Here is a 115,343-nt window from a genome sequence, read left to right as displayed (position 1 = left end):
GCGCAGAGCAGCCTGATCCTGTCGGTGGCCACCGGGATGCTCGCCATCGGCTTGCTGATCACCGGCCCGATCTCCGACCGCATTGGTCGTAAACCGGTAATGGTTGCGGCGCTGTTCGCGGCAGCGTTGTGCACCATGGCCAGTGCGATGATGCCAAGCTGGCAGGGCGTGCTGGTGATGCGTGCGCTGGTCGGGCTGTCTCTCAGCGGGCTGGCGGCGGTGGCCATGACGTACTTGAGCGAAGAGATTCATCCACAGCACATCGGTCTGGCGATGGGACTGTACATCGGTGGCAACGCGATTGGCGGGATGTGCGGCCGGCTGATCGTCGGCGTACTGATCGACTTCGTTAACTGGCACACCGCGATGCTGGTGATCGGTGGCCTGGCGCTGATTGCGGCGGCGGTGTTCTGGAAAATCCTCCCCGAGTCGCGCAACTTCCGCTCCCGCTCGCTGCATCCGCGCAGCTTGCTCGACGGCTTCACCATGCACTTTCGCGACGCCGGGCTGCCGTGGTTGTTCCTCGAAGCGTTCGTGCTGATGGGCGCGTTCGTCACGCTGTTCAACTACATCGGCTATCGCCTGCTGGCCGAGCCGTATCACATGGATCAGGCCTTCGTTGGCTTGCTCTCGGTGGTCTACCTGTCGGGCATCTACAGCTCGGCGAAAATCGGCGCATTGGCCGACAAGCTTGGCCGGCGCAAAGTCCTGTGGGCAACCATCGTGCTGATGCTCGCAGGTCTTGCGCTGACCCTGTTCACGCCATTGCCGCTGGTGATCATCGGCATGTTGATCTTCACCTTCGGCTTCTTCGCCGCGCACTCGGTGGCCAGCAGCTGGATCGGCCGCCGCGCGACCAAAGCCAAGGGCCAGGCCTCGTCGCTGTACCTGTTCAGCTACTACGCCGGTTCGAGTGTCGCCGGCACGGCGGGCGGGGTGTTCTGGCACCTGGGCGGCTGGAACGGCATCGGCCTGTTCATCGGCGGGTTGCTGATGATTGCGCTGCTGGTGGCGTTGAAACTGGCCCGTTTGCCATTGCTGTCAAACAACCAACCGGCGTGAGGCCTGCACGTCAGGAACCCTGCACCACCACCTGCGCCTCCAGCGCTTGACCTTGCTTGTCCAGTGTCAGTGATTGCAAGGTCGCACCCTCAAGTTCGGTTCGATGCAGCCAGGCCAATAACGCCCGCGCATCACCGCGCAGCGTCAGGCGCAGGAGGTCGCCTTGCACCTCCAGCTGTAGCAGGTCGAGGCCGTCGGTGATCGCGCGCTCACTGAGTTGTGTGGACAGGGGCGCAGTCCCCTCGGCCCGAGCACTGGGGGCTTGAGCGCGAGCGACTTCCCCGGCCTGAACCAGCCGCTGCTGATACAAACGCTCGGCCACTGCCAGCCGCTGCTGAGATGGCTGCCACAACCCGACGAAGGCCAGCCCGGCAACGAGCGCTACCGCCAGTACACTCAGCGCCTGTCGGTCGCGCAGCGTCAGCCGATTCCAGGTCTGCGCCACACTGACCGGTAGCTTCGGTGTGTTGAGTTTCACGGGCGACTCTCCAATGTCAGCAGTGCCTGGACCCGGTCCTGAACCTTGCTTGCGCTGCCCAGACCGATCGGTAATCCGCTGCTCTGACCACGCTCGCGCAGTTGTTCGAGTTCGGCAAAACTGCCTGCCGTGAGTTGCAGTTTCCAACCATCGCCGACACGGTATTCGATGCGTTGCACTTCAACACTGCTTGCACCGATCACCTGCTCGGTCAGCTTCAACAAACGGGCGATCTGCGTGTCCTGTGCACTGACACTGGTTTGTTTTTGCAGCGCCTTGAGTTGCGCCGAAAGATCAACGATACGTGTCTGCTCCGGATACAAGGCCCTGAAACGTTGTTCGCTCTGGTCTGACAAGCGTTGGGCCTGATCCTCGAAAAAGTGGCTGCGTGCGAGTGTGTTTCCCCACCCCAGAGTGAACAACAACGCTGCCGAGATCAGTGCCGTCGACCAGGGAAAACGCCGGTGCTCCCGACGAAACTCACCGTGCAGCAGGTTGATCGCAGACCCCGCCCCCGCTTGGCCGTGCAGCGCTTCAAACCCCTCGTCCAGCCAGCAGATGGGCTCAGGCAGCTGTGGACTGATCGCCGCCAGCCCGTGCACCGACACCGCCAGACGAACATCCAATGCGCCGCCAAGGAGCCAGCGTCCCAACCACCACACGCCATAGGCCTGATCATTGGGCAAACGGTCGGCATCGACCTGCACGGTGCTGACTGTAATTCCCAGTTCAGCCACCAGCGCCAGCAACGCTGCAAAGCGTTGTTTGTTGAGCACCAGTACCGGATAGCGCCCCTGCGAGTCACGCGGGCCGATGCTCAGGTGCAGTGTCTCAAGGTCTTCGCTCAGTCGATCTTCGATGGCGAACGCAATGGCCTGAGCGTCGGGGCCACGTCGCGAGGGCCACTTTTCGGTACGTAGCCAGCCGCACATCTCCATCGGCAACACCAGATGGACAGCCTGCCCTGATAACTGTTTGGCGGCATCGGCAAGCGAAAGGACCGACCGCTTATTCGAGGCTGAGACCAGGCAGCACAGCCATTGCGCGCAAGGTTGCACCGCCCCTTCGGGGGTGAGGTAAAGCCAGGTGTTCATGACGAGGACTCGCTTGTCAGTGAGGTCAGGAGCCGTCTTTGCACGACGTTCACCTGCCGGGTTTTGGCGTCGAGTTCCACTTCGCTGACCAGTTGCAGACGGCTTTGCCCAACGGCCACGTCTACCGTGATCCGAAACCAGCGACTGCCCAGACCCAGGCCATGGCTGCCCAGCTCAAGCCCGGCGAGCAGAGGGTCCTCGACAAATGCCTGCACCGAGCGATAGCCCTCGGCCGGACGCTGTTGCACCAATGCCCGGGCCAACGTTTCGCTCATGCCGTCGAGTGTCATCAGTTGCTGTGCCGACGCGGTATTGATGTTCAGGCTGGCGTTCCCGGGCAGCAGGGCCAGCATTGGCTGCAAGCGCCGCAGCACCTCGCCGTCGACGCCCGGCCACACGCGCAATTGACTGAGGTCTGTCAGCGCGCCGAAGTGCGAGGTTGCGAGGTCTGGATTGCGAATCTGCAGCAGGGCCAGCAGACGCACCCAACGCTGTTGCGTGAGCGGATCGATTTGCCCACCGGCCAGCAGTGCAGAAAGGTTGAAACGCGCGGCCAGGTCTTCGACGCGGATGTTCAGCGTCCCGCCCTCGACCTCGAACGGCGGCGTAGCCTGCGCCCACGTTTGCGCCAGATTGACGCTGCGCGATGCGCGCATCTCAGGGTCGCGCAACCGCTGCAAGGCCCAGCGCTCACCGGAAAAAACCAGTTGGCGCAGTTGCACGTGATGAAGCTGTTGCGCGGTACTTTTGACCACCAGTCGATGGTTGCGCAGCATCCCGCCCGTCAGCAGCAACGCCAGGCTCATGACCAGCAACACACTGAGCAGCGCGACACCGCGTTGCCGACTCATGACGCGCTCCCGGGCAACAGCAAGACCCGGCGAATCGACTCGAAGCGCTCCGTTGAAAAGGTGATTTCCAAAGCCTTCGGCGCGGAGACTGACTTGCTAGTGCCGGGCGCGCTCTCGCTGCGCCAACCGCTCCGGTCATAGAGACGCCAACGCAATTCGCGCACCCCGGTGAGCAGTTTTTGCCACTGCACCAACGGCCGTTCAGGGAGTTGGCTTTCACGCCATAACGTCCCCTTGTCGAGGCGATAAGTGACGTTCTGCAACTCGCTACGCGGCTCATCCAACGGATTACGCCAGTTGCCGCGCTGCAACTGCAAAACGTTTTGCTGCAGCACCACAGGCTGCGCCGTTACCTGCAAGGCATCACGTTCGATCACGGCGATGGCGCGTTGCAACCCACGCATGTCGCGCTCATGGGATGAACTGCTGCGTTCAGCACGGACCACGCCATCGAACAGCCGCCAGCTGGCCAAGCCAAGCAAGGCGAATATCGCCATGGCGATCACCAGTTCGAGCAAGGTGAAGCCATGCTGCTTATTCATCACGGGCGCCAATCCAACCCGTCGTTCGGTGTACGACCCGATCGCTGCCTGAACGGCTGACACTGAGTTCGACCTTCAGCAAACGCGAATCGGCCACCGGGGTGACGGTCTGGCTCAGGCTCCAGTCGCGTCGGTCGAAGTGTCGGCTCAGGTATTCGTGCCCTTGAGCCGGTGCAGCCCCCAGCTGCAATTCGCTCAAGTGATTGTCAGCCAGCCAGGTCCCACACAACTGCTCCTCCAATCGAGCATTCTGCTTGAGGGCATATTGACCGGCCACCATCACTGCCGCCGCCAATGTCGCGAAGACAACCAGCGCGATCATGATTTCCAACAGGGTAAAGCCACGGTGTGTCTGGCGCGGCGGCGCGGGCTTTCTCTTACTCATCAAGGGCCGCCTCGTTCAAACCATCACTGGAGAGGCTGATCAACGATTGCTGACCGGCTTGCAGGCGCAAGGTGAACGCAGTGCTTTCATCACTGCTGAGCAACACCAGGTGCGGTTGACCGGGACGCCCCGTCAGCGTCGATATTTGGCCAGATTGCTCCAGACGCAGCTGCAAGCCTTCCGGTAAACGATAAGCGCGGCCTGCCGGGCGCCAGTCCTGGCCATAGAGACCCAGCACCTGATAACCCTCGGGCTCCAGCCGAAGGCCATACTCGCGTCCCTCGAGCACGGCCTGCTCACGTAGCGCCTGCAACAACTGGATCAAACCGTTGGCCTCCTGCCGGGCCAGACGCGCCGGGTGATTGCCGATGGCCAGACCCGCCATGCCCAACAGCACGCCGATCAGCACCATGACCACCATCAACTCCAATAGAGTGAAACCCCGGCACGCCTGACGCATCGGTCAATCTCCCCAATTGCCGATGTCTGCCCCATGACCTTCGCCACCGGACACACCGTCAGCGCCAAAGGAATACAGGTCATAGCCGCCATCGAGCGAGTTCACCCCGGGGTTGAGGTACTGATACGGCGTTCCCCAAGGGTCCACCGGCACACTTTTGAGATAACCCTGCGGACTCCAGTTTCTCGCTACCGGAGCACCCAGCGGCCGCTTGACCAACGCTTCCAGCCCTTGCTGGGTGGTGGGGTAGCTGAAGTTGTCGAGGCGGTACATTTCAAGGCTGGTGGAGATCGCCAGAATGTCGGTGCGGGCTGCGGTGACCTTGGCCTGATCGGGCCGGCTCATGAACTGCGGCACGACGATGGCGCCCAGCACACCGATGATGACCACCACTACCATGATTTCGATCAGGGTAAAGCCACGCTGACGCTTGGCTGAAGTAATACGGACAGGATTCATCGATCAACTCACCAGTTGGTTCAGGCTAAGAATGGGTAAAAGAATGGCCATGACGATCAGCAGCACGACGCCGCCCATCAGCACCAACATGACCGGCTCGAATAGGCTCACAACCAGCGCGATGCGCGCTGCCAGGGTCTTTTCCTGCTGCTCGGCGGCCCGCGCCAGCATGCTGTCGAGTTCACCGGCACGCTCGCCACTGGCAATCATGTGCAACATCATCGGCGGTATATCGCCGCCTTGTTCCAGGCCATGGGTCAGGGTGCCGCCCTCACGTACCGAACGCGCAACATCGCGCATGCGCGTGCGAATCGTCAGGTTGCCAATGACGGCGGCGGCGATTTCCAGGGCATCGACCAACGGCACCGCGCTCTTGCCGAGGATCGCCAGGGTGCTGGCAAAACGCGCCGCCTCCATGGCCCGCAACACACCACCCAACAACGGCAAACGCAACACCAGTGCGTGCCAGCGCGCACGTAGGGGTGGCTGAACCAAGGCCCAACGCCCCAGGAATACCAACACAGACAACAGCCCCAACAGAATCAGGCCATGACGACGCAGACCGTCGCTGAGCAGAATCATGCCCCGGGTCAGCAGCGGTAACGGCTGACCGCTGTCGACGAAAATCTTCACCACATCCGGCACCACATAGCCGAGCAGAAAACCGACGATAGCCAGCGAAGCGACCATCAGAATCATCGGGTAAACCAGCGCCAGCTGAATTCGCTGGCGCGACGCCTGACGGGCCTCCGTGTAGGCCGCCAACTGTTCAAGCACATGCCCCAGATGCCCGGAGCGCTCGCCCGCCGCGACGGTGGCGCGAAACAGTTCGGGGAACGCCCGGGGAAATCCACCCAGTGCCACCGCCAATGCATAACCTTCCATCACCCGCGCCCGGACCGCTGAGAGCAAGGCGTTGACCTTGCGCTTTTCGCTCTGCGCCGCAACGGCCCGCAAGGCCTCTTCAAGGGGCAGACCGGCCTGGATCAGCGTGGATAACTGCAACGTCAGCAGCGCCAGTTCACCGGAGCTCAGCTTCACGGCATTCGCAAAAATCCCCGCCCGAGTGCCCTGATATTTCGCCTCGCCGACATGACTGGGTAACAAACCCCGTTCACGCAGCAGTTGCCGGGCATGCCGTGGGCTGTCGGCCTCCAGCACACCTCGGGACTGACGGCCACTGCGGTCCTGGGCACGGTATTCGAATCCGGGCACCGGCTAGTCCTCCTGGCTGACGCGCAGCAATTCATCGAGACTGGTGACACCCTCAAGCACCAGCCGCTGACCGTCCTGGAACAGGCTGTGCGACAGCGTCCGCGCCTCGTCGGCCAACGCCTGTTCACTGGCGCCCTGATGAACCAGCGCGGACAGCGTCGGGCTCATGCTGATCAATTCATACATACCGACCCGGCCCCGGTAGCCTTGTTGACATCGGGCGCATCCGTTGGCCTTGAATAGCCGCACAGTACGGTCGCCGGCAATGCCCAGGCTCTGGAAGTCGACGGCATCGGCTTCATAGGCGTGCTTGCAGTGTGGACAGAGGGTTCGCAACAAACGTTGGGCGAGCACACCGATCAGCGACGACGCCAGCAAGTAGGCGTCGACACCCATGTCCAGCAGCCGGGTGACCGCGCCGACTGCACTGTTGGTGTGCAAGGTCGATAACACCAGGTGTCCGGTCAACGACGCCTGCACGGCAATTTCGGCGGTTTCCCGATCCCGGATTTCACCGACCATCACTACATCCGGGTCCTGGCGCAGAATCGCCCGCAGGCCCCGGGCGAACGTCATCTCGACCTTTGGATTGACCGGTGTCTGGCCAATCCCCGGCAAGTGATACTCGATCGGATCCTCCACCGTGAGAATATTGCGCGTCTGGTCGTTGAGACTGGCCAGCGCCGCATACAGGCTGGTGGTCTTCCCGGAGCCGGTGGGACCGGTCACCAGGAAAATCCCGTGGGGCCTGCCAAGAATCCGCTGAAAGCGTGCCAGGGTGCCGGGCGGCATGCCCAGGCGCTGCAAGTCGAGGCGTCCGGCTTGTTTGTCGAGCAGTCGCAACACCACTCGCTCGCCATGCGCTGACGGCAGAGTCGAGACCCGCACATCCACCTCATGCCCGGCCAGGCGTAGCGCAATGCGACCGTCCTGCGGCACGCGCTTTTCAGCGATATCGAGGCGAGCCATGACCTTGATCCGTGACACCAGCAAATTGGCCAACTCACGCCGGGGTCTGAGCACCTCACGCAATTGCCCATCCACCCGCATCCGCACCAACAGGTACTGCTCGAAGGTTTCCAGGTGAACATCCGAGGCTTTTTCGCGCACCGCCTCACTGAGCAACGCATTGATCAGCCGGATGATCGGCGCGTCACCGTCCTGTTCGAGCAGGTCGGCAGTCTGCGGAAGCTGATCGGCCAGGCTCAACAGATCGAGTTCTTCGTCCAGCCCTTGGGCGACCTGTTCGGCGGCGCTTTGACCTACGCCGTAAGCGCTCGCCAGCCGTGTCGCGAACATCGCAGGTTCAAGGACCTGAACAGGTAGATCGCGCCCCGTCACACGCCGAACTTCCGCCAGTGCGGTCAACGGCGTATCGCTGCGGATCGACAGGCTCAACGCCTCGCCCGAACCTTCCAGCAACACCCCCAAGCGCCGGGCGAAACCGAATGGCAGCTGCTCGCTGTAACCCGTCAGACTCGTCATGGGGCGCGGCGCTCACGCGCCTCGTCGAACAGCTGATGCGGATCATCAGGCAGTAACAACGAATGGTTCTGGCGAGCCGTCGGCTGACTCAGATCCCGCAGGGCCTTGTAGCGGTCCTCGCTGATTTCGGCGATATCCTGCCGGGTGCGCACGATGGTCGGGCGCAAAAAAACCATCAGGTTACTTTTAGTCTGGGTGTCTTTCGTCCAGCGAAACAGCGCACCGAGATAAGGAATGCTGCGCAACACCGGCACCCCGCTTTCCTGGGTCCGAACGCTGTCCTTGATGAGGCCGCCGATCACGATGATTTCGCCATCGTTGGCGAGGATCGTGCTTTTGAGGGCACGCTTGTTGGTAATCAGGTCGGAGGAATCCACACCGGACACCGAAGGCGCAATGTCGGAGATCTCCTGTTCGACCTCCAGACGCAGGATCGAACCTTCGTTGATGTGCGGGCGAATCTTCAGGCTGATCCCGACATCCTTGCGCTCAACCGTGGTGAAGGGGTTGTCTGCACCACTGCTGTTGGTGGCGTAGGAGCCGGTCTTGAACGGTACGTTCTGGCCGACGATGATTTCCGCTTCCTGGTTGTCCAGGGTCAACAGGCTCGGCGTCGACAGCAGGTTGCTGCGGCTGTTACTGGCCAGAGCTGAAATCAGTGCGCCAAAATTGCCGCCACCGAGCCGCAGCAATGAACCTTCCGGGGCCGGGTTCTTGTCGTCGAAATTGAACCCGCCAAGCACCGGAACCCCGGTCCCCGGAAAGTTGATAATCCCTTTCGCGCCTCCACTGTCCAGCCCCCACTGCACACCGAGCGCTTCGACGATGTCACCGGAAATTTCCACGATGGCCGCGTGAATCAGCACCTGGGCACGCGGTTGATCCAGTTCACGAACGATGTTCTCCAACGTCCGCAATTGCGCCGGATCAGCGAATATCACCAGTGCATTCTGGCGTTCGTCGGCCTTTACCATGACCGGCGTGGCCGCCATCGGTTCTTTTGAACCGGGGCTACTCGACTGTGGCTTGAACCCCTGCCCCAGTGCATCCAGCACCTCGGCCAACTGCTTGGCATCGCTGTGGTGCAAACGGATCACCCGGGCGTTATCGAGTTTGGTCGTCGCCGGAATGTCCAGCGAGCCGGCTAACCGGACCAGGCGCTCGCGCGCTACCGACGGCCCGACAACCACCAGGCGATTGGCCCTCGGGTCGGCAATCACCAGGCTCCCGGCCTCTGCTCCCGACTTGCCCAGTGACGCCTCCATCACCTTGGCGATATCGGCCGCCAGACCATGGCGTAGCGTGACAATGGTATGAGCATTTTTCGTCCCGGAATCGAGTTGACGTACCACTTGCCCAATCCGCCGAACATTGCTCGCGGTATCGGTGACCACCAGCGCGTTGGCCGAGACCGACGGACCCACATAGCCATTGGTCGACACCAGAGGCCTGACAAGACCGGCCAGGTCAGCAGCCGAGCTGGCGCCGAGGGCGATAACCTCGGTCACGAACTGTCCATCGCGAGATGTTCGCGGGTCCCCCTGACTGGCACGGGTCCTGGCTTCGGCAACCGGTGTGATGAGTATTCGGTCGCCTTGATCGATCACCGTGAAGTTGTGAGCATCGAGCACCGAATAGAACAACCGTCGAACGCCCTCGCGATCCAGCGCTTGTCCGGACATGACCGTGATTCGCCCTTGAACCCTGGGGTCGAGGATCACGGTCGTGTCCAGAATCGACGACATTTCGGCAACGATGTCCCTTAGTTCAGCGTTGTTCATCGCCAGTTGCCAACGCTGTTCTTCAGCCACTACCCAACCCGGGAGCAGCAGGACTGCAATGCCCAGGGCGCGCAGCAGTGCGCCGTAGGTGCGAAAACAATTCGAGCGGTTCATTCAGTGACTCTTTGGCAAATCAGCGGTTGGCCGAAAGTGAATAAGGGCAGGTGCGGGATCGGATCGGGTGTCGGCAGGTTTGATCGTCAACAAGGTGCGCTCGGTAGTGGGTTGCAGGGCCAGCAACTCCTCGCGACCTTTGCGCCACAGCACCACCCTGGACACTTCAACCCGCCGCAGCACACTGCCGCCGGGCAAGCTGTCGCCGACCTGATACAAACGTTCACCGTCAGCACCCGCCAGCAACGCCCGCGAAAGCCCGGTGCTGGAGACAAAACTGGCGCGCAAGGTCAGCGGTTCAGCACTGCGCAGTGTTGCCGTTTGCGTGGCCAGCCCCATCACCGTCGCGATAGCGTCAGGGTTGAATTCAGGCATCGGTTGCGTATCCGGTGGCAGCCGTACCGGCCGCTCGGATAGCACAAGCCATTCATCACGCAACGTCTGTTCGCTGGCGAACAGGTAAACGCCGTACACCATCGGCAATACCCACAGGATGGCCCCGAGCAGCGTCGGCCAGCCTGTGGACATGGCCGTGAATAAAGAGTCCAGCGTCAATGGCTTGCCCATTCAGCGGCGAAACCACATGTTTACAAGCACACGGCGTCCCGATACTTCATGTTTGATGACCGCGGTAATGTGCAAGGCAATCAACACTGCCAGTACGAGACACGCCCAAATATGAATAGTCAGAAACAGTAGAATCCAGTAAGGGTCTTCCAGCGGTTGAGGAATAGAAAAGAGATCAAAAATATTAATGGCACGGTCCATCATGAGCACACCCGTCACCAACACCACACTAACGACCAGATAAATAAGCCGATGCACGCATAACGCCAACACCTCGTTGACCGTCCGATATCGTCCAGTATCAGAACGACGCCCACTCGAAGAAAGATAAACTCTTAAAGCGAAAAAAGGCAAAAATACGGTTGTCAACGACACATTAACAAAGGCCACCCATTCCTTGACCGACACGTCCACTTCAAACAGCGACACATAAAAACCACTGGCCAGTGCCCAGATAATAATGACAGCAGAAAGCCAGTGCAGAAATTTTTGCAACTTCGTATACGATGAAGTTTTCATTTAAACGCACTCACCCAATAACATTGAGAGCACACCACTCCGGGCAATCAACAATCAGGATTACCCGGGGTGGTGTCAGATCAACTTATTTTTGATCCCAGGCCATCGTCCAGTCACTGCCGTAACCCGGCTCGAAACCTTGTGCCGTTTCACTGTATTGCATGCAGTAACCCGAATAAGGGAATGGTTTGCACTCATAAACCAAGCCGTTTTTAGGCTGCAGCACCTTGGTCCCCGCGGTGTATTGACGAACATTATTCGGGAACTCGAAGTCGTGCTCCTGCGCACCGCCCTCGCCGGTGAATTGGGTTTCCTCGAAGGCTTGGCGAGTGGTACGACCGTCTTCCGTGGTGCCCACCAGCTTCACGCCATGCTTGCCAGGTGCAGAACGTACATCGACACTCAGTACAGTGTTGCTCTGTGCCGCCACCTGTTGCCGGGTGAAACCCACTTGCTTGTTGCTGTCATCGAAAATGGTCGCTTCGATGATCATCGTGCGGTTGTTGACGATCGGGACCGCGACCTTGCCAACGCCTTTCACCAGTTCATGCTCTGGCGCCAGGCCACCAAACTCCATGCGAGCGCCGGTATCCTCCTGCATGTCCAGCGCCACTTCATAACGGGTGATGCTGCTTTCTTTCCGGGCGTACAGCTTGTTCACGCCTTTGACCGGCTCGATATTGCCTTGCTCATCGCGAATGCCGGCTTTTATCAACGTCTGGGTCTTGTTGATCTGCTCGGCCAACTTGAACGACCAGTTCTCCGGTTTGCCTTCATCAGCGTTATCGACGGTGATCTCGACACTGTACTGCGCGCTTTCACCGCTATGGGTAAAGGCGCGGGCCTTGACCTTGTCCCCGCCAATCAGGGTGGTTGCAGGGGTGATGGCGCCAACGGAGTTCCAGCCGCCAGGCAATGCGGCCTCGGCAAGAATGTTGACGTCAACGACGTTGTGGAACGCCGCAGCGGTATCACCAACAGTCCAGATACCCAGAATCACATGGTGTCCGGTCTTGTCATCCGGAATCACGCAAGCGTGTTTGTCCCCGGAAACCGGCAGAACATTACCGCCGTCGACAAAACAAAACGGCGTGGTATCGAAAGAAGCGCGTTTGAGCGGCTCATTCGGGTTCCAGCCGTTTTTGGTAATGAAGTACTCATGCTTGGTGGCAGGATGAGCGGCGGTGTATTTCCAATCGAAATCGAGCGAACGGTCCTTGATTTCAGTCAAATGCCAACGAGTGGCGGACTGAGCATCGACCGCGGAAAACATTGCAATACCGCCACTGGCGATCTTGCCGTCAATCGGGCCTTGACCCGGAGCGCCACCCACACCGTTCGGGAAACCTTTGAAAGTTTCACCCACACTTTGCGGTTCGTACTGTGCGCCGCCACAGTCTTTGTTCAGACCTTTCTGGCAAAGAAAGGCACGGGAGGGAGGTTCATTCAAATAGCCATGAGCGGCAACATGTTGTGAAGACAATAATGCTGCCAACAGCGTCAGCGAGGAAGCACACCCTGTTAATGCACCTCCTTTGAAAATAGTGTTTTTCATATTATTAGTTCCAACTAAATCATTAAAAATCGCTTGCAAGCCCACATCAACTCGACGGAAACTTACAAATCTTTATCGCTTCCCTACACCTCCAACATTTCCCCCGAGCTTATGCAAGCATCCTGTAAAAACAATATTACTGAACGCCAGCAACTAACGCTTGCACAGCAGTAATGCTACGGTAATTTTTATAACATGCTTGCCATACAGGCCGCGCTGGAAAAGTTGAGAACTGCACTTTACCGCCAGAGACTTTTATTCTATGTAGGATAAGTCTAATAATCAGGCAGGGAATATCGGCAATCCAACTAATCACACAAGAAAGGTAATATCGCCTTACATAGAGGCGAGATACTTCTTAAGGATTCAGCGCGTAAAGGCTGCACAAAAGTAAACAACTCGCACATCCGCCGCCAAAGAAAAACGTCAATATGACAGGCAAGCAAACGCCAGCAGCCAGGACGGTCTGAAGAAGTGAGTATGGATTATCGAGGGCGCAAAACCTGCCTGGCGCTGAAGCCAGGCAGGTTGCTATGAATTACTGATGGTATTGCGCTGAAAGCTCATGCACCGCACGCAGGAAGGCGCCGGCGTGTTCCGGGTCGACTTCCGGGGTGATGCCGTGGCCGAGGTTGAACACGTGGCCGCTGCCTTTGCCGTAGCTGGCGAGGATGCGGCCAACTTCAGCGCGAATGGCTTCCGGTTTTGCGTAGAGTACGGTCGGGTCCATGTTCCCTTGCAGGGCGACTTTGTTGCCGACGCGCTGGCGGGCTTCGCCAATGTCGCAGGTCCAGTCCAGGCCCAAGGCATCTGCACCGGCGTCGGCGATGCTTTCCAGCCACAGGCCGCCGTTTTTGGTGAACAGGATCACCGGCACTTTGCGGCCTTCGTGCTCGCGGATCAGGCCGCTGACGATTTTGCGCATGTAGGCCAGGGAGAACTCCTGGTACGCCGCTGCCGAGAGGTTACCGCCCCAGGTGTCGAAGATTTGCACCGCTTGCGCGCCGGCCATGATCTGGCCGTTGAGGTAGGAGGTGACCGACTGCGCGAGCTTATCCAGCAGCAGGTGCATGGCTTGCGGGTTGTCGTAGAGCATGGCCTTGGTCTTGCGGAAGTCTTTCGACGAGCCACCTTCGACCATGTAGGTGGCCAGGGTCCATGGGCTACCAGAGAAGCCGATCAGCGGCACACGGCCATTCAGCTCGCGGCGAATGGTGCTGACCGCGTCCATGACGTAGCCGAGGTCTTTGTGTGGGTCAGGAATTGGCAGGGCTTCGACGTCGGCCAGGGTGCTGACGACTTTCTTGAAACGCGGACCTTCGCCGGTTTCGAAGTACAGGCCTTGGCCCATGGCATCGGGAATGGTCAGGATGTCGGAGAAGAGGATCGCCGCATCCAGCTGTGGATAACGATCCAGAGGCTGCATTGTGACTTCGCAAGCGAACTCCGGGTTCATGCACAGGCTCATGAAATCACCGGCCTTGGCACGGCTGGCGCGGTATTCAGGCAGGTAGCGACCGGCCTGACGCATCATCCACACAGGGGTGACGTCTACGGGTTGCTTGAGCAGGGCGCGAAGGAAACGGTCGTTCTTCAGGGCAGTCATGTCGGCATCCGGAAAAAAAGTGCGGGCATTTTCTCAGAGCGCGACGCAAAAGGCACGGCAAGTGCCGAACCTTTTGTCTATCGGGTCAATTTGTCGCGGTGGAACCACCTCACGAGCCGACCTCTCCCCCGTAGGAGCAAAGCTTGCTCGCGATGCGGGCACCTCGGTCGACCTGATTACTGCGGTGATGCTATCGCGAGCAAGCTTTGCTCCCACGGGAACGCGGTTTACTCGCGATGAGGGTCAGACGCCCAGGTAATCCAGGATCCCTTCCGCCGCATTACGGCCTTCGAAGATCGCCGTCACCACCAGGTCAGAACCCCGCACCATGTCGCCACCGGCGAAGATTTTCGGGTTGCTGGTCTGGTGCTTGTACTGGCCCTGTTCCGGGGCCACAACGCGGCCCTGGCTGTCGGTCTGGATGCTGAACTGCTCGAACCACGAGGCCGGGCTCGGACGGAAACCGAAGGCGATGACCACGGCGTCGGCCGGGATGATCTCTTCGGAACCCGGGATCGGCTCGGGGCTGCGACGGCCACGGGCATCCGGTTCGCCGAGACGGGTCTCGACCACCTTCACGCCTTCAACCTTGTCCTCACCGACGATGGCGATTGGCTGACGGTTGTAGAGGAATTTCACGCCTTCTTCCTTGGCGTTCTTCACCTCTTTGCGCGAGCCCGGCATGTTCGCTTCGTCACGACGATAGGCACAGGTCACCGACTTGGCGCCCTGGCGGATCGAGGTGCGGTTGCAGTCCATCGCCGTGTCGCCGCCGCCCAGTACCACGACCTTCTTGCCCTTCATGTCGACGAAGTCTTCCGGCGACTTTTCAAAGCCCAGGTTGCGGTTGACGTTGGCAATCAGGAAGTCCAGCGCGTCATAGACGCCCGGCAGGTCCTCACCGGCAAAGCCGCCCTTCATGTAGGTGTAGGTGCCCATGCCCATGAACACGGCATCGTATTCTTCGAGCAGTTGCTCGATGCTCACGTCCTTGCCGATTTCAGTGTTCAGGCGGAACTCGATGCCCATGCCGGTGAAGACTTCGCGGCGATTGCTCAGCACGGTCTTTTCCAGCTTGAACTCGGGGATGCCGAAGGTCAGCAGACCGCCGATTTCCGGGTTCTTGTCGAACACCACCGGGGTCACGCCACCGCGTACCAGCACGTCGGCACAGCCCAGGCCAGCAGGGCCTGCACCGATCACCGCGACACGCTTGCCGGTCGGCTTGACCTTGGACATGTCCGGGCGCCAGCCCATGGCGAACGCGGTGTCGGTGATGTACTTCTCGACCGAACCGATGGTCACCGCGCCGAAGCCGTCGTTAAGGGTGCACGCACCCTCGCACAGACGGTCCTGCGGGCACACCCGGCCGCAAACTTCCGGCAGGGTGTTGGTCTGGTGCGACAGTTCGGCGGCGGCGAGGATGTTGCCCTCGGCCACCAGCTTCAGCCAGTTGGGAATGAAGTTGTGCACCGGGCACTTCCATTCGCAATACGGGTTACCGCAACCCAGGCAGCGGTGGGCCTGGTCGGCCGACTGCTGGGGTTTGAAGGGTTCGTAGATCTCCACGAACTCTTTCTTGCGTTGACGCAACAGTTTCTTCTTCGGATCCTTGCGCCCGACCTCGATGAACTGGAAGTCATTATTCAGACGTTCAGCCATTGTTAAAACCTCATCAAACTCTTCAGGCGCATATCACTGCGGGTTGGCACGGGTGCTGGAAAGCAACGATTTCAAGCTGGCAGCCTTAGGCTTGACCAACCAGAACCGACGCAAGTAGTCATCGAGGTTTTCAGCGAGGTTACGACCCCACTCGCTGTCGGCTTCCTCGACGTATTCGTTCAGCACGCGTTGCAGGTGGCTGCGATAGGCTTCCATCGCCTCACCGCTGATCCGCTGGATTTCCACCAGTTCGTGGTTGACCCGGTCAACGAAGGTGTTGTCCTGGTCGAGCACGTAGGCGAAACCGCCGGTCATGCCTGAGCCGAAGTTGTAACCGGTCTTGCCCAATACGCAGACGAAACCACCGGTCATGTACTCGCAGCAGTGATCGCCAGTGCCTTCCACCACGGTGTGAGCACCGGAGTTGCGCACCGCGAAACGCTCGCCCGCAGTACCGGCGGCGAACAGCTTGCCGCCCGTGGCGCCGTACAGGCAGGTGTTGCCGATAATGGCGCTGTCCTGAGTCTTGTAGACGCTGCCTTTTGGCGGAACGATGACCAGTTTGCCGCCGGTCATGCCTTTGCCGACATAGTCGTTGGCATCGCCTTCGAGGTACATGTTCAGGCCGCCGGCGTTCCATACGCCAAAGCTCTGACCGGCCGTCCCTTTGAAGCGGAAGGTGATCGGCGCATTGGCCATGCCCTGGTTGCCGTGTTTGCGAGCGATTTCACCGGAGATCCGCGCGCCGATCGAACGGTCGCAGTTGCAGATATCCAGAGCGAAGTCGGCGCCGCTCAGGTCGTTGATCGCCGAAGTGGCCATGTCGACCATCTTCTCGGCCAGCAGGCCTTTGTCGAACGGCGGGTTGCGGTCTACCTGACAGAACTGTGGCTTGTCTGCCGGGATGTGATCGCTGCCGAGCAACGGCGTCAGGTCCAGGTGTTGCTGCTTGGCGGTCTGACCTTCGAGGACTTCCAGCAGATCGGTACGACCGATCAGCTCTTCGAGGGAACGTACGCCCAGCTTCGCCAGCCACTCACGGGTTTCTTCGGCGACGTAGGTGAAGAAGTTCACCACCATGTCGACCGTACCGATGTAGTGGTCCTTGCGCAGTTTTTCGTTCTGAGTCGCCACGCCGGTGGCGCAGTTGTTCAGGTGGCAGATGCGCAGGTATTTGCAGCCCAGGGCAATCATTGGTGCGGTGCCGAAGCCGAAGCTTTCAGCGCCGAGGATCGCCGCCTTGATCACGTCGAGGCCGGTTTTCAGGCCGCCGTCAGTTTGCACCCGAACCTTGCCGCGCAAGTCGTTGCCGCGCAGGGTCTGGTGGGTTTCAGCCAGGCCGAGTTCCCACGGTGCGCCCGCGTACTTGATCGAGGTCAGCGGCGATGCGCCAGTACCGCCGTCGTAACCGGAAATGGTGATCAGGTCGGCATAGGCCTTGGCCACGCCAGCGGCGATGGTGCCAACGCCGGCTTCCGCTACCAGCTTCACCGAGACCAGGGCCTTCGGGTTGACTTGTTTCAGGTCGAAAATCAGCTGCGACAAGTCTTCGATCGAATAGATGTCGTGGTGCGGTGGTGGCGAAATCAGCGTCACGCCCGGCACTGCATAGCGCAGCTTGGCGATCAGGCCGTTGACCTTGCCGCCTGGCAGTTGACCGCCTTCGCCGGGCTTGGCGCCTTGCGCAACCTTGATCTGCAGCACTTCGGCGTTGACCAGGTATTCCGGGGTCACACCGAAACGGCCGGTGGCCACCTGCTTGATTTTCGAGCTCTTGATGGTGCCGTAACGCGCCGGGTCTTCGCCGCCTTCGCCGGAGTTGGAACGCGCGCCAAGGCGGTTCATGGCTTCGGCAAGGGCTTCGTGAGCTTCCGGCGACAATGCGCCGAGAGAGATGCCCGCGGAGTCGAAGCGTTTGAGCACCGATTCCAGTGGTTCGATTTCACTGATATCCAGCGGCGTCTCAAGGGTCTTGACCTTGAACAGGTCGCGGATCATCGACACCGGACGGTTGTCCACCAGCGCCGTGTATTCCTTGAACTTGCTGTAGTCGCCCTGCTGCACAGCGGCTTGCAGGGTGCTGACCACGTCCGGGTTGTACGCGTGATATTCGCCACCGTGGACGAACTTCAGCAAACCGCCCTGCTGGATTGGCTTGCGCGGGCTCCAGGCTTCGGCAGCCAAGGCCTTCTGCTCGGCTTCGATGTCGACGAACCGTGCGCCCTTGATGCGGCTCGGCACACCACGGAAGCTCAGGTCGCAGACTTCCTCGGACAGACCGATCGCTTCGAACAGTTGTGCTCCGCGATAGGAGGTGATGGTCGAGATGCCCATCTTCGAGAGGATCTTGAGCAAGCCTTTGGTGATGCCTTTGCGGTAGTTCTTGAACACCTCATAGAGGTCGCCCAGCACTTCACCGGTACGGATCAGGTCGCCCAGCACTTCGTAAGCCAGGAACGGATAAACCGCAGAAGCGCCGAAGCCAATCAGCACCGCGAAGTGATGCGGGTCGCGTGCGGTGGCGGTCTCGACCAGGATGTTGCTGTCGCAACGCAGGCCTTTCTCGGTCAGGCGATGGTGCACCGCGCCAGTGGCCAGCGAAGCGTGAACCGGCAGTTTGCCCGGGGCAATATGACGGTCGCTCAGCACGATCTGGGTACGCCCGGAACGCACGGCCTCTTCGGCCTGATCAGCGATGTTGCGCACCGCGGCTTCAAGGCCCAGCGCCTCGTCGTAGTTGAGGTCGATGATCTGGCGTTCGAAGCCTGGACGATCGAGGTTCATCAGCGAGCGCCACTTGGCCGGGGAAACGACCGGCGAGCTGAGGATCACCCGCGAGGCATGTTCCGGCGACTCCTGGAAGATGTTGCGCTCGGCACCGAGGCAGACTTCCAACGACATGACGATGGCTTCACGCAGCGGGTCGATCGGCGGGTTGGTGACCTGCGCGAACTGCTGGCGGAAATAGTCGTACGGCGTGCGCACACGCTGGGACAACACTGCCATTGGCGTGTCGTCGCCCATGGAGCCAACGGCTTCATAGCCTTGTTCGCCGAGCGGACGCAGCACCTGATCACGTTCTTCGAACGTGACCTGATACATCTTCATGTATTGCTTGAGCTGGTCAACGTCATAGAACGCCGAACCGTGGTCGTTGTCTTCCATGGTCGCCTGGATGCGCAGGGCATTCTTGCGCAGCCATTGCTTATATGGATGACGGGACTTCAAACGGTTGTCGATGGCATCGGTGTCGAGGATCTGACCGGTTTCGGTGTCCACGGCGAAGATCTGACCCGGGCCAACGCGGCCCTTGGCGATCACGTCTTCAGGCTGGTAGTTCCAGACACCGATTTCCGAGGCCAGCGTAATGAAGCCGTTTTTGGTGGTGACCCAACGCGCCGGACGCAGACCGTTACGGTCGAGCAGGCACACCGCGTAACGACCGTCGGTCATTACCACGCCGGCCGGGCCATCCCACGGTTCCATGTGCATCGAGTTGTATTCGTAGAATGCACGCAGATCCGGGTCCATGGTCTCGACGTTCTGCCACGCAGGCGGAATGATCATCCGCACGCCACGGAACAAGTCGATGCCGCCGGTGACCATCAGCTCGAGCATGTTGTCCATGCTCGAGGAGTCGGAACCCACGCGATTGACCAGCGGGCCGAGTTCATCCAGATCCATCAGATCGTTGGTGAACTTGGTGCGACGAGCCTGGGCCCAGTTACGGTTACCGGTGATGGTGTTGATTTCACCGTTGTGTGCGAGGAAGCGGAACGGTTGAGCCAACGGCCATTTCGGCAGGGTGTTGGTGGAGAAGCGCTGGTGGAACACGCAGATCGCGGTTTGCAGGCGCTGGTCGCTGAGGTCTGGATAGAAGGCGGTCAGGTCCGCCGGCATCATCAGGCCTTTGTAAATGATGGTCTTGTGCGAAAAGCTGCAGACGTAGTGGTCGAGGTCGGCGGCGTTGGCCACGGACGAGCGACGACGGGACGTGAACAGTTTGACGGCCATGTCCTGATCGCTCAGGCCCGCACCGCCGATGAACACTTGTTCGATCTGCGGCAGGCGCTCGAGCGCCAGACGGCCGAGAACGCTGGTGTCGATCGGCACTTTGCGCCAACCCACCAGTTGCAGGCCGGCAGCCAGGATCTCGCGGTTCATGTTCTCGCGAGCCGCTTCGGCTTTTACCGGGTCCTGGTTGAAGAACACCATACCCACGGCGTATTGCTTGGGCAGTTCAATACCAAACGTTTCCTGGGCGATGGCACGCAGGAACACGTCGGGCTTTTGCATCAGCAGACCGCAACCGTCGCCGGTTTTGCCGTCAGCGTTGATCCCACCGCGGTGGGTCATGCAGGTCAGGGCCTCAATGGCCGTTTGCAACAGGGTATGACTGGGTTCGCCCTGCATATGGGCTATCAGGCCGAAACCGCAGTTATCCTTGAACTCATCTGGTTGGTACAGACCTGCTTTCATAGACACTTTCTCACCAGGCTGCCTCTTATCGAGACAAATTTCTTTTCAATTCAGCCAGTTACCTTCCACGCCGAACGTACGCCAGCTTTGCGGGGGCAAAAGGGAGGTCATTGTACACACCGACACAGAGGCTCACAAATTTGACGACGAAATGTCGCAAATCTATGTCGCATTTGTGAAAGGTTTAAAGCGATATGCTGTGCTAGTCAAAACATTTTTAATGTTGACCGCAACGACTCAAAGACTACTGTGACGCAGACGCCACAAGGCACGCGGCTTTGACAGCCACATGCGCTTGCAGAAATTTTGAGGTGCCGGGAGAGGCGGCCTGGGTAAGGCCGCCGAATCTTCAGCGAGCTGTTGCCAGTTCTTGTTGGACGCTGGCGACAGAGCGAGGCCAAGGTTTACCAGCCTGAACCTTCGCTGGCAAGGCCTTGATGGCGGTAACGGCTGCATCGCGGTTGGCGAAGCTACCGTAAGTGATGACGTAAAGCGGCTTGCCGTTGAGGACTTTCTTGAAATAGCGGTACTCGCCGCCCTGCTCCTTGACGAAGTTTTGCGCCGCGGCTTCAGAGCTGGTGCCGAGGATTTGCACCACATAGTTGCCCGGCGCCTGACCTGCGTACCAGGTGCCACCGGTTGCGGCTTTGGCGACGGTCGCCGGTTTCTCGACCGGTTTCTCGACAGGCTTGGCAACTGGGGTTGGCTTGGCCACTGGAGCCGGTTTGGCCGCAGGTGCCGGGGCTGGCTTGGCAGTTGCGACCTGAGTCGGCGCTGGCGTTGGCTTGGCCGCAGGCGCTGGTGCAGGGGCTGGCGTCGGACCGGCCGGAATACCGGCTGGCGGCGCAGTGGTGGTCACGGTAGGCGGTTTGGCGCTGGAGCCTTCGACTGGCACGCCGTCGTCGCCTTCAGTGATACCGCCCGCAGCTTCCGCCAATGGGCCGCGCATAACCGGCTGCGATTGTCCGACCAGCGGCAATGGCATCGGCTGGGTATTACCGGCGAACTCGACCGACGGAGCACCACCATTCGGTTTCGGTGTGCCCAGTGGCAATTGCGCCTGCTCATTGGCAGGCGCGCCGGTGGCTGGTGCCTTGCTGCGACCCGGCATCAACCAGGCGGCGGCCACCGCGACCACGACTACGGCAGATATCGCCAATACGTGTTTCTTCGGCATGTTGAACCCCATACTTGGACGCTTGACCGCTGAGCGGCTAGCAATCATGGCTTCGATCATCGCATCGCGGGCGACCTGATTGATGTTTCCAGGCCATCCATCGGAGCTTTCGTGTATCTCAGAGATCTGATTCGCAGAGAAAAGTTCGATTCCCTGACCGGCGCCTTCGAGTCGCTGGGCCAGGTATTCGCGGGTTTCTTCTTCGGCGTAAGGTTGCAGTTCGATGACGTGGAAGCGCTCTTCCTCGGTGCTCAGTTGCTCAAGTTCGGCAATCAGCGACGACTCACCAAACAGGAACACGTGCGGACGACCTTCCGGCGCACCCGCCGCCAACGCCAGTAGCGCTTCAAGGGCGGACTCGTCTAGCTGCTCGGCGTCATCGACCAGCAAATAGACTTCCTGACCGGTCAGTGCGAGCTGCACCACTTGCTTGAGAATCGCGCCGACTTCAGCCTGGGCAACGTTCAGCGCCTGAGCCACCTGACGCAACACACCTGCCGCATCACCGGCGCCACGGGCGGAAACCACCACGCTCTGCACCGACTGCTTGTTGGTGCTGGCTACCAGCGCCTGACGCAACAGGGTCTTGCCACTACCTTGCGGGCCGGTAACCACCAGCAACAACTGGCTGTAACGGGCCAGGTGATGCAGTTGCCCCAGCACGGGCTTGCGCTGGGCAGGGAAGAACTTGAAGCCAGGCACCCGTGGAGCGAAAGGGTCGTGACTCAACTGGTAATGGCCGAGGAACGCCTCGTCGGCATGCAAACTAGTCATCGGGATCTTATTAACCTTTAAGCTGAGCCAGGGCGCGGTAATCCGCTCCCAGCGTGGCCTGTAAAACCTCTTTCGGATAATCGTCGGTCACTACGGCTTCGCCCATGCGGCGCAACAACACCAGTCGCAAACGACCGTCGATTACTTTCTTGTCAATTGCCATGTGTTCGAGAAAATCGGCTTCGGTCATCACTGAAGGCGGGATGACCGGCAACCCGGCCCGCTGGAACAGGCGAATGCCGCGATCACGCTCCTGGTCGCTGATCCAGCCCAGGCGCGAAGACATTTCCAAGGCCATTACAGTGCCAGCAGCCACCGCTTCACCATGTAGCCAGACACCATAGCCCATGTGGGTTTCGATGGCGTGGCCGAAGGTATGGCCCAAATTGAGCGTAGCGCGCACCCCAGACTCGCGTTCGTCGGCACCGACCACAGCAGCCTTGGCCGCGCAGGAGCGTTCGATAGCGTAGGTCAGGGCCGTTTGATCCAGTGCCCGCAACCGATCGACGTTGTCTTCGAGCCAGGTGAGGAACGGCTCATCGCAGATCAACCCGTATTTGATGACTTCCGCCAGACCCGCCGACAACTCGCGAGCCGGCAAGGTATTGAGCGTTGCGGTATCGATCAACACGACGTTCGGTTGATAGAAGGCGCCAATCATGTTTTTGCCCAACGGGTGGTTGATGCCGGTCTTGCCGCCCACCGAAGAGTCGACTTGCGACAGCAAGGTGGTCGGAACCTGGATGAAATCGACACCACGTTGGTAACAGGCAGCGGCAAAACCGGCCATGTCGCCTATCACACCGCCGCCCAAGGCGATCACGGTGGTGCGGCGGTCATGGCGAGCGGTGAGCAGGCCGTCAAAGATGGTTTGCAGGGTTTCCCAGTTCTTGAAGGCTTCACCGTCAGGCAGAACCACGGAGATCACCGAAAACTGTGCAAGGCTGCGGGTCAGACGCTCTAGATACAGCGGCGCAACGGTCTCGTTGGAGATGATCGCGACTTGCCGCCCGGCGATATGCGGCGCCAGCAGTTCGGGCTGATCCAGCAACCCCTCGCCAATATGGATCGGGTAGCTTCGCTCGCCTAAATCGACCTTAAGTGTCTGCATGTGTCCCCACAGTGAAGTTGGAATCAGGTGTCCGGCCTTACATTATCGACTGACAACATCTGCGTGTGTGACGCTGCCCATCCGTCATGCGCCACACCTTCGAACGGTCATGACCGGAGCCGAGGATAGCGCATTTCGTCCTGCGCATTAACGGGGAGGCAGCTGCTGCAAGCGCTCCAGGATGTCCAGGACCACCATCCGCGGCGGCCGCTCATCGGTTTCCACCACCAGGTCGGCGATCTCCCGATACAGCGGATCGCGTAATGCCAGCAGATCACGGAGGGTTTTTGCCGGATCGGCGGTGCGCAGCAGAGGACGATTGCGATCGCGCGCGGTGCGCCCGACCTGCTGCTCGACGGACGCATGCAGATACACCACACGCCCGCCAGCGTGCAGCGCCCGACGATTGGCTTCGCGCATCACTGCGCCACCACCCGTCGCCAGCACCACGCCATCAAGCGCGCACAGCTCGGCGATCATCGCCTGCTCGCGGTCGCGAAAGCCGGGCTCGCCTTCTTTGTCGAAGATCCACGGGATATTGGCGCCCGTGCGCAATTCAATTTCCTTATCGGAATCCTTGAACGGCAGGCGCAGCTCTTTGGCCAACAAGCGACCGATGGTGCTTTTTCCAGCACCCATCGGCCCAACAAGAATCAAATTTCGCACAGAATCAATGACTCACAGCAATCGCCTGGTTATTCATGATACGCGGAGTGAGAAATACCAGCAGCTCGGATTTTTTCTCCGACACCACGTCACGCCGGAAAAGGCGGCCAAGATACGGCACATCACCGAGAAATGGCACCTTATCTACAACCTTGCTCTGAGTATTTGAGAAAACCCCACCAATGACGATGGTTTCGCCATCGTTGACCAGTACTTTGGCATTGACCTCGTTCTTCTTGATCGGCGGCACATCCTGCACTTTGTTCAGGTAGTCCGGCTCATCCTTGGTGACCTTGACCTCCATGATGATGCGGTTATCCGGGGTGATCTGTGGCGTTACCTCCAGAGACAGCGAGGCCTCCTTGAACGCCACCGATGTCGCGCCGCTGGAGCTGGCTTCCTGATAGGGGATTTCCGTACCCTTGAGGATCTTCGCGGTTTCCTTGTCGGAGGTGACCACTTTGGGTTGAGAGACGATTTCCCCGTTACCGGTCTTCTCCATGGCCGTCAGCTCAAGGTCCAGCAACACGTTATCGGTGATGAAGGCGATGCCGATCCCCGATGTATTCCCTGCCGCGCCCATATCGACGAACGGCGAGTTGGTACTGGTGCTGCCCGGCGTACCAATGGTCGATGAGGCGTTGGCCCCGTTGCTGACCCCGGAGGCATTCCAGTTACCCTTGTTGCGGACCGAGCCGCCCCAACGCACGCCGAGACTTTTGTCGTAGTCGACGTTGGCTTCGACGATCCGCGCCTCGATCATCACCTGGCGTACCGGAATATCCAGCTGAGCGACGATTCGCCGTAGCTCATCCAGGCGATCCTGGGTCTGGTAGGCGATGATATTGTTGGTTCGCTCGTCGACAGTGATCGAACCACGCTCGTCGACTTTCGCCTCGGCGCTGGTCACCGACTGGAACAGCTTGGCGATATCCGCCGCCTTGGCGTAGTTGACCTGCAACAGCTCACGGCGCAGTGGCGCCAGCTCGGCGATCTGTTTGCGCGACTCCAGCTCCTGGCGCTCGCGGGCGGCAATCTCATCTGCCGGCGCTACCAGCAAGACGTTACCGATCTTGCGCTTGTCCAACCCTTTGGTCTTGAGCACCAGATCCAGCGCCTGATCCCACGGCACGTTTTGCAGGCGCAAGGTGATGCCGCCCTGCACCGTGTCGCTGGCCACCAGGTTGAGGTTGGTAAAGTCAGCGATCAGTTGCAGTACCGAGCGCACATCGATGTCCTGAAAATTCAACGACAGCTTCTCACCGCTGTAGGCGAAACGATCTGCGTTGCGCTTCTGCAGATCGTCGACAGTCATCGGGCGGACACTGACGGTCAGCTTGTTGTCGGTCTGGTAGGTCGAATAGTCGTATGTACCACTGGGCTCGATGCTGATGCTCGCTTTATCGGCAGACGCACTGGCGTTGACGAACTGCACCGGCGTGGCGAAATCCTTGACGTCCAGGCGAACCCGCAACCGTTCGGGCAACTGGGTTTTGGCGAAGGTGAGAATGATCTTGCCGTCACGCTCCTGGATGTCCGGGCTGATACCGGGGTCTGATAAATCAATGACGACATTGCCTTCACCCTGCGCACCGCGCTGAAAGTCCACGCCGCGAATGGCCTTGCTCACGGGAGCATAAGTCTTGGCGGCCACTGGCATGGCGCTCGCCACTCGCGGTGCCGCGGATCGGGGTTTCTGAGCGGCAGCAGCCTGCCCAACCACCACGAACAGCGTATTGCCCTCGACTCGCGTGCTGTAAGGCGTCAACTGCGTCAGGTTGATGATCAAACGGGTGCGGTCCTTGGCCTCGACCACTGTCGCACTGCGAGCGTTGCCGCCTCCCAGATCCCGCGTCTTGCTCGCCAGTTGGCTACTCACACCCGGCAGATCAAGGGCGATGCGTGCCGGCTGATCGGTGGTATAGCCATGAGGCGCGGGCGGTGGCCCGTCGAAAGCCAGTTTCAACTCGATGCGATCACCCGGCAGCGCGGCGACATCCAGCGCTTTGAGATTGGCTGCCTGCACCATCGGAGAAAGCAGCGCCATCCATAGCGAAAAACCGAGGGTTGAGAAGATCCTGTTCATTATACGAGTTCCACTATGAGTGCTCTTTCAAAGGAATAGTCCGCGCTCGCTCCAGCCAGGCACCTTGGCCATCGGGAACGATTTCGACCACATCGACTTGCGAGTCGCTGATGGCCACGATCCGGCCATCGTTGCGCCCCAGGTAGTCACCGACCTTCAGCCGATGCACCCCACCGGCACCGCGCAGCAGCGCAAAGGCGCCGGACGCATTGGAAATAGTGCCGACCATTTCAAACTGCTCGATGTTGAAACCTTCAAGGTATTGCTTGACCCGGTTCGGATCGGGCTTGACGTTGCGTGCCCCCGGTTTTCGACCTGCAAGGTCGACCCTGATCTGCGGTGAAAACGGACTGCGCAACGACGCAGCACTGTAAGTGAATGTCTCGTAGGACCTGAACGTCGGCACCGGCTCGATCTTGCCGGGCGGGTGCAGACGCACCTCGTTCATGTAGGCGTCCAGATCGCTGAAGTCGTTACCGTTGCCACAACCGGCAAGCCCTCCCAGCAGCACAGCCAGCGAAAACCATCGGGCCGCGTTCATTTCTGCAGCCCCTTGTCGTTGTAGCGGTAAGTCTTGGCCAGGATGTTCATGCGCAGTTTCGCGCCGCTGCCCGGAACAACCGGCTCGACGTTGAAATCGTGCAGGGTGACGATCCGCGGGAGGTTGGCGACGCCACTGACGAAGGTCGCCAGGTCATGGTAGGCGCCAGTGACAGTGATCTGGATCGGTAACTCGATGTAGAACTGCTGGGTGACTTCCGGCAGCAGCTTGATCTCTTCAAACTCCAGCCCGCTGCCCAATCCGGTGCGAGTGATATCTTCCAGCAGACCGGGCACCTCGGTATCGCCGGGTAACTGCCGCAGGAGCACGCCGAAGGAGGTTTCCATTGCTTTCATCTGCTCGATGTAGCGCTCCAGATTGGCCGCCATGTGCGCCTTGCTCGCGAACTGCTCCTTGAGGGTGGCTTCCCCGGCGCGGGCCTGCTCAAGCTGATCTTCAAGATCCTTGAGGTAAAAGCTGTAACCCAGCGCCAGCACCAGCACGATCAGCAGCCCGCTGGCCAGGCCTTTGATCGCCGTGGGCCAGGAGCCTATGTTGTTCAGGTCCAGGTCGTTGATATCGACCTTGCGCAACCCCTCGAACCATTGGGACGGGCTCATTTCGCGTCCTCCGCTGCGGCCGGTTGAGACTGACGAACGGTCAACTGAAACACGTTGGCCTGATCCAGCGCGCCGGCCGTGGTCGCTTTGACCTCGGTCAGGTTCGGCGACTCGAACCGGTCGGAGGCATCGAGGTTGCGCAACAACTCCGAGACGCGATTGTTCGACTCTGCCGCCCCGCTGATGGACAGCGTTTTATCAACCAGCTTCACGTCGGTGAAATACACCCCGTCCGGCAGCCTGCGCGCCAGTTGATCGAAAATACGTGCGCTGACCGATCGATTGCCTTGCAAGTCCTGGATGATCCGCATCCGCTCCACGAGTTGCCGACGACGGGTTTTCAGATCGCTGATCTGCTTGATCCGGTCATCCAGCACGGCGATCTGTTTGCCGACGTAATCGTTGCGGGCGACCTGTCGATCAATCGCACTGCTGATGGCGTGATCACCCAGCAAAATTACCCCGACCGCCGCCACCAGCGCGCCGGCCAACCCCAACAGGAAGCGCTTGCGACGCTCCTCACGCAGCTCTTCGCGCCAAGGGAGAAGATTGATCCGCGCCATCAGTCGAAACTCCTCAGCGCCAGGCCGCAGGCAATCATCAGCGCCGGCGCATCACTGGCCAGGGCACTGGCGTTGACCTTGCTGCTCAACGTCATGTCCGCAAACGGATTGGCCACCTGCGTCGGCGTGCCCAGGCGCTGCTCGATCAGTCGATCCAGCCCGGTGACCGAGGCTGTGCCACCGGCCAGCAGGATGTAGTCGATCGCGTTGTACTGACCTGAGGCGAAAAAGAACTGCAACGATCGCGAAACCTGCTGCACCAGCGCCTCGCGGAACGGCTGCAGGACTTCGCTGACGTAGTCTTCAGGCAAGCCACCCTGTTTTTTTGCAAGACCGGCCTGTTCAACCGTCATGCCATAGCGGCGCTGGATTTCCTCCGTCAACTGACGACCGCCGAACAACTGCTCGCGGGTGTAGATGATTCGGCCGTTGGACAGCACGCTCAAGGTGGTCATGGTGGCGCCGATGTCGACCACGGCTACCGTCGAGCGCTCGGTCACGCCGGCCAACTGTGCCGTCAGCAAGCCGAATGAACGCTCCAGCGCGTACGCCTCGACATCGACGACCCGTGCGGTCAGGCCGGCAAGGGCCAGCGCGGCTTCGCGAACTTCGACGTTTTCCTTGCGACAGGCCGCCAGCAATACGTCGACCCGCTCGGGATTACGCCGGGAGGCGCCCTGCACTTCAAAATCGATGGCGACTTCTTCGAGGGGATAGGGGATGTACTGGTCAGCTTCAATCTTCAGCTGATTTTCCATTTCATCGGGGGAAAGCCCGGCGTCCATTTCGATGATCTTGGTGATGACCGCCGATCCGGCAACCGCCACCGCGACACTCTTGACGCTGGTTTTGGCCTTGAGCAACACCCGGGACAACGCCTGCCCGACACCTTCGAGTTCGGCGATATTTTTCTCGACCACGGCGTTGGTCGGCAGCGGCTCTACCGCGTAGGCTTCGACCCGGTATCGATTGCCTGCACGGCTTAGCTCGAGAAGCTTCACCGAAGTGGAGCTGATATCGATCCCCAAAAGCGTGCGGCTTTTTTTATTGAAGAGTCCCAGCACTTGCAATTCCCTATGACTATCCGTGAGTTACGGACTCTTTATGATTCATTGCGTTCAATAGCTGCGTCTTGACAGAGGCGCCAAATGCGCTTTTGGCGGAAAAATGCTTATAATGGCCAGCGTTTTTTCCGCTTTCTCAAGCGCGGGTCGACCCTTGCTTACCTTGAATGCCCTGACGCCTAATTCATTCTTTACCCTGGATGTCCAAAAGCCTTGATTCGTCTGCTGAAATTTTTCGGGTGGTCCATCGTCGCCGTTTTCTGCGGACTGCTCCTCGGTCTGAGCGGCGCTTTTCTTTACCTTAGTCCGGGATTGCCATCCGTGGAGGCGCTGAGAAGCATTCAGTTGCAGATTCCTTTGCGGGTCTACAGCAGCGACGGCAAATTGATCGCCGAGTTTGGCGAAATGCGCCGCACGCCGATCCGCTTCGCCGACATCCCACCGAATTTCATCAATGCGTTACTCAGTGCCGAAGACGACAACTTCGCCAATCACTATGGCGTCGACCCCAGCAGCCTGATGCGTGCCGCGAGCCAACTGGTCAAAAGCGGACACATTCAATCCGGCGGCAGCACCATCACCATGCAGGTGGCGAAGAACTTCTTCCTCACCAGCGAGCGTAGCTTCTCGCGCAAGACCACGGAAATCCTCCTGGCCCTGCAAATCGAGCGTCAGCTGACCAAGGACGAGATCCTTGAGCTCTACGTGAACAAGATCTATCTGGGCAACCGCGCTTACGGCATCGAGGCGGCGGCGCAGGTGTATTACGGCAAGTCGATCCGCGACGTCAGCCTGGCGCAGATGGCGATGATCGCCGGCCTGCCGAAAGCCCCTTCGCGCTTCAACCCGCTGGCCAACCCGGCGCGCAGCAAAGAACGTCGCGACTGGATCCTGGGCCGCATGTACAAGCTCGGGAAAATTGACGAAGCGGCGTATCAGGCCGCGATCAACGAGCCGCTGAACGCCAGCTATCACGTACCGACGCCGGAAGTGAACGCGCCGTACATCGCTGAAATGGCCCGTGCCGAAATGGTCGGTCGTTATGGCAGCGATGCCTACACCGAAGGTTTCCGCGTCACCACCACCGTGCCGAGCAACCTTCAGGAAATGGCCAACACCGCCGTCCATGAAGGCTTGATCACCTACGACCAGCGTCACGGCTATCGCGGCCCTGAATCCCGCCTGCCAGGCAAGACGCCTGCTGCCTGGGCCACGGAACTGACCAAACAGCGCACCATCAGCGGCCTGGAACCAGCCATCGTCACTCTGATCGAGAAAAACGGCGTGCAGGTCCTGACCCGCAACGGCGAAGAACATGTCAGCTGGGACAGCATGAAATGGGCGCGCCCGTTTCTGAACACCAACAGCATGGGCCCGGCACCGAAGCAGCCATCGGACGTCGCCCAGGTCGGTGACCTGATTCGCGTACAGCGCCAAGCGGACAACGCCCTGAAGTTCAGCCAGATTCCGGTCGCCCAAAGCGCACTGGTTTCGCTGGACCCGCAAAACGGCGCCATCCGCGCGCTGGTCGGCGGCTTCGCGTTCGAGCAGAGCAACTACAACCGCGCCATGCAGGCCAAGCGCCAACCGGGCTCGAGCTTCAAGCCATTCGTCTACAGCGCTGCGCTGGATAACGGCTACACCCCGGCAACGCTGGTCAACGACGCCCCGATCGTGTTCGTCGACGAGTATCTGGACAAGGTCTGGCGTCCGAAGAACGACACCAACACCTTCCTCGGCCCGATCCGCATGCGTGAAGCGCTCTACAAGTCGCGCAACCTGGTATCGATCCGTCTGCTCCAGGCGCTGGGCGTCGATCGCACCATCGACTACATCAGCAAGTTCGGTTTCAACAAGCAGGACCTGCCGCGCAACCTGTCGCTGGCCCTGGGTACCGCAACGCTGACGCCAATGGAAATCGCCACCGGCTGGAGCACCTTTGCCAACGGCGGCTACAAGATCACCCCGTACATCATCGACAAGATCGAAAGCCGCAACGGTGACACGCTGTTCGTCGCCAACCCGCCAAGCGTGCCGAAGGGCGATATCGCCAGCAACGGGATTGCAGCGCCGGTGAGCAACACCTTTACGGTCAACCCGACGCCAGGTGAAGCCCCGGCAGCGCAAACCACCGTACAAGCACCGGCCGTCGCAGAACGGATCATCGACGGGCGCACCACCTTCATCCTCAACAGCATGCTCGAAGACGTGATCAAGCTCGGTACCGGACGTCGCGCCCTGTCCATGGGCCGCAGCGACATCGCGGGCAAGACCGGGACCACCAACGAATCCAAGGATGCCTGGTTCTCGGGCTACAACGCCGATTATGTGACCACGGTCTGGACCGGTTTCGACCAACCGGAAAGCCTCGGCAAGCGCGAGTTCGGCGGCACCGTGGCGCTGCCGATCTGGATGAACTACATGAGCGCCGCGCTCAAAGGCAAACCACCGCATACCCAGGCCGAGCCGGAAGGCATCCTCAGCCTGCGGGTTGACCCGGTCAGCGGCCGTGCAGCCACCCCAAGCACGCCTGGCGCCTACTTCGAGCTGTTCAAGTCCGAAGACTCCCCGCCATCGATCAACGAACTGGGCAACGGCAATGCACCGGGCAGCCCACTGCCCGCGGACGAAGCGGCGCCGATCGACCTGTTCTGATCGCGCAGCCCCAACAAAAAGCCCCGCTCTTCGTTTGAAGGCGGGGCTTTTTAGTTTCTGGACTTCGCGCTTCTATTCTTTGACGTAAAACTGGTCCGACTCCGATGGGTTGTAGTCATCCAGCGCCTTGTCCACCAACAACAAAGCGCCATCGACCATCCGGCAAATCGCCAGCGCCACACTGCGGCGCGAACCCTCGATTTCGAATGCCAGGTCGGCGGCCATGACCTTGACCGAGGCCAGATCTTCCGAGGCATTGGCCAACAGGCTTTCGAGGCCCACGTCGGGTGAAACACTGAACAAGCGGTCTGAGCGCAGGTCGCTGAAGCGCAGTTTGGCGAGGGTGGGTTTCAGGTAGTGATCGAGGGCGCGGTGGGCGGCGTCGTGAAGCTTTTTTGAATCGAGGGATTCGTAGGGGGAGACGTCGTCGTGTTCGGGCGGATTAGGGGTTTCTTTGATCATGATGGAGCTCCTTGATTGTTGGAGCTACCACCGTCCGCGGTCAAACGAAAAGGTGGCAGCTGTACGCGGGTTGACCGACCAGGAATCAAGGAACCCGGCACACCCGAAGGTGTCCCACGCACAGCCGCCATGACACGATACCTCAGACGCAAAAAAAGCGCCTGGAATAGGTCTTGGGCGCTGGCGCGCCTTGATTTACACGGACGGTCAAATCCGGTCGCTGAATGGGCAGCGACGATCAAAGGCTAGAGGCCACGCTTCCGAGGGGCAACCTTAAAGACTTGTCGGAGATTTCTACGTTGCCCGTGATGCTGTCATCAAGTTCCTGCCTCATCCTACGGGCATTACACAAATGATCGTTCCCACGCTCCCCTTCAGCTCGTGAAGCGGAACGCGGAGCGTCCCTGGCGGCATTCCTTTGCTGCGCGTGGGAACGATCAGCTTCTGAAGCCGCACACGCCCCAACCACTCAGGCCGGCCGGTAGGCCGCCGTGCTTTGCCGTTGATCTTGATCCACCCGCCCCTATCGGGAGGCCGAGTGGAGGTGTTCATCAGGGGGTGGGCGCGCAGCGCCGTACGGCGCAGCCGGACACATCGAGAGGAGGTCGTCGCGAAGCAGACCGTAGGCGATGCCCCCTGATGGACACCGGAGCAAGGGAACGCCGAGCCTAGGCGAGGTGCCGTACGCTTGGGGCGAAGCCTTTTGCTTACTTTTCGGCGTCTGGAAAAGTGAGTCGCCGTCAGGGCGAAACCCTAAGCGGCCGTTACCGCAGGAATGGATATGTACACCTGCGAGAGGTTGGTCGGCTGTCAGGCCGCCATCGCGGGCAAGCCCGGCTCCCACAGTGAATTGATGTACATCCGCAAGAGATAGGCCGGCTATCCGGCCGCCATCGCGAGCAAGCTCAGCTCCTACAGATTTGGTTGGGGTACATCTGCGAAAGACAGATACAAAAAAGCCCCGACTCACAAGAGCCGGGGCTTTCTGTTGAAGCGCTACAACGGCTTAGCCGTTGAACACGTCATCCACGCTTTTCAGCGGGTAGTTCTTCGGATACGGCAGAGTCGCCACACCCGTCTCGATTGCAGCCTTGGCCACAGCATCCGAGATCACAGTGATCAAACGAGCATCCATTGGCTTCGGAATGATGTACTCACGACCGAACTCCAGCTTGATGCCACCGTAAGCGTCACACACTTCCTGAGGCACTGGCAGCTTGGCCAATTCACGCAGAGCGTTGGCCGCAGCCACTTTCATTTCTTCGTTGATGCGCTTGGCGCGAACGTCCAGAGCACCACGGAAAATGAACGGGAAGCCCAGTACGTTGTTCACCTGGTTCGGGTAGTCCGAACGGCCGGTCGCCATGATCACGTCGTTACGGGTGGCGTGAGCCAGTTCCGGGGCGATTTCCGGATCAGGGTTCGAGCACGCGAACACGATCGGGTTGGCCGCCATCAGCATCAGGTTTTCAGCGCTCAGCAGGTTCGGACCGGACAGGCCAACGAACACGTCTGCGCCTTTCAGGGCGTCAGTCAGCGTGCGCTTGTCGGTCGCGTGAGCGAAGACAGCCTTGTACTGGTTCAGGTCGTCACGCTCGGAGTGGATCACGCCGGTACGGTCAACCATGAAGATGTTTTCGATCTTGGCACCCATGCTCACCAGCAACTTCATGCAGGAGATAGCGGCAGCGCCAGCGCCCAGGCAGACGATCTTGGCTTCCGGCAGGGTTTTGCCAGCGATTTCCAGGGCGTTGATCATGCCCGCAGCGGTCACGATCGCGGTGCCGTGCTGGTCATCGTGGAACACCGGAATGTCGCACTGTTCGATCAGCGCGCGTTCGATCTCAAAGCACTCTGGTGCCTTGATGTCTTCCAGGTTGATGCCACCGAAGGTGATGGAGATACGCTTGACGGTGTCGATGAAAGCTTGCGGGCTTTCGGAGTCGACTTCGATGTCGAACACGTCGATACCGGCGAAGCGCTTGAACAGCACGCCTTTACCTTCCATCACCGGCTTGGAAGCCAATGGGCCAAGGTTACCCAGGCCGAGAATCGCGGTGCCATCGGAAATGACTGCAACCAGGTTGCCCTTGCCGGTGTATTTGTAGGCCAGTTCAGGATCGCGGGCGATTTCGCGTACTGGTTCGGCTACGCCGGGGCTGTAGGCCAGCGACAGATCGCGGGCGGTAGCGGTGGCCTTGGTGAGCTCGACACTCAGCTTACCTGGACGAGGATGGGCGTGATATTCGAGAGCGGCAGTTTTCAAATCAGACATGTGGGCATTCCGCTTTTACTGTTGAACGACGGACCGCCGAGGATACTCGCGTCGCAAAGTCCCCACAAGACTGACCGGTCACCCCTGTCAAGCGCCCTACCCTACGACTTTGGGCCAAGAGCCACGGAACACAAGGACTCAACTGTTCACAATCGACTTAAAAAATGTCGACAATTTCTTTTTACGGCACTGCTTGCAGCATGGCCGGATGGGTCAATGGCAACAACCAGCGCGCCTCGTCGAAATCCAGACCACCACGCCGTGAGCGATCGATCACCCAGCCACGCGCCTCGATCTGCTTGCCGTTGAGCCGCTCCAGAGCCGCCAGATCGAATTGACCGAGCAGATTGGGTGCAACGCGCAATACAATCGAATCCTGCAACTCGATCCAAATTCCGCCACGATTGCGCTGAACCTTGCTCACACGCCCACTGAGCACGGCAAAACCCGATTGGTTGATCTGTTCCGCTTTCAGTACAGGAGACTGCCGCCATAACCCCAGCCGGGCCTGCCGCGCAGTGCGTTCAGCGGTCTGTTGGCAACTGACAAAATCGACGTTCGGCGCCACTGCCACCAGGTAACCAAGCCCCTCGGCAAGCATCTGCGCTTCGAGATTGTCACCGTTGGCGCTGTAAAGATGGGCCAGGGTGCGCCCGTAACGATCCTTGCCCTCTTGTCCCGCCAGCAAACCCAACCGTCCGTCGCTTGCCGCCACCAACGTTTCCAGTCGCGTGCGCGCAGCCGCAGCGAAAGGCTCGTCGGAGCGACCTTTCTTACCCAGTTCCGGGGTATTCAAACCGATCATGCGCACACTGCGGCCGTCGCTCAGGCGCACCGTGTCGCCATCCACCACGCGTTGCACGCTGACAGCTTCCAGCTGACTGGCTGGCGCAGGACAGAGGGCCTGGGCGCTGGAGAGCCAAATCGCGGACATAAAAAAGGCGCCCGCTAGGGGCGCCTTTTTCATCAGTCTGGAGAAGTCTAATCGACTTTCCAACATGATCAGTCTTAGGCTTTTTTGCCAAAAGCACCGAAACGATCGGCGAACTTCTGTACACGGCCGCCAGTATCCAGAGTCTTCTGCTTACCGGTGTAGAACGGGTGGCACTCGTTGCATACGTCGATCGCCAGAGGCTTGGCCAGGTTCGAACGAGTTTCGAACTTGTTGCCACAGCTGCAGGTAACTGCGGTGATTTCGTATGTTGGATGGATATCGGCTTTCATGGTGTCTTCCTCGGGCTAGCGTGCCGCCACTCAACACTATTGTTGAATACCGCACGTAATTAGGCCGCGGATTCTACCAGACCTTTGCGATCACGCAAGCTGTCCAAAGTGCCCTCCATCAGAAAAGACTGTTCGATTCTGGCGAGTGAACACTTTCCTAATAGAGGACACTAATCCAGTCGTCTGCTAGGCTCCGGCCCTTCTTTACCGCCTGCTCAATGAGATCCCCCCGCGTGCCCGACGCCATTTTGCGCCTCGCCCTGCCTTCGCCCCTGCGCCGCCTGTTCGACTACCGTGCCCCGGCGGGAGTCCTGCGCGCACATTTGCACCCGGGCATGCGGTTGCGGGTGCCGTTCGGCCGCCGCGAGATGATCGGGATCCTGGTGGAAGTCACCAGCCACAGCGAAGTCCCGGCCGACAAACTCAAACCGGCACTGGCGCTGCTCGATGCCACTCCACCGCTACCGGCATCACTGTTCAAGTTGTGCCTGTGGACGTCCCAGTATTACCAGCACAGCCTCGGCGACACCTTGAGTTGGGCGCTGCCGGTACTGTTACGCCAGGGTGAACTGGCCGAAGCGCGCCAGGAGCGCTTCTGGTCGATCACCCCGGGCGCGAAACTGGATGATCCGCGTATCGCCCGCGCGCCACGTCAGCGCGAAGCCTTGGCAACGCTGGCCCAGCATCCGCATGGCGTTGCCCATCAGTTGCTGAGCAAGTTGATGTTGAGCAAGGACAGCCTCGACCTGCTGCTGGCCAAAGAACTGGTGCAAGTGGATATCCGCAAACACGCACCCGGCGAACGTCACGAACACTGGCTGGCGCAACCGGAGCTGCCGCTGAACCCGGAGCAGCGCGCCGCGTATGAAGCGATCCGCGCAGGTTTCGACAGTTTTCATGCGTTCCTGCTGGCCGGGGTCACTGGCAGCGGCAAGACCGAAGTCTATTTGCAGCTGATCCGCGAAACCCTTGAGGCCGGCAAGCAGGCGCTGGTGCTGATCCCCGAAATCAACCTCGGGCCGCAAACCCTGGCGCGCTTCGAACAGCGCTTCAATGCGCGTATTGCCCTCGTGCATTCGGCCGTCAATGACCGCGAACGGCTGGAATCCTGGCTCGCGGCCCGGGATGGCGAGGCCGACATTATTATCGGCACCCGCTCGGCGCTGTTCACACCGATGAAAAACCCCGGGCTGATCATCATCGATGAAGAGCACGACGGCTCTTATAAACAGCAGGAAGGTTTGCGCTATCACGCCCGCGATCTGGCATTGGTCCGAGCACGACAGGAAAACATCCCGATTGTCCTTGGCTCGGCGACGCCGTCACTGGAAAGCCTGCACAACGCCTACACCGGTCGTTACGGACTGCTGCGCCTGAACGAGCGCGCCGGCGGGGCGAAACAACCCCGTTTCCTGCGCCTGGACGTCAAAAGTCGCCCGCTGGACAGCGGTATTTCCGGGCCGATGCAGCAGGCGATCGGCCAGACCCTCGCTGCCGGCCAGCAAGTCCTGGTATTTCTCAACCGTCGCGGCTTTGCGCCCACCCTGCTCTGTCACGATTGCGGCTGGATGTCGGAGTGTCAGCGCTGCGATGCGCGAATGACCGTCCACCAGCGTTCCGGCGAGCTGCGTTGCCACCATTGCGGCTACGTCGAGCGTGTCCCTCGGCACTGCCCGAAATGCGGCAAGGTCGATTTGCGCCCCGTGGGTGCCGGCACCGAACGCGCTGAAGAGCGTTTGGGCATTCTGTTCCCGGACTACCCGGTATTGCGGGTCGACCGCGACAGCACCTCGCGTAAAGATGCGATGAATCAGCTGTTCGCGACCATTCAGAAAGGTCAGCCGTGCATTCTGGTGGGCACGCAGATGCTCGCCAAAGGGCATCACTTTCCACGGGTGACGCTGGTGTCGATTCTCGATGCCGACGGCGGACTGTTCTCCGGTGATTTCCGCGCCAGCGAACGCATGGCTCAGTTGATCGTGCAGGTGGCGGGACGTGCCGGTCGCGCCGAAGAGCCGGGCAAAGTGATCATCCAGACTCACCTGGCTGACCACCCGTTGTTGGTGCAACTGACCGAGCAAGGTTATTTCGCCTTTGCCGAGCAGGCCTTGAGCGAACGTCGTTCCGCCGGGCTACCGCCGTTCGCGCACCTGGCGCTGTTGCGGGCCGAAGCGCACAAACCGGGGCAGGCCGAAGGTTTCCTCGATGAAGCCTGCAGCGAGGCGGAACGATTGTTGGATGAACACAACCTGACTGGCATCGAATTGCTCGGGCCGGTGCCGGCGCCGATGGAGCGCCGGGCTGGACGCTATCGTGCGCAATTATTGTTGCAAGCCTCGGCTCGGGCGCCACTGCATCGACTGCTGAGCGCCTGGTTGCTGGCGCTGGAACAGATGCCGAGCGGGCGGGCGGTGCGCTGGTCTTTGGATGTTGATCCGGTCGATTTGTATTGAGTCAACTATGTGGCGAGGGAGCTTGCTCCCGCTCGGCTGTGCAACAGCCGCAAACAAGTCCCCCCTCCCAGCAGACAGAATGCAGCACCCGATTTCAGGGCCGCTCCGCGCCCCAGCGGGAGCAAGCTCCCTCGCCACAAGGTAATCAATCACCGTAAGTCCGCAATGAACCTACAATGGTTGGCAAGCCCGACTTCGCAACGGATAATGCCCAGTTTTTCCACCTGCGCATTGATGCGCCGCCGCTCTGCGGTTGAAAGAGAAGACCATGAAAGACACCATTCGCCAGTTGATCCAGCAAGCCCTCACCCAACTCGTTACCGACGGTGTGTTGCCTGAAGGCCTGACGCCGGCGATTCAGGTGGAGAACTCCCGTGACAAGACTCACGGCGACTTCGCCAGCAACATCGCCATGATGCTGGCTAAACCGGCCGGCATGAAACCGCGCGATCTGGCGGAAAAAATCATCGCTGCGCTGCCGGTTGACGAAAACGTCAGCAAAACCGAAATCGCCGGCCCGGGCTTCCTCAACTTCTTCCAGAACACCCAGGCCCTGGCCTCGCGCCTGGACGCAGCCCTGGCCGACGCCCACATCGGCGTGCGCAAGGCAGGTCCCGTGCAGCGCACTGTGGTCGACTTGTCGGCACCGAACCTGGCCAAAGAGATGCACGTCGGTCACTTGCGTTCGACCATCATCGGCGACGGCGTGGCGCGCGTACTGGAGTTCCTCGGCGATACAGTGATCCGTCAGAACCACGTCGGCGACTGGGGCACCCAGTTCGGCATGCTGATGGCGTACCTGCAAGAAAACCCGATCACCAGCGACGAGCTGTCGGACCTGGAAAACTTCTACCGCGCCGCCAAGCAGCGCTTCGACGAATCCGAAGAATTCGCCGACCGCGCCCGTGGCCTGGTGGTCAAGCTGCAAGCCGGTGACCCGGACTGCCTGGTGCTGTGGACCAAGTTCAAAGACATTTCCCTGTCCCACTGCCAGAAAATCTACGAACAGCTGAACGTCAAACTGACCATGGCCGACGTGATGGGCGAAAGTGCCTACAACGACGACCTGATCAACGTGGTCAACGACCTCAAGGCCAAAGGCATGCTGGTCGAGAGCAACGGCGCCCAATGCGTGTTCCTCGACGAATTCAAGAATGCCGACGGCGACCCGCTGCCGGTAATCATCGTCAAGGCCGATGGCGGCTACCTCTACGCCACCACTGACCTGGCGGCCGTGCGCTACCGTAACGGCGTGCTGAAAGCCGATCGAGTGCTGTACTTCGTCGACCAACGTCAGGCCCTGCACTTTCAGCAGGTATTCGAAGTGGCTCGCCTGGCCGGTTTCGTGACCCATCCGATGGAAATGGAGCACATGGGCTTCGGCACCATGAACGGCGCCGATGGCCGTCCGTTCAAGACCCGTGATGGCGGCACCGTGAAGCTGATCGACCTGCTGAACGAAGCCAAGGAACGTGCCTACACGCTAGTGAAGGAAAAGAACCCCGAGCTTGCCGAAGCCGACCTGCGCAACATCGCCAAAGTCGTGGGCATTGGCGCGGTGAAATACGCCGACCTGTCCAAGCACCGCACCAGCGACTACAGCTTCAACTTCGACCTGATGCTGAACTTCGAAGGCAACACCGCGCCGTACCTGCTGTACGCCTACACTCGCGTGGCCGGCGTGTTCCGCAAACTCGGCAAGGACTTCAGCGAAGTCGAAGGGCAGATCGTCCTCGAGGCCACTCACGAACACGAACTGGCCGCCAAGCTGGCACAGTTCGGTGAAGTGCTGAACAACGTCGCCGAAAAAGGTACGCCGCACATCCTCTGCACCTACCTGTACGATGTTGCCGGCCTGTTCTCCAGCTTCTACGAGAACTGCCCGATCCTCAGCGCCGAAACTCCGGCACAAATGCAAAGCCGCTTGCGCCTCGCCGCATTGACCGGTCGCACCCTCAAGCAAGGCCTGGAACTCTTGGGTCTGGAAACTCTGGAGCGTATGTAAGTTGGCTGCCAAGAAAAAACCAGCACCAAAGCGTGGCGCCAGCCGTTACCAAGCTCCTGCAAAAAAGCCGATTCCGGGATGGCTGTGGATGGCCATCGGCCTGACCGTGGGCGCCTTCATCGTGTTCTTGATGAAGCTGGAGCCGGGTAAAGGCAGCGAAAGCGTCAAGCGCGAGAAGGTCGAACAACAGAAAGCCAGCAAGATCGCCGAGGCCAACAAGACCCCGCCGAGCCCGACGCAGCCGGTGAAGCCGAAATATGACTTCTACACCTTGCTGCCGGAATCGGAGGTCATCGTGCCGCCGGATGCCGTGCCGGAGAAAACCCTGCCGACGCCGCAGACTGCACCCGTTGCACCGGTAACCCCGGCAGAAGCAGCGAAGATCGACACCGCGCGTGCGCAGGCAGCCCTGAGCGGCGTTACCCCGCCGCCAGCGCCACCCGTGGCGAAAGCGGCGCCGGTGACCAAGTTCTTCCTGCAGGCTGGCTCGTTCCGCAAGGAAGCCGACGCCGACAAGGTTCGTGCGCAGATCATTCTGCTCGGCCAGGCAGTTTCGGTGGAGTCCGGCACGGTGAAGGACGAGACCTGGTACCGCGTGCTGGTCGGCCCGTTCAGCAACCGCGAACAGCTGACCACCGCCCAGAAACAACTGGCTGGCAGCGGTTTCAGCAATCTGTTGTTACAACAACGCCAAAGCCGCTGACTTCTGATGATTGCTCCCCCATTTGCGGGAGCAATCTGCTTTTGTGGCGAGGGGGCTTGCCCCCGTTCGGTTGCGAAGCGACCGTAAATCGCTATCCCGGCTCGACCTGAAACGGCATGGTGGCTGATTACCGGGCCGCTTCGCGCCCCAACGGGGGCAAGCCCCCTCGCCACACGCTTGATGTACACCGCTCATCCCCTCCTGCGCCCCGCAGTTGAAAAACGCCTCACCACCCCCATATGAGTTGGGATAAGGCATTTTCGCCCCGCTGCGTGGAGACTCTTCCCTTGACCACCATCGTTTCAGTTCGCCGCCACGGCAAAGTCGTCATGGGCGGCGACGGCCAGGTTTCTCTCGGCAATACCGTGATGAAAGGCAACGCGAAGAAAGTTCGCCGCCTGTACCACGGTCAGGTCATCGCCGGGTTTGCTGGCGCCACCGCTGACGCCTTTACCCTATTCGAACGTTTCGAAGGCCAGCTTGAAAAGCACCAGGGCCACCTGGTTCGCGCTGCCGTCGAACTCGCCAAAGAATGGCGCACCGACCGCTCCCTCAGCCGCCTCGAAGCGATGCTTGCAGTCGCCAACAAAGACGCCTCTCTGATCATCACCGGTAACGGCGATGTGGTCGAACCCGAAGAAGGCCTGATCGCCATGGGTTCCGGCGGCGGTTACGCTCAGGCCGCGGCCAGCGCCCTGCTGAAGAAAACCGATCTGTCGGCCCGTGAAATCGTCGAAACCGCTCTGGGCATCGCCGGCGACATCTGTGTTTTCACCAACCACAACTTCACCATTGAGGAGCAGGATCTCAGCGAATAAGCCTGTTTCGGCCATCACGCCACGGCATTCATTTTTGCTTGAGGACCACCCATTACCATGCCAATGACTCCCCGCGAAATCGTCCATGAACTCAGTCGCCATATCATCGGCCAGGACGATGCCAAGCGCGCCGTCGCCATCGCCCTGCGTAACCGCTGGCGCCGGATGCAACTGCCTGAAGAGCTGCGCGTTGAAGTAACACCCAAGAACATTTTGATGATCGGCCCGACCGGTGTCGGTAAAACCGAAATCGCCCGTCGCCTGGCCAAACTCGCCAATGCGCCATTCATCAAGGTTGAAGCGACCAAGTTCACCGAGGTCGGCTATGTCGGCCGTGACGTCGAGTCGATCATTCGTGACCTCGCCGATGCAGCGATCAAGTTGCTGCGCGAACAGGAAATGACCAAGGTTCGCCATCGCGCCGAAGATGCCGCCGAAGAGCGCATCCTCGATGCACTGCTGCCACCGGCACGCATGGGCTTCAGCAACGAAGACTCCGCGCCGGCCCAGGATTCCAACACCCGCCAACTGTTCCGCAAGCGCCTGCGCGAAGGTCAGCTGGATGACAAGGAGATTGAAATCGAAGTCGCCGAAGTGTCCGGCGTCGATATCTCCGCGCCACCGGGCATGGAAGAAATGACCAACCAGTTGCAAAGCCTGTTCGCCAACATGGGCAAGGGCGCGCGCAAGAGCCGCAAGCTCAAGGTCAAGGAAGCGCTGAGACTGGTGCGCGACGAAGAAGCCAGCCGCCTGGTCAATGATGAAGAACTCAAGGCCAAGGCGCTGGAAGCGGTCGAACAGCACGGCATCGTGTTCATCGACGAAATCGACAAAGTCGCCAAGCGCGGCAATACCGGCGGCGTCGACGTGTCCCGCGAAGGCGTACAGCGCGACCTGCTGCCGCTGATCGAAGGCTGTACGGTCAACACCAAACTGGGCATGGTCAAGACCGACCACATCCTGTTCATCGCTTCCGGTGCGTTCCACCTGAGCAAGCCAAGCGATCTGGTGCCCGAACTGCAAGGCCGCCTGCCGATCCGCGTCGAACTCAAGGCCCTCACACCGGAAGACTTCGAGCGCATCCTCAGCGAGCCGCATGCCTCGCTCACCGAGCAGTATTGCGCCCTGCTGAAAACCGAAGGCGTGACGATCGAGTTCCAGCCAGACGGCATCAAACGCGTGGCGGAGATCGCCTGGCAGGTCAACGAGAAGACCGAGAACATCGGTGCCCGTCGCCTGCACACCCTGCTTGAGCGTCTGCTCGAAGAGGTGTCGTTCAGCGCCAGCGATCTGGCCAGCACCCACAGCGAAGAGCCGATCCGCATCGACGCTGACTACGTCAACAGCCACCTCGGCGAATTGGCGCAGAACGAAGACCTGTCCCGTTATATCCTGTAGGTCACATTCTGTGTGAGCGGGCCCCTGTGGCGAGGGAGCTTGCTCCCGCTGGGTCGCGAAGCGACCCCAAAATCAGCGAATGCGGTCTGTCAGGCAGACCCCATTCGCCGGTTTACGACTGCTGCGCCCGAGCGCGGACCGGCCGAGCGGGAGCAAGCTCCCTCGCCACAGGATCACCCGCCGACACAGGGCCTTCATATAGACGGACGACCGGCCCCATGACGACTCCACTCCCCACCGCCATCAAACTGCACAAAGCCTCGAAAACCCTGGAGCTGCAATATGCTCCCGACGAGATCTATCACCTGAGCGCAGAATTCCTGCGCGTGCACTCTCCTTCCGCCGAGGTCCAGGGCCACGGCAAACCCATCCTTCAATTTGGCAAGATCGGCGTAGGCCTGACCAAGGTAGAACCGGCCGGTCAGTACGCACTGAAATTGACCTTCGATGACGGCCACGACAGCGGTCTGTTCACCTGGGAATATCTCTATCAGTTGGCGCGACGATATGACGCACTCTGGGACGATTATCTTGCCGAGCTCAAAGCCGCCGGAAAGACCCGCGATCCAAACGAGTCTGTCGTCAAGCTGATGCTCTAGCTCAAGGCCCGCGCTCTTTAGAGGGCATTTTCTAATTTCATCTGTTTGAATGCTGGGCTGCGGTGCCGAGGATCGGCCTGCTTGCGAAAAAAATTAAACTCGGGTAACCAATGGATCTGGCAAGTTCTGTGCAGCGCGCCTCCTGAATGAAAAAGTCAGCGATGTACAACTAACGGTCACCCGAGCGTGTACCCGGCATTTGCTGTGTGACTACACAGCAGGACTCAGGTACTCGCCTCAGGACAATGGAGCGTCGTAGATGAGTAACAAGAATAACGATGACCTGAAACTTCAAGCCTCGGAAAATACCCTGGGGCTTAATCCGGTCATCGGCTTGCGTCGAAAGGATCTGCTTACCTCTGCCCGCATGGTGCTGACCCAGGCCATCAAACAACCCATTCACAGCGTCAAGCATGTCGCGCATTTTGGCATTGAGCTCAAGAACGTGATGCTCGGTAGATCCGAGCTGCAACCGGAAAGCGATGACCGTCGTTTCAACGATCCGGCGTGGAGTCAGAACCCGCTCTACAGACGTTATCTGCAAACCTACCTGGCGTGGCGCAAGGAACTCCACGACTGGATTGGCGAAAGCAATCTGTCCACCCAGGACATCAGCCGCGCACACTTCGTGATCAACCTGATGACCGAGGCCATGGCCCCGACCAACAGCGCAGCCAACCCTGCTGCCGTCAAACGCTTCTTCGAAACCGGCGGCAAAAGCCTGCTCGATGGCCTCTCGCACCTGGCCAAGGATCTGGTGCACAACGGCGGCATGCCGAGCCAGGTCAACATGGGCGCCTTCGAAGTCGGCAAGAGCCTGGGCACCACCGAAGGCGCGGTGGTTTTCCGCAACGATGTACTGGAGCTGATCCAGTACCGGCCAATCACGGAACAAGTGCACGAGCGCCCACTGCTGGTGGTGCCACCACAGATCAACAAGTTCTACGTTTTCGACCTGAGTCCGGACAAAAGCCTGGCGCGCTTCTGCCTGCGCAACAATGTGCAGACCTTCATCGTCAGCTGGCGCAACCCGACCAAGGCCCAACGCGAATGGGGCCTGTCGACCTACATCGAAGCACTCAAGGAAGCGGTCGATGTGGTTACCGCGATCACCGGCAGCAAAGACGTGAACATGCTCGGCGCCTGCTCCGGCGGCATCACCTGCACCGCGCTGCTGGGCCACTACGCGGCGATTGGCGAGAAGAAGGTCAACGCCCTGACGCTGCTGGTCAGCGTCCTCGACACCACCCTTGATTCCCAGGTCGCGCTGTTCGTCGACGAACAAACCCTGGAAGCCGCCAAGCGTCATTCCTATCAGGCCGGTGTGCTTGAAGGTCGCGACATGGCCAAGGTCTTCGCCTGGATGCGCCCCAACGACCTGATCTGGAACTACTGGGTCAACAACTACCTGCTGGGCAACGAGCCGCCGGTCTTCGACATTCTGTTCTGGAACAACGACACCACCCGCCTGCCGGCGGCGTTCCACGGCGACCTGATCGAACTGTTCAAAAACAACCCACTGATCCGTCCTGATGCACTGGAAGTGTGCGGTACGCCGATCGACCTCAAGCAGGTCACGGCAGACGTCTACTCCCTGGCGGGCACCAACGACCACATCACACCGTGGAAGTCGTGCTACAAATCGGCGCAGCTGTTCGGTGGCAAAGTCGAATTCGTGTTGTCCAGCAGCGGCCATATCCAGAGCATCCTGAACCCGCCGGGCAACCCGAAATCCCGTTACATGACCAGCACCGACATGCCGGTCCATGCCAACGACTGGCTGGAAAACTCAACCAAGCACACTGACTCCTGGTGGCTGCACTGGCAGGCCTGGCAGGCCGAGCGTTCGGGCAAGCTGAAAAAAGCCCCGACCGTACTCGGTAACAAGACCTATGCGGCAGGTGAGGCATCACCGGGGACTTATGTGCATGAACGTTAACTGACCACAAACCTGCAGAAGCCGAGCCTGCTCGCGATGGCGACCTCAAGGACGCCATCGCCGGCAAGCCGTGCTCCTACAGGGATAACGATCCACCCACAGGGCTTGAAGCATGCCGCAACCGTTCATATTTCGTACTGTCGACCTGGATGGTCAAACCATCCGCACCGCGGTACGCCCCGGCAAGCCTCACTTGACGCCCCTGCTGATTTTCAACGGCATCGGCGCCAACCTTGAGCTGGTGTTTCCGTTCGTCCAGGCGCTCGACCCGGACCTGGAAGTGATCGCCTTCGATGTCCCCGGTGTCGGCGGTTCATCGACGCCTACCCACCCTTACCGCTTTCCCGGACTGGCCAAGCTGACCGCTCGGATGCTCGACTACCTCGATTACGGGCAAGTCAACGTGGTCGGTGTTTCCTGGGGCGGGGCACTCGCCCAACAGTTCGCTTTCGACTACCCCGAGCGCTGCAAGAAACTGGTGTTGGCGGCGACGGCGGCGGGCATGGTGATGGTGCCGGGCAAACCGAAAGTGCTGTGGATGATGGCCAGCCCCAGACGCTACATCCAGCCATCCCACGTGATTCGCATTGCGCCGCTGATTTATGGCGGTTCGTTCCGGCGTGATCCGAACCTCGCGGCGGAGCACGCCAGCAAAGTCCGCTCGGCGGGCAAGCTTGGCTACTACTGGCAGCTGTTCGCGGGCCTGGGCTGGACCAGTATTCACTGGCTGCACAAAATCAATCAGCCGACCCTGGTGCTGGCCGGTGACGATGACCCGCTCATTCCGCTGATCAATATGCGGGTACTCGCCTGGCGTATTCCCAATGCCCAGCTACACATAATCGACGACGGCCATTTATTCCTGATCACTCGGGCTGAAGCCGTCGCTCCGATCATCATGAAATTTCTCCAGGAAGAACGCCAACGGGCGGTGATGCATCCGCACCCGGGGTCGTTCGGCGGCACATAACGTACTGCGTATGTCGACAGGCGTGTCGAAAGCCGCAAGGGAGGTCCGAAGCGACTATGGTGTCTATTCGGAATTGATGTACTTGTTGATGGCTTGACGAAGGAGTGTTGACTCATGCGAGACAAAAAAGCGCCGGGCGCCTTTCCTCCACCCGCCGCATTCATCAATGCCCAGAGTGCGATCACCGGTCTGCGCGGCCGGGATCTGTTCTCGACTCTGCGCAGTGTCGCCGCTCACGGCTTGCGTCACCCGGTACAGAGTGCCAAACACGCACTGGCGTTGGGTGGCCAGCTGGGCCGGGTACTACTGGGCGAGACCCTGCATCAGCCCAACCCTTCGGACAGCCGCTTCGCCGACCCGAGCTGGGCCCTCAATCCGTTTTACCGACGCGGCCTTCAGGCTTACCTGAGCTGGCAGAAGCAGATCAAAAAATGGATCGATGAAAGCGGCATGCCCGCCGATGACCGTGCACGCGCGCACTTTGCCTTTACCCTGCTCAACGACGCCGTCTCGCCGTCCAACACTTTACTCAACCCGCTGGCGGTCAAGGAGCTGTTCAACTCAGGCGGCCACAGTCTGGTGCGTGGCCTCAGCCATCTGTTCGACGACCTGATGCACAACAATGGCCTGCCCAGCCAGGTGACCAAGCACGCCTTCGAAGTCGGCAAAACGGTCGCCACCACCACCGGTGCCGTGGTGTTTCGCAACGAACTGCTGGAGCTGATGCAGTACAAGCCGATGAGCGAAAAACAGTACGCGAGGCCGCTGCTCGTGGTGCCGCCGCAGATCAACAAGTACTACATTTTCGACTTGAGCCCGCACAACAGTTTCGTCCAGTTCGCACTGAAAAACGGCCTGCAGGTGTTCATGGTCAGCTGGCGCAACCCGGATGTCCGTCATCGCGAATGGGGTCTGTCGAGTTACGTCGAGGCCGTGGAAGAAGCGCTGAACGTCTGCCGGGCGATCAGCGGCAGCCGCGAGGTCAACCTGATGGGCGCCTGCGCCGGCGGCCTGACCATCGCGGCCCTGCAAGGACATCTGCAAGCCAAGCGGCAGTTGCGTCGGGTCTCGAGCGCGACCTATCTGGTGAGCCTGCTCGACAGTGAACTGGAAAGCCCGGCAACCCTGTTTGCCGACGAACAAACCCTCGAAGCGGCCAAGCGTCGCTCCTACCAGAAAGGCGTGCTCGAAGGTCGCGACATGGCCAAGGTATTCGCCTGGATGCGCCCCAACGACCTGATCTGGAACTACTGGGTCAACAACTACCTGCTGGGCAAAGAGCCGCCAGCCTTCGACATTCTCTACTGGAACAACGACAACACTCGCCTGCCGGCCGCTTTTCATGGCGACCTGCTGGACTTCTTCAAGCACAACCCGCTGACCCATCCTGGCGGACTGGAGGTCTGCGGCACGCCGATCGACTTGCAGAAAGTCAACGTCGACAGCTTCAGCGTCGCCGGGATCAACGACCACATCACACCTTGGGATGCGGTGTACCGCTCGACACTGCTGCTGGGCGGTGAGCGGCGCTTCGTGCTGTCCAACAGCGGCCACGTGCAGAGCATTCTCAACCCACCGAGCAACCCCAAGGCCAACTACGTCGAGAGCCCGAAACTGAGCAGCGATCCACGGGCCTGGTACTACGACGCCAAACACGTCGACGGCAGTTGGTGGAACCAGTGGCTGAGCTGGATTCAGGAACGTTCCGGCACTCAGCGCGAAACGCTGATGGCCCTTGGCAACCAGAACTATCCACCGATGGAGGCGGCGCCAGGCACCTACGTGCGCGTACGCTGAACTCTCCCCGCGCCACGGCCTGAAGTGTCGGCCGTGGCCTGACGAATCACTAAGAAGACTGGATGAAAACCCGCGACCGGATTCTTGAATGTGCCCTGCTGCTGTTCAACCAAAAGGGCGAGCCAAATGTCTCTACCATGGAAGTTGCCAATGAGCTGGGGATCAGCCCCGGCAACCTCTACTACCACTTTCACGGCAAGGAGCCGCTGATTCTCGGGTTGTTCGAGCGCTTCCAGAGCGAATTGACGCCCTTGCTCGATCCGCCGTCGGACGTGCAACTGGCCCCGGAGGATTACTGGCTGTTCCTGCACCTGATCGTCGAACGCCTGGCACACTACCGCTTCCTGTTCCAGGACCTGTCGAACCTGGCCGGGCGCTTGCCGAAACTGGCCAAGGGCATTCGTAATCTGCTCAATGCCCTCAAGCGCACACTGGCCTCGTTACTGGCGCAGCTGAAGGCTCAGGGGCAATTGGTCAGCGATACCCAGGCACTCGGGCAACTGGTGGAACAGATCACCATGACCTTGCTGTTTTCCCTGGACTATCAACGGATTCTCGATCGCGAAGGCGAAGTGCGAGTGGTGGTCTACCAGATCATGATGCTGGTGGCGCCGCACCTGCCGCCGTCGGCGAAACTCGCAACCGAGCAGTTGGCGTTGCAGTATCTGGAAGAGCATGACTGAAGCAACACCGCCCCTGTAGCGGCTGGCGAAGCCTGCGTTCGAGTGCGCAGCAGTCGCAATCCGGATAGCACAACCTACCTGATAAAACCGGGTGACCGATTTACGACGACTTCGTCGCCGAACGCAGCCTTCGGCAGCTGCTACACCGGTTGGCGAACCACTCAGTTTTTGCGGCACAAACAAAAACGCCCGACCTTCGCAGGCCGGGCGTTTTTGCGTGCCCTGGGTTAATCAGGACTGACTGGTTGGCGCCGATGGGGTTGGCGCTACAGTCGGGGTCACAGCAGGGGTTGGCGCCGCGGCGGAGTTCGCCGGGCTGACCGGTGCTGCCGGTTTGGCGGCAGCCACTGCCGGTTTCGCTGCGGCCACTTTCGGGGCTGCAGGCTTTTTGGCTACTGGCTTCTTCGCAGCAGCAGGCTTGGCGGCGGCTTTGGCAACCGCCGGTTTGGCTGCTGGCTTGGCCGCTGCAGGTTTGGCTGCCGCGGTTTTAGCTGCCGGCTTGGCTGGCGCTTTAGCCGCTGGTTTGGCAGCCGTTTTTGCGGCAGCTTTGACCAGGGGTTTGGCGGCAGTTTTAGCGGCCGGTTTGGCTGCTGCCGTTTTAGCGGCAACAGGCGCAACCTTGGCACCGGTGAGTTTTTCAATTTGCTTGGTCAGGGTATCGACCTTGCTGTGCAGCGCTTTGACTTCATTGCGGCTTGGCACGCCAAGACGCGAAATCGCGCTGTTCAGACGCTTGTCGAAAGCCCCTTCCAGTTCATCCCACTTGCCCAGCGCGCGATCTTTGACACCACTGATACGCGACTTGGCCGATTGAGCGGAGTCTTTGGCAGCGTCGACAGTTTTGCCGACAGCGCTCTTGGTGAGCTTCTCGGCTTTCTCGCCATCTTTAACCAATGACTCGAAGAGTTTGCTGCCGTCAGTGTCGATCTTCGAGTACACGCCTAAACCAGCAAGCCAGATTTTGCGGGAGTAGTCTTCGACTTTCCCAATCCACGAGCTGCCTTCTTTCTCGGTGTTCTTTTTACCAGCCATCCCGTTCTCCTTAATGTTTACGCGCGACGCGTTCGAGCAATGCCGTCAGCTCATCGAGCTTAGCAGAGAGTGTCTCAACGTCATGTTTAGACGGAATGCCGATACGATTCAAGGCACTTGCGACACGCGTGTCGAAAGCCTTCTCGACTTTGTCGAGCTGAACTTCGACTTTGCCTTTGAAGGTACTGACTTCACTCTTGGCTTCATCAATCTCGGCGTTGGCCGCTTCAAGCTTCTCGGCAACGACTTTTTTGCCTTTCTTTTCAACAGTTTGACCAGCCTTGATCAACTCCTGAAAGTACTCGCTGCCTTCCTGACCGACCTTGGTGTAGGCACCCAGGCCTGCCAGCCAGATCTTGCGGGCATAGGATTTCACTTCGTTCAACGCAGTCGGCTGAACGTCAGTTTTTTTCTTCAAAGTAACTTTGGCCATGGTGCACCTCACGCGCAGAAGGTTTGAGGAACTGCCCGTCAAGCGTCGGGCTCAGGCACAACGTAGTGAGAAAAATTAGAAACGGCACCCTAACAACCGCAACAATTGAGTGGTGCCTCAAACCTGTAGGAGCAAAGCTTGCTCGCGATGAACGATAACGTGGCGTGCCTGGTATACCAACTCGCGGGCAAGCCTTGCTCCTACAAAAACAAGGGCGATCAGACCAGTGCTTTATCGAGGGCTCTTTCGATTTCCGACTTGATGGTGCCGCTCATGGCTGACATCAACAGGCCGAGTTCGACATCGACCCTGATCGAGGTGTCGCCCACATACACGGCGCCTTTTACCCCGGAACGCTTGAGGTTCAGGGTGTCGCCCGACCACTGAGGTTCCAGGCCATATTGCGCCGCCAGTTTTTCCGCCAGTTTGTCAGCCTTCTCGCGGGCTGCTTCCTTACCCAGGCCATGGGCACGCTCAACACTAATATGGGCCACTGAATGACTCCTGCTTTATCGGGACTTGCCTCACGCATTCTGACCCCTGCTGCGTCAAAACGTCCGGGCGGTTGCCTATCTTACCTTCAGCCTTGCCAAGACAAAGCATGCCTGCGGGATTAGAATGTCGCGCATTCTCTTTTGGTGACAGCGATATGACTGATCAGCGCAAAGGCAGCGATGCCGAACCCACCACTCACTTCGGCTTCAAAAACGTTCCGGAAAGCCAGAAAGCGGAAAAAGTCGCTGAGGTTTTCCACTCGGTAGCCGCCAAATACGACCTGATGAATGACCTCCTGTCGGGCGGCATGCATCGTTTGTGGAAGCGTTTCGCGATCGAACTGTCGGGCGTTCGCACCGGCAACCGCGTGCTGGACATCGCCGGTGGCACCGGCGACCTGACCAGAAAGTTCTCGCACCTCGTCGGTCCGACCGGCCAGGTCGTGCTCGCCGACATCAACGAATCCATGCTCAAGGTCGGTCGTGACCGCCTGCTGGATCTGGGCGTGGCCGGCAACGTCGAGTTCGTTCAGGCCGACGCTGAAAAGCTGCCGTTCCCGGACAACCACTTCGACTGCGTGACCATCGCGTTCGGCCTGCGCAACGTCACCCACAAGGAAGACGCCCTGCGCTCCATGCTGCGAGTGCTCAAACCGGGCGGGCGCTTGCTGGTGCTGGAATTCTCCAAACCGACCAACGCACTGATGTCCAAAGCCTACGACGCCTACTCGTTCGCCTTCATGCCGTTGATGGGCAAGCTGATCACCAATGACTCGGAAAGCTATCGCTACCTGGCCGAATCGATCCGCATGCACCCGAACCAGGAAACCCTGAAGTCGATGATGGTTGAAGCCGGTTTCGACCGCGTGACCTACCACAACATGACCGCAGGCATCGTCGCCCTGCACCGCGGTATCAAACCCTGATGTTGCTCGCCGGCCTGCTCGCCAGCGTCGAACTCGGCCTCAACCGGGTGTTGCGGCTCGACAGCACAGCGCTGCCGCGCCTGGCGCATTTGAGCGGCAAGGTGATTGCCGTCGATTGCCGCAGCCCGGCGTTGCAGATGTTCATTGTGCCCAGCGACGAAGGCCTGATGCTGGCAGCACACTGGGCCGCGGACGCCGACTGCACCTTGCGCGCACCGGCGGCAAGCCTGCTCAAGCTGGCCCTGAGCAAAGACAAGACGGCGGTCCTGCATGGCCCTGAAGTTGAACTCGACGGCGACAGCGGTGTGCTGCTGGAACTCGCGGCAGTCCTTCAGGACCTGGAGCTGGACTGGGAATACGAACTCTCGCGCTGGCTGGGCCCGGTCGCCACGCAACTGCTGGGCGGTCACTTGCGCAGCCGCGCACGCTGGTATCAGCAAGGTTTCGCCAGCCTGAACCAGAATCTTGCCGACTACCTCGCCGAAGAATCGCGGGCCCTCGTCGGCCAGCGCGAAGCCGAAGCGCGGTTTAGTGAACTGGACCAGATCAAACTTGATCTGGAACGTCTTGAGGCGCGCTTCGAGCGTCTTTCCCGATCCCTTGATTCAAGCGATAACGCATGAAGCTGCTTGCCGTCCGCCGTTTGTTGCGCATCCAGCGCGTCGTGATCCGCTACCGCCTCGATGACCTGCTGTTCGCCCTGCCACTGCCGTGGTTCCTGCTGGGGCTGCGTTATGCGCTGCCATGGCGCTGGTTTCCGCGTAAAACCCTCGACCTGAGCCGGGGCGCGCGCCTGCGGCTGGCCTTGCAGGACCTGGGGCCGATTTTCATCAAGTTCGGACAGATCCTTTCGACCCGCCGCGACCTGCTGCCCGAAGACATCGCCGATGAGCTGATGCTGTTGCAGGACCGCGTGCCGCCGTTTGACTCGCAGGTAGCGGTCAAGCTGATCGAAGAACAGCTGGGCAAGAAAATCAGTGATGTGTTCAGCCGATTCGACATCGAGCCACTGGCTTCAGCCTCGGTAGCGCAAGTTCATGCGGCGCAGTTGAAGAGCGGCGAAGAAGTGGTGGTCAAGGTCATACGCCCGGGCCTCAAACCGGTGATCGCGCAAGACCTGGCCTGGCTGTTCATCCTCGCCCGCGCAGCGGAAAAACTCTCCGCCGACGCCCGCCTGCTGCACCCGGTGGAGGTGGTCAGCGACTACGAAAAAACCATCTTCGACGAACTCGACCTGTTGCGCGAAGCGGCTAATGCCAGCCAACTGAGGCGCAACTTCGACGGCTCGCCGTTGTTGTACGTGCCGCAAGTCTACTGGGACTGGTGCCGACCAAAAGTGTTGGTGATGGAGCGCATCTACGGGATTCAGGTCACGGACCTGGCGACCCTCGCAGACCAGCGCACCGACATGAAAATGCTCGCCGAACGTGGCGTGGAGATCTTCTTCACCCAGGTGTTCCGCGACAGCTTCTTCCACGCCGACATGCACCCCGGCAACATCTTCGTCAGCACCGTGCAGCCGTGGAGCCCGCAGTACATTGCGATCGACTGCGGGATCGTCGGCAGCCTGACGCCTGAAGACCAGGACTATCTGGCACGCAACCTGTTCGCCTTCTTCAAGCGCGACTATCGCCGCGTTGCCCAATTGCACATCGATTCGGGCTGGGTGCCGGCGGAAACCAAACTCAACGAATTCGAAGCGGCAATCCGTACGGTCTGCGAGCCGATTTTCGAAAAACCGCTAAAGGATATTTCCTTCGGCCAGGTGCTGATGCGCCTGTTCCAGACGGCGCGACGCTTCAACATGGAAGTGCAGCCACAACTGGTTCTTTTGCAGAAAACCCTGCTCAACATCGAAGGCCTGGGCCGTCAGCTGTACCCGGAACTGGACCTGTGGAACACCGCCCAGCCGTTCCTCGAACGCTGGATGCGCGAGCGCGTCAGCCCGAAAACCTTGCTCGGCAACCTGCACAACCAGGTCGAGCAACTGCCGCACCTGGCCAACATGACCCGTGACCTGCTCGAACGCATGTCGCAGCCGCACGTCGTCAACTCGCCAGCGGCCTGGCATCGCCGCTCGGACGACTGGTTCCTGCGCCTGCTCGGCACCGCGCATCTGGCGGGTGGCGCGATCCTGCTGGCCGGCGGCCCTCTGGACGGACTGGGCCATTGGCCCGGCGCGATCATGGTGGCCGTGGGCTTGTATCTGATCGTTCGACGATAGCCAGCCGCGCTGCACGCTGGCACACTGTTCCAACGCCAGGGTTCCACTACTGAAGTGTCGAGCCCGCTGTCGGAGTCGAAGATGAAAGATTGGCTGGACGAGATCAAATGGGACAGCGACGGCCTGGTGCCGGCGATCGCCCAGGACCATAAAACCGGGCGCGTGCTGATGATGGCCTGGATGAACCGCGAAGCGCTGGAACTGACCGCTGCCGAGAACCGCGCCATCTACTGGTCACGTTCGCGTGGCAAGCTGTGGCGCAAGGGCGAAGAGTCCGGGCATGTGCAAACCCTGCATGAGATGCGCCTGGACTGTGACGCCGACGTGATCATTCTGATGGTCGAGCAGATCGGTGACATTGCCTGTCACACCGGCCGCCAAAGCTGCTTCTACCGCGTCTATGAAAACGGCGACTGGAAAACCGTCGACCCGGTGCTCAAGGACCCGCACGCCATCTATTCGGACCACAAACATGACTGACACCCTGACCCGTCTGGCCCAAGTGCTGGAAGAGCGTAAAGGCGCTGCCGCCGACAGCTCCTATGTCGCCAGCCTTTACCACAAGGGCTTGAACAAGATTCTGGAAAAAGTCGGCGAAGAATCGGTCGAGACGATCATTGCCGCCAAAGACGCTGCCATCAGCGGAGATTGCAGTGATGTAATCTACGAAACCGCTGACCTGTGGTTCCATAGTATGGTCATGCTCGCCCAACTGGGGCAGCATCCGCAGGCTGTCCTCGATGAGCTGGACCGCCGCTTCGGCCTGTCCGGTCACGTCGAGAAAGCCTCGCGCCCGTCCGCCTGAATAACGATTAGAGAGGAGCAGCAACATGGGCATTTTTGACTGGAAACACTGGATCGTTATCCTGGTGGTTGTGGTACTGGTGTTCGGCACCAAGAAACTGAAAAACCTCGGCACCGACGTCGGTGAATCGATCAAGGGCTTTCGCAAAGCCATGAACGATGAAGAGAAGCCTGCCGAACCCGTCGTGCCGCCGACCACTGCACAGCCAACAGCGCCGGTGCAGCCACAGGCCTCGACACTGAACGAGCCGCACACCATCGACGTGCAGGCCCATAAAGTCGAAGAGCCGACCCGCAAAGACTCGTGAGCGCAGACTAATGTTCGGTATCAGCTTCTCTGAACTGCTGCTTGTCGGCCTCGTTGCCCTGCTGGTGCTGGGCCCCGAGCGTCTGCCGGGCGCTGCGCGCACCGCCGGCCTGTGGATCGGACGCCTGAAGCGCAGCTTTAACGCGATCAAACAGGAAGTTGAACGTGAAATCGGGGCCGACGAGATTCGCCGGCAACTGCACAACGAGCACATTCTGTCGCTGGAACAAGAGGCGCGCAAAATCCTCAATCCAGCCCAGCAGCCGACGCCAGTCGAGACGGTAGCCGAGCAGACGGTCCAGGCGCCTGCGCCTGCTGCCGAAACTGCAGCTGTCGCAACACCGGTCGAGCCGCCTCCAGCGGTCGTTTCCGCACCACCGACAGCCCCTGTTACTCCTGCGGCGGCAACTACTGCGCCGGCTCCCCACGACCCAACACTGCCGCCGCGAGCCCCATGAGCGATATTCCAGAGAACGACCAGCACATGCCGCTGGTTTCGCACCTCACCGAGTTGCGTACTCGCCTGCTGCGCTGCGTCGCGGCGATTTTCCTGATCTTCGCCGGGTTGTTCGCCTTCACCCAGCAGATCTACACCTTCGTCTCGATACCGCTACGCCAGTATTTGCCGGCCGGCGCGACGATGATTGCCACCGACGTGTCCTCGCCATTCCTGACGCCGTTGAAGCTGACCATGATGGTCTCGCTGTTCCTGGCGATCCCGGTGATCCTGCATCAGATCTGGGGCTTCATCGCGCCGGGCCTGTACAAGCATGAAAAGCGCATCGCGGTGCCGCTGCTGGTCTCCAGCATCCTGTTGTTCTACACCGGCATGGCGTTCGCCTACTTTCTGGTGTTCCCGCTGATCTTCAAATTCTTCGCCTCGGCCACTCCGGCGGGCGTGGAAATGATGACCGACATCACCAGTTACCTGGATTTCGTCATGACGCTGTTCTTCGCCTTCGGCGTGGCGTTCGAGATCCCGGTGGCCGTGGTGCTGCTGGTGTGGATCGGCGTGGTCGACGTCAAATACCTGAAGAAGATCCGCCCGTACGTGGTCATCGGCTGCTTCGTGGTCGGCATGATCCTGACCCCGCCGGACATCTTCTCGCAGACCCTGCTGGCCGTGCCGATGTGGCTGTTGTTCGAGATCGGCATAGTGTTTGGCAGCCTGGTCAGCAAACGCGAAAAACCGGCGGATGACCAGCCGGCGGACGATCACAACGACCAGCCGCCAGCGACTCAACCGTGAACCTGCTGCTCCTCGAAGAGGCCGACTTCATTGCGGCCGACCGGGTGATCCTGCGCGATCGCCGACTCACTCACATGCAGGAAGTCCACCGCTGTGAAGTCGGCGACAGCCTGCGGGTCGGGCGGATTGGCGGATTGATGGGCTCGGCCGAAGTGCTGCGCCTGGAAGCCACCGAAGCCGAACTGCGCGTCACCCTCGACCAGCCACCACCGGCCAAGCTGCCGCTGACCCTGCTGCTAGCCCTGCCACGGCCGAAGATGCTGCGCAGAGTGTTCCAGACGGTCGCCGCAATGGGTGTGCCACGAATCGTGCTGGTGAACAGCTATCGGGTCGAGAAGAGCTTCTGGCAGACGCCGTTCCTCGAACCCGAGGCCATCCGTGAGCAACTGATCCTCGGTCTCGAACAGGCTCGCGACAGCGTGCTGCCCGAGATCGTTATCGAGAAACGCTTCAAGCCCTTCGTCGAAGACCGTCTGCCGGCCATTGCCGACGGCACCCTTGGGCTGGTCGGCCACCCCGGCCAGTACCCGCCCTGCCCTCGAGGGCTGGACGAACCGGTAACCCTGGCGATCGGCCCGGAAGGCGGCTGGATCCCCTACGAAGTCGACCTGCTGAGCAAGGCCGGCCTGCAACCGGTACAGCTCGGCGACCGCATCCTGCGGGTCGAAACCGCCGTCACGGCCCTGCTTTCGCGCCTTTTCTAACACAGCCCTGTGGCGAGGGAGCTTGCTCCCGCTTGGGCGCGAAGCGGCCATCGCTTTTTTCGAGCAAGAACGCATCCACCGACTTTACGACTGCTTTGCAGCCGAACGGGAGCAAGCTCCCTCGCCACAAGTGACTGCCGACCCAGACATTGCGGCGGCCTACAGATCTCCATCTTCCGGCCGATAGTCTCTCTATAAATCCAATTAACGTGGTCGTAGGGAGTCCGCAGCATGTACCGATGGTTAGCCGAACACCTGGGAAATGTGAGCGTCAATCGCAAGCTTGGCATCGGCTTTGGCCTGGTGTTGCTCCTGACCCTGCTGATCACTGTGGATGGCTGGACGGGCATGAGCGGCATCATCAGTCGCGGCGACAAGCTCGGGTATATTTCCAGCCTCAATGAGCTGACCAAAGACCTGCGTATTGCTCGCCTGGACTATGAAATGCGTCGCGGTGAACAAGGCCCGGCGGCGGTCAGCGACTTGTTGGGCAAGCTCGACTCAGGCCTGCAAGGCGCCCTCAAGATGATCGAGCAGCCAGCCGATGTGGCGATGCTCAATCAGCAGATTGAAGCCGTCAGCAAGTACAAGCACGCCTTTACCGACATGACCCAGGCTACCGCCAACCGCGAAGCGGCCCGTGCCAAACTCGGTGCCAGCGCCGACAACGCCGTAGCCCACGTGGCGGAAGTCGAAGCCGCCCTGCTGCAAGGTGACAGCGTCGCCCGGTTCAACAGCGTCATCGAGCTGAGCAAGTTGATCCAGCAGGCACGCTTCCAGGTGCGCGGCTACACCTACAGCGGCAAGGTCGAGGCTGAGCAACCGGCGCTGGACGCCATCGACAACGCCTTGAAGTACCTCAAGACCCTGCCGGAAAAACTCCCGGAACAGCACACCGCCAACCTGCAACAAGCCACCGACATGTTGATCGCCTACCGCGCTGCCGTCAGCCAATACCGCGATTCCCAGGTGGCCAGCGCCACCGCCCTCAAGGACATGGCCCAGCAAGGCGACCTGCTGTTCGAGCTGAGCAAGAAACTCACCACCGCCCAAACCGTCGTGCGTGATAGCGATGCCACCGCAGCCAAAAACACCTTGCTGCTGGTGACCGCGCTGGCACTGGCATTCGGTCTGCTCGCTGCCTGGGCCATCACCCGGCAGATCATCATCCCGTTGAACCAGACTCTTAAAGTTGCTGAACAGGTGGCTGCCGGCGACTTGACTCACAACCTCGTTTCCCAGCGCCGCGACGAACTCGGCCAGCTGCAACGCGCGATGCAGAGCATGACCGTCGGCCTGCGCGAACTGATCGGCGGCATCAGCGAAGGCGTGACTCAGATCGCCAGCGCCGCCGAAGAACTTTCAGCCGTGACCGAGCAGACCAGCGCCGGGGTCAACAACCAGAAGATTGAAACCGACCAGGTGGCCACCGCCATGAACGAAATGGCCGCCACCGTGCAGGAAGTCGCACGCAACGCAGAGGAAGCATCGGAAGCCGCCGTCGCCGCTGACCAGCAGGCCCGCGAAGGCGACAAAGTGGTCGGCGAAGCCATCGCCCAGATCGAACGCCTGGCCACCGAAGTCGGCAACTCCACTGAAGCCATGGGGCATCTCAAGCGTGAGAGCGACAAGATCGGCAGCGTGCTGGATGTGATCAAGTCCGTTGCCCAACAAACCAACCTGCTGGCCCTCAACGCCGCTATCGAGGCGGCACGGGCCGGTGAGGCCGGACGTGGTTTTGCCGTGGTTGCCGACGAAGTGCGCAGCCTGGCGCAACGCACCCAGAAGTCCACCGAAGAGATCGAAGAGCTGATTGTCGGCCTGCAAAGCGGTACTCAACAGGTCGCCAGCATCATGGACAACAGCCGCAGCCTGACCGACAGCAGTGTTGAACTGACCCGCCGCGCTGGCGGTTCGCTGTCCAACATCACTCGCACTGTCTCGGCAATTCAGGCGATGAACCAGCAGATCGCCGCAGCCGCCGAACAACAGAGCGCCGTGGCCGAGGAAATCAACCGCAGCGTGCTGAACGTGCGCGACGTTTCCGACCAGACCTCGGCCGCCAGCGAAGAGACCGCGGCCTCCAGCGTCGAGCTGGCGCGGTTGGGCACCCATTTGCAGATGCTGGTGGGCAAGTTCAGGGTTTGAGGTGATGCAGATACCTCGGTTCGCTTGGGACCGAGGCGATGCCATCGCGGGCAAGCCTTGCTCCTACGAACCCATGTTTGCCACAAGATTCGGGCGCAACATAAATCTGTAGGCGCAAGGCTTGCCCGCGATAGCGGTCTGACAGGCGCTGAAGTTACAGAACCTGCCGCAAAAACGCCTGTGCTCGCGGGTCCTTCGGCGCATCGAAGAATTCGGCCGGCGAGGCGTCTTCGAGCAATTTGCCGTGATCGAAGAACAGCACCCGATCCGCGACTTCCCGCGCAAAGCCCATTTCGTGGGTCACGCAGACCATGGTCATGCCTTCCACGGCCAGGGTCTTCATCACGTCCAGCACTTCGCCGACCATTTCCGGGTCCAGCGCCGACGTCGGCTCATCGAACAACATAACCTTAGGCTCCATGGCCAGCGCCCGGGCAATCGCTACGCGCTGTTGCTGACCGCCAGAGAGCCGTGACGGAAACTCGTGGGCCTTCTGCGCGATGCCAACTTTTTCCAGCAGTGCCAGAGCCTTGGCCTCGCGCTCCTGCTTGCCGCGCTTGCGCACGACTTTCTGCGCCAGGCAGAGGTTTTCCAGCACGGTCATGTGCGGGAACAGGTTGAAGTGCTGGAACACCATCCCGACTTCACGGCGGTAAGCGTTGACGTCGGTTTTCGGGTCCGCCAGTTGCAGACCGTCGATGCTCACCGAGCCCGAGTCGAATGCTTCCAGACCATTCAGGCAGCGCAGAAAGGTCGACTTGCCGGAACCCGACGGCCCAATCACCACCAACACTTCGCCCTTGGCCACTCGAGTGGTGACGTTGTCCACCGCACGGACCACTTGGCCGCGGGTGTCGAAGACTTTTACCAGATCGCGGACTTCAATCACTTTGCGCGAGCCTCCGCTCAAGCCGGCTGGCGATTTTCGACAGCGGCAGGTTGATCAACAGGTACAGACCCGCCACGCAGAACAGGATTTCGAACGGCGAGAACGAGGTGGTGATGACTTCACGGCCACTCTTGAGCAACTCGGTGATGGCGATCACCGACACCAGCGAGGTGTCCTTGACCAGACTGATGAATTGCCCGGCCAACGGTGGCAGCACGCGCTTGAACGCTTGCGGCAACACCACGTGGCGCATCGACTGACCAGCGCTCAAACCCAGCGAACGGGCGGCTTCGTTCTGCCCACGGGCAATCGATTGCACGCCAGAACGAATGATCTCGGCCACATAGGCACCGGTGAACAGCGACAGTGCGGCGATCCCGGCAAATTCGCGGGACAGGTTGAGCACCGTGCCGATGAAGAAGTAGAAGATGAATATCTGCACCAGCAGCGGCGTACCGCGCACCAGCTCGATGTAGACGGTCGACAGATCACGCAGGGTCGGGTTATTCGACAGCCGACAGAGGCCGGTCGCCAGGCCGATCAGCAGCCCGAGCACGCCCGACACCAGCGACAACCACAACGTTGTCCACAGGCCCCACAACAGCGGTCCTGCCGCCCAATGCCGGGTTACACCGACCACATCGCCTTCCGCCACGTCGTCGCCACGGGCCACTTGCAGGCTGTTGTCATCAACGCTCAGCAGCTGTTCGACCCCGGCGTCATTGCGCAGGGTCACTTCGGCCTTGCCGCCAGTGCGCACCAGCTCGCTGACGGTAGAAATGTCAGCGGCACGCTGGGTTTCTTCGGCCTGATAGGCGAAATACTGCGGCACGCGATTCCAGCGCCATTCGTAAGACATCAGCGAGGTGGCGTAATACAACGCACCAGCCATGCCGATCAGCACCAGCACGGTCAACACGTGCCAGGGCCATTGGGCTTTTTTCTGTTTCATTTGTCAGCAAATCCATAACGATCAGGGCGCGCGCTCCCCCTGTGGCGAGGGAGCTTGCTCCCGTTGGGGTGCGAAGCGGCCCTGAAATCAGCCACCGCGCATCTTCGGGTAAAACGTGTAAACCGGTTTACGGCTGCTGCGCCCGAGCGCGGACCGGCCGGTGGGAGCAAGCTCCCTCGCCACAAAGGTCAGGCGTTATTCCATGTCCTTGAGCCAGGCGGAGTCTTTGAACCACTTGTCATGGATGCGATCGTAGGTGCCGTCTTCGTGGATCTGGTGCAGGAAGTTGTTGATGAAGTTGATGCTGTCGTAGTCACCCTTCTTCAGACCGAAGGCCAGCGGCTCGTAGGTGAACGGCTTGTCGAGGAACACCAGTTTGCCGTTGCCGACCTTGTTCACCGCCACGACGTTGTAAGGCGCGTCGTAGATGAAGGCGTCAGCCTTGCCGTTGACCACGTCGAGCACGGCTTCCTGCTCGTTGTCGTAACCGTGGTACTTGGCTTTCGAGATCAGCTTCTTCGCGACCATTTCCCCGGTGGTGCCAAGCTTGGAGGTGATGCGGTAGTCCGCGGTGTTCAGGTCTTTGTAGGAGGTGATGGTGCCTTCCAGCTCCTTGCGGATCAGCAATGTCTGGCCGACCACGATGAACGGTTCGCTGAAATTCAGGCGCAGGTTGCGTTCCTGGGTCAGGGTCATGCCACTGCCGATCATGTCGAACTTGTCGGTCATCAGGGCCGGGATGATCCCGTCATAGCCGGTGGAGACCATCTCCAGCTTGACGCCCATAGCCTTGGCCATGGCTTTGAGGATGTCGACTTCGAAGCCAATGATCTCGCCGCGCTTGTTGGTCATTTCAAACGGCATGTAGGTCGGGTCCATGCCGACTTTCAGCGTGCCACGCTTGACTGCGTCGTCGATGGCGCCGGCGTGCGCCGCGTTGACGGCAACCAGTGCCGTGACGCCGAGCAGCAGCCTCGAGAGATACTTCTTCATCATCAACTCCCCTAACCCATAGTGTTGTCAGGCGCACAAAAAGCCGATTTTCTTTTTAAAACCGACAGTTACGGACAGAAAGTTGTCCGGGCGCACCAAAGAGGGGAGCGATGCTAACGCACTCGTCCGTTTGCACAAGGGGGCAAAAGGGGATTTGTTGTTTGCTGATCACCCACGCAAAAAAAGCCCCGCTCGGTAGCGGGGCTTTTTCATCAGGCCGGTTGTGCCTGTGTGCTCAGTGGTTTGAGCGGCAACAACGGTGCGTGAGGATCGGCTTTCACCGACGCTCGCCAGGCATCCAGCCACTCGGCGTGACTGTCGCTCCAGACCTGCTCATGCAGGCGACCCAGTGCCACCGGGTCGCTCAGCAATTGCAGACGCTCATGGTTGTTCAACCCGGCAGGGCCGGCTTTCAGCGCATGACGAACCCGTTCGATACGCAGCCACTCAATCGGCTCGGCCTGACCGTGACGCGAAGTCGCCAGCGCGCACGCCAGGGCATTCTGCTGCGGATCGACCACGGCGCGGATGAAGCCGTCGTTCAGTGCGTGCCAACGGTTTTCGTGGGTGTACTGATCGGTTGCCAGCAAGGCCTGCGGCGGTGCGTATTCCTCAGGGATCAGGAACAGGCTTTCGTCGCGGGACTTGAGGCCCAGCTTCACGCGGCTGGAGATCACCGACACCGGGATCGACAGCATCAACGAACCGACGATCGGTACCAGCCACCAGAGGAAACTCGGGTTCAGCCAGACCACCAGCAAAGCCCAGAAAAAGCCCAGCAAGGTTTGCGGACCATGGCGGCGTACCGCTTCGCTCCACGGTGTCGAGTCGTCGTCACGTTGTGGCGAGTTCCAGGTCGCTGCCCAGCCGAGGAACGCGGCGAGTACGAAACGGGTGTGGAAGATCATCCGCACCGGCGCCAGCAGCATGGAGAACAGCATCTCCAGCAGCATCGACAGGGTCACCTTGAACTTGCCGCCGAACTCTTTCGCGCCCTTGGCCCAGATCAGGATGATGCTCAGCAACTTCGGCAGGAACAGCAGCACGATGGTCGTCGAGAACAGCGCGACGGCCTTGTCCGGGTGCCATTGTGGCCACAGCGGATACAACTGTCGTGGCTCCATGAAGTACTGCGGCTCCATCAGCGTGTTGACCGCCAACAGCGCCGTCGACAACACCAGGAAGAAGAACCACAGCGGTGCCGACAGGTAAGACATCACGCCGGTCAGGAACACCGCACGGTGCACCGGGTGCATGCCCTTGACCAGGAACAGCCGGAAGTTCATCAGGTTGCCGTGGCACCAGCGACGGTCACGCTTGAGCTCGTCGAGCAGGTTCGGCGGCAGTTCTTCGTAGCTGCCGGGCAGATCGTAAGCAATCCACACGCCCCAGCCGGCACGGCGCATCAGCGCCGCTTCAACGAAGTCGTGGGAAAGGATCGCCCCCGCAAACGCGCCTTTACCGGGCAACGGCGCCAGGGCGCAGTGCTCGATGAACGGCTTCATGCGGATGATCGCGTTGTGGCCCCAGTAGTGGGATTCGCCCAACTGCCAGAAGTGCAGGCCGGCGGTGAACAGCGGACCGTATACCCGCGTGGCGAACTGCTGCATGCGCGCATACAGCGTGTCCATGCCCGAGGCACGTGGCGCGGTCTGAATGATCCCGGCATCCGGCGTGGCTTCCATCAAGCGCACCAGACTGGTCAGGCATTCGCCACTCATCACGCTGTCGGCGTCGAGTACGACCATGTACTTGTAATCACTGCCCCAACGACGGCAGAAGTCGTCGAGGTTGCCGCTCTTGCGTTTCACCCGACGGCGACGACGGCGATAGAAGATCTTGCCAAAGCCCTTGGCTTCGCGGCAGACGTCCAGCCAGGCTTGCTGCTCGGCAACGCAGATATCGGTGTCGTTACTGTCACTGAGGACAAAGAAGTCGAAGCGATCCAGATCACCGGTGGCTGCGACCGACTCGAAGGTCGCGCGCAAACCGGCGAATACCCGCGGTACGTCTTCGTTGCAGATCGGCATCACCAATGCGGTGCGAGCGTCCTTGGGAATCGGCTCGTTGCCGGCGCTGGCGCCGGAAATGCGGTACTTGTCGTGCCCGGTGAGCAACTCGAGGAAGCCCATCAGTGCGGTCCAGAAACCGGCCGACACCCAGCAGAACAGAATCCCGAACAGAATCAGGATGCTGGTTTGCAAGGCATAGGGCAGCACTTGCGTGGCGGTCTGGAGCAGCGGTTGGTGCAGGACTTCGTTGAGGTCGACGAACGACCAGCCCTGGTACGGCATGATGCCTTTCATGTACCAGCCCGCGACGATGGTCTGGCCCAGCATCAACACCAGCAGAATGTAGCGGCGGATCGAACCGACGGTGCGCCAGCGAGCCGCCGGCAGCACGCGCTCATCCTTCGGCGGTGCCGGAGGATTGGTGCGACCGGTCAGGCGACGCCAGCCACGCACCAGGATATTGGTACGCCATGGCTCGGGCACGACCTTGGTCCGACGAATCGGCGGGGTTGCCTTCAGGCACACCCGGCCGCTGGCGTCGAGCGCCAACATCTCGGCCTCCTCCAGCTCCTCGGCGGAATTGAGGGTCAGCCGACGACCGACCGAAGCCTGGTTCGCTTCGCCCGGTGCGTCGAAGGTCTTCGACGACAGGCGCTCATGCAGTTCGCTGAAAGATGTGCAGCCCGCAAGTTCTGCGCGCTGCTCATCGGTCATTGGCAGGTGCGCCAGATACTCGTTGAGAGTTTCTGGCTGTACTTGGGAATTACTCATCGGCTGGCAACTGGTAGCTCCAGGTCTCGGTCAGCACTTGTTCAGTCTTGGCTGCATCCGGGGCAGGAGGTGTGGCAGGGGCTGCTTCGGCAGCGGCAGGCTGCTTGGCATCTTTGTCTTTCGCTTCCTTGGATTCCTTTTCTTTCTTCTCGAGTTGCTTGGCGGCGATCTTGTCGGCCTTGGCAATGGAAGAATTGGCGTTCGGCAGCGAAACCTTCGCCGGTTCAGGGGCGACGATTTCCTTGACCAGCGCAGCGCGCATCTCGGTGGATTTGCCTGGGTCCTTGATCTTCATGCGCAGGGTCAAACGCCAGCCCTGGGTTTCAGGGTTGTAGCGCACGCTGTTCTCGACCACTTCGGCGTTGTCGCCAACGCTGACCTGGCTGCGAACCGGCGCATCTTCCGGCAGAGCCTTGAGGGACGGGCCGGTGAAATCCACCAGGTAGGCAACGCTGCCATCTGGCTGACGAATCAGGTTGGACTGTTTCACGTCACCAGTGGAACGCAGGGTCTGTTGAACCCAGGCGCTGTCCGCCGAATGCAGGGCTGCTTCGTCGATGGTCCAGTGCAGACGGTAGGCGAAGTCCAGCGGCTGACCAGGCTCAGGCAGTTTTTCCGGGCTCCAGAAGGCAACGATGTTGTCATTGGTTTCGTCGGCAGTCGGGATCTCTACGAGGTCGACGGTGCCTTTGCCCCAGTCGCCCTGTGGCTCGATCCAGGCGCTTGGACGCTTGTCGTAGCGGTCATCGAGGTCTTCGTAGTGGCTGAAGTCACGGCCACGTTGCAGCAGGCCGAAACCACGCGGGTTCTCAACCGAAAAGTTGCTGACAGCCAGGTGTTTCGGGTTGTTCAACGGGCGCCAGATCCACTCACCATTGCCGGCATGGATCGACAGACCGCTGGAGTCATGCAGTTCGCGACGGTAGTTGAGCACTTTCGACGGCTGGTTGGCGCCGAACAGGAACATGCTGGTCAGTGGCGCGATCCCCAGTTTGCTGACCTTGTCACGCAGGAACATTTGCGCCTTGACGTCGACAATGGTGTCGCTGCCTGGACGCAGGGTCAGGCGGTAGGCGCCGGTGGCACGCGGCGAGTCCAGCAGCGCGTAGATCACCAGGTGCTTGTCGGTCGGCTTGGGTTGCTCGATCCAGAACTCGGTAAAGCGCGGGAACTCTTCACCGGACGGCAGCGCAGTGTCGATCGCCAGGCCACGGGCAGACAGGCCATAGGTGTGGCCTTTGCCGACGACGCGGAAGTAACTCGCGCCGAGCATGGTCATGATTTCGTCTTGCTTGTCAGCCTTGTTGATCGGGTACAGCACACGGAAGCCGGCATAACCCAGCTTTTCGGTGGATTTAGGATCGAACTTCACGTCGCCGAAATCGAAACGACTTGGGTCGTACTTGATCTCTTCAACGTTGTTGGCGGTGATTTCGTTGATCTTCACCGGCGTGTCGAAGTGCATGCCCTGGTGATAGAACGACAGCTTGAACGGGGTTTTCTGGTCGGCCCATTCGGCTTTTTCGGTCAGGAAACGAATTTTCTGATAATCCGCGAATTTCATCTCACGGAATTCGTTCGGCAGATTGCTGCGCGGAGCTTCGTATTTCTGCCCGGCCAGCTCTTTTGCCTTGGCCGACACATCATCCAGATTGAATGCCCAAAGCTGGCCAGCGCTGAGCAGGCAAAGCAAAGCAGAGCCCGTCACCAGTGCGTTTCGTAACCGTTTGGCAGACAATTTTGGTGCATTACAGGGACTAACAATCACGAGCAACCCTCGCCGAAAACAGATCAAAAAACCAACGGCCAGACTAGGCGGTCTGTGTGGTCGGTTTTGTGAGCTTACTTCGGCGTCAGGTAACCAGATACTGCGTTGCTGCTTCTCGCCATAGCGGGCTATGACTCGTCGCAGCGCCTTGTTTCTGGCTACCTGACATCCGAAATAATGCTCACAAAACCAACCGTACAGACCACTCATGCCAGGTTGGCGAGCATTGTTCCGACTCCGATGGGGCTAAATGATTCCCCAAACGGTTGCGGACAAGTCTCTACCTAAGTCAAAAATGGGCCAACGAACGCTGATCCCCGTAGCGCGGGATTATCTAGTAGGCCGCGTTACAACGCATCAGGGGTAACAAAGTATTTATCGCGAAAAACCCCTGTTTTCGACCGAAACACGCCTGAAAAGATGTTTCAAGCGTCTTCAGGTCTGTAACAGGAAGGTTACCGGGCCATCATTGACCAGATGCACCTGCATGTCTGCGCCAAATCTACCTGATGCCACTTTGCCATGTAACTGCTGCGCTTTGGTCAATATATAGCCAAAAAGCTCTTCTCCGAGTGCCGGTGGGGCCGCGGTAGAAAAGCTCGGACGCAAACCATTTTTGGTATCGGCGGCCAGGGTGAACTGCGAGACCAACAGCAAACCACCGCCGACATCGGCCAAGGACAGATTCATCTTGCCCTCGGCGTCACTGAATACCCGATAGTTAAGCAGCTTATGCAGAAGTTTGTCGGCGCTGGCCCGAGTGTCTTGCGGCTCGACCGCCACCAGCACCAGCAAACCCTGATCTACTGCGCCAACAACCTCCCCCGCCACTTCGACGCGTGCATTTCGCACGCGTTGCAACAGGCCCTTCATGCTTCTTCAGGCGGCAGATCAAGCAAACGCCGGGCCATCTGGCTGGCCGCACGCACCAATGCATCGGTGATACCCGGCTCGGACGCTGCGTGCCCGGCATCGCGGATCACCTGCAGTTCGCTGTTCGGCCAGGCCTGATGCAGTTCCCAGGCATTATCCAGCGGGCAGATCACATCGTAACGGCCGTGGACGATGACGCCGGGCAAATGGGCGATCTTGCCCATGTCGCGAATCAGCTGGTTCGGCTCGAGGAACGCGTTGTTGGTGAAGTAGTGGCATTCGATCCGGGCAATCGACAGCGCGCGCTGTGGCTCGGAGAAGCGGTCGACCACCATCGGGTTCGGCCGCAAGGTAGCCGTGCGGCCTTCCCAGGTCGACCAGGCCTTGGCCGCGTGCATCTGGGCAATCTGGTCGTTGCCGATCAGGCGCTTGTGGAACGCGCTGAGCAGGTCGTCGCGCTCGTCCAGCGGGATCGGCGCGATGTAGTCCTGCCAGTAATCCGGGAACAGACGGCTGGCGCCAGCCTGGTAGAACCATTCGATTTCCTGCGGGCGGCAGAGAAAGATCCCGCGCAGGATCAGACCGTGCACACGCTCCGGGTGGGTTTGTGCGTAGGCCAGGGCCAGGGTCGAACCCCAGGAGCCGCCGAACAGCACCCATTTGTCGATCCCCAGGTGCTGGCGAATCCGCTCAAGGTCGGCGACCAGATCCCAGGTGGTGTTGTTTTCGAGGTTGGCGTGGGGCGTGGAACGACCGCAGCCGCGCTGATCGAAGGTAACGATGCGGTACAGGTTCGGATCGAAGTAGCGCCGACTCTGCGCATCACAACCGGCCCCCGGGCCGCCGTGAATGAACACCACCGGCAAACCTTCCGGTGAACCGCTTTCGTCGACGTACAGCGTGTGTATTGCATCGACGGCCAGATCGTGCCGGGCGTAGGGTTTGATCTGCGGGTACAAAGTCTGCATTGCGCGCTCCGTAAGGGGTCGAGTTCATCCCTGGGGGGACTTCAATTATTCTGCCGTCCGGCATCATAAACCCGAATTACCTGAATGAGCATGCCCACAAAAAATCAGACTTCGCTTACAAGAAACCGATTCAAATATGCCAACAGGTTTTCATAGAGCAGATCCACTTCCGCGACCTCGCCCCGGCCCCGCAAACACCCGTGAATCAGCCCTTTGCCTGAATACAGGTTGACCTCGCCCCCGGCGGCTTCAAGTCGCCGGGCATAACTGATGCCGTCGTCGCGTAGCGGGTCGAACTGTGCGACGGCGATCATTGCCGCTGGCAAACCGCTGAAATCATCAGCGAGCAATGGCATGGCGTAGGCCGGCGGCTGCCGCGTACCGCGCAGGTACAACGCGTGATAGCAGTCCAGGTCGCTGCTGCTGAGTAGCGGCGCATCAGCACATTCGCTGCGTGATGGAAGACTGGCGTCACCGCCCAGTCCTGGGTAAATCAAGACTTGTGCACAGGGCAGGCGCTCGCCCCGGTCACGCAACGCCAGGCACAACGCCGCGGCAAGATTACCTCCGGCGCTGTCACCGGCCACCAGCATCCGCGTCGCGTCCAGCGCAAACGGGCTCGCTCCCGCGCACAACGCTTGCCAGACGCCCAGGCAGTCATCGAACGCCGCCGGGAATGGGTGCTCCGGTGCCAGTCGGTAATCGACAGCAATCACCAGCACGCCCAGAACCGCCGACAACTCGGTGCAGATGAAGTCGTGCGAGTCCAGATCTCCCACCACCCAGCCACCGCCGTGCAGATAAAGGATGCACGGCCAACCCGAATCCGGCGGTGCCACCGCTGGCTGGTAGGACCGGGCACGAACGCCTTCCAGCGTGAAGTCGGCGACCTCCAGCCCATCCGGGCGAGCCGGGGTAAATGCCCGGCACATTTGACTGTAAGCCTGACGCAGCCCGTCCAGGCTGCTGTCAGGGCTGTTGAAGCTGAGGGTTTTCTCGACAAAGGCCGAGAGCTGCGCAGAGATCGGATAATCAGCCATAAGGTTCTCGACGGCTCAGAGCTTCAGGCTGGCTTGTACCGCCTTCACACCGTCCTTGCCATCGAAACTGCTGACACCCGCCAACCAGCGCTGAAGATCCTCGGGATGGTCACGCAGCCATTGGCGGGCAACTTCCTGTGCGGTCTTGCGCTCCATGATCGGCACCATCAACTGGCTTTCCTGAGCGGCGGTGAACGTCAGGTTTTCCAACAGACGGTTCACGTTCGGGCAACGTTGGGCGTAGTCAGGCGCGGTCACGGTCGATACCGTCGCCGCACCTTCGTTAGGACCGTAGACATCTTCGCTGCCGGTCAGGTAGTTGATCTTCATGTTGATGTTCATTGGATGCGGGGTCCAGCCGACGAACACCACGAACTCCTTGCGATTGATTGCCCGCTGCACGGCGGCCAGCATGCCGGCCTCGCCGGATTCGATCAGCTTGAAGTCCTTGAGGCCAAAGTGATTGGTCTCGATCATGGTTTTGATCGTGGTGTTGGCGCCGCTGCCCGGCTCGATGCCGTAGATCTTGCCACCCAGCTGGTCTTTGAATCTGGCGATATCGCCGAAGGTTTTCAGGCCCGCTGCCGCGACATAGTCAGGCACTGCGAGGGTGGCCTGGGCGTCAGACAGGCTGGGCCTGTCCATGACTTTGAGCTGATTGGCGGCGATGAACGGCGCGATGTTCTTGTCCATCGCGGGCTTCCAGTAGCCGAGGAAGATATCCAGGCGTTTGTCGCGGATGCCGGCGAAGATGATTTGCTGCACGGCGCTGGTTTGCTTGCTTTCGTAGCCAAGCCCGTTGAGCAAGACTTCGGCCATGCCACTGGTGGCGATCACGTCGGTCCAGTTGACCACGCCCATGCGCACGGATTGGCAGGACGCCGGTTCGCTGGCAAAGGTGTTGGTGCTCAGGAGTGCGGTGCCGGTAAGGATTAACAGACAGCGGTTGAACAGTCGTTTCATCGGGAAGGCTCGCTCGGCAGCTGGTTATTGTGGGCCCGGTGTCTTCGTGCACCGTGCCCACAACGTTACTCAGCGTCTGAGCGACAAAAACGCCCTGAGGCGACCGTGTCTTGCACGGTGGCGACCGCAACCGATCGTTGTGGCGAGGGAGCTTGCTCCCGCTGGGCCGCGAAGCGGCCCTGAAAACAGCCACTTCTCAGTATCTGCAAGATCCGACTGGCAGGCTTTGCAACTGCTGCGCAGTTGAGCGGGAGCAAGCTCCCTCGCCACAAGATAGTGTCAGGCGTAGTGTTTCTGCCCCCAGGCCAACAACCCTTGCAGCAACTCCTTGAGCACCACCTGCGTCGGTGCCGCCAGGTCAGGCCGATAGCGGAACGGTTCGACCTCTTCCATGTAAGTGCACTGCCCCAACTCCAGCTGCACCGCATGGATGTTTTCGGCCGGGTTGCCGTAATGACGGGTGATGTGGCCGCCCTTGAAGCGCCCGTTAAGCACATGGCTGTAATCCGTGTGCCGGGCGCAGATCGCTTCGAGCTGGCTGGCCAGCTGCGGATCGCAACTGGCGCCGTTGAACGTGCCGAGGTTGAAGTCCGGCAGCTTGCCGTCGAACAGGTGCGGGATCACCGAACGGATCGAATGCGCATCGAACAACAACGCATAACCGAACTCGGCCTTCAGCCGCGCCAGCTCTTGCTGCAGGGTGCTGTGGTACGGCGTCCAGACCTTTTCCAGGTAGCTCGCACGTTCCTCAGCCGACGGCTCCAGCCCTTCGCGGAACAACGGCACGCCGTCGAACAATGTCGCCGGGTACAGGCCCGTCGTCGCACCGACATACATCGGCTTGTCGTCAGACGGCCGGTTGAGGTCGATGACGAACCGCGAATACTCGGCGGCCAGGGTGCTGGCGCCCAGCTCGGCGGCGAACTCGTAGAGCGTGGGAATATGCCAGTCGGTGTCCGGCAGGCTTTTTGCCTCGGGAATCAAACCGGCTTCAACCGCAGGCGTCAGACGCACGCCAGCGTGAGGCATGCTGATCAGCAGCGGCACCCGGCCTTGTTTGAAGTTCAGAACCTTATCCACAACCGTTCTCCTATAACTCGACTTCAACGCCGTGACGCACGACGCGTTTTTCCAGGTCACCGCCCAACCAGTACGACAGGTCGGCTGGACGATCGATTTGCCAGGCCACGAAGTCGGCGACTTTGCCGACTTCAAGCGAACCGTGGGTACGCTCCATGCCCAATGCCGTCGCGGCGTGAATGGTCGCGCCGGCCAGGGCCTCTTCCGGGGTCATGCGGAAGCAGGTGCAGGCCATGTTCAACATCAACCGAACCGACAACGCCGGCGAAGTGCCAGGGTTAAGGTCGCTGGCGATGGCGATTTTCACCCCATGCTTGCGCAAGGCATCCATCGGCGGCAATTGGGTTTCCCGCAGGAAGTAGAAGGCTCCTGGCAGCAACACGGCAACGGTCCCGGAGGCCGCCATGGCGATGGCGTCCTCTTCGGTCATGAACTCCAGATGGTCGGCCGACAGCGCGTGATAACGCGCTGCCAGGCTGGAGCCGTGCAAGGACGACAGTTGCTCGGCATGCAGCTTCAGCGGCAAACCGAGCTTCTGCGCGGCGACGAACACCCGCTCGACCTGCGCTGGCGAAAACGCCAGGTATTCGCAGAACGCATCCACCGCATCCACCAGGCCTTCGGCAGCCAGCGCCGGCAGCATTTCGCTGCAGATATGTTCGATGTAGTCGTCGGCGCGGTCGACGTACTCTGGCGGCAAGGCGTGAGCGGCCAGGCAGGTGCTGCGCACACTGATCGGCAGTTCGGCGCCGAGACGACGGATCACCCGCAGGATCTTCCGCTCACTGGCGAGGTCGAGGCCATAACCGGATTTCATCTCGATGCTGGTCACACCGTCACGCATCAGGCTTTTCAGACGCTTCTTCGCACTGGCGAACAGCTCGTCCTCGGTCGCCGCACGCGTGGCACGCACAGTACTGGCAATGCCGCCACCGGCCGCGGCGATTTCTGCGTAGCTCACGCCTTGCAGGCGTTGCTCGAACTCGCCGCTGCGGTTGCCGCCGAACACCGTGTGGGTATGGCAGTCGATCAGGCCCGGGGTGACCCAGGCCCCCGCGAGGTCATGGACCTCGAGGTATTCACCGGACGGCAGCTCGCTACGTGGGCCGATCCACTCAATGTGCGCTCCTGACGTCACGATGGCGGCATCCTCGATGATCGAGTAAGTGCCCTGCGCCATGCTTGCAACGTGGCAGTGTTGCCAGAGAGTTTTCATCCGAGGCCTCCGTTAGTTATCGATTAGAAAAAGAAGGATCACGCGCGACCAGGGCCGCCTGCCCTGCCGCCGGTTTGACCCACATCAGATAGGCCAGTACCAGCAACACAATCCAGACCACGCCGACGATCAGCGCCGCTTGGGTATCCGGGAAATAACCCAGCACGCCGAAGACAAACAGCATGAAGGCAATCGCCGCCATCGGCGCATACGGCCAGAACGGTACCGGGAATTTCAGCTGCGCCACTTGCTCGGCGGTCATGGAACGACGCATCGCCACCTGAGTGAACAGAATCATCAGCCAGACCCAGACGGTAGCAAAGGTCGCAATGGACGCGATCAGCAGAAATACGTTTTCCGGGATCAGGTAGTTCAGCAACACGCCCAGCAGCAGCGCAACGCTCATCACCACCACGGTCATCCATGGCACGCCATTGCGCGACAGGTGGGCGAAGCCCTTCGGTGCGTGCCCTTGCTGGGCCAGACCGAACATCATGCGGCCAGCGCCGAAGATGTCACTGTTGATCGCCGAAATCGCCGCCGTAATCACCACAATATTAAGGATGGTGGCCGCCGAGCTGATCCCCAGCTTATCGAAGATCTGCACGAACGGGCTGCCCTGGCTACCGATCTGCTGCCAAGGAAAGATCGACATCAGCACCAGCATCGTCAGCACGTAGAACAGCAGAATCCGCAATGGTACGGCGTTGATTGCACGAGGCAGCACGTGCTGCGGGTCTTTGGCCTCACCGGCGGTGACGCCAATGATTTCAATACCGCCAAACGCAAACATCACCACCGCGAACGAAGCGATCAGACCGCCCATGCCATTAGGCATGAAGCCGCCTTGGGTCCAGAGGTTGCTGATGTCGGTCACCTGGCCTGGGGCCGTGCTGATACCGAACAGCATGATGCCGAAGCCCCCGAGGATCATCGCAACGATAGCGGCGACCTTGAGCAGCGACAGCCAGAATTCCATTTCGCCGAAGACTTTGACGTTGCACAGGTTCAAGCCGCCGACGATGGAAACGACGCCCAATACCCAAATCCAGCGAGAGACTTCCGGGAACCAGAAGCCCATGTAAATACCGAACGCAGTGACGTCGGCCATGCCGACGATGACCATTTCGAATGCGTACGTCCAACCGAGGATGAAGCCTGCCATCGGTCCCAGGTAAGTACTGGCGTATTGACCGAAAGAACCTGCGACCGGGTTGTGCACAGCCATTTCGCCAAGGGCGCGCATGACCATGAACACCGCTGCGCCACCAATCAGGTAGGCAAGCAGCACCGCAGGACCGGCCATCTGGATGGCCGAGGCAGAACCGTAAAACAGCCCGGTGCCGATCGCCGACCCCAGTGCCATGAAGCGAATATGTCGGGCCGATAGCCCGCGTTTCAAGCCGTTTGCTGGCTTTTGCATTTCTCGTCCTTAGTTGTTCTTATCGACGCAAAAATCGAATCGCGAGCAGGCTCGCTCCCACAGGTTCAGCGTAATCCTTGTGGGAGCGAGCCTGCTCGCGATGGGGCATTACAGGCTAGGCAGCAACTTCGCCATCACCAGCTCATTCAGGCAGCGCGAAGCCAGCAGCTCGCTCGCGGCGTTGATGTCCGGTGCAAAGAAACGGTCCTTCTCGTAGAACGGTACTTTGGCGCGCAGGGTGCTGCGAGCTTTTTCCAGTTTCGACGAAGTCTTCAGACCGTCGCGCAGGTCCAGGCCCTGGCAGGCAGCCAGCCACTCGACAGCCAGAACGCCGCGAGTGTTTTCAGCCATTTCCCACAGACGCTTGCCAGCGGCCGGGGCCATGGAAACGTGGTCTTCCTGGTTGGCTGACGTCGGCAGGCTGTCGACCGAATGCGGATGCGCCAGTGCCTTGTTTTCGCTGGCCAGAGCCGCCGCAGTCACCTGGGCGATCATGAAGCCGGAGTTCACGCCACCGTTGGCCACCAGGAACGGCGGCAGTTGCGACATGTGCTTGTCCATCATCAGCGAGATACGACGCTCGCTCAGGGAACCGATTTCAGCGATGGCCAGGGCCATGTTGTCAGCTGCCATGGCAACCGGCTCGGCGTGGAAGTTACCGCCGGAGATCACGTCACCTTCAGCGGCGAAAACCAACGGGTTATCCGACACGGCGTTGGCTTCGATAGCCAACACTTCAGCGGCCTGACGGAACTGAGTCAGGCAGGCGCCCATGACTTGCGGCTGGCAGCGCAGCGAGTACGGGTCCTGAACCTTTTCGCAGTTCTCGTGCGAATCGGAAACTTCGCTGCGTTCACCCAGCAGGTCGCGGTAAGCGGCAGCAGCGTCGATCTGGCCTTTTTGACCACGAGCAGCGTGAATACGTGCATCGAACGGCGAACGCGAGCCCAGCACGGCTTCAACGGTCAGACCGCCAAGGGCCAGGGCGCCAGCGAACAGGTCTTCGCCTTCGAACAGGCCACGCAGTGCGTAAGCGGTGGACACCTGAGTGCCGTTAAGCAGCGCCAGACCTTCTTTGGCCGCCAGGGTCAGCGGCTTGAGGCCTGCGACTTTCAGCGCCTCAGTTGCTGGCAGCCATTCACCTTTGTAACGGGCCTTGCCTTCGCCCAGCAGCACCAGCGACATGTGGGCCAGAGGCGCCAGGTCACCGGAAGCACCGACCGAACCTTTCAACGGAATGTGCGGGTAAACCTCAGCGTTGATCAAGGCGATCAGCGCGTCGATCACCACCCGGCGAATGCCGGAGAAACCACGGCTCAGGCTGTTGACCTTGAGCACCATGATCAGACGCACCAGAGCGTCGCTGATTGGCTCGCCCACACCGGCAGCGTGAGACAACACCAGCGAGCGCTGGAGGTTTTCCAGGTCTTCGCTGGCAATGCGGGTCGAAGCCAGCAGGCCGAAACCGGTGTTGATACCGTAGGCCGTGCGGTTTTCCACGAGGATCTGTTCCACGCAGGCAACACTGGCTTCGATCTGGGCAGAGGCACTGTCGTCGAGACGGACGTTGACCGGTTGCTGATAAACAGCGCGCAGTTGGGCAAGACTCAGTTGGCCAGGGATAAGATTCAGAGCAGTCACATTTATTCTCCTTTTGAGAGTTTTTTATGCTCTTTATATAAGAGCAGTTAACTAACCAGACGCTCCGGATGATTCCGTTGTCCGTCGCCGCCCGCTTCTTGAGGGGGTGGCGCCTTGGCACGCTGGCTTTTGTAGAAATCAGTACAACTTGGGTAACGCGGTTTACAGCAGTATCGGGTCTTTCAAAATCAATTCAGCCTGAAACATGGCATCTCTCCTAAACCACCGCCGCACGCCGCTGGACAAACCGGTCGACGTATTCATCGGCCGGCGAGTGAAGGATCTCTTTCGGCGTGCCGACCTGGATCAACTGCCCATCCTTGAGAATCGCAATCCGGTTACCGATGCGCACGGCTTCATCGAGGTCATGGGTGATGAACACGATGGTCTTGTGCAAGGTCTGTTGCAGTTCGAGCAACTGGTCCTGCATCTCGGCGCGGATCAGCGGGTCAAGGGCACTGAAGGCTTCATCCATCAGGATGATGTCGGTGTCCGCCGCCAAGGCGCGAGCCAGGCCCACACGCTGACGCATACCGCCAGACAGCTGATGTGGGTATTTGTTTTCGTAGCCTTGAAGGCCCACGGTGTTGATCCAGTGCTGCGCGCGCTCGGCGCACACTTGCTTGCTTTCACCACGCACTTTCAAACCGTAGGCGACGTTGTCCAGTACGTTCTTGTGGGGCAACAGGCCGAAGCTCTGGAACACCATGCTGATCTTGTGCCGACGAAATTCGCGCAGGGCTTCCATGTCGTATTGCAGGATGTCCACGCCATCCACCAGGATCACGCCGCTGGTCGGGTCGATCAGGCGGTTGATGTGCCGCACCAGTGTCGACTTGCCGGAACCCGACAGGCCCATGATCACGAATATCTCGCCGGTAGCGATGCTCAGTGACAGATCATTCACGCCAATCACACAGCCGGTCTCGGCCAGTACCTGATCCTTGCTCTTGTTCTGTCGGATCATGTCCAGCGCGTCTGCCGAACGGTCACCGAAAATCTTGAAAACGTTTTTGACTTCGATCTTGGCGGCATTGCTCATTGGCTCACCTCATGCCGCGGACGACCGTAGGCCTGGGTAATGCGGTCAATGACCACCGCCAGAATCACGATCGCCAGACCGGCTTCAAGACCGCGTCCGACATTAAGGGTCTGGATCCCCACCAGCACGTCTTCACCCAAGCCACGCGCACCGATCATCGAGGCGATTACCACCATCGACAGGGCCATCATGGTGGTCTGGTTGATCCCGGCCATGATGCTCGGCAGCGCCAGCGGCAGTTGCACGCCAAACAGTTGCTGCCAGCGGTTGGCACCAAAGGCATTGATCGCTTCCATGACTTCGCGATCGACCTGGCGAATGCCCAGATCGGTCAGGCGAATCAGTGGCGGTACGGCGTAGATCACGGTGGCGAAAATCGCCGGGACCTTGCCCAGACCGAACAGCATCAGCACCGGGATCAGGTACACGAAGCTGGGCATGGTCTGCATGATGTCGAGCAGCGGCATCAACACTGAACGCAGGCGATTGCTGCGCGCCGAAAAAATGCCCAACGGAATGCCGATCAACACCGAAATAACCGTCGCCACCAGCATCAGCGCCAACGTTTGCATGAGCTTGTCCCAGAGGCCGACAGCGCCCACCAGGAACAGCAAACCAACGATCACCGCCGTCGTCACCAGCTTGCGGGTCGCGTGCCAGGCAATGCCGGCAACGATCACCAGCATCAACCACCACGGCGCCGCGCGCAGCAGGCCTTCGAGGTTGACGATGGCCCAGAGCAAGGTGTCGGAGATGTGGCGGAACACATCCCCGTAGTTGACGACCAGCGAATCAACCCAGACGTTGACCCGGTCGGCGATGGAAAAGGTGAAGCTTTCGGGAAACATAAGAGACTCTCAATCAAGTGGATGTGGCGAACGTCCCGGCCAGCCTCTCGGTTAGCCGGGAGGTATCTGCCTACAGTTCCGCGTTGATTTTCCTGGCAGTGTCGGTGGTGACCCGCAACTGCCAGATCTCAGGATGTGCCTTCACGAAGATCTTCGCCAGTTTCGTCCAGTCAGATTGCTGCAACGCTATCCGCCCCGCTTGTTTTCACTTTTACAGCCTCGTCCTGCTCTACCGGCAGTATCAGCCGATCAGGTACTGCGCTATGCCACTTCTTGGCTGCGAAGTAATACATCGCCGCCGGGACCACCAGGCCGATGATCCACGAGATGTCGGTATCACCGAGGCTCGCGACCAGAGGGCCGGTGTAGAAGTGAGTGGAAATGAACGGCATTTGAATCAACACGCCGAACACGTAAATGCTGATGCCCATGATGTTCCAGCGACCGTAGCGACCCTCGGGGTTGGACAGTGCCGGAATGTCATAACGCTCTTTGGTGATGCAGTAGAAGTCCACCAGGTTGATCGCGCTCCACGGCGTGAAGAACGCCAGCAGGAACAGGATGAACGCGGAGAATTCCTTGAGGAACGAGTCCTTGCCAAGCAATGCCAGAGCCGCGGCAAGCGACACCATGATGAAGATGTACAGCAGGCGCACACCGCTTCCAATGTGGCGGCTGCCACGGAAGCCACTGATGATCGTCGCGATCGACATGAAGCTGCCGTAGGCGTTCAAGGTGGTCACGGTGACTTTGCCGAAAGCCACGGCGAAGTACAGCAGCGCCGCGACAATCCCGGTACCGCCCAGGCTGACGATGAACGACACCTCGTGGTGAGCGAACTGCGAACCGGCCAGGGCTGCGGCGAACACACCGAAGACCATCGACGCCTGCGCACCGATTACCGAACCCAGGCCAACAGCCCAGAAGGTTTTCTTAGCCTGCGTGCTGCGCGGCAAGTAACGCGAGTAGTCCGCCACATAAGGGCCGAACGCGATCTGCCAGGACGCCGACAGCGACACCGCCAACAGGAAACTCGCCACCGAGAAGTGCTTGTTGCCCAGCAATGCGCCGATGTCGTTACCGGCCAGCAGTTTGTAGAACAGGTAGATGAACGCCACCACGCCCAGCACACTGGCGACCCGGCCGATGCCGTGGATCACCCGATAGCCGAAGATGGTGAAGACCATGATCGAGCCGGCGAACAGCGTGATACCGACCCAGTCTTCGACGTGCAGCAACTGCGCAACTGCCTGCCCTGCCAGCAAGGATCCGCTGGCCGAGAAGCCGATGTACATCAGGCACACCAGCACCAGCGGAATCACCGCCCCATACACGCCAAACTGCACGCGACTGGAGATCATTTGCGGCAAGCCGAGTTGCGGACCTTGTGCGGCGTGCAGCGCCATGACGCCACCGCCGAGCAATTGGCCGATCAGCAAACCGACCAACGACCAGAACACATCCCCGCCCAGTACCACCGCCAATGCACCCGTCACAATCGCGGTGATTTGCAGGTTGGCACCCAACCACAGGGTGAACTGACTCAATAGACGACCGTGTCTTTCCGCTTCCGGGATGTAGTCGATCGAACGTTTCTCGATCAACGGCTTACTGCGTGCACGATCATCATTAGCCATGGGTCAACCTCTTTGGATTGTTCGTGGAATTCAATCTGTCCCTGTAGGAGCTGAGCTTGCTCGCGATGGCGATGTACCTGACACACCGCGTCATCGTTCATCGCGAGCAAGCTTTGCTCCTACAGGTTCGCATCAGGCCGAGGCCCGTTTTTTATTTACCGGTGATCATCGGCAGGTTCAGGCCCTGCTCCTTGGCACAGTCGATAGCGATCTGGTAACCGGCATCGGCGTGACGCATAACACCGGTGGCCGGGTCGTTGTGCAGCACGCGAGCAATACGCTCGGCCGCTTCGTCAGTACCGTCGCAGACAATCACCATGCCCGAGTGCTGGGAGAAGCCCATGCCGACGCCACCGCCGTGGTGCAGGGAAACCCAGGTTGCTCCGCTCGCGGTGTTCAGCAGAGCGTTAAGCAGTGGCCAGTCGGACACGGCATCGGAACCGTCCTGCATGGACTCGGTTTCGCGGTTAGGGCTCGCCACCGAACCGGAGTCCAGGTGGTCGCGGCCGATCACGATCGGTGCCGACAGCTCGCCGCTGCGGACCATTTCGTTGAACGCCAGGCCCAGCTTGGCGCGCAGACCCAGACCCACCCAGCAGATACGTGCCGGCAGACCCTGGAAGCTGATGCGCTCGCGCGCCATGTCCAGCCAGTTGTGCAGGTGGGCGTCGTCCGGGATCAGTTCTTTGACCTTGGCGTCGGTTTTGTAGATGTCTTCAGCGTTGCCCGACAGTGCAGCCCAACGGAACGGACCGATACCGCGGCAGAACAGCGGACGGATGTAAGCCGGTACGAAGCCCGGGAAGTCGAATGCGTTCTCGACGCCTTCTTCTTGCGCCATCTGACGGATGTTGTTGCCGTAGTCGAACGTCGGGATGCCTTGCTTCTGGAAGTCGAGCATCGCTTTGACGTGCACGGCCATCGATTGCTTGGCGGCTTTGATCACAGCAGCCGGCTCGGTCTTGGCGCGAGCGCGGTACTCTTCCCAGGTCCAACCGGCTGGCAGGTAACCGTTGAGCGGATCGTGGGCGCTGGTCTGGTCGGTGACCATGTCCGGACGCACACCGCGACGGACCAATTCCGGCAGGATTTCTGCCGCGTTACCCAGCAGGGCGATGGAAATCGCTTTGCCTTCTTTGGTGTATTTGGCGATGCGCGCCAGCGCGTCGTCGAGATCTTTGGCCTGCTCGTCGACATAACGGCTTTTCAGACGGAAATCGATGCTCACTTGTTGGCATTCGATGTTCAGTGAGCACGCGCCGGCCAGGGTCGCGGCCAGTGGTTGAGCGCCGCCCATGCCGCCCAGACCGGCGGTCAGGACCCAGCGACCGGTGAGGTTGTCGTTGTAGTGCTGGCGACCGGCTTCAACGAAGGTTTCGTAGGTGCCTTGAACGATGCCCTGGCTGCCGATGTAGATCCAGCTGCCGGCGGTCATCTGGCCGTACATGGCCAGGCCTTTGGCGTCGAGTTCGTTGAAGTGCTCCCAGCTCGCCCAGTGTGGCACCAGGTTGGAGTTGGCGATCAGCACGCGCGGGGCGTTGCTGTGAGTCTTGAAGACGCCGACCGGCTTGCCGGATTGCACCAGCAGGGTCTCGTCGTCATTCAGGTTGGTCAGGCTCTCGACGATCTTGTCGTAGCATTCCCAGTTACGCGCCGCGCGACCGATACCGCCGTAAACCACCAGTTCTTTAGGGTTCTCGGCAACTTCCGGGTCGAGGTTGTTCATCAACATGCGCAGCGGCGCTTCGGTCAGCCAGCTTTTGGCGGTCAGCTTGTTGCCACGCGGGGCACGGATTTCAACGTCACGGTGCTTAGTAAAAGTGACGGGGGTCGGTTTCTGGGTATTGTCAGTCACGAAAAAAACTCCTCAGCAATCAATCCAAACCAGCCCAGGCAGTGGGCGAGCAAGCCAATGTGCAGATGGTGCACACCGGCGAATCAGTGGACGATGGTCGAGTCTTCGTGACTCATACGCATACGTCTTTACTTGTACATACAAGCATATGCAATCAAGCGGCCAACTTTCTGGATGGCGCTTCAACAAAGTGCTGACCTGGCTGAAAAGCCCTTGGGACAAGGGTTTTGCGGCTGTCGATATTTTTTGGGGAAGGATTTTTTCGAGGAGTGACAGTTGTTACCTGAGCGCGGTTTTGCGCCACGCTGGGGCGTTCGGTAACAAAACTGGTGCGCACAGGGAAACGCTGGAGGTTGGTTTTTGTGGCGAGGGAGCTTGCCCCCGTCGACCGGTCCGCGCTCGGGCGTAGCAGTCGCAGAATCGGAGATTCAATACAGGGGACAGGGTAGGCATGCAGCCATTGGGGCGGCTTCGCCACCCAGCGGGGGCAAGCCCCCTCGCCACAGAAAAGCTCCCGGAATAGGGAGCTCAGAGTGCTGTCAGTTCAATCACGCAGCACTGGCCATTGACGGAAACATCCAGCAGCCCAGTGTTACCGCCCAGCTGCAGACAATCATGACGACCCAGCACTTGGGCCGCACTGCCATTGATTCGAACTTCAAGCGCATCAGCCACGCTGAAAACCAGCAGCGTTCCGGCAGAACTGAAAAACCGTTGCTCGCCCTTCAGCCACTGCAACCGCGCCTGGTAGCGATTTGGCGCATAAATCAGGTTGAAGTCGCGGATCGCACCGCCAAGCAGGGTGCAGGAAACATGGCTTTCGCCACTGAACGCAAACGGGTCCAGCGGTAACAGGGGCCGCGTGTTCTGGCCGTCGACCGTCAAGGTCATGCCTTCACCCTGCAGCACGGTGATGACCCGCTCGTAGCCTGCAAAGGTCGAGAACCCGCCCGACTCACCGATATCGGCAATCGACAGGCGCCAGCCAAAGCCATCCAGGCCGGTGCCTGCATCGCGGGTGATTTCTTCGGTGCTGCCGCCGCCGTTTTTCCACGGCATGCGCGGATAATTGGCCGCGCGCAAAACGTTCAACTGGCCCATTTATGTCTCTTTATTGATGGCTCTTTATTTGTGGAACCGCCCTTCCAGACGATGGCGGGAACCGGGATGAATCAGACGAGCGGCCGTCACTGGCTGACGTCCGGACCAGGTCCGACGACGGATCAGCAGGCATGGCTCGCCTTTTTCGATCTGCAGCAATTTGCATTCGGAAGGCTCGGCAAGAATTGCCTCGACCACGTGCTCGCCTTCGGTCAATGGCGCGACCTGATTCAGATAGGCATAAGGCGTTTGCAGGGTGAAGTCTTGCTTGAGGTATTCCGGCGCGACCAGGGCATTGACGAAACGGTCCTCGATTTGCACGGGAATATCGTTCTCGAAATGCACGATCAGCGAGTGGAAGACCTTTTGGCCTTCACGCATGTCCAGTGCCAGGGCGCGCTCGGAACCGGCGGCCTCTTCTTCCAGAGTAATCACCTTGCACGTGTGGCGATGGCCACGGGAGGCGATTTCGTCGGCAATGTTATGCACTTCGAACAACGCGGACTGGCTCTTGGGTTCGGCGACAAAGGTGCCGACGCCTTGCATGCGCACCAACAGGCCGTCAGCCGTCATCTCGCGCAGGGCGCGATTGATGGTCATGCGGCTGAAACCCAACTGACTGACCAGCTCGCTTTCCGACGGCACGCGGTAATGCGGCGGCCAGTTTCCACTGTCGATTTGCTGGGTGATCATCTGTTTGACGCGAGCGTACAAGGGCGCCGGACTGTCGCCCAGATTGGCACTCAGCGGTGAAACTACAGGCGGAGTCGGCACAGGAAATCCTTGTTCGTTGATGAAAGCCACTAGCTTGCCGGAGTTTACCGAGCAGGCAAACGTCTGTATATGTATATACAAATAACACACGATGGGGTACTGAACCATGTCCGCCTTCTTTGCCGAACGCGCGCTTTTGCCTAGTGGATGGGCCAACAATGTACGTCTTGAGGTCAGTGCCGATGGCCTGCTGACCCACATCCAGGCCGATGCCAGCGCTGAAGGCGCCGAACGGCTGAGCGGTCCGCTGCTGCCGGGCATGCCGAATCTGCACTCCCACGCCTTCCAGCGGGCGATGGCCGGACTGGCCGAAGTAGCGGGTAATCCGAACGACAGTTTCTGGACCTGGCGCGATCTGATGTATCGCCTCGTCGGAAAAATCAGTCCGGAACAACTCGGGATCATCGCCCGTCAGCTCTACATCGAAATGCTCAAGGCCGGTTACACCTCGGTCGCCGAATTTCATTACGTGCACCACGACCACAACGGCCATCCGTACGCGGACCCGGCCGAACTGTCGTTGCAAATCAGTCAGGCCGCCAGCGCCTCCGGCATCGGCCTGACCTTGCTGCCTGTACTCTACAGCCACTCCGGTTTCGGTGGCCTGGCGCCCAATGAAGGCCAGCGACGCTTCATCAACAGCACTGAAAACTACCTGAAGCTACAAGCCCGCTTGCAGCCGCTGCTGGCGCAGCAACCGGCGCAACAACTGGGCCTGTGCTTCCACTCGTTGCGTGCCGTGACCCCGCAGCAAATCAGCGAAGTGCTGGCAGCCAGCGACAAGCACTGCCCGGTGCACATCCACATCGCCGAGCAACAAAAGGAAGTCGACGACTGCCTGATCTGGAGTGGTCGCCGTCCGCTGCAATGGCTGTATGAAAATACCGACGTCGATCAGCGCTGGTGCCTGGTCCACGCGACCCACGCCAACCCGGAAGAGGTCAGCCTGATGGCCAAGAGTCGCGCCATCGCCGGCCTGTGCCTGACCACGGAAGCTAACCTGGGCGACGGGATTTTCCCGGCCGTGGACTTCCTCGCCCAAGGCGGGCGCATGGGCATTGGCTCGGACAGCCATGTGTCGCTGAGTGTGGTGGAAGAACTGCGCTGGCTGGAATACGGCCAGCGCCTGCGCGATCAGCGACGTAACCGCTTGTATGGCGCCGATCAGCCGATGGTCGGGCGCACCCTGTACGACGCCGCACTCGACGGTGGCGCACAGGCGCTGGGCCAGCCGATTGGCGCATTGGAAGTCGGCAAACGCGCTGACTGGCTGGTGCTCGACGGCAACGACCCTTACCTGGCAACCGCCAGTGGCGACGGGATTCTGAACCGTTGGCTGTTTGCTGGTGGCGACCGCCAGGTGCGTGACGTGCTGGTGAATGGCAAGTGGGTGGTACGCGACGGGCATCACGCTGGCGAAGAAGACAGTAACCGGGCGTTCACCCAAGTACTGCGCGAGCTGTTGGGCTGATCACCGCTTCTGTGGCGAGGGAGCTTGCTCGCGCTGGGTTGCGAAGCGACCCCAAATCAGCAATTGAGCTCTTTCAGAAAGATCTCATCAGCTGAGTGACGACTGCTGCGCAGCCGAGCGGGAGCAAGCTCCCTCGCCACGGAGTCCAACCGCACGCCGCTTATTTCGAGGTCTGGGCCATTTTGGTGTCCGACACCCGCCAGATCAGGCGTGTGGTGTCGTAACCCTGCTGGCGCGCCCTGCTCAGCAGCTCCTCGCGGGTATCGGCGTTGACTTCCGGCTTGCGTGACAGCAGCCACAGGTTGCGCCGATTGGGGCTACCGACTATCGCGGTCTGGTAGTCATCGCTGACATACAGCACCCAGTAATTACCCTTGCTCATGCCTGGCAACAACCGGGTAAACCAGTTATCGAAATTCACCCACAGCTTGTCGTTCTTGCCGGGAATCTGCGGCGTTGCCGTGCCCTTGGCCTCTTCCCATTTCCACTCTGGGGTCAGGCAACGGTTCAACACTTCCATGTCGCCATCGGTCTTGAGGGTGTAATGGGCTTCGGATTGCGCGCAGTTACGCTGGAAGTACATCGGCATGCGCGCCAACTCGTACCATTTACCCTGGTAACGCTTGAGGTTGACGCTATTGACCGTTTTCGGCGCGAGCGCATCATCGCCAGAAGTGGCGCAGCCGGCCAACAACAGACCGGCCAAAAGAACTATTACTAACCGCATCATTATTTTTCTCCCGAGGGCGTTTGGCCCCGGTTTACTTCAGGCCTTGCCCGGAAAACATCAGCACTTTGTCACCGGCGTACTGCACGCTGATAAAGCTGTTCTTGTCGCCCCAGGTACAGCTGGACATGCCCAACGCGCCTGAACAATCGGCAGGTTTACCCAACAAGGCTTCGACCTCGGCCTTGGGCATGCCCGTCGAGAGTTTCGAATAGTTTTCCTGGTTGATCTTGCTGCACGCAGCCAACAGCACGCAAAACGACAACAAGGCGATAGATCGCAGCGACATGGTGTAACTCCTGGTAAAGAGGGGGAGGCATGGCTGCCAACCAGAAGCTTAGAAGAGAAAACCCCCTTCTGGTTCCCACCCGTACCGGGTATTTCTTGAAGGGTAAAATCGACATTTCGCACCAAAATCAGGCATTTTTTTGCGCTGATCGGTATTTCGTCGGTTTTCGTCAAACCCGCCTAATCTTTGGCGCTTCCCTGTCGACATAGAAGCAGCGCCAAGCCTGCCCTGTGGCAATTTGACGCTCCTCGTTGATCAGTCCTCCCGCGGTAGCGCCTTTAATGACCAGAAACATGAAGTTCAGCCACAAGATCCTGCTCGCCGCTGCCCTTGTGGTCGCGGTAGCGTTCGCCTGTTTCATTCTGTTCAACGACTACCGTCAGCGCCAAACCCTGCGCAACAGCACCGAGTCCTCGATGCAGGAACTCGGTAGCCTGACCACCAGCAACATCCAGACCTGGCTGGAAAGCCGCATCCAGTTGCTGCAATCGCTGGCCCAGCAAGTGGCCGTCGACGGTCCGGCGCTGGACAACCTGAAACGCGTGGTCGGCCTGCCGGCGTACACCAGCAACTTTCAGTTGAGCTACTTCGGCGGTGCCGACGGCGTGATGTTCTCGGTGCCGGCCGGTAATCGCGCGGCGGACTACGACCCTCGTGCCCGTGGCTGGTACAAAGCCGCCAACAGTGCACAGCAGACCATCGTCACCGAACCCTACATCGCTGCGTCCTCAGGCAAGCTGGTGATCACCGTTGCGACTCCGGTACAGCATCAGAACCAGATGATCGGCGTGGCCGGTGCGGACATCGACCTGAGCAGCATCAGCACCATCATCAACTCGCTGAACTTCGGCGGCCACGGCCACGCATTCATCGTCAGCAGCGAGGGCAAGATCCTCATTCACCCGGACAGCAAACTGGTGCTCAAAAGCCTCACCGAGGCTTATCCCGCGGGTGCGCCGAAGGTCAGCCCCGGCATGAAGGAAGTCGAGGTGGACGGCAAGACCCAGTTCATCTCGTTCACCCACGTCAACGGCGTGCCGTCGGCTGACTGGTACGTGGCCCTGGTGCTCGACCAGGACACCGCATTCTCGATGCTCAGTGAGTTCCGCACCTCGGCAATCATCGCCATGGTGATTGCCGTGGTGATCATCATCACGCTGCTCAGTATGCTGATCCGCGTCCTGATGCAGCCATTGCTGACCATGGGCCGTGCCATGCATGACATCGCCGAGGGTGAAGGCGACCTGACCAAGCGCCTGACCATTCATGGCCAGGACGAATTCGGGGCGCTGGGCACTTCGTTCAACCGCTTCGTCGAGCGTATTCACACCTCGATCCGCGAAGTGTCATCGGCCACCGGCCAGGTCAACGAAGTCGCCCTGCGTGTAGTCAGCGCGTCCAACTCGTCGATGTTCAATTCCGACCAGCAAGCCTCGCGCACCAGCAGCGTGGCCGCGGCGATCAACCAGCTTGGCGCCGCCGCCCAGGAAATCGCCCAGAACGCCGCCCTCGCCTCGCAACATTCCAGCGACGCCCGGAGCCTGGCTGAAGACGGTCAGCAAGTGGTGGATAAGACCATCGCGGCGATGCAGCAACTGTCGGCCAAAATCAGCGACTCGTGCGGCAACATCGAAACGCTGAACAGCAACACGGTGAATATCGGGCAGATTCTCGAAGTCATCACCAGCATCTCCCAGCAAACCAACCTGCTGGCTCTCAACGCCGCGATCGAAGCGGCGCGCGCGGGTGAGGCCGGACGTGGTTTCGCCGTGGTTGCCGACGAAGTGCGCAACCTCGCGCATCGCACTCAGGACTCGGCGCAGCAAGTGCAAAAGATGATTGAAGAGCTGCAAGTCGGCGCCCGTGAGGCGGTCGCCATCATGACCGACAGTCAGCGCCAGAGCGAAAGCAGCGTCGGCATCGCCAACCAGGCCGGTGAGCGCCTGGGCAGCGTGACCCAGCGCATCGGCGAAATCGACGGTATGAACCAGTCGGTGGCCACCGCCACCGAAGAGCAAACCGCCGTGGTCGAATCGATCAACGTCGACATCACCGAGATCAACACCCTGAACCAGGAAGGCGTGGAAAACCTGCAATCGACCTTGCGCGCCTGTGCCGATCTTGAGCAGCAAGCGGCGCGGTTGAAGCAGTTGGTGGGTAGTTTCAGGATTTAGTACTCTCTCGGGCCCCATCGCGGGCAAGCCTTGCGCCTACAGGATCGCGGTGATTCACACATCGTGAACAATCGAAACTCCGTAGGAGCAAAGCTTGCTCGCGATAGCGGTTTGAGCAACACAGAAAATCTAGAACCGCGACCCCGGCCCACTCAAAAACGCCAACTCTTCCGGCGTACTCTCACGCCCAAGAATCTTGTTGCGATGGGGAAAACGTCCAAACCGAGCGATGATTTTCTGATGCCGTTCAGCGTAATCGAGGTTATCGGCAAACACCGCACGATCCGCCTCGGGTTGCTCAGCCAGCAAGTCGGCAAAGCGAGAGATGGCTTCGTTTTGCACCGCCAGGTGCTCGCAATGCTCGAACACCAGGTAGATGAACACCCGCTGGATAGGCCGCAGTTGCCGATCGAGATCTGCGGCAATGCCTTGCGCTACCAGAGCCTGGGCTCTCAAGTCGCCGGCAAAGGATTTGGGGGTTTCGCGAAAGATCATCCGCGGTAACTGATCAAGCAATAACACCAGGGCCAGCCAACCTTCGGGACATTGCGTCCACTCGGTCAATCCGCCGGCCAGTGCCTGTTCCACCAGATCCCCGAAACGCCTGCGCGCTTCGAGGTCCTGGCTGTCACGCTTACCGAACCATAACTTGCCCTTCTGCGCCGCCACTTCGTTGGGATCGTCGGCTGAACCGAACCACCATTCGAGCAACGGCTGCCAGGGCGCGGTCATGGTTTATTCCTTGTGGTAAGCCGTGGCGCGTTCGACTTCTTCTTTCGAGCCCAGGAACACCGCTACACGCTGGTGCAGGCCTTCAGGCTGGATGTCGAGAATACGCTGGTGACCGTTAGTGGACGCGCCGCCGGCCTGTTCAACCAGGAACGACATCGGGTTGGCTTCGTACATCAAGCGCAGTTTGCCCGGTTTGGAGGGCTCGCGGCTGTCACGTGGGTACATGAACAGGCCACCACGGGTCAGGATGCGGTGCACGTCGGCCACCATCGCGGCGACCCAGCGCATGTTGTAGTTCTTTTTCAGCGGGCCTTCTTCGCCAGCCAGCAGTTCGCCGACGTAGCGTTGTACCGGCGCTTCCCAGTGACGCTGGTTGGACATGTTGATCGCGAATTCCTGAGTGGAGGACGGGATCTTGATGTCTTCATGGGTCAGTACGAAACTGCCCATTTCACGGTCCAGGGTAAAGCCTTTCACGCCATCACCGAGGGTCAGCACCAGCATGGTTTGCGGGCCGTAGATGGCATAACCGGCGGCTACCTGTTGGGTGCCTGGCTGCAGGAACGCCTTTTCGTTCAAGGGTTCGTTCTGGCTCAGGTATTCGTTCGGGCAACGCAGCACCGAGAAGATCGTACCGACCGGCGCGTTGATATCGATGTTCGACGAACCGTCCAGTGGGTCGAATACCAGCAGGTACGCGCCTTTCGGGTATTTGCCCGGGATCTGGTAGGCGTTGTCCATTTCTTCGGACGCCATGCCGGCCAGGTGACCGCCCCATTCGTTGGCTTCGAGCAGGATTTCGTTGGAGATTACGTCGAGTTTCTTCTGGACTTCGCCTTGCACGTTTTCAGTGCCCATGCTGCCCAGAACGCCGCCCAGGGCGCCTTTGGAAACGGCGTGGCTGATTTCCTTGCAAGCACGCGCCACTACTTCGATCAGAAAGCGCAGATCGGCAGGAGTGTTGTTGCTACGGGTCTGCTCAATCAGATAGCGACTCAAGGTAACGCGGGACATGGAAGGCTCCGAAGGAATGGGGGCTAAAAACCCGCGCAGTTTAACGCGAGTCGGTGCGCAATTCCTCTTATCAGACGAGATTCACTGAATAGAGTTCATGCGCGAGGTTGAGCGTAGCTGCAAATGCACATAACTGTGGCGAGGGAGCTTGCTCCCGCTGGGGCGCGAAGCGGCCCCAAAACCATACGGCGCGGTGCTTCAAATAGATCGCATCCGTAGGTTTACGACTGCTACGCCCTAACGCGGACCGGCCGGCGGGAGCAAGCTCCCTCGCCACAAAAGAGAAAACTGCGCCAGCCTCAGGATTTGACAGGTGGTTTGCGCAGCAAACTGAACGCCATCCCCGCCAACCCCGCTACCCCTAGCAAGAGCACCGCCCACAAGCCGATCTTCTTCCAGTTCATGCCCAAGACAATCGGCGCCACTGCCGCAGCCGGCGAAGTCACCACCGCCGCACCATCGACCTTGGCCTGGCCCAACGTTGCCAGACGCTTGGGACTGTAATCGGGAATCAGCGTCGACAGCGGCAAACTCGCCGCTTTAACCGTCGCGCTACCCAGCGCCAGTGTGTACGGCCCCACCCCGCGAGCGAGGAACACCACTTGGGTCGAGCGCACGGCATAGCGCACTGTCGGAGCCTGTGCGCCCAAGCCGCCGCCGCGCTCATCGACGGTCAGTTTCAACTGCTGCACCACATGGCCAGGCAGCTGCAATTGGTTCTGCACCACGTCCTGGCCATTTTGCGTCAGCCGATAGAGCAAACCGCTGCTCAAGGGCTGCCACGGCAAACTGCTTTCGCGACGTCCCGACAGGGTCACCGGCGCCAGGCTGTTGGCCTGGCTCAACTCGACCTGCAAGCGCTCCACGCTCAAACCCATCGGCAATTGCCAGGTGTATTCGCCGGCCCTGGCGCTGCTGCCGGCCAACGGCTCGGACCAGACCAACGGCTGCGGCAGGTAGCTGGAACTGGTGCTTTGCAGTTGCGCCGAGGTCAGCGCGGGCGCCGCTTGCGGGGTTTTCCACAGCAAGCGCAGATAACGCGCGCTCTGCCCCGGCAAATCGACGTCATGCTGTTCGACGCGTTCGTCGGCAAACGACAGCCGCGCTACCTGACCTTCGCCCCACGGCTGCCAATGCTGCAAATCATCACTGGCTTCGATGCTGAAACGCTGGAAGCCGTCGCGCTCGCTGCTCCAGTCGAGGATCAACTGCTGCAACGGCGCCTTGATCGCGCTGGCGTCCAGTAACCAGCCGCGCAGTACTTCTTTGCCAGCCTTGAGCGGATTCGATGGCTGGACCTCCACCAGCGTGCCGCTGGCATTCGACTGCACGCGCACACTTGGCACCGCCTCGCTAGCAGAGGCCGAGTCGTAAATCGGGAACCACTTGACGTTATTCACCACCAGACTTTCGCGACTCTGCGCCTGTTCCCGCGCCAGCGAATAGGCCTGCACTTCACCGGCTGCGTTGAATACCCGCACGTCGCTGAGATCGGTCTGGCGCGCATTCAATTGCACCGCCAGCGGCAACTCGAGGCGATACCACGGCCCTTCGCCGCTCAGGCTCAACGGCACCTGCGTGGTGAAGTCTGCCGGTGCTTCCTGAGCCGTGGCCGACAACGCCACACAGAGTCCAACAACGCCCAGCGACCACTTCCGATTCAAGACGACACTCCTTCAGATTCATTGGCCGGTTTCTCAGGCCCGGGCGTTGGTTCGGCGCGTTTGGGTGGCAGCGGTGCGAAATAGCCCACTACCAGCAGCAACACGCCCACGCCGATAAACGACACGATCCGCGCCAGACCGCCGCGGTTACTCAGTTCGACAAAGACCAGTTTGGCGACCACCAGCGCAATCAACGCCGCGCCGACCAGCCAGACTTCCCGACGATGGCGCAAATGCCCGCCGATCATCAGGCTCAGGGCAATCAGGGTCCAGACGATCGACAAGCCCGCCTGCACCAACATCGACTCCAGCAACGCATCCAACTCATACGGCACGCCAGCCCAATGGTGAGCGCTGCGCATCACCAGCGCGGTGAAGAAGGCAAACAGCGAGACTCCGGCCACCACTTGCGTGGCACCCTCGGCGTAATCGGCACGAATCGCCAATTGGCTGACCGCACTGCGCGACCACATATAAACGCCGAACAAGGCAAACAGCAGGCCGATGTCCAACGGGTTGAGCAACGGCAGATAAGGCAACGGTTCGGCGGTGCCGTCGCTGGCAATGTTCGCCAGCCAGAACCAGCCGAGCATCAACAGCGCCAGCGGTAGCGCGGCGTACACGCGGTACTCGCGGGCATACGCCGACACCGGCCACGGCCAGGCGCGCGGTGCGGCCATCAGCACCAGATACAGGCTCGGCAAGATCGCCCAACCCAGCCAGCGCCAAGCGTTGTATTGCTCGGACAACACCAGCAAGCCGTAACGCAGCTCCAGCGCCAACACGCCGATCAACAGCCAGCAACCCACCACGTGAGCAGCGCTCAATACTCGCGCGGGGAGCATCGGCGCCAAGCGCCGCAGCGAGATGAAATGCATCCCGAACACCATCGCCCACGCCAGCCAGCCGAAATTCGCTGCAGGGTGATAACGCGAATACCAGGCCGCGACCAATACCAGCGCCGCCGCTGGAATCAGCAACGTGCAGAGCACGCCCAGTGCCGGCCATTGCAGTCGTCGGGACAACAACGTCCACACTGCGACGCTCAGCGCTGCGAGGCCCAGCAACAGCGTGGCTTGCAGGTTCAGCGGTGCAAACCGCAGCACTTCGCTGATCAGCGCCAGCGCCCACCAGGCGGCGCCCCACACCAGCAGCAACTCGGACAAGCGCTGCAAACTCAAGGCATCGAACGCACTGGCATGATTGCCAAGCTGCAAGCGCCAGGCACCGACCATCGCCGCCAGCCCGAGCACCATCGGCGTCCAGAAACCGCTGTGGCCCAGTGGCCGCAGACCTTCGCTGGCGAGCGGCCCGAGCAGTTCGGGCCCCGCGATCAGGAACGCCGCGCCGCCGATCACCTGCAACAACAAGCCAAAGACAAAACTCACCCGCTGCTGCAAGTACAGGCTCAGCCAGATGATCAACAGACCGCTGGCCGCCCACACCGCGCTCGCCGTTTGCCACGGCAACACGAACAGCACCGCCAGATTGATCAGCACCAACCCGGCCAGCAACACCACCGACAACCCACGCAGCAATCGTGCGTCACTGCGCACCATGTCGTCGCGAGCGGCGAACAGCATTCCACCGATCAACGCCAGGCCAATCAACGATGCGGTGAGCAAACCGCTCCAGCCAGCACTGAACACCGCCGCCTCCTCACCGCTGGCGCCTTGCAGCCGCAGCAGGAACAACACACCGCCCAGCAGTTGCACCCCAAACGCCGTAAACAGGAAGGTTCGCGATTGCAGGCGCAAGCCGACAAACAACGTCACCAAACCGGCCAGCGCCCAACTGATCGCAGTACCGTGGGTGAAGAAGGACAACGGCGCCAACAGATAAAGGAACGTCAGTCCTGCACAGGCCAACACCGGCAAGCCCTTGCGTTCCCAGGCCGAGGTTTGCTCAGGGGAAGCGTTGCGCAAGTGGTAGAAACTGAACAGCAACGCCACGCCGAGCATCAGCGCACCAAGCGCTGAACCATCGAGCAGACTGCTGTCGCCCAGGCTCAGTTTGCTGAGGAACGCCAGCGCCGAACCCAGCTGCAACAGCAAGGCAAAAGCCCGCGCCAACGGCCGATGCTGACGCAAGCCAAGCCAGAAGATTCCCGCGCCCTCCACCGCCCAGGCGGCCGCCGTCCAGCGCGCATCGAGACCCAGCGGGATCGCCAGGCTGGCGAAAATCACCCCCAGCGCCAGGCAGGTTTCCGCCAGCAGCAGGGCTCGACCGCCGCTGAGAAAACGCGCCAGGCCCATGTACACGATGCCCAACGCCAGCGCGCTGAACGCGGCAGCGAACTCAAAATGATGAATCAGCGCGAACTGCATGCCAAAGCCCACCAGTGGTGGACCGAAGAGCATCGTGCCGTCGACGTAGTCGCCCTTGCGCGCCGACCAGCGCAACAGCGCGTCACGGCTGTCATCCTCCGGCGCGTCAGTCATCTCGAGCAGTTTGCGGCGGGTGAACAACAAGCCGATCGCCAGGTACATGAGGAAGAACAGGATCAGGAACGGCTCGGTGCTCCACAGCAGTTCCGGCGTATAGGAACGCACGCCCCAGGCAAAGCCAATGCCGAAGGTGCCGGCGAAGCCAATCAGGTTCAGCGGCCGCCAGGCCTTGAACCAGGCGATGGCGAGGATGCCGGTGTTGAGCAAGGCGAAGTAGCTGAACAGCGCGACATGGTTGCCGGCGCCGGTGGAGGTCAGGATCGGCGCGGCGAACCCGCCCAATGCCGCCGCACAGGCCAGCGCGAGCGAGTCCTGGGTGATCGCCAGAATCGCCGAGAAGATCGTCACCGCCACCAGCAAGCCCAACGCCGCCGTCGGGTCGAGCAACGGGTGCAGGCGCATGGCGGCGAACACCGTCAGGTACAGCACGGCAATGCCGGTCCCCTGCAGGATCAACGCGTAGTTGGTGTTGCGCAGTCGCAACCACCAACCCAGGCCCAGCAACGCCAACGCGGCCGCAGCGACCCCGGCGTAACGCAATTCAATTGGCACCACCATGCCTTCGGTGGCGTAGCGCAGCAAAAACGCCAAACCGAAGAACAACAGCACCACGCCGACCCGCAGTACGGTGTTGCCACCGAACAGCCAATTGCGTGCGGCGGTAATACCGCGCTCGATCAGATTCGGACCACGGGGTTCGGCCGGTTGTGGTGGTTCGCTGGGTTGCGGGGCCCAGAGATCGGCAGGCTCAGGTGTGATGCTCGCGTGTACCGGTTCGAATTCGGGCGGCAATTCCCAAACCAGTTCCTGCGCGGCAGACAACGGCGCCGGGCCAGGCTCGGGCGCTTGGTCGAAGACGATATCAGGAGAAATAATCGGCTCGCTGGCCGTTGTCGACTCAGGGACCGGAGCTGCCTGGACGCCACGGGTTTCCAGTAACGCCAGCCGCTGCTCGACCACGTCGAGGGCAACCTGCGCCTGCTCCAGCTGGCGACGCTGTTCGTCCGCTTGTGAATTCAGGCGCCTGAGCACAATCGCCTGCCCCGCACCCAGGCCGATCAACGCGCCAATCAGCGCATCGCTGAATGACTCATCGAGCACCCAGCCCAGCACCAGCCCTATCAGCATGAACATCCATTGCATGGTCGATATCCCTAAGCGGCCCATTGCCGGGCGAGTCCGTACGATTCGTGCCCTGTGGTGCCGGTGCTGATGTCATCGCGGGCAAGCCTTGCTCCTACGAAATTTGTGGTTGCCTCGCGATTTGGGCACCACACAAGATGGGTAGGAGCAAGGCTTGCCCGCGATCGAGCGCGCAGCGCTCGCCAAACATCACCGGCTCAACAGAGACACTGAAACATCCGGCAAAACTGTTGCTTAGTATATCGATCCGATCAAACGGTGGCTAAAAGTTACTCCAGCGCTTTCCAGATATCCGTGGCGTACTCGCGAATGGTCCGGTCGGACGAGAACCAGCCCATGCGCGCGCTGTTGAGCACCGCCGAGCGCCACCACTCCTTCGAGTCGTGCCAATGCTCTTCAACCCGCACCTGGGCATTCCAGTAGGAATCGAAGTCGGCGCAGACCAGGAAGCGGTCATATTCGATCAACGAATCGATCAACCCGGTGTAACGCGACGGCTCATCGGGCGAGAACACACCGCCACGAATCGCTTGCAGCACATCCCCCAATCGACGGGAGGCGGCGATGTCCGGAGCGGCATAGAACTCGTGATTCTGCTTGCGCGCCTCAACCTGCTGCGCGGTCAGTCCGAAGATGAACATGTGCTCGACGCCAATGCGCTCGCTCATTTCCACGTTGGCACCGTCCAGGGTGCCGATGGTCAGCGCGCCATTGAGGCCAAACTTCATGTTGCTGGTACCGGAAGCCTCAAAGCCAGCCGTGGATATCTGCTCCGACAGGTCGGCCGCCGGAATGATGCTTTCCGCCAGGCTGACGTTATAGTTGGGCAAGAACACCACTTTCAGCAAGCCGCGCACGGTCGGGTCATTGTTGACCACCCGGGCGATGTCGTTGGTCAGTTTGATGATCAGCTTGGCCTGGTGATAACTCGCGGCAGCTTTGCCGGCAAAGATCTTCACCCGCGGCACCCAATCGACTTCCGGCTCGGCGCGGATCGCCTGATACAGCGCCACGGTGTGCATCAGGTTGAGCAACTGGCGCTTGTACTCGTGAATCCGTTTAACCTGCACGTCGAACATTGCCGCCGGATTGACCGCGATCCCCAATCGTTCATGAATCAGATAGGCCAAGGCTTTTTTACTGTGCAGGCGCTGCTCGGCGAACTTGTTGCGGAATGCCGCTTTCTCGGCAAACGGCTCCAGGCCGATCAGTTTCTGTTCCGGGTTATCCAAAAGATCCGGACCCAGCGCATCGACCATCATCGAGGTCAGTTCCGGGTTGGCCTGATAGAGCCAGCGGCGGAACGTAATGCCGTTGGTCTTGTTGTTGATTCGCTCCGGATACAGCTTGTGCAGCTCGGAAAACACCGTGCTGCGCATCAGCTGGGTGTGCAGGGCGGACACGCCGTTGACACTGTGGGAACCCAGAAACGCCAAGTTGCCCATGCGCACCCGGCGACCGTTGTCTTCCTCGATCAGCGACACCGCGCGCAATACGTCAAAGTCATGCATGCCTTTGGCGCGCAGCGAATCGATGTGATGGGCGTTGATCAAATAGATGATCTGCATGTGCCGTGGCAGCATCCGCTCCATCAAACCGACTGGCCAGGTTTCCAGCGCTTCCGGCAACAGCGTGTGGTTGGTGTAGGAAAGCGTATCGACGGTGATCTGCCAGGCCGCGTCCCACGCCACGTCGTACACATCGACCAGTTGCCGCATCAATTCGGCCACGGCGATCGAGGGGTGCGTGTCATTGAGCTGGATCGCCGCATGATCGCCCAGGGTCAGCACCGAGGTGTGCATATTGCGGTGACGGCGCAGCAGATCCTGCAAGGACGCGGCGACGAAGAAGTACTCCTGACGCAGCCGCAGCTCCTGACCGGCCTCGGTGCTGTCGGCGGGATAGAGCACGCGGGAGATACTTTCCGCGCGGGCCACTTCAGCCACCGCACCCAAGTGGTCGCCGGCGTTGAAACGCTCCAGGTGCAAGTCCTCCATGGCGCGTGCACGCCAGAGGCGCAAGGTGTTGACGCTAGCGCCACGCCAGCCGACGACTGGCGTGTCGTATGCAATCGCTCGAACGGTTTCCGCCGGCGTCCAGACCTGCTTGGACCTGCCGGTCTCATCGGTCACGGTTTCAACGCTGCCACCAAAGCCGATCGGGTAAGCCACTTCCGGCCGCTCGAATTCCCAGGGGTTGCCGAAATCCAGCCAGTTTTCGGTTTGCTCCTGCTGCCAGCCATCGACAACCGCCTGGCGGAACAAACCGTGTTCATAACGAATACCGTAGCCGTGGCCGGCGATGCCGAGCGTCGACATGCTTTCCATGAAGCACGCCGCCAGACGGCCGAGGCCGCCGTTACCCAGTGCGGCGTCCGGCTCCAGCAGGCGAATGCGTTCGAGGTCGACGCCCAGCTCGGTCAGCGCTTCACGAGCCACGTCGAGCAGGCCAAGGTTGCTCAGGCTGTCGTAGAGCAGGCGGCCGATGAGGAATTCCAGCGAGAGGTAGTAAACGCGCTTCTGGCCTTTGCGGTAGATCTGCCGCGTGTGGTCCATCCAGTGCTCGACCATGTGATCACGCGCCGCCAGGGCAATGGCTTCGAACCAGTCATGGTCAAAGGCGTGATCCGGATCCTTGCCCACTGCATAGGTAAGTTTGGTCAAGACGGCGTCGCGAAATGCGGCCACTTCAGCTTCGCGAACTAGTGGTTCTTGAGTCATCGATAGGACCTCGGACGAGCATGAAATTGACTGAGCCTAGTCGGTCTGACATGAGATAAATGCACTCGTTCGGCGTTTTTTTCAATCGCCTGAATCGAGCCTATCCCCTTGCCGATACACGTTGAAAAGATGCAGATGCCATGCCGTTCCCTCGAAAAATTCAGTGTAGCCATAAAAAAACCGGCAAATGGTCGTTCAAAAAATCACCAGTCCCGGTATGATCGCGCGCCCTGATGCACGCTGGTAATTCCACATGATGAAGCCGAACCTGATCGCCGCCGCGGAGATCGACCGTCTCGATACCTGGGCCAAGTACTCCGCCCCGATGTGCGGCTCGTGCGTGTCCAGCTGCTGCACGCTGCCGGTCGAGGTCAAGATCAAAGACCTGATCCGCATCGGCATCGTCGACGAATTCGAACTGGGCGATCCACCCAAGAACATCGCCAAGCGCTTGCAGAAGGAAGGGATTGTCGAGCGCTACAACCAGAAGTCCGAGATCTTCACGCTCCAACGCATGAGCAACAACGATTGCCTGTATCTGGATCGTAAGAGCCGTTTGTGCACTATTTATGAAAAGCGCCCGGATACTTGCCGCAACCACCCGAAAATCGGTCCGCGGCCTGGGTATTGCGCGTACAAGCCGAAAGAAGTCGTGCGCGAGAGCAATCCGCGGACCCTCGACAAGTTCTGATCAAAGCCACTATTTCGTAGCAGCTGCCGAGCCCGCAGGCTCGACAGCTGCTACAGGCAGACAAACAAAAACGCCCCCGGCCTTTCGACCGGGGGCGTTTTCATTCAGCCTGAGTTAACTCAGTTCTTGGCTTTCTTGGCAGCGCGGGTACGCTCGCCTTCGTCCAGGATCTTCTTACGCAGGCGGATCGACTTAGGAGTCACTTCGCACAATTCATCGTCCTGGATGAATTCCAGAGCCTGTTCCAGGGTGAAGCGAACAGGTGGAACCAGGGCGATGGTTTCGTCTTTACCCGAAGCACGCATGTTGTCGAGCTTCTTGCCTTTGGTTGGGTTGACGCCCATGTCGTTGTCACGGCTGTTCAGACCAACGATCTGACCGTTGTAGATCTCTTGACCGTGTTCAACGAACAGCTTGCCACGCGCCTGCAGGGTTTCCAGGGAGTAGGTCAGCGCCTTGCCGGTTTCTACCGATACCAGAACACCGTTCTGACGGCCGGACATGTCGCCGGACTTCATGGTGTCGTAGCGATCGAAGATCGAGGTCAGGATGCCAGCACCGTTGGTCAGGGTCAGGAACTGGTTACGGAAACCGATCAGACCGCGAGCAGGGATGTTGTATTCCAGACGAACACGGCCTTTGCCATCCGGCACCATGTTGGTCAGGTCGCCTTTACGCAGGCCCATCTCTTCCATGACCTTGCCCTGGGATTCTTCAGGGGTGTCGATGGTGACGTTTTCGAACGGTTCCTGCTTCACGCCGTCAACCTGACGGATGATCACTTCCGGACGACCAACGCCCATTTCGAAGCCTTCGCGACGCATGGTTTCGATCAGTACCGAGAGGTGCAGCTCACCACGGCCGGAAACCTTGAACTTGTCAGCCGAGTCGCCTTCTTCAACGCGCAGTGCAACGTTGTACAGCAGCTCTTTGTCCAGACGTTCCTTGATGTTACGGGAAGTCACGAACTTGCCTTCTTTACCGCAGAAAGGCGAGTCGTTTACCTGGAAGGTCATGGAAACGGTTGGCTCGTCAACGGTCAGAGGCTTCATCGCCTCGACAGTGTCCGGGTGGCACAGGGTGTCGGAGATGAACAGCGAGTCCATACCGCTGATGCACACGATGTCGCCTGCCGCAGCTTCTTCAACGTCGATACGGTGCAGACCGTGGTGACCCATCAGCTTCAGGATACGACCGTTACGCTTCTTGCCGTCGGCGCCGATAGCCACGACCGGAGTGTTCGGCTTGACGCGACCACGAGCGATACGGCCAACGCCGATAACACCCAGGAAGCTGTTGTAGTCCAGTGCCGAGATTTGCATCTGGAATGGACCGTCACGGTCAACTTTTGGAGCTGGAACGTGGTCAACAATCGCCTGGTACAGCGGGGTCATGTCTTCAGCCATGTCGGTGTGGTCCAGACCGGCAATACCGTTCAGGGCCGAAGCGTAGACGACTTGGAAGTCCAGCTGTTCTTCGGTAGCACCCAGGTTGTCGAACAGGTCGAAGATCTGGTCCAGAACCCAGTCCGGACGTGCGCCTGGACGGTCAACCTTGTTGATGCACACGATCGGACGCAGGCCGGCTTCGAAGGCCTTCTTGGTCACGAAACGGGTTTGCGGCATAGGGCCGTCTTGAGCGTCAACCAGCAGCAGAACGGAGTCAACCATCGACATTACGCGTTCAACTTCGCCGCCGAAGTCGGCGTGGCCCGGGGTGTCCACGATGTTGATGTGGTAGCCGTTCCAGTTGATGGCGGTGTTTTTCGCCAGAATGGTAATACCGCGCTCTTTCTCCTGGTCGTTGGAGTCCATCACGCGCTCGTCGTTGAGCTCGTTGCGCTCCAGGGTGCCGGATTGACGCAAGAGCTTGTCTACCAGGGTGGTCTTACCATGGTCAACGTGAGCAATGATGGCGATGTTGCGTAGATTTTCGATCACTTGTGTATCTCGATCAGAGGATTCGGTGTGCTGACAAGTCTTGGCAGCGATTTACAGTAGAGTCAGGCCTTGCCGTTACAGCTTGACGGCGGCGTCGGGGGGCCGGTGACGCAGGCCACAGGCAAACAGCCCCGGGCTCTTAGCTCGGTCGATAAACGCGCACATTGGCATGCCCCTCACTGAGCAAATGGTGGGCATGCAGGCGACTCATCACGCCTTTGTCGCAATACAGCAGGTACTGGCGAGTAGGGTCCAGTTCCTTGAAACGAGCGTTCAGAGCATAAAACGGCATCGCTTGTACCTCGATACCAGCAAGCTCCAGCGGGTCGTCTTCGGCGGCATCCGGGTGACGGATGTCGATGATGATCTGACCGGCCAGCGCCTCACTGACTTCTTCAACCTGCACATCCTGGCCCAATTCGTCGATCACCCGATCGATCGGCACCAGCTTGGCGTTCTCGAGCGCACGCTCGAGCACTGCCATATCGAATTCTTTCTCTTCATGCTCCACGCGCGGACGCTTGGCGTGGGTCTTGGGGTTCACTGAAATGACCCCGCAATACTCCGGCATGTGCTTGGCGAAATCGGCGGTGCCGATTTCGTTGGCCAGGTCGATGATGTCCTGCTTGTGACTGGCGATCAGCGGACGCAACACCAGCTTGTCGGTCACGCAGTCGATCACGGACAGGTTCGGCAGCGTCTGGCTGGAAACCTGGGAAATCGCTTCGCCAGTGACCAGTGCCTCGATGTCCAGTCGATCAGCGATCCGGGACGCAGCGCGCAACATCATACGCTTCAATACTACGCCCATATGACTGTTATCGACTTTGCCGAGAATTTCTCCCAGCACTTCCTCGAACGGCACACTGACAAATAACACGCGCTGGGAGCTGCCGTACTTCTTCCAGATGAAATGCGCGACTTCCATTACGCCCAATTCGTGGGCACGCCCGCCGAGATTGAAGAAGCAGAAGTGGGCCATCAGCCCGCGGCGCATGATCTGGTAAGCCGCGACGGTGGAATCGAAACCGCCGGACATCAGCACCAGGGTCTGTTCCAGCGCGCCGAGCGGGTAGCCGCCGATGCTGTTGTGCTGGCTGTGAATCACGAACAACCGTTTGTCGCGAATTTCGATGCGAACTTCGATTTCAGGCTGTTTAAGCGAAATCCCGGCGGCGCCGCACTGACGACGCAGCTGGCTGCCGACGTATTTCTCGACGTCCATCGAGCTGAATTCGTGCTTGCCGGCACGCTTGCAGCGCACCGAAAAGATCTTCCCGGCCAGCGAATCACCATAGTGCTGCTTGCACTTGGCAACGATGTCGTCGAAGTCGCCCAGCGGGTACTCGTCGACCTGCAGGAAATGCGCGATGCCCGGCATACAGCTCAGGCGCTCGGTCATGTCCTTCAAGGCCTTGGGGTCACTGACGTGCGTTTCCAGCTCGAGGTTGTCCCACACGCCGTTCACCACCACGGCCGGGTCCAGGTCGCGGAGCACAGCACGGATGTTCTTGGCCAATTGACGGATGAAACGCGTCCGTACCGGGCGGCTCTTGATGGTGATCTCGGGGAAGACTTTTACGATTAGTTTCATGAAAACAGCGCGCGCAGGGCCAGCCGAAAAAGGGGGGCGCGGATTATAGCGGAAATTGCTCAAGGTTTAACCAGTTAATGTGCAGATGGTTTTCAATGCACCAAAACAGGTCATTTTTGAAATTGAACGCTACATTAAGGGGCGAGATTTCCTGTTTTAAAGCGCGTTACACCTTTATAAGCGTGATATTGGGGCAATAAACCCAAGTCGGGGCACTGGCATGCAATTTGCTCCCTTGTGAGGCAGGTTGCCAAGGCAGAGTATTCGCGCCGGCATCACCCACATTCTAAGGGCATCCATTACTAAGCCCGAAGCCACCCGGAGGACACTATGTCGAAGTCGGTTCAACTCATCAAAGATCATGACGTCAAGTGGATTGATCTGCGCTTCACGGACACAAAAGGCACTCAGCACCACGTGACCATGCCGGCTCGCGATGCGCTGGATGAAGCTTTCTTCGAAGAAGGCAAAATGTTCGACGGTTCCTCCATTGCTGGCTGGAAAGGCATCGAAGCTTCCGACATGATCCTGATGCCGGACGACACCACTGCCGTTCTGGACCCGTTCACCGAAGAGCCAACCCTGATCCTGGTTTGCGACGTGATCGAGCCTTCGACCATGCAAGGCTATGACCGTGACCCACGTGCCATCGCCAAGCGCGCCGAGGAATACCTGAAGTCCACCGGTATCGGCGACACCGTTTTCGTCGGTCCAGAGCCTGAGTTCTTCATCTTCGACGAAGTGAAGTTCAAGTCCGACATCTCCGGCTCGATGTTCAAGATCTACTCCGAACAAGGTTCGTGGATGTCCGACCAGGACGTGGAAGGCGGCAACAAAGGCCACCGTCCAGGCGTCAAAGGCGGCTACTTCCCGGTTCCGCCGTTCGACCACGACCACGAAATCCGTACCTCCATGTGCAACGCCATGGAAGAAATGGGCCTGGTCATCGAAGTTCACCACCACGAAGTGGCGACTGCCGGCCAGAACGAAATCGGTGTGAAGTTCAACACCCTGGTCGCCAAGGCTGACGAAGTTCAGACCCTGAAGTACTGCGTACACAACGTTGCCGATGCATACGGCCGCACCGCGACCTTCATGCCTAAGCCGCTGTACGGCGACAACGGTTCGGGTATGCACGTTCACCTGTCCATCGCCAAAGATGGCAAGAACACCTTCGCTGGCGAAGGTTATGCCGGCCTGTCCGACACCGCCCTGTACTTCATCGGCGGCATCATCAAGCACGGTAAGGCCCTGAACGGCTTCACCAACCCGTCGACCAACTCCTACAAGCGTCTGGTCCCAGGCTTCGAAGCTCCAGTAATGCTGGCTTACTCGGCTCGCAACCGTTCCGCTTCTATCCGTATTCCTTACGTGTCGAGTCCTCGCGCTCGCCGTATCGAAGCACGCTTCCCGGATCCGGCAGCCAACCCATACCTGGGCTTCGCTGCACTGTTGATGGCTGGCCTGGACGGCATCCAGAACAAGATCCACCCAGGCGATGCGGCTGACAAAAACCTGTACGACCTGCCGCCTGAAGAGGCGAAAGAGATCCCACAAGTTTGCGGCAGCCTGAAAGAAGCCCTGGAAGAGCTGGACAAAGGTCGTGCGTTCCTGACCAAAGGCGGCGTTTTCAGCGACGACTTCATCGACGCATACATCGCCCTGAAAAGCGAAGAAGAAATCAAAGTACGCACCTTCGTACACCCACTGGAATACGAGCTGTACTACAGCTGCTGATCCAGTAACGCCCGCGCAAGCGGCGTAACAAAAAAGAGGCCTCCTTCGGGAGGCCTTTTTTGTGGGCGAACACTTATTATCAGGCCTACTGTTATAGGCATCATGCCCTTCCACGGAATGAAGAAGAGACGTCCCATGTACCTACGCTTGAGCCTTGCACTGTTCACCGCCCTGCTCGCCAACACTGCCTGCGCTGCCACCACTGCCACTCATGCTCCAGCTCCAACCCCGGCACCCGCGGCCCTCGCCCCGCTGCTCAGCACCATTCAGGAGCGACTGGTGATTGCTGACAAGGTCGCGCTGAGCAAGTGGGACAGCGGCAAGCCTGTCGAGGACCGTCAGCGTGAACGTGAAGTCATTGCCGATGCTATTGCCGAAGCGCCCTACTATAAATTGAGCAATGAAGCCGTTGAGCAGTTCTTCTCGGCGCAGATCGAAGCCAACAAGTTAGTGCAGTACGCGCATTTGTCCGACTGGCACGCACAAGGCAAAGCGCCCAACGACCCTCGCCCCGACCTCGTTGGCCTGATCCGCCCGCAACTCGACCTGCTGCAAACACGCCTGCTGCAGCAATTGGCCGATTTCACCCCGTATCGCAATGATCCGCACTGCCCGTCATGGCTGGCCAAAGCCAATAAAGCCGCAACCCAAGTGCCGCTGCGTGAGCTTGCGCTGGTACGCGCCACTGCCGAATTGTGCGGCCCCCATCCGTAGGAGCCGCATTTGAGCGAGATTTATTGATCTTTCGTGTCAGGGTGTTAGTGAATTGGGCCAACACTTAACCCTGGCCTATGCTGCAAACCAACGTTATCGATTATTGGGCGTTTTTCATGGGTCGTGGTTTTCTGTTCATCTTGTTGCTGATCGCCCTGCCCGCCCCCGCGCAGATCTACCGCTACACCGACGCCAGCGGCAATACCGCCTACAGCAATCAGCCGCCCGATGGCGTGAAGAGCCAGGCCGTCGAGTTGCCGCCACTCAATAGCATCGAACACCAACCACCGATGACGCCCGAACAACCAACCCCGCACGCAGACAAAAACGCCGTGTATTCAGTGCTGGAACTGACCGGCCTGCCCAGCGATGAAGCCCTGCGCGCCAATAACGGCACCTTCACCGTCGGCGTGCAGATTCAGCCACGACTGCAAGGATCACATGTATTTAGATTGCTGCTGGACGACCAACCCTACGGCGAGCCAAGCAACGTGCCGCGCTTGCAACTGGTGAACATCGATCGCGGCGAACACCATCTCGCGGTGCAGGTGCTCGCCGGAGAAAGCCTGGTGCAGCAAAGCCCGACTCTCACCTTCACCGTGCAGCGGGTACACCTCCCGTGAGGTGCTGGATAATCACCATGTGCCTGTGGCTGATCGCTCTGCCGGCGCAGGCCGAGGTCTACACCTACATCGACGCCCAAGGCAATCGGGTCTTCACCGATCAACCCCGCCCCGGAAACGCCAAGCGAGTCACACTGACGCCAGGTAATCGCATGTCGGCCAATCCCGGCGGGGCAATATCGCAAGCAGCCCCCAAGAAGCCTGAGGAAAAACCACTGTTTCACTACGACATGCTTCGCGTACTCGTACCGGAACCGGACGCTTCGGTGCGCAGCAGCGCGGGGGAAGTGATCGTCAGTGTCACCAACGAACCCACCTTGCAACGCGGCCATCGCTATCGGTTGTTACTGGACGGCCAACCGACTGCCGATCCCGGCCCCAGCCCGGTGTTCGCCTTGAGCAATATTGATCGCGGCACCCATCAACTGGCAGTGGAAATCCTCGACGAACACGGGCGGATTGTCGAACGCACAGCCAATCAGCCATTCCACATGCTGCGTATCTCCCTGGCGCAGAAGCGCCAGATCAAGCCCTGCACCCTGACCGATTACGGCCAACGCCCGGAATGTCCGCTCGCGGATAAGCCCGAAGAAGAAAAAGTCGGGATTTTTTCTTTCTTCTGAACCTTGTTCAGGTTTGCGCACTATATTGGTGCAATCTGCTGCACCCTACCCATATTCCAACCCATTTTGGTTCGAAAATACCCGCAAAGGCCGGCAGAACGCCACGCAATCGCGCTTAAAACACCTGTTTCAGGGCCTGAACGCTTCTTTTCGGAGCCTTGGTTTGGTTTTTGCATTTTCCTCGTATCAGCGCCCAGTTCACGCGCGTGATTCAGACCCGTCTGAGCCGCCACGCTCCAAAAGAGGTCCTAATGACCATCAGCGACGCACTGCACCGCTTGCTACTCGACAACCTGACGACCGCCACCATTCTGCTCAACGCCGACCTGCGCCTTGAGTACATGAACCCCGCGGCGGAAATGCTCCTGGCCATCAGCGGCCAGCGCAGCCATGGGCAATTCATCAGCGAGCTGTTCACCGAGTCGACCGAAGCCCTTAACTCTCTGCGCCAGGCGGTCGAACAAGCGCACCCGTTTACCAAGCGCGAAGCGATGCTCACCGCGCTGACCGGCCAGACCCTGACCGTCGACTATGCGGTGACGCCGATCCTTAGCAACGGCGACACGCTGCTGCTGCTCGAAGTCCACCCGCGTGATCGCTTGTTGCGCATCACCAAAGAAGAAGCGCAGCTCTCCAAGCAGGAAACCAGCAAGATGCTGGTGCGCGGCCTCGCTCACGAAATCAAGAACCCGCTCGGCGGGATTCGCGGCGCCGCTCAGTTGCTGGCCCGCGAGCTGCCGGAAGAAAGCCTCAAGGACTACACCAACGTCATCATCGAGGAAGCAGATCGCCTGCGTAATCTGGTTGATCGCATGCTCGGCTCGAACAAACTGCCGTCGCTCGCCCTGTGCAACGTCCACGAAGTGCTGGAGCGCGTCTGTCATCTGGTGGAAGCCGAAAGCCAAGGTTGCATCACTTTGGTGCGCGACTACGACCCGAGCATTCCGGACGTGTTGATTGACCGCGAGCAAATGATTCAGGCCGTGCTGAATATCGTGCGTAATGCGATGCAGGCCATCAGCACCCAGAACGAGTTGCGCCTGGGCCGCATTACCCTGCGCTCGCGTGCCATGCGCCAGTTCACCATCGGCCACGTGCGCCATCGCCTGGTGACCAAGCTCGAGATCATCGACAACGGCCCGGGGATTCCGGCAGACCTGCAGGAAACCATCTTCTTCCCCATGGTCAGCGGCCGCCCGGACGGTACCGGGCTCGGCCTGGCCATTACCCAGAACATCATCAGCCAGCACCAGGGCCTGATCGAATGTGACAGCCATCCAGGCCACACCACATTCTCGATCTTTCTGCCACTGGAACAAGGAGCCACATCGACATGAGCCGTAGTGAAACCGTGTGGATCGTCGATGACGACCGTTCTATCCGTTGGGTCCTGGAAAAAGCCCTGCAACAGGAAGGCATGACCACGCAAAGCTTCGACAGCGCCGATGGCGTGATGAGCCGCCTGGCGCGCCAACAACCGGACGTGATCATCTCCGACATCCGCATGCCCGGCACCAGCGGCCTGGACCTGCTGGCACGGATTCGCGAGCAACACCCAAGGTTGCCTGTGATCATCATGACCGCGCACTCCGACCTGGACAGCGCTGTCGCGTCCTATCAGGGCGGTGCGTTCGAGTACCTGCCAAAGCCGTTCGACGTCGATGAAGCGGTGTCGCTGGTCAAGCGCGCCAACCAGCATGCCCAGGAACAGCAAGGCCTGGAAGTGGCGCCAATCCTGGCCCGCACCCCGGAAATCATCGGTGAAGCGCCGGCGATGCAGGAAGTGTTTCGCGCCATCGGGCGTTTGAGCCACTCCAACATCACCGTGCTGATCAACGGCGAATCCGGTACCGGTAAAGAACTGGTGGCCCACGCCCTGCACCGCCACAGCCCGCGCGCGGCGTCGCCGTTTATTGCGCTGAACATGGCGGCAATCCCCAAGGACCTGATGGAGTCCGAGCTGTTTGGTCACGAAAAAGGCGCGTTCACCGGTGCGGCCAACCTGCGGCGCGGACGGTTTGAACAAGCGGATGGCGGCACACTGTTCCTCGATGAAATCGGCGACATGCCGGCCGACACCCAGACGCGCTTGCTGCGGGTACTGGCCGATGGCGAGTTCTATCGCGTCGGCGGTCATGTGCCGGTCAAGGTCGATGTGCGCATCATTGCCGCGACGCACCAGAACCTGGAAACCCTGGTGCACGCCGGGAAATTCCGTGAAGACCTGTTCCACCGTCTGAACGTGATCCGTATCCACATTCCGCGCCTGTCAGACCGTCGCGAAGACATTCCGACCCTGGCCAAGCATTTCCTCGCCCGCGCCGCACAAGAACTGGCGGTGGAGCCGAAGCTGCTGAAAAGCGAAACCGAGGAATACCTGAAGAACCTGCCATGGCCAGGCAACGTACGGCAGCTGGAAAACACCTGTCGCTGGATCACGGTGATGGCGTCGGGCCGCGAAGTGCACATCAGTGACCTGCCGCCAGAGCTGCTGAGCTTGCCGCAGGATTCGGCACCGGTGACCAACTGGGAGCAAGCGCTGCGTCAGTGGGCCGATCAGGCGTTGGCGCGTGGTCAGTCGAGCCTGCTCGACAGCGCCGTACCGAGCTTCGAGCGGATCATGATCGAAACCGCCCTCAAACACACCGCCGGACGCCGTCGCGACGCTGCCGTATTACTGGGCTGGGGCCGCAACACCTTGACCCGCAAGATCAAGGAACTGGGGATGAAGGTCGATAGCGGCGATGACGATGAAGGGGATGAGGGTTAAGCCGCCTATAGATTTTCGCTGATCTGCAGATCCAATCGCGGGCAAGCCTTGCTCCTACCGTTTTGTGGTGAATCACACATCGATGATTCAACCCCGAACCTGCAGGAGCAAGGCTTGCCCGCGATGCTTTTAGAGGCTGCGTGCACCGCCTCAATGCACCGTGAACCGCAATCGCGCACTCCACGGCAAGCAAAATCCCGCCTCCAGCAACACGAAAAACTATTGCACAAAAAACACAAAGCCCCGGAATACGGGGCTTTCAGCGCTTCATGTGGGCTTTTTGTTGCTACCTATAAAAACCTGGCACGCCCCCTGCAATAGTCCAATCAGTGATTCGATTCACTACCCAGTTTCGGGGGCCTTGGTACAGGCAGGCCGGGGATTCCCCTCTTTACATCCGGGGTTCATCACGCAGACCGCGACGAACCCCTCCCGTTTTGGGGAACCTTGGTACAGGCAGGCCGGGGATTCCCTCTTTTATTGCTCCTGGAGATGGACCTCCAACCGCCAGCGGTCATTGACCTCGCTACCGGCCCACTCCCCCTTCAAGGGGCGGGCGGCCACCAGCGTCAGCAACAAGCCCTTATCACTCAATCGCACCCGCCAGTTCACGTCCTTGCCGTTGAGCTTCAACTGGCCGTTTTGCGCCTTGCCCTCAGCCTCGAACAGCAACGCGACGCTACCATCGATGAACTCGCCGTGGGTCTTGGGTTCATTGTTGAACCACACCACCAAGCCATCGGGTTCGACCTCAACCTGTTGCAATACTGTAGGGTCGGGCTCGGTCAGGCGACCGATCATCATCCCGACCATGACGCCGACAATCGCCAATGAGGCCATCACCCGAGGGAATAGCTTCGGTCTCGGGTCCTCTTCAGGCGTAGAATGCTGCCCATCTTTACCTTCGGAGCCGTGCATGTTTCACGTCATCCTTTTTCAACCAGAAATTCCGCCGAATACCGGCAACGTTATCAGGCTGTGCGCCAACAGTGGCTGCCACCTGCATTTGATCGAACCGCTGGGCTTCGAGATGGACGACAAGCGCCTGCGCCGGGCCGGCCTCGATTACCATGAGTATGCCACTTTGCAGCGCCATGCTGATCTCCCAAGCTGCCTGGAAAGTCTTGGTCATCCGCGCGTGTTCGCCTTCACCACCAAGGGCTCCCGGCTGTTCCACGACGCCAGCTTCGCCGAGGGTGATGCCTTCCTGTTCGGACCGGAAAGCCGTGGCCTGCCAGCCGAGGTGCTGGACGCCCTGCCTGCCGAACAGCGCCTGCGCCTGCCGATGCGCGAAGGGTGCCGCAGCCTGAATCTGTCCAACACCGTGGCGGTGGCCGTGTACGAAGGCTGGCGCCAGCTAGGCTTCAAATAACCCCGCGACCTGTAGCAACTGCCGAGTCCGCGAGGCTGCGTTAGAGGCGGGCCGCGTTCGGACGCAGTCCTCGCAATTCCTGATTGCCGAGCACACCTGAAAAATCGCGCGCGCTGGTCTCTACGACGGCTACGCCGCCGGACGCAGCCTCGCGGGCTCGGCAGCTGCTACGGGACACCATAAAAAAAAAGCGCCTGTTACGGCGCTTTTTTCGTTGCGGCATCGAACGCTTACTGAACGGTCTGTGCGCCGTCTTGCTGCATGCGTTGCATTTCTTGCGCGTACAGGGCGTCGAAGTTCACCGGAGCCAGCATCAGGGCCGGGAACGAACCACGGGTCACCAGGCTGTCCAGAGCTTCGCGAGCGTACGGGAACAGGATGTTCGGGCAGAAAGCACCGAGAGTGTGGCTCATTGAGGCTTCGTCGAGGTTCTTGATCAGGAAGATACCGGCCTGTTGAACTTCAGCGATGAACGCCACTTCGTCACCGTTTTTCACGGTAACCGACAGGGTCAGCACCACTTCGTGGAAGTCGGCTTCCAGCGCTTTCTGACGGGTGTTCAGGTCCAGACCAACGCTCGGCTCCCACTGCTGGCGGAAGATCGCCGGGCTTTTCGGAGCTTCAAAGGACAGGTCACGCACATAAATGCGCTGCAAGGAGAATTGCGGTGCAGTTTCTTCTTCAGTAGCAGCAGTGTTCTGTTGGTCAGTCATCTCAGATCCTTTCTGATCTTGGGGTCTTGTAGGGTTTGCTGATCTTAAGGGTTCAGTCAGGCCGTGAGCAGCGCGTCGAGCTTGCCGGCGCGGTCCAGGGCAAACAAATCATCACAACCACCAACGTGGGTGCTGCCGATCCAGATCTGCGGCACGGACGTACGTCCGGCTTTCTGGGCCATCTCGGCACGCACCTGCGGCTTGCCATCGACCTTGATCTCTTCGAAGGCTACGCCCTTGTTCTCGAGCAGGTACTTGGCTCGGGAGCAGTAGGGGCAGTAATCGCTGGAGTAGACGACGACGTTTTTCATATCACTTCACCAGCGGCAGATTGTCGGCTTTCCAGCTGGAGATCCCACCGGACAGCTTGGCTGCAGTAAAACCGGACTTCAACAGCTCGCGAGCGTGAGTACCGGAATGCTGGCCCAGGGCGTCGACCAGAATGATGGTCTTGGCCTTGTGCTTTTCCAGTTCGCCAACGCGAGCGGTCAGTTTGTCCTGCGGAATGTTCAGCGCGCCAACGATGTGACCGGCGGCGAAATCCTTGGTGGTACGGATATCGACAACCACGCCCTGGTCCTTGTTGACCAGCGCAGTCAGCTCAGCGGTGCTGAGGCTACGGCCGCCACGGCTCATCTCGCGAGCGATCAACAACGCCAGCAGTACGACGAAGATACCGACGAGCAGATAGTGGTTAGTGGCAAATTCAATCAGGTGAGCAACCATCAAGGAGGTTCCAGGGCGTTAAAATGTCGGCCAGTATACACAGCCACTATGGTGGGCCAAACCCCGTCCGGCGGTGACGCGGTCTGAACTTCGCTTTAAACTGCCACTCCCTTTTTCCATCGCACCTTTAACTTAAGCCAGAGTGGAATCCATGACTACCACGCCTAAACCTTTGGTCCTGATTATTCTCGACGGCTTCGGTCACAGTGAAAGCCAGGAATCCAACGCCGTGTTCACGGCCAAAAAGCCGGTCCTCGACCGTTTGTACGCCACCGTACCGAACGGCCTGATCTCGGGTTCGGGCATGGACGTCGGCCTGCCGGACGGGCAAATGGGCAACTCGGAAGTCGGCCACATGAACCTCGGCGCAGGCCGCGTGGTGTATCAGGACTTCACCCGCGTGACCAAAGCGATCCGCGATGGTGAATTCTTCGAGAACCCGACCATCTGCGCTGCCGTGGATAAAGCCGTTGCTGCCGGCAAAGCCGTGCACTTCATGGGCCTGCTGTCCGAAGGCGGCGTGCACAGCCACCAGGATCACCTGATCGCCATGGCCGAACTGGCCTTCAAGCGCGGCGCCGAGAAGATCTACCTGCACGCCTTCCTCGACGGCCGCGACACGCCGCCAAAAAGCGCACAGTCGTCGATCGAGCTGCTGGATGAAGCGTTCAAGACGCTGGGCAAAGGCCGGATCGCCAGCATCATTGGCCGTTACTTCGCCATGGACCGCGACAACCGCTGGGATCGCGTGTCCCAGGCCTACAACCTGATCGTTGACGGTAACGGCGAATTCAACGCCGCCACCGCCCAGCAAGGCCTGGAAGCCGCCTACGAGCGTGGCGAAAGCGACGAATTCGTCAAAGCCACCACCATCGGTGAACCGGTCAAGGTCGAAGACGGCGATGCCGTGGTGTTCATGAACTTCCGCGCCGACCGCGCCCGTGAGCTGACCCGGGTATTCGTCGAAGACGATTTCAAGGATTTCGAGCGCGCGCGCCAGCCGAAACTGGCCGGCTTTGTCATGCTGACCCAATACGCCGCCAGCATTCCTGCACCGGCAGCCTTTGCGCCGGGCAGCCTGGAGAACGTGCTGGGCGACTATTTGGCTAAAAATGGCAAAACCCAGCTGCGCATCGCCGAAACCGAAAAATACGCTCACGTGACCTTCTTCTTCTCCGGTGGTCGCGAAGAACCGTTCCCGGGCGAAGAACGCATCCTGATCCCGTCGCCGAAAGTCGCCACCTATGACTTGCAGCCAGAAATGAGCGCACCGGAAGTCACCGACAGGATCGTCGACGCGATCGAAAACCAGCGCTACGACGTGATCGTGGTCAACTACGCCAACGGCGATATGGTCGGCCATAGCGGCGTGTTCGATGCCGCGGTGAAAGCCGTCGAGTGCCTGGACCTGTGCGTCGGTCGCATCGTCGATGCCCTGGAAAAGGTCGGCGGCGAAGCGCTGATCACCGCCGACCATGGCAATGTCGAGCAAATGTCCGACGAATCCACCGGCCAGGCGCACACCGCTCACACCACGGAACCAGTACCGTTCATCTACGTCGGTAAACGCAACCTCAAGGTTCGCGAAGGCGGTGTACTGGCGGATGTGGCACCGACCATGCTCATGCTGCTGGGCCTTGCGAAGCCTGCCGAAATGACGGGTACGTCGATTCTGGTGTGATCAAGGCTTTCAAACGCTGCTAAACCCTGTGGGAGCAGCCGGGCGACGTTCGCCTGATCGCGATAGCAATCTGACACCAACTTCACAGTTGAATGTTAAGGCGCAATCCCGAGCAAACGAACGTCGCCCGGCTGCTCCCACATTGGTTTTCGGCGTTTTTCAGTCCAGTTATCACACAGCCAGAAATGGACGTTTTTTTTACAGCCTTGGCCGGGCATACTAGGCTGTCCTTTTTCCCCTGGTGTCGCCCGCCTTTATGCTTCGCGCCCTGATTGCCCTTGCCCTGACCTGCCTGCTCCATCCGGCGTTTGCCGATGAACGCGCGCAAACCCAACAACAGTTGGACGCCACGCGTCAGGATATTGCCGAGCTGAAAAAGCTGCTGGGCAAGTTGCAGGAAGAAAAGTCCGGCGTGCAAAAGGACCTCAAAGGCACCGAGACCGAGATGGGCAAGCTCGAAAAGCAGGTCGATGCACTGCAAAAAGAGCTGAAGAAAAGCGAATCCGAGATACAGCGACTCGATGGTGAGAAAAAAAAACTCCAGAGCGCGCGCATTGAACAGCAACGACTGATCGCCATTCAGGCCCGCGCGGCCTATCAGAACGGCCGTCAGGAGTACCTCAAGCTGCTGCTCAACCAGCAGAACCCGGAAAAATTCGCCCGCACCCTCACCTATTACGACTACCTGAGCCAGGCACGCCTGGAGCAGTTGAAGAATTTCAACGAAACCCTGCGCCAGCTGGCCAACGTCGAGCAGGATATCGCCCAGCAACAAGCCCAGTTGCTGGTGCAGAAAAGCAGCCTCGACAGCCAGCGTGACGAACTCGACAAAGTCCGCAAGGAGCGTCAGCAAGTCCTGGCCAAGCTCAACGACGACGTGAAAGCCCGCGACCAGAAGCTGCAAGCCCGCGAGCAGGATCAGGCCGATCTGTCTAAAGTACTCAAAACCATCGAGGAAACCCTGGCCCGCCAGGCCCGTGAGGCAGAAGAAGCGCGACAAAAAGCGCTGATCGCCCAGCAGGAAGCCGAAAAAAAGCGTTTACGTGAGGCTCAGGCCCGGGCTGAAGCCCCTACTGATGCCCCACGCAAACCCGCCAAGTCGACACCCGGCGCACTGGTTTCAAGTGCCGGCGAGTCCTTCGGCGGGCCCTTTGCTTCCGCCCGCGGAAAACTTCCGTGGCCTGTCGATGGTCGATTGCTTGCGCGTTTTGGTGAAACCCGTGGTGACGATGCCCGAACCAAGTGGGACGGCGTGATGATCAGCGCCTCTGCAGGCAGCCAGGTGCATGCCGTACACGGCGGTCGCGTGGTGTTTGCCGACTGGTTGCGCGGTGCCGGTTTGCTGGTGATCCTCGACCACGGCAATGGTTTTTTGAGTTTGTACGGCCACAACCAGACGCTGCTTAAAGCGGCCGGTGATGTGGTCAAGGCCGGTGAATCCATCTCCACTGTCGGTAACAGTGGTGGCCAGGACACACCTGCACTGTATTTCGCTATTCGTCAGCAGGGTCACCCGAGTGATCCAGCACAATGGTGCCGCGCGCAAGGATAGGCGTTGAGTCACCTACATTAGGAGTTCGTTCGACATGCTGCATTTGTCCCGCCTCAATTCGCTGGCCCTGACGATCGCTCTGGTGATCGGTGCGCCGTTGGCGTTTGCCGCTCAACCGGCCCCGGCGGTTGCGCCTGCGGGCACTGCTGCGACCACCAAGGCGCCATTGCCGCTGGAAGAGCTGCGCACCTTTGCCGAGGTCATGGACCGGATCAAGGCTGCCTATGTCGAACCGGTTGACGACAAGACCCTGCTGGAAAATGCCATCAAGGGCATGCTCAGCAACCTTGACCCACACTCCGCCTACCTCGGCCCGGAAGACTTTGCCGAGTTGCAGGAAAGCACCAGCGGCGAATTCGGCGGCCTGGGCATCGAAGTCGGCGCCGAAGACGGTTTCATCAAAGTCGTTTCGCCGATCGATGACACCCCTGCCTCAAAAGCCGGCATCCAGGCGGGTGACTTCATCGTCAAGATCAACGGCCAGCCAACCCGCGGCCAGAGCATGACCGAAGCCGTGGACAAGATGCGCGGCAAGATCGGCGAGAAGATCACTCTGACTCTGGTGCGCGATGGTGGTGCACCGTTCGACGTGACGCTGACCCGCGCGACCATCCAGGTCAAGAGCGTGAAGAGCCAGTTGCTGGATTCGGGCTACGCCTACATCCGCATCACCCAGTTCCAGGTCAAGACCGGCGAAGAGGTCTCCAAGGCGCTGGCCAAGTTGCGCAAGGACAACGGCAAGAAGCTCAGCGGCATCGTGCTTGACCTGCGCAACAACCCGGGCGGCGTGCTGCAAGCAGCGGTCGAAGTGGTCGACCACTTCATCACCAAAGGCTTGATCGTTTACACCAAGGGCCGTATCGCCAACTCTGAGCTGCGCTTCACTGCCACCGGCAAGGACGAAAGCGAAGCGGTGCCAATGGTCGTGCTGATCAACGGCGGTAGCGCCTCGGCCTCGGAAATTGTCGCCGGCGCCCTGCAAGATCAAAAACGCGCAGTGGTCATGGGCACCACCAGCTTCGGTAAAGGTTCGGTGCAAACCGTGCTGCCACTGAACAACGACCGTGCGCTGAAGATCACCACCGCGTTGTACTTCACGCCGAACGGGCGCTCGATCCAGGCCCAGGGCATCGTTCCGGACATCGAAGTGCGCAAGGCCAAG

General features: G+C 60.0%; 98 protein-coding genes and 2 pseudogenes (2 of these 100 running past the window's edge). 37 read left to right on the top strand and 63 right to left on the bottom strand.

The features are described from left to right. On the top strand, positions 1-1,062 hold the 3' portion of the coding sequence (locus AO353_RS12595; RefSeq protein WP_054595250.1) for an MFS transporter. The gene continues 216 nt to the left of window position 1, outside the view; the window shows 1,062 of its 1,278 coding nt (coding positions 217-1,278); the start codon falls outside the window, past its left edge; its stop codon occupies positions 1,060-1,062. Between the two features lie 10 nt (positions 1,063-1,072). Here AO353_RS12595 and gspM read toward each other — a convergent pair whose 3' ends face one another. From gspM to AO353_RS12475, 24 genes are all read right to left on the bottom strand, one after another. Then, positions 1,073-1,540, bottom strand: a complete 468-nt coding sequence (gene gspM / locus AO353_RS12590) for a type II secretion system protein GspM (protein ID WP_054595249.1) — start codon at positions 1,538-1,540, stop codon at positions 1,073-1,075. Beyond that, entirely contained in the window at positions 1,537-2,634 is a 1,098-nt protein-coding gene (gene gspL / locus AO353_RS12585) for a type II secretion system protein GspL (RefSeq protein ID WP_054595248.1), read from the bottom strand. The genes gspM and gspL overlap by 4 nt, the downstream gene beginning before the upstream one ends. Next, positions 2,631-3,485: a type II secretion system protein GspK gene (locus AO353_RS12580; protein WP_054595247.1), complete on the bottom strand. Its 855-nt coding sequence runs from the start codon at positions 3,483-3,485 to the stop codon at positions 2,631-2,633. Before AO353_RS12580 ends, gspL begins: the two co-directional genes overlap by 4 nt. Continuing rightward, positions 3,482-4,027: a type II secretion system protein GspJ gene (locus AO353_RS12575; protein WP_054595246.1), complete on the bottom strand. Its 546-nt coding sequence runs from the start codon at positions 4,025-4,027 to the stop codon at positions 3,482-3,484. The genes AO353_RS12580 and AO353_RS12575 overlap by 4 nt, the downstream gene beginning before the upstream one ends. Continuing rightward, the gene (gene gspI, locus AO353_RS12570; RefSeq protein ID WP_054595245.1) at positions 4,020-4,412 is read right to left on the bottom strand and encodes a type II secretion system minor pseudopilin GspI; all 393 of its coding nucleotides are present in this window, start codon (positions 4,410-4,412) and stop codon (positions 4,020-4,022) included. Before gspI ends, AO353_RS12575 begins: the two co-directional genes overlap by 8 nt. Further along, positions 4,405-4,872, bottom strand: a complete 468-nt coding sequence (gene gspH / locus AO353_RS12565) for a type II secretion system minor pseudopilin GspH (RefSeq protein ID WP_054595244.1) — start codon at positions 4,870-4,872, stop codon at positions 4,405-4,407. Before gspH ends, gspI begins: the two co-directional genes overlap by 8 nt. A 3-nt stretch (positions 4,873-4,875) precedes the next feature. Then, the gene (gspG, locus tag AO353_RS12560) at positions 4,876-5,331 is read right to left on the bottom strand and encodes a type II secretion system major pseudopilin GspG (protein WP_054595243.1); all 456 of its coding nucleotides are present in this window, start codon (positions 5,329-5,331) and stop codon (positions 4,876-4,878) included. Between the two features lie 3 nt (positions 5,332-5,334). Next, positions 5,335-6,546, bottom strand: a complete 1,212-nt coding sequence (gene gspF, locus AO353_RS12555; protein ID WP_054595242.1) for a type II secretion system inner membrane protein GspF — start codon at positions 6,544-6,546, stop codon at positions 5,335-5,337. 3 nt (positions 6,547-6,549) lie between these two features. Continuing rightward, positions 6,550-8,031, bottom strand: a complete 1,482-nt coding sequence (gspE, locus tag AO353_RS12550) for a type II secretion system ATPase GspE (protein ID WP_054595241.1) — start codon at positions 8,029-8,031, stop codon at positions 6,550-6,552. Continuing rightward, positions 8,028-9,926 carry a type II secretion system secretin GspD gene (gene gspD / locus AO353_RS12545; RefSeq protein WP_054595240.1) on the bottom strand — a complete coding sequence of 633 codons (1,899 nt, stop codon included), beginning with the start codon at positions 9,924-9,926 and terminating at the stop codon, positions 8,028-8,030. Before gspD ends, gspE begins: the two co-directional genes overlap by 4 nt. Next, a complete protein-coding gene (locus AO353_RS12540) occupies positions 9,927-10,493 on the bottom strand; it encodes a type II secretion system protein N (protein WP_237142980.1) in 567 nt (188 codons plus the stop codon). Further along, positions 10,494-11,012 (bottom strand): cytochrome b, encoded by a 519-nt coding sequence (locus AO353_RS12535; protein WP_054595239.1) that lies wholly within the window; start codon positions 11,010-11,012, stop codon positions 10,494-10,496. Positions 11,013-11,097: 85 nt separating this feature from the next. After that, positions 11,098-12,567, bottom strand: coding sequence for an N-acetylglucosamine-binding protein GbpA (gene gbpA / locus AO353_RS12530; RefSeq protein WP_054595238.1), 1,470 nt, complete (start codon positions 12,565-12,567; stop codon positions 11,098-11,100). A gap of 538 nt (positions 12,568-13,105) precedes the next feature. Next, positions 13,106-14,173: a uroporphyrinogen decarboxylase gene (gene hemE / locus AO353_RS12525; protein WP_054595237.1), complete on the bottom strand. Its 1,068-nt coding sequence runs from the start codon at positions 14,171-14,173 to the stop codon at positions 13,106-13,108. A 243-nt stretch (positions 14,174-14,416) separates the two neighbouring features. After that, positions 14,417-15,835, bottom strand: a complete 1,419-nt coding sequence (locus AO353_RS12520; RefSeq protein WP_054595236.1) for an FAD-dependent oxidoreductase — start codon at positions 15,833-15,835, stop codon at positions 14,417-14,419. Between the two features lie 33 nt (positions 15,836-15,868). Then, positions 15,869-20,314, bottom strand: coding sequence for a glutamate synthase large subunit (gltB, locus tag AO353_RS12515; protein WP_054595235.1), 4,446 nt, complete (start codon positions 20,312-20,314; stop codon positions 15,869-15,871). A 349-nt stretch (positions 20,315-20,663) separates the two neighbouring features. Continuing rightward, entirely contained in the window at positions 20,664-22,265 is a 1,602-nt protein-coding gene (locus tag AO353_RS12510; RefSeq protein ID WP_054595234.1) for an AAA family ATPase, read from the bottom strand. A 10-nt stretch (positions 22,266-22,275) separates the two neighbouring features. Then, a complete protein-coding gene (gene aroB / locus AO353_RS12505) occupies positions 22,276-23,376 on the bottom strand; it encodes a 3-dehydroquinate synthase (RefSeq protein ID WP_054595233.1) in 1,101 nt (366 codons plus the stop codon). A gap of 147 nt (positions 23,377-23,523) precedes the next feature. Continuing rightward, entirely contained in the window at positions 23,524-24,042 is a 519-nt protein-coding gene (aroK, locus tag AO353_RS12500; protein WP_054595232.1) for a shikimate kinase AroK, read from the bottom strand. 4 nt (positions 24,043-24,046) lie between these two features. Beyond that, complete coding sequence (pilQ, locus tag AO353_RS12495; RefSeq protein ID WP_054595231.1) at positions 24,047-26,128, bottom strand: type IV pilus secretin PilQ; 2,082 nt, start codon at positions 26,126-26,128, stop codon at positions 24,047-24,049. Positions 26,129-26,141: 13 nt separating this feature from the next. Then, positions 26,142-26,669 (bottom strand): pilus assembly protein PilP, encoded by a 528-nt coding sequence (locus AO353_RS12490; protein ID WP_054595230.1) that lies wholly within the window; start codon positions 26,667-26,669, stop codon positions 26,142-26,144. Beyond that, on the bottom strand, positions 26,666-27,289 hold the full coding sequence (gene pilO, locus AO353_RS12485) for a type 4a pilus biogenesis protein PilO (protein WP_054595229.1): 624 nt from the start codon (positions 27,287-27,289) through the stop codon (positions 26,666-26,668). Before pilO ends, AO353_RS12490 begins: the two co-directional genes overlap by 4 nt. Next, a complete protein-coding gene (locus AO353_RS12480; protein WP_054595228.1) occupies positions 27,286-27,852 on the bottom strand; it encodes a PilN domain-containing protein in 567 nt (188 codons plus the stop codon). Before AO353_RS12480 ends, pilO begins: the two co-directional genes overlap by 4 nt. After that, on the bottom strand, positions 27,852-28,916 hold the full coding sequence (locus AO353_RS12475) for a pilus assembly protein PilM (RefSeq protein WP_054595227.1): 1,065 nt from the start codon (positions 28,914-28,916) through the stop codon (positions 27,852-27,854). Before AO353_RS12475 ends, AO353_RS12480 begins: the two co-directional genes overlap by 1 nt. 216 nt (positions 28,917-29,132) lie before the next feature. On the opposite strand from AO353_RS12475, the gene AO353_RS12470 reads away from it, so the two are divergent. Next, the gene (locus tag AO353_RS12470) at positions 29,133-31,571 is read left to right on the top strand and encodes a penicillin-binding protein 1A (RefSeq protein ID WP_371917632.1); all 2,439 of its coding nucleotides are present in this window, start codon (positions 29,133-29,135) and stop codon (positions 31,569-31,571) included. 72 nt (positions 31,572-31,643) lie between these two features. Here the strand turns inward: AO353_RS12470 and AO353_RS12465 are convergent, their stop codons facing one another. The 4 genes from AO353_RS12465 to rpmE form a co-directional block, all read right to left on the bottom strand. Further along, positions 31,644-32,033, bottom strand: coding sequence for a DUF6124 family protein (locus AO353_RS12465; protein WP_054593867.1), 390 nt, complete (start codon positions 32,031-32,033; stop codon positions 31,644-31,646). Between the two features lie 1,006 nt (positions 32,034-33,039). Next, a complete protein-coding gene (locus AO353_RS12460) occupies positions 33,040-34,308 on the bottom strand; it encodes a malic enzyme-like NAD(P)-binding protein (protein ID WP_054595225.1) in 1,269 nt (422 codons plus the stop codon). A gap of 181 nt (positions 34,309-34,489) precedes the next feature. Then, on the bottom strand, positions 34,490-35,308 hold the full coding sequence (locus AO353_RS12455) for a thermonuclease family protein (RefSeq protein ID WP_054595224.1): 819 nt from the start codon (positions 35,306-35,308) through the stop codon (positions 34,490-34,492). 8 nt (positions 35,309-35,316) lie between these two features. Then, positions 35,317-35,532 (bottom strand): 50S ribosomal protein L31, encoded by a 216-nt coding sequence (gene rpmE / locus AO353_RS12450; protein ID WP_054595223.1) that lies wholly within the window; start codon positions 35,530-35,532, stop codon positions 35,317-35,319. Between the two features lie 233 nt (positions 35,533-35,765). Between rpmE and AO353_RS12445 the strand changes: the two genes are divergently transcribed. From AO353_RS12445 to AO353_RS12400, 10 genes are all read left to right on the top strand, one after another. Then, positions 35,766-37,985 (top strand): primosomal protein N', encoded by a 2,220-nt coding sequence (locus AO353_RS12445; protein WP_054595222.1) that lies wholly within the window; start codon positions 35,766-35,768, stop codon positions 37,983-37,985. A 268-nt stretch (positions 37,986-38,253) separates the two neighbouring features. Then, on the top strand, positions 38,254-39,990 hold the full coding sequence (gene argS / locus AO353_RS12440) for an arginine--tRNA ligase (RefSeq protein ID WP_054595221.1): 1,737 nt from the start codon (positions 38,254-38,256) through the stop codon (positions 39,988-39,990). 1 nt (position 39,991) lies between these two features. Continuing rightward, positions 39,992-40,693, top strand: coding sequence for an SPOR domain-containing protein (locus AO353_RS12435; RefSeq protein WP_054595220.1), 702 nt, complete (start codon positions 39,992-39,994; stop codon positions 40,691-40,693). Positions 40,694-40,980: 287 nt separating this feature from the next. Beyond that, entirely contained in the window at positions 40,981-41,511 is a 531-nt protein-coding gene (hslV, locus tag AO353_RS12430; RefSeq protein WP_054595219.1) for an ATP-dependent protease subunit HslV, read from the top strand. Positions 41,512-41,568: 57 nt separating this feature from the next. Next, complete coding sequence (hslU, locus tag AO353_RS12425) at positions 41,569-42,909, top strand: ATP-dependent protease ATPase subunit HslU (RefSeq protein ID WP_054595218.1); 1,341 nt, start codon at positions 41,569-41,571, stop codon at positions 42,907-42,909. Positions 42,910-43,127: 218 nt separating this feature from the next. After that, complete coding sequence (locus tag AO353_RS12420) at positions 43,128-43,508, top strand: gamma-butyrobetaine hydroxylase-like domain-containing protein (protein WP_054595217.1); 381 nt, start codon at positions 43,128-43,130, stop codon at positions 43,506-43,508. 259 nt (positions 43,509-43,767) lie between these two features. Further along, positions 43,768-45,447 (top strand): class II poly(R)-hydroxyalkanoic acid synthase, encoded by a 1,680-nt coding sequence (gene phaC / locus AO353_RS12415; protein ID WP_054595216.1) that lies wholly within the window; start codon positions 43,768-43,770, stop codon positions 45,445-45,447. Positions 45,448-45,559: 112 nt separating this feature from the next. Next, the gene (phaZ, locus tag AO353_RS12410) at positions 45,560-46,417 is read left to right on the top strand and encodes a poly(3-hydroxyalkanoate) depolymerase (protein WP_054595215.1); all 858 of its coding nucleotides are present in this window, start codon (positions 45,560-45,562) and stop codon (positions 46,415-46,417) included. Positions 46,418-46,531: 114 nt separating this feature from the next. Continuing rightward, the gene (phaC, locus tag AO353_RS12405) at positions 46,532-48,214 is read left to right on the top strand and encodes a class II poly(R)-hydroxyalkanoic acid synthase (RefSeq protein ID WP_054595214.1); all 1,683 of its coding nucleotides are present in this window, start codon (positions 46,532-46,534) and stop codon (positions 48,212-48,214) included. A gap of 62 nt (positions 48,215-48,276) precedes the next feature. Continuing rightward, complete coding sequence (locus AO353_RS12400; protein ID WP_054595213.1) at positions 48,277-48,897, top strand: TetR/AcrR family transcriptional regulator; 621 nt, start codon at positions 48,277-48,279, stop codon at positions 48,895-48,897. Between the two features lie 231 nt (positions 48,898-49,128). Here the strand turns inward: AO353_RS12400 and AO353_RS12395 are convergent, their stop codons facing one another. The 3 genes from AO353_RS12395 to AO353_RS12385 form a co-directional block, all read right to left on the bottom strand. Further along, positions 49,129-49,929, bottom strand: a complete 801-nt coding sequence (locus AO353_RS12395; RefSeq protein ID WP_054595212.1) for a phasin family protein — start codon at positions 49,927-49,929, stop codon at positions 49,129-49,131. Positions 49,930-49,939: 10 nt separating this feature from the next. Continuing rightward, complete coding sequence (locus AO353_RS12390) at positions 49,940-50,362, bottom strand: phasin family protein (protein WP_054595211.1); 423 nt, start codon at positions 50,360-50,362, stop codon at positions 49,940-49,942. Between the two features lie 218 nt (positions 50,363-50,580). Then, positions 50,581-50,856, bottom strand: a complete 276-nt coding sequence (locus tag AO353_RS12385) for a polyhydroxyalkanoic acid system family protein (protein WP_054595210.1) — start codon at positions 50,854-50,856, stop codon at positions 50,581-50,583. A gap of 155 nt (positions 50,857-51,011) precedes the next feature. Here AO353_RS12385 and ubiE point away from each other — a divergent pair, with 155 nt between their 5' ends. The 11 genes and pseudogenes from ubiE to AO353_RS32100 all read left to right on the top strand — a co-directional run bounded on the left by ubiE (position 51,012) and on the right by AO353_RS32100 (position 59,218). Continuing rightward, positions 51,012-51,782 carry a bifunctional demethylmenaquinone methyltransferase/2-methoxy-6-polyprenyl-1,4-benzoquinol methylase UbiE gene (gene ubiE, locus AO353_RS12380; RefSeq protein ID WP_007989286.1) on the top strand — a complete coding sequence of 257 codons (771 nt, stop codon included), beginning with the start codon at positions 51,012-51,014 and terminating at the stop codon, positions 51,780-51,782. After that, positions 51,782-52,405 carry a ubiquinone biosynthesis accessory factor UbiJ gene (locus AO353_RS12375; RefSeq protein ID WP_054595209.1) on the top strand — a complete coding sequence of 208 codons (624 nt, stop codon included), beginning with the start codon at positions 51,782-51,784 and terminating at the stop codon, positions 52,403-52,405. Before ubiE ends, AO353_RS12375 begins: the two co-directional genes overlap by 1 nt. Continuing rightward, entirely contained in the window at positions 52,402-54,006 is a 1,605-nt protein-coding gene (gene ubiB / locus AO353_RS12370) for a ubiquinone biosynthesis regulatory protein kinase UbiB (protein WP_054595208.1), read from the top strand. Before AO353_RS12375 ends, ubiB begins: the two co-directional genes overlap by 4 nt. Before the next feature lie 81 nt (positions 54,007-54,087). After that, the gene (gene hisI, locus AO353_RS12365) at positions 54,088-54,486 is read left to right on the top strand and encodes a phosphoribosyl-AMP cyclohydrolase (RefSeq protein ID WP_054595207.1); all 399 of its coding nucleotides are present in this window, start codon (positions 54,088-54,090) and stop codon (positions 54,484-54,486) included. Further along, entirely contained in the window at positions 54,479-54,811 is a 333-nt protein-coding gene (locus tag AO353_RS12360) for a phosphoribosyl-ATP diphosphatase (protein ID WP_018929162.1), read from the top strand. Before hisI ends, AO353_RS12360 begins: the two co-directional genes overlap by 8 nt. Positions 54,812-54,836: 25 nt before the next feature. After that, on the top strand, positions 54,837-55,118 hold the full coding sequence (locus AO353_RS12355) for a twin-arginine translocase TatA/TatE family subunit (RefSeq protein ID WP_054595206.1): 282 nt from the start codon (positions 54,837-54,839) through the stop codon (positions 55,116-55,118). Between the two features lie 10 nt (positions 55,119-55,128). Then, a complete protein-coding gene (gene tatB, locus AO353_RS12350) occupies positions 55,129-55,575 on the top strand; it encodes a Sec-independent protein translocase protein TatB (protein ID WP_054595205.1) in 447 nt (148 codons plus the stop codon). Next, positions 55,572-56,366: a twin-arginine translocase subunit TatC gene (tatC, locus tag AO353_RS12345; protein WP_054595204.1), complete on the top strand. Its 795-nt coding sequence runs from the start codon at positions 55,572-55,574 to the stop codon at positions 56,364-56,366. Before tatB ends, tatC begins: the two co-directional genes overlap by 4 nt. After that, a complete protein-coding gene (locus AO353_RS12340; protein WP_054595203.1) occupies positions 56,363-57,070 on the top strand; it encodes a 16S rRNA (uracil(1498)-N(3))-methyltransferase in 708 nt (235 codons plus the stop codon). The genes tatC and AO353_RS12340 overlap by 4 nt, the downstream gene beginning before the upstream one ends. A gap of 231 nt (positions 57,071-57,301) precedes the next feature. Next, positions 57,302-58,360: pseudogene (locus AO353_RS32105) on the top strand (methyl-accepting chemotaxis protein); the annotation flags it as partial. Beyond that, complete coding sequence (locus tag AO353_RS32100; protein ID WP_371917726.1) at positions 58,346-59,218, top strand: methyl-accepting chemotaxis protein; 873 nt, start codon at positions 58,346-58,348, stop codon at positions 59,216-59,218. The pseudogene AO353_RS32105 and the gene AO353_RS32100, both read left to right, overlap by 15 nt. Before the next feature lie 154 nt (positions 59,219-59,372). Here AO353_RS32100 and AO353_RS12330 read toward each other — a convergent pair whose 3' ends face one another. The 19 genes from AO353_RS12330 to hutC all read right to left on the bottom strand — a co-directional run bounded on the left by AO353_RS12330 (position 59,373) and on the right by hutC (position 82,983). Further along, on the bottom strand, positions 59,373-60,107 hold the full coding sequence (locus AO353_RS12330; protein ID WP_054595201.1) for an amino acid ABC transporter ATP-binding protein: 735 nt from the start codon (positions 60,105-60,107) through the stop codon (positions 59,373-59,375). Further along, positions 60,100-61,059 carry an amino acid ABC transporter permease gene (locus AO353_RS12325; protein WP_054595200.1) on the bottom strand — a complete coding sequence of 320 codons (960 nt, stop codon included), beginning with the start codon at positions 61,057-61,059 and terminating at the stop codon, positions 60,100-60,102. The genes AO353_RS12330 and AO353_RS12325 overlap by 8 nt, the downstream gene beginning before the upstream one ends. A gap of 195 nt (positions 61,060-61,254) precedes the next feature. After that, positions 61,255-62,052, bottom strand: a complete 798-nt coding sequence (locus AO353_RS12320; RefSeq protein ID WP_054595199.1) for a transporter substrate-binding domain-containing protein — start codon at positions 62,050-62,052, stop codon at positions 61,255-61,257. Between the two features lie 212 nt (positions 62,053-62,264). Beyond that, on the bottom strand, positions 62,265-64,835 hold the full coding sequence (gene mdoH / locus AO353_RS12315; protein ID WP_054595198.1) for a glucans biosynthesis glucosyltransferase MdoH: 2,571 nt from the start codon (positions 64,833-64,835) through the stop codon (positions 62,265-62,267). Beyond that, positions 64,828-66,603: a glucan biosynthesis protein G gene (locus AO353_RS12310; protein WP_054595197.1), complete on the bottom strand. Its 1,776-nt coding sequence runs from the start codon at positions 66,601-66,603 to the stop codon at positions 64,828-64,830. Before AO353_RS12310 ends, mdoH begins: the two co-directional genes overlap by 8 nt. Before the next feature lie 435 nt (positions 66,604-67,038). Then, complete coding sequence (dtd, locus tag AO353_RS12305) at positions 67,039-67,476, bottom strand: D-aminoacyl-tRNA deacylase (protein ID WP_054595196.1); 438 nt, start codon at positions 67,474-67,476, stop codon at positions 67,039-67,041. After that, a complete protein-coding gene (gene pip / locus AO353_RS12300) occupies positions 67,473-68,444 on the bottom strand; it encodes a prolyl aminopeptidase (RefSeq protein ID WP_054595195.1) in 972 nt (323 codons plus the stop codon). Before pip ends, dtd begins: the two co-directional genes overlap by 4 nt. A gap of 104 nt (positions 68,445-68,548) precedes the next feature. After that, entirely contained in the window at positions 68,549-69,484 is a 936-nt protein-coding gene (locus tag AO353_RS12295; RefSeq protein ID WP_054595194.1) for an alpha/beta hydrolase, read from the bottom strand. 15 nt (positions 69,485-69,499) lie between these two features. Further along, positions 69,500-70,447, bottom strand: coding sequence for a choline ABC transporter substrate-binding protein (locus AO353_RS12290; RefSeq protein ID WP_054595193.1), 948 nt, complete (start codon positions 70,445-70,447; stop codon positions 69,500-69,502). Positions 70,448-70,726: 279 nt separating this feature from the next. Next, positions 70,727-71,527: an N-formylglutamate deformylase gene (hutG, locus tag AO353_RS12285; protein WP_054595192.1), complete on the bottom strand. Its 801-nt coding sequence runs from the start codon at positions 71,525-71,527 to the stop codon at positions 70,727-70,729. Between the two features lie 10 nt (positions 71,528-71,537). Continuing rightward, entirely contained in the window at positions 71,538-72,743 is a 1,206-nt protein-coding gene (gene hutI / locus AO353_RS12280; RefSeq protein WP_054595191.1) for an imidazolonepropionase, read from the bottom strand. Between the two features lie 16 nt (positions 72,744-72,759). After that, positions 72,760-74,166 (bottom strand): amino acid permease, encoded by a 1,407-nt coding sequence (locus tag AO353_RS12275; protein ID WP_054595190.1) that lies wholly within the window; start codon positions 74,164-74,166, stop codon positions 72,760-72,762. Positions 74,167-74,274: 108 nt separating this feature from the next. Continuing rightward, entirely contained in the window at positions 74,275-75,807 is a 1,533-nt protein-coding gene (hutH, locus tag AO353_RS12270) for a histidine ammonia-lyase (RefSeq protein ID WP_054595189.1), read from the bottom strand. Between the two features lie 217 nt (positions 75,808-76,024). After that, positions 76,025-76,849 (bottom strand): quaternary amine ABC transporter ATP-binding protein, encoded by an 825-nt coding sequence (locus AO353_RS12265; RefSeq protein ID WP_054595188.1) that lies wholly within the window; start codon positions 76,847-76,849, stop codon positions 76,025-76,027. Next, positions 76,846-77,697, bottom strand: a complete 852-nt coding sequence (locus AO353_RS12260; RefSeq protein ID WP_054595187.1) for an ABC transporter permease — start codon at positions 77,695-77,697, stop codon at positions 76,846-76,848. The genes AO353_RS12265 and AO353_RS12260 overlap by 4 nt, the downstream gene beginning before the upstream one ends. Before the next feature lie 170 nt (positions 77,698-77,867). Continuing rightward, positions 77,868-79,334 carry a purine-cytosine permease family protein gene (locus tag AO353_RS12255; RefSeq protein ID WP_054595186.1) on the bottom strand — a complete coding sequence of 489 codons (1,467 nt, stop codon included), beginning with the start codon at positions 79,332-79,334 and terminating at the stop codon, positions 77,868-77,870. 151 nt (positions 79,335-79,485) lie between these two features. Further along, positions 79,486-81,189, bottom strand: a complete 1,704-nt coding sequence (gene hutU, locus AO353_RS12250; protein ID WP_054595185.1) for a urocanate hydratase — start codon at positions 81,187-81,189, stop codon at positions 79,486-79,488. A gap of 528 nt (positions 81,190-81,717) precedes the next feature. Next, positions 81,718-82,290 (bottom strand): HutD family protein, encoded by a 573-nt coding sequence (locus tag AO353_RS12245; RefSeq protein WP_054595184.1) that lies wholly within the window; start codon positions 82,288-82,290, stop codon positions 81,718-81,720. Between the two features lie 24 nt (positions 82,291-82,314). Further along, complete coding sequence (gene hutC / locus AO353_RS12240) at positions 82,315-82,983, bottom strand: histidine utilization repressor (RefSeq protein ID WP_232252242.1); 669 nt, start codon at positions 82,981-82,983, stop codon at positions 82,315-82,317. A 187-nt stretch (positions 82,984-83,170) separates the two neighbouring features. On the opposite strand from hutC, the gene AO353_RS12235 reads away from it, so the two are divergent. Continuing rightward, complete coding sequence (locus AO353_RS12235; RefSeq protein ID WP_054595183.1) at positions 83,171-84,535, top strand: formimidoylglutamate deiminase; 1,365 nt, start codon at positions 83,171-83,173, stop codon at positions 84,533-84,535. Between the two features lie 160 nt (positions 84,536-84,695). On the opposite strand, the gene AO353_RS12230 is transcribed toward AO353_RS12235, so the two are convergent. Then, positions 84,696-85,265, bottom strand: a complete 570-nt coding sequence (locus tag AO353_RS12230; RefSeq protein ID WP_054595182.1) for a lipocalin family protein — start codon at positions 85,263-85,265, stop codon at positions 84,696-84,698. 31 nt (positions 85,266-85,296) lie between these two features. Next, on the bottom strand, positions 85,297-85,551 hold the full coding sequence (locus AO353_RS12225; RefSeq protein ID WP_054595181.1) for a hypothetical protein: 255 nt from the start codon (positions 85,549-85,551) through the stop codon (positions 85,297-85,299). 281 nt (positions 85,552-85,832) lie between these two features. Between AO353_RS12225 and AO353_RS32095 the strand changes: the two are divergent. Then, a pseudogene (locus AO353_RS32095) lies at positions 85,833-86,867 on the top strand (cache domain-containing protein); the annotation flags it as partial. Between the two features lie 93 nt (positions 86,868-86,960). After that, positions 86,961-87,725 carry a methyl-accepting chemotaxis protein gene (locus AO353_RS32090; RefSeq protein ID WP_371917725.1) on the top strand — a complete coding sequence of 255 codons (765 nt, stop codon included), beginning with the start codon at positions 86,961-86,963 and terminating at the stop codon, positions 87,723-87,725. A 129-nt stretch (positions 87,726-87,854) separates the two neighbouring features. Here the strand turns inward: AO353_RS32090 and AO353_RS12210 are convergent, their stop codons facing one another. The 5 genes from AO353_RS12210 to AO353_RS12190 form a co-directional block, all read right to left on the bottom strand. Further along, positions 87,855-88,457, bottom strand: coding sequence for a DUF924 family protein (locus tag AO353_RS12210; RefSeq protein WP_054595178.1), 603 nt, complete (start codon positions 88,455-88,457; stop codon positions 87,855-87,857). Between the two features lie 3 nt (positions 88,458-88,460). Continuing rightward, positions 88,461-89,471, bottom strand: coding sequence for a class 1 fructose-bisphosphatase (locus tag AO353_RS12205; protein WP_054595177.1), 1,011 nt, complete (start codon positions 89,469-89,471; stop codon positions 88,461-88,463). Positions 89,472-89,770: 299 nt separating this feature from the next. After that, entirely contained in the window at positions 89,771-91,135 is a 1,365-nt protein-coding gene (locus AO353_RS12200) for a DUF3999 domain-containing protein (RefSeq protein ID WP_054595176.1), read from the bottom strand. Then, the gene (locus AO353_RS12195) at positions 91,132-94,725 is read right to left on the bottom strand and encodes a DUF2339 domain-containing protein (protein ID WP_054595175.1); all 3,594 of its coding nucleotides are present in this window, start codon (positions 94,723-94,725) and stop codon (positions 91,132-91,134) included. The genes AO353_RS12200 and AO353_RS12195 overlap by 4 nt, the downstream gene beginning before the upstream one ends. A gap of 269 nt (positions 94,726-94,994) precedes the next feature. Continuing rightward, entirely contained in the window at positions 94,995-97,445 is a 2,451-nt protein-coding gene (locus AO353_RS12190; protein WP_054595174.1) for a glycogen/starch/alpha-glucan phosphorylase, read from the bottom strand. Between the two features lie 253 nt (positions 97,446-97,698). Here AO353_RS12190 and AO353_RS12185 point away from each other — a divergent pair, with 253 nt between their 5' ends. Beyond that, positions 97,699-98,136: a YkgJ family cysteine cluster protein gene (locus AO353_RS12185; protein WP_019691319.1), complete on the top strand. Its 438-nt coding sequence runs from the start codon at positions 97,699-97,701 to the stop codon at positions 98,134-98,136. Between the two features lie 119 nt (positions 98,137-98,255). Here the strand turns inward: AO353_RS12185 and typA are convergent, their stop codons facing one another. Both typA and thiI read right to left on the bottom strand, forming a co-directional pair. Beyond that, a complete protein-coding gene (gene typA / locus AO353_RS12180; protein ID WP_054595173.1) occupies positions 98,256-100,076 on the bottom strand; it encodes a translational GTPase TypA in 1,821 nt (606 codons plus the stop codon). A 139-nt stretch (positions 100,077-100,215) separates the two neighbouring features. After that, positions 100,216-101,670 carry a tRNA uracil 4-sulfurtransferase ThiI gene (gene thiI, locus AO353_RS12175; protein WP_054595172.1) on the bottom strand — a complete coding sequence of 485 codons (1,455 nt, stop codon included), beginning with the start codon at positions 101,668-101,670 and terminating at the stop codon, positions 100,216-100,218. Positions 101,671-102,000: 330 nt separating this feature from the next. Between thiI and glnA the strand changes: the two genes are divergently transcribed. The 6 genes from glnA to ntrC all read left to right on the top strand — a co-directional run bounded on the left by glnA (position 102,001) and on the right by ntrC (position 108,137). Continuing rightward, the gene (gene glnA, locus AO353_RS12170) at positions 102,001-103,407 is read left to right on the top strand and encodes a glutamate--ammonia ligase (RefSeq protein WP_019691316.1); all 1,407 of its coding nucleotides are present in this window, start codon (positions 102,001-102,003) and stop codon (positions 103,405-103,407) included. Positions 103,408-103,542: 135 nt separating this feature from the next. Further along, a complete protein-coding gene (locus tag AO353_RS12165; RefSeq protein ID WP_054595171.1) occupies positions 103,543-104,121 on the top strand; it encodes a chorismate mutase in 579 nt (192 codons plus the stop codon). 116 nt (positions 104,122-104,237) lie between these two features. Further along, complete coding sequence (locus AO353_RS12160) at positions 104,238-104,744, top strand: DUF4124 domain-containing protein (protein WP_054598217.1); 507 nt, start codon at positions 104,238-104,240, stop codon at positions 104,742-104,744. A 17-nt stretch (positions 104,745-104,761) separates the two neighbouring features. Further along, positions 104,762-105,367: a DUF4124 domain-containing protein gene (locus AO353_RS12155; protein ID WP_054595170.1), complete on the top strand. Its 606-nt coding sequence runs from the start codon at positions 104,762-104,764 to the stop codon at positions 105,365-105,367. Positions 105,368-105,618: 251 nt separating this feature from the next. After that, positions 105,619-106,704, top strand: a complete 1,086-nt coding sequence (gene glnL, locus AO353_RS12150) for a nitrogen regulation protein NR(II) (RefSeq protein ID WP_054595169.1) — start codon at positions 105,619-105,621, stop codon at positions 106,702-106,704. Next, complete coding sequence (gene ntrC / locus AO353_RS12145) at positions 106,701-108,137, top strand: nitrogen regulation protein NR(I) (RefSeq protein ID WP_054595168.1); 1,437 nt, start codon at positions 106,701-106,703, stop codon at positions 108,135-108,137. Before glnL ends, ntrC begins: the two co-directional genes overlap by 4 nt. Before the next feature lie 477 nt (positions 108,138-108,614). Here ntrC and AO353_RS12140 read toward each other — a convergent pair whose 3' ends face one another. Next, positions 108,615-109,055 carry a hypothetical protein gene (locus tag AO353_RS12140; RefSeq protein WP_081013726.1) on the bottom strand — a complete coding sequence of 147 codons (441 nt, stop codon included), beginning with the start codon at positions 109,053-109,055 and terminating at the stop codon, positions 108,615-108,617. Between AO353_RS12140 and AO353_RS12135 the strand changes: the two genes are divergently transcribed. Beyond that, complete coding sequence (locus AO353_RS12135; RefSeq protein ID WP_054595166.1) at positions 109,054-109,509, top strand: tRNA (cytidine(34)-2'-O)-methyltransferase; 456 nt, start codon at positions 109,054-109,056, stop codon at positions 109,507-109,509. The genes AO353_RS12140 and AO353_RS12135 overlap by 2 nt on opposite strands. A 230-nt stretch (positions 109,510-109,739) precedes the next feature. Here AO353_RS12135 and secB read toward each other — a convergent pair whose 3' ends face one another. The 3 genes from secB to AO353_RS12120 are packed head-to-tail and all read right to left on the bottom strand — an operon-like array spanning position 109,740 to position 110,948. Then, positions 109,740-110,222 carry a protein-export chaperone SecB gene (gene secB, locus AO353_RS12130; protein WP_054595165.1) on the bottom strand — a complete coding sequence of 161 codons (483 nt, stop codon included), beginning with the start codon at positions 110,220-110,222 and terminating at the stop codon, positions 109,740-109,742. Positions 110,223-110,278: 56 nt separating this feature from the next. Further along, positions 110,279-110,533 carry a glutaredoxin 3 gene (gene grxC / locus AO353_RS12125; protein WP_019691307.1) on the bottom strand — a complete coding sequence of 85 codons (255 nt, stop codon included), beginning with the start codon at positions 110,531-110,533 and terminating at the stop codon, positions 110,279-110,281. A gap of 1 nt (position 110,534) precedes the next feature. Continuing rightward, positions 110,535-110,948, bottom strand: a complete 414-nt coding sequence (locus tag AO353_RS12120) for a rhodanese-like domain-containing protein (RefSeq protein ID WP_054595164.1) — start codon at positions 110,946-110,948, stop codon at positions 110,535-110,537. A gap of 151 nt (positions 110,949-111,099) precedes the next feature. Between AO353_RS12120 and gpmI the strand changes: the two genes are divergently transcribed. From gpmI to AO353_RS12105, 3 genes are all read left to right on the top strand, one after another. Further along, positions 111,100-112,629 carry a 2,3-bisphosphoglycerate-independent phosphoglycerate mutase gene (gene gpmI / locus AO353_RS12115; RefSeq protein ID WP_054595163.1) on the top strand — a complete coding sequence of 510 codons (1,530 nt, stop codon included), beginning with the start codon at positions 111,100-111,102 and terminating at the stop codon, positions 112,627-112,629. 256 nt (positions 112,630-112,885) lie between these two features. Further along, complete coding sequence (locus AO353_RS12110) at positions 112,886-114,181, top strand: murein hydrolase activator EnvC family protein (protein WP_054595162.1); 1,296 nt, start codon at positions 112,886-112,888, stop codon at positions 114,179-114,181. A gap of 34 nt (positions 114,182-114,215) precedes the next feature. Next, positions 114,216-115,343: the 5' portion of a S41 family peptidase gene (locus tag AO353_RS12105; protein WP_054595161.1), read on the top strand. The gene runs 192 nt beyond the window's last position; only the first 1,128 of its 1,320 coding nucleotides appear in the window; its start codon is at positions 114,216-114,218; its stop codon lies beyond the right edge, outside the window.

Source organism: Pseudomonas fluorescens (assembly GCF_001307155.1).
In the GTDB taxonomy this organism is placed as follows: Bacteria; Pseudomonadota; Gammaproteobacteria; order Pseudomonadales; family Pseudomonadaceae; genus Aquipseudomonas; species Aquipseudomonas helvetica.
This window is presented reverse-complemented; position numbering and strand designations above follow the sequence as displayed.

Excerpts from the sequence above, each read along its gene's own strand:
- gspL (WP_054595248.1), bottom strand. The coding sequence starts at position 2,634 with ATGAACACCTGGCTTTACCTCACCCCCGAAGGGGCGGTGCAACCTTGC.
- phaZ (WP_054595215.1), top strand. The coding sequence starts at position 45,560 with ATGCCGCAACCGTTCATATTTCGTACTGTCGACCTGGATGGTCAAACC.
- pilO (WP_054595229.1), bottom strand. The coding sequence starts at position 27,289 with ATGAGCCCGTCCCAATGGTTCGAGGGGTTGCGCAAGGTCGATATCAAC.
- aroB (WP_054595233.1), bottom strand. The coding sequence starts at position 23,376 with ATGCAGACACTTAAGGTCGATTTAGGCGAGCGAAGCTACCCGATCCAT.
- phaC (WP_054595214.1), top strand. The coding sequence starts at position 46,532 with ATGCGAGACAAAAAAGCGCCGGGCGCCTTTCCTCCACCCGCCGCATTC.
- AO353_RS12460 (WP_054595225.1), bottom strand. The coding sequence starts at position 34,308 with ATGTCTGATTTGAAAACTGCCGCTCTCGAATATCACGCCCATCCTCGT.
- phaC (WP_054595216.1), top strand. The coding sequence starts at position 43,768 with ATGAGTAACAAGAATAACGATGACCTGAAACTTCAAGCCTCGGAAAAT.
- AO353_RS12185 (WP_019691319.1), top strand. The coding sequence starts at position 97,699 with ATGATGAAGCCGAACCTGATCGCCGCCGCGGAGATCGACCGTCTCGAT.
- AO353_RS12510 (WP_054595234.1), bottom strand. The coding sequence starts at position 22,265 with ATGACTAGTTTGCATGCCGACGAGGCGTTCCTCGGCCATTACCAGTTG.
- AO353_RS12165 (WP_054595171.1), top strand. The coding sequence starts at position 103,543 with ATGTACCTACGCTTGAGCCTTGCACTGTTCACCGCCCTGCTCGCCAAC.
- AO353_RS12355 (WP_054595206.1), top strand. The coding sequence starts at position 54,837 with ATGGGCATTTTTGACTGGAAACACTGGATCGTTATCCTGGTGGTTGTG.
- gspI (WP_054595245.1), bottom strand. The coding sequence starts at position 4,412 with ATGAGTAAGAGAAAGCCCGCGCCGCCGCGCCAGACACACCGTGGCTTT.
- AO353_RS12290 (WP_054595193.1), bottom strand. The coding sequence starts at position 70,447 with ATGAAACGACTGTTCAACCGCTGTCTGTTAATCCTTACCGGCACCGCA.
- AO353_RS12210 (WP_054595178.1), bottom strand. The coding sequence starts at position 88,457 with ATGACCGCGCCCTGGCAGCCGTTGCTCGAATGGTGGTTCGGTTCAGCC.
- dtd (WP_054595196.1), bottom strand. The coding sequence starts at position 67,476 with ATGAAGGGCCTGTTGCAACGCGTGCGAAATGCACGCGTCGAAGTGGCG.
- pilQ (WP_054595231.1), bottom strand. The coding sequence starts at position 26,128 with ATGAACAGGATCTTCTCAACCCTCGGTTTTTCGCTATGGATGGCGCTG.
- AO353_RS12390 (WP_054595211.1), bottom strand. The coding sequence starts at position 50,362 with ATGGCCAAAGTTACTTTGAAGAAAAAAACTGACGTTCAGCCGACTGCG.
- hisI (WP_054595207.1), top strand. The coding sequence starts at position 54,088 with ATGAAAGATTGGCTGGACGAGATCAAATGGGACAGCGACGGCCTGGTG.
- AO353_RS12160 (WP_054598217.1), top strand. The coding sequence starts at position 104,238 with ATGGGTCGTGGTTTTCTGTTCATCTTGTTGCTGATCGCCCTGCCCGCC.
- AO353_RS12155 (WP_054595170.1), top strand. The coding sequence starts at position 104,762 with ATGTGCCTGTGGCTGATCGCTCTGCCGGCGCAGGCCGAGGTCTACACC.
- AO353_RS12480 (WP_054595228.1), bottom strand. The coding sequence starts at position 27,852 with ATGGCGCGGATCAATCTTCTCCCTTGGCGCGAAGAGCTGCGTGAGGAG.
- AO353_RS12140 (WP_081013726.1), bottom strand. The coding sequence starts at position 109,055 with ATGCACGGCTCCGAAGGTAAAGATGGGCAGCATTCTACGCCTGAAGAG.
- gspG (WP_054595243.1), bottom strand. The coding sequence starts at position 5,331 with ATGAATCCTGTCCGTATTACTTCAGCCAAGCGTCAGCGTGGCTTTACC.
- hutI (WP_054595191.1), bottom strand. The coding sequence starts at position 72,743 with ATGAAAACTCTCTGGCAACACTGCCACGTTGCAAGCATGGCGCAGGGC.
- AO353_RS12295 (WP_054595194.1), bottom strand. The coding sequence starts at position 69,484 with ATGGCTGATTATCCGATCTCTGCGCAGCTCTCGGCCTTTGTCGAGAAA.
- AO353_RS32100 (WP_371917726.1), top strand. The coding sequence starts at position 58,346 with ATGCAGAGCATGACCGTCGGCCTGCGCGAACTGATCGGCGGCATCAGC.
- AO353_RS12420 (WP_054595217.1), top strand. The coding sequence starts at position 43,128 with ATGACGACTCCACTCCCCACCGCCATCAAACTGCACAAAGCCTCGAAA.
- rpmE (WP_054595223.1), bottom strand. The coding sequence starts at position 35,532 with ATGAAAGCCGATATCCATCCAACATACGAAATCACCGCAGTTACCTGC.
- ubiE (WP_007989286.1), top strand. The coding sequence starts at position 51,012 with ATGACTGATCAGCGCAAAGGCAGCGATGCCGAACCCACCACTCACTTC.
- AO353_RS12360 (WP_018929162.1), top strand. The coding sequence starts at position 54,479 with ATGACTGACACCCTGACCCGTCTGGCCCAAGTGCTGGAAGAGCGTAAA.
- mdoH (WP_054595198.1), bottom strand. The coding sequence starts at position 64,835 with ATGAGTAATTCCCAAGTACAGCCAGAAACTCTCAACGAGTATCTGGCG.
- ubiB (WP_054595208.1), top strand. The coding sequence starts at position 52,402 with ATGAAGCTGCTTGCCGTCCGCCGTTTGTTGCGCATCCAGCGCGTCGTG.
- grxC (WP_019691307.1), bottom strand. The coding sequence starts at position 110,533 with ATGAAAAACGTCGTCGTCTACTCCAGCGATTACTGCCCCTACTGCTCC.
- AO353_RS12120 (WP_054595164.1), bottom strand. The coding sequence starts at position 110,948 with ATGGTTGCTCACCTGATTGAATTTGCCACTAACCACTATCTGCTCGTC.
- ntrC (WP_054595168.1), top strand. The coding sequence starts at position 106,701 with ATGAGCCGTAGTGAAACCGTGTGGATCGTCGATGACGACCGTTCTATC.
- AO353_RS12320 (WP_054595199.1), bottom strand. The coding sequence starts at position 62,052 with ATGAAGAAGTATCTCTCGAGGCTGCTGCTCGGCGTCACGGCACTGGTT.
- AO353_RS12490 (WP_054595230.1), bottom strand. The coding sequence starts at position 26,669 with ATGAACGCGGCCCGATGGTTTTCGCTGGCTGTGCTGCTGGGAGGGCTT.
- AO353_RS12325 (WP_054595200.1), bottom strand. The coding sequence starts at position 61,059 with ATGAAACAGAAAAAAGCCCAATGGCCCTGGCACGTGTTGACCGTGCTG.
- thiI (WP_054595172.1), bottom strand. The coding sequence starts at position 101,670 with ATGAAACTAATCGTAAAAGTCTTCCCCGAGATCACCATCAAGAGCCGC.
- AO353_RS12520 (WP_054595236.1), bottom strand. The coding sequence starts at position 15,835 with ATGGCTGAACGTCTGAATAATGACTTCCAGTTCATCGAGGTCGGGCGC.
- AO353_RS12465 (WP_054593867.1), bottom strand. The coding sequence starts at position 32,033 with ATGATCAAAGAAACCCCTAATCCGCCCGAACACGACGACGTCTCCCCC.
- AO353_RS12245 (WP_054595184.1), bottom strand. The coding sequence starts at position 82,290 with ATGGGCCAGTTGAACGTTTTGCGCGCGGCCAATTATCCGCGCATGCCG.
- gspE (WP_054595241.1), bottom strand. The coding sequence starts at position 8,031 with ATGACGAGTCTGACGGGTTACAGCGAGCAGCTGCCATTCGGTTTCGCC.
- gspH (WP_054595244.1), bottom strand. The coding sequence starts at position 4,872 with ATGCGTCAGGCGTGCCGGGGTTTCACTCTATTGGAGTTGATGGTGGTC.
- argS (WP_054595221.1), top strand. The coding sequence starts at position 38,254 with ATGAAAGACACCATTCGCCAGTTGATCCAGCAAGCCCTCACCCAACTC.
- AO353_RS12195 (WP_054595175.1), bottom strand. The coding sequence starts at position 94,725 with ATGCAATGGATGTTCATGCTGATAGGGCTGGTGCTGGGCTGGGTGCTC.
- pip (WP_054595195.1), bottom strand. The coding sequence starts at position 68,444 with ATGCAGACTTTGTACCCGCAGATCAAACCCTACGCCCGGCACGATCTG.
- AO353_RS12400 (WP_054595213.1), top strand. The coding sequence starts at position 48,277 with ATGAAAACCCGCGACCGGATTCTTGAATGTGCCCTGCTGCTGTTCAAC.
- AO353_RS12535 (WP_054595239.1), bottom strand. The coding sequence starts at position 11,012 with ATGAAAACTTCATCGTATACGAAGTTGCAAAAATTTCTGCACTGGCTT.
- gbpA (WP_054595238.1), bottom strand. The coding sequence starts at position 12,567 with ATGAAAAACACTATTTTCAAAGGAGGTGCATTAACAGGGTGTGCTTCC.
- glnL (WP_054595169.1), top strand. The coding sequence starts at position 105,619 with ATGACCATCAGCGACGCACTGCACCGCTTGCTACTCGACAACCTGACG.
- AO353_RS12260 (WP_054595187.1), bottom strand. The coding sequence starts at position 77,697 with ATGTTTCCCGAAAGCTTCACCTTTTCCATCGCCGACCGGGTCAACGTC.
- AO353_RS12225 (WP_054595181.1), bottom strand. The coding sequence starts at position 85,551 with ATGTCGCTGCGATCTATCGCCTTGTTGTCGTTTTGCGTGCTGTTGGCT.
- AO353_RS12265 (WP_054595188.1), bottom strand. The coding sequence starts at position 76,849 with ATGAGCAATGCCGCCAAGATCGAAGTCAAAAACGTTTTCAAGATTTTC.
- AO353_RS12205 (WP_054595177.1), bottom strand. The coding sequence starts at position 89,471 with ATGTCCCGCGTTACCTTGAGTCGCTATCTGATTGAGCAGACCCGTAGC.
- AO353_RS12230 (WP_054595182.1), bottom strand. The coding sequence starts at position 85,265 with ATGATGCGGTTAGTAATAGTTCTTTTGGCCGGTCTGTTGTTGGCCGGC.
- AO353_RS12455 (WP_054595224.1), bottom strand. The coding sequence starts at position 35,308 with ATGTTGGAAAGTCGATTAGACTTCTCCAGACTGATGAAAAAGGCGCCC.
- gspD (WP_054595240.1), bottom strand. The coding sequence starts at position 9,926 with ATGAACCGCTCGAATTGTTTTCGCACCTACGGCGCACTGCTGCGCGCC.
- AO353_RS32090 (WP_371917725.1), top strand. The coding sequence starts at position 86,961 with ATGTTCAATTCCGACCAGCAAGCCTCGCGCACCAGCAGCGTGGCCGCG.
- AO353_RS12540 (WP_237142980.1), bottom strand. The coding sequence starts at position 10,493 with ATGGGCAAGCCATTGACGCTGGACTCTTTATTCACGGCCATGTCCACA.
- AO353_RS12135 (WP_054595166.1), top strand. The coding sequence starts at position 109,054 with ATGTTTCACGTCATCCTTTTTCAACCAGAAATTCCGCCGAATACCGGC.
- glnA (WP_019691316.1), top strand. The coding sequence starts at position 102,001 with ATGTCGAAGTCGGTTCAACTCATCAAAGATCATGACGTCAAGTGGATT.
- AO353_RS12235 (WP_054595183.1), top strand. The coding sequence starts at position 83,171 with ATGTCCGCCTTCTTTGCCGAACGCGCGCTTTTGCCTAGTGGATGGGCC.
- gltB (WP_054595235.1), bottom strand. The coding sequence starts at position 20,314 with ATGAAAGCAGGTCTGTACCAACCAGATGAGTTCAAGGATAACTGCGGT.
- AO353_RS12375 (WP_054595209.1), top strand. The coding sequence starts at position 51,782 with ATGTTGCTCGCCGGCCTGCTCGCCAGCGTCGAACTCGGCCTCAACCGG.
- AO353_RS12110 (WP_054595162.1), top strand. The coding sequence starts at position 112,886 with ATGCTTCGCGCCCTGATTGCCCTTGCCCTGACCTGCCTGCTCCATCCG.
- AO353_RS12275 (WP_054595190.1), bottom strand. The coding sequence starts at position 74,166 with ATGCAAAAGCCAGCAAACGGCTTGAAACGCGGGCTATCGGCCCGACAT.
- AO353_RS12580 (WP_054595247.1), bottom strand. The coding sequence starts at position 3,485 with ATGAGTCGGCAACGCGGTGTCGCGCTGCTCAGTGTGTTGCTGGTCATG.
- gpmI (WP_054595163.1), top strand. The coding sequence starts at position 111,100 with ATGACTACCACGCCTAAACCTTTGGTCCTGATTATTCTCGACGGCTTC.
- tatC (WP_054595204.1), top strand. The coding sequence starts at position 55,572 with ATGAGCGATATTCCAGAGAACGACCAGCACATGCCGCTGGTTTCGCAC.
- secB (WP_054595165.1), bottom strand. The coding sequence starts at position 110,222 with ATGACTGACCAACAGAACACTGCTGCTACTGAAGAAGAAACTGCACCG.
- AO353_RS12255 (WP_054595186.1), bottom strand. The coding sequence starts at position 79,334 with ATGGCTAATGATGATCGTGCACGCAGTAAGCCGTTGATCGAGAAACGT.
- AO353_RS12575 (WP_054595246.1), bottom strand. The coding sequence starts at position 4,027 with ATGAATAAGCAGCATGGCTTCACCTTGCTCGAACTGGTGATCGCCATG.
- tatB (WP_054595205.1), top strand. The coding sequence starts at position 55,129 with ATGTTCGGTATCAGCTTCTCTGAACTGCTGCTTGTCGGCCTCGTTGCC.
- AO353_RS12395 (WP_054595212.1), bottom strand. The coding sequence starts at position 49,929 with ATGGCTGGTAAAAAGAACACCGAGAAAGAAGGCAGCTCGTGGATTGGG.
- AO353_RS12190 (WP_054595174.1), bottom strand. The coding sequence starts at position 97,445 with ATGACTCAAGAACCACTAGTTCGCGAAGCTGAAGTGGCCGCATTTCGC.
- hslU (WP_054595218.1), top strand. The coding sequence starts at position 41,569 with ATGCCAATGACTCCCCGCGAAATCGTCCATGAACTCAGTCGCCATATC.
- hutC (WP_232252242.1), bottom strand. The coding sequence starts at position 82,983 with ATGATCACCCAGCAAATCGACAGTGGAAACTGGCCGCCGCATTACCGC.
- hemE (WP_054595237.1), bottom strand. The coding sequence starts at position 14,173 with ATGACTGCCCTGAAGAACGACCGTTTCCTTCGCGCCCTGCTCAAGCAA.